Source organism: Pseudoalteromonas sp. SR44-5, assembly GCF_014163675.1.
Taxonomy (GTDB): Bacteria; Pseudomonadota; Gammaproteobacteria; order Enterobacterales; family Alteromonadaceae; genus Pseudoalteromonas; species Pseudoalteromonas rhizosphaerae.
The window spans coordinates 1-81,633 of record NZ_JACJDT010000016.1 but is presented as its reverse complement, the minus strand read 5'-3'; the positions used below and the strand labels follow the sequence as shown (position 1 = coordinate 81,633).

Annotated in this window: 70 protein-coding genes and 1 pseudogene; 22 read left to right on the top strand and 49 right to left on the bottom strand. The window is 40.5% G+C overall.

All coding sequences use genetic code 11. The features are described 5' to 3' along the window. Window positions 1–432: 432 nt before the first annotated feature. Window positions 433–1,290: a tetratricopeptide repeat protein gene (locus H5154_RS11140; RefSeq protein ID WP_145241107.1), complete on the bottom strand. Its 858-nt coding sequence runs from the start codon at window positions 1,288–1,290 to the stop codon at window positions 433–435. A gap of 100 nt (window positions 1,291–1,390) precedes the next feature. On the opposite strand from H5154_RS11140, the gene H5154_RS11135 reads away from it, so the two are divergent. Continuing rightward, window positions 1,391–2,701: a M20 family metallopeptidase gene (locus H5154_RS11135; RefSeq protein WP_182718320.1), complete on the top strand. Its 1,311-nt coding sequence runs from the start codon at window positions 1,391–1,393 to the stop codon at window positions 2,699–2,701. Window positions 2,702–2,717: 16 nt separating this feature from the next. On the opposite strand, the gene H5154_RS11130 is transcribed toward H5154_RS11135, so the two are convergent. The 4 genes from H5154_RS11130 to pomA form a co-directional block, all read right to left on the bottom strand. Beyond that, on the bottom strand, window positions 2,718–4,628 hold the full coding sequence (locus H5154_RS11130; protein WP_182718319.1) for a DNA topoisomerase III: 1,911 nt from the start codon (window positions 4,626–4,628) through the stop codon (window positions 2,718–2,720). Window positions 4,629–4,700: 72 nt separating this feature from the next. Continuing rightward, window positions 4,701–5,183, bottom strand: a complete 483-nt coding sequence (locus H5154_RS11125; RefSeq protein WP_149981193.1) for a hypothetical protein — start codon at window positions 5,181–5,183, stop codon at window positions 4,701–4,703. Window positions 5,184–5,330: 147 nt separating this feature from the next. After that, window positions 5,331–6,251, bottom strand: a complete 921-nt coding sequence (locus H5154_RS11120) for a flagellar motor protein MotB (RefSeq protein ID WP_145241115.1) — start codon at window positions 6,249–6,251, stop codon at window positions 5,331–5,333. Window positions 6,252–6,253: 2 nt separating this feature from the next. Further along, window positions 6,254–7,021 carry a flagellar motor protein PomA gene (gene pomA, locus H5154_RS11115; protein WP_145241117.1) on the bottom strand — a complete coding sequence of 256 codons (768 nt, stop codon included), beginning with the start codon at window positions 7,019–7,021 and terminating at the stop codon, window positions 6,254–6,256. A 301-nt stretch (window positions 7,022–7,322) separates the two neighbouring features. Here pomA and H5154_RS11110 point away from each other — a divergent pair, with 301 nt between their 5' ends. The 4 genes from H5154_RS11110 (at window position 7,323) to H5154_RS11095 (ending at window position 12,986) form a co-directional block, all read left to right on the top strand. Further along, window positions 7,323–7,565 (top strand): exodeoxyribonuclease VII small subunit, encoded by a 243-nt coding sequence (locus tag H5154_RS11110; protein ID WP_145241119.1) that lies wholly within the window; start codon window positions 7,323–7,325, stop codon window positions 7,563–7,565. A 3-nt stretch (window positions 7,566–7,568) separates the two neighbouring features. Beyond that, a complete protein-coding gene (gene ispA, locus H5154_RS11105; protein ID WP_182718318.1) occupies window positions 7,569–8,456 on the top strand; it encodes a (2E,6E)-farnesyl diphosphate synthase in 888 nt (295 codons plus the stop codon). A gap of 105 nt (window positions 8,457–8,561) precedes the next feature. Beyond that, the gene (gene dxs / locus H5154_RS11100) at window positions 8,562–10,427 is read left to right on the top strand and encodes a 1-deoxy-D-xylulose-5-phosphate synthase (RefSeq protein ID WP_145241123.1); all 1,866 of its coding nucleotides are present in this window, start codon (window positions 8,562–8,564) and stop codon (window positions 10,425–10,427) included. Window positions 10,428–10,823: 396 nt separating this feature from the next. Beyond that, the gene (locus H5154_RS11095) at window positions 10,824–12,986 is read left to right on the top strand and encodes a hypothetical protein (protein WP_182718317.1); all 2,163 of its coding nucleotides are present in this window, start codon (window positions 10,824–10,826) and stop codon (window positions 12,984–12,986) included. A 124-nt stretch (window positions 12,987–13,110) separates the two neighbouring features. On the opposite strand, the gene H5154_RS11090 is transcribed toward H5154_RS11095, so the two are convergent. The 14 genes from H5154_RS11090 to H5154_RS11025 form a co-directional block, all read right to left on the bottom strand. Then, a complete protein-coding gene (locus H5154_RS11090) occupies window positions 13,111–16,197 on the bottom strand; it encodes a ligand-binding sensor domain-containing diguanylate cyclase (RefSeq protein ID WP_149981195.1) in 3,087 nt (1,028 codons plus the stop codon). Between the two features lie 29 nt (window positions 16,198–16,226). Further along, the gene (locus H5154_RS11085) at window positions 16,227–16,712 is read right to left on the bottom strand and encodes a phosphatidylglycerophosphatase A (protein ID WP_145241127.1); all 486 of its coding nucleotides are present in this window, start codon (window positions 16,710–16,712) and stop codon (window positions 16,227–16,229) included. After that, on the bottom strand, window positions 16,709–17,683 hold the full coding sequence (gene thiL, locus H5154_RS11080; RefSeq protein WP_149981196.1) for a thiamine-phosphate kinase: 975 nt from the start codon (window positions 17,681–17,683) through the stop codon (window positions 16,709–16,711). Before thiL ends, H5154_RS11085 begins: the two co-directional genes overlap by 4 nt. A 44-nt stretch (window positions 17,684–17,727) precedes the next feature. Continuing rightward, entirely contained in the window at window positions 17,728–18,138 is a 411-nt protein-coding gene (nusB, locus tag H5154_RS11075) for a transcription antitermination factor NusB (protein ID WP_145241131.1), read from the bottom strand. 15 nt (window positions 18,139–18,153) lie between these two features. Further along, on the bottom strand, window positions 18,154–18,618 hold the full coding sequence (gene ribE, locus H5154_RS11070; RefSeq protein WP_145241133.1) for a 6,7-dimethyl-8-ribityllumazine synthase: 465 nt from the start codon (window positions 18,616–18,618) through the stop codon (window positions 18,154–18,156). Window positions 18,619–18,719: 101 nt separating this feature from the next. Then, window positions 18,720–19,832, bottom strand: coding sequence for a bifunctional 3,4-dihydroxy-2-butanone-4-phosphate synthase/GTP cyclohydrolase II (gene ribBA, locus H5154_RS11065; protein ID WP_145241135.1), 1,113 nt, complete (start codon window positions 19,830–19,832; stop codon window positions 18,720–18,722). Window positions 19,833–19,861: 29 nt separating this feature from the next. After that, a complete protein-coding gene (locus tag H5154_RS11060) occupies window positions 19,862–20,515 on the bottom strand; it encodes a riboflavin synthase (RefSeq protein WP_182718316.1) in 654 nt (217 codons plus the stop codon). A gap of 12 nt (window positions 20,516–20,527) precedes the next feature. Continuing rightward, window positions 20,528–21,670, bottom strand: a complete 1,143-nt coding sequence (gene ribD / locus H5154_RS11055) for a bifunctional diaminohydroxyphosphoribosylaminopyrimidine deaminase/5-amino-6-(5-phosphoribosylamino)uracil reductase RibD (protein ID WP_182718315.1) — start codon at window positions 21,668–21,670, stop codon at window positions 20,528–20,530. A 1-nt stretch (window position 21,671) separates the two neighbouring features. Further along, window positions 21,672–22,121: a transcriptional regulator NrdR gene (nrdR, locus tag H5154_RS11050; RefSeq protein ID WP_016708083.1), complete on the bottom strand. Its 450-nt coding sequence runs from the start codon at window positions 22,119–22,121 to the stop codon at window positions 21,672–21,674. A 102-nt stretch (window positions 22,122–22,223) separates the two neighbouring features. Then, window positions 22,224–23,480, bottom strand: coding sequence for a serine hydroxymethyltransferase (glyA, locus tag H5154_RS11045; protein ID WP_145241140.1), 1,257 nt, complete (start codon window positions 23,478–23,480; stop codon window positions 22,224–22,226). A gap of 735 nt (window positions 23,481–24,215) precedes the next feature. Then, window positions 24,216–25,499 carry a threonine synthase gene (thrC, locus tag H5154_RS11040; RefSeq protein WP_182718314.1) on the bottom strand — a complete coding sequence of 428 codons (1,284 nt, stop codon included), beginning with the start codon at window positions 25,497–25,499 and terminating at the stop codon, window positions 24,216–24,218. A gap of 18 nt (window positions 25,500–25,517) precedes the next feature. Further along, on the bottom strand, window positions 25,518–26,444 hold the full coding sequence (thrB, locus tag H5154_RS11035; RefSeq protein ID WP_182718313.1) for a homoserine kinase: 927 nt from the start codon (window positions 26,442–26,444) through the stop codon (window positions 25,518–25,520). Between the two features lie 9 nt (window positions 26,445–26,453). Continuing rightward, window positions 26,454–28,871, bottom strand: coding sequence for a bifunctional aspartate kinase/homoserine dehydrogenase I (thrA, locus tag H5154_RS11030; protein ID WP_182718312.1), 2,418 nt, complete (start codon window positions 28,869–28,871; stop codon window positions 26,454–26,456). Between the two features lie 230 nt (window positions 28,872–29,101). Continuing rightward, window positions 29,102–29,467: a response regulator gene (locus H5154_RS11025; protein ID WP_179959161.1), complete on the bottom strand. Its 366-nt coding sequence runs from the start codon at window positions 29,465–29,467 to the stop codon at window positions 29,102–29,104. 281 nt (window positions 29,468–29,748) lie between these two features. On the opposite strand from H5154_RS11025, the gene H5154_RS11020 reads away from it, so the two are divergent. Together H5154_RS11020 and rdgC are read left to right on the top strand one after the other, a co-directional pair. Beyond that, window positions 29,749–31,512, top strand: coding sequence for a HAMP domain-containing sensor histidine kinase (locus H5154_RS11020; RefSeq protein ID WP_182718311.1), 1,764 nt, complete (start codon window positions 29,749–29,751; stop codon window positions 31,510–31,512). Window positions 31,513–31,634: 122 nt separating this feature from the next. After that, the gene (rdgC, locus tag H5154_RS11015) at window positions 31,635–32,546 is read left to right on the top strand and encodes a recombination-associated protein RdgC (RefSeq protein ID WP_145241151.1); all 912 of its coding nucleotides are present in this window, start codon (window positions 31,635–31,637) and stop codon (window positions 32,544–32,546) included. 66 nt (window positions 32,547–32,612) lie between these two features. Here rdgC and H5154_RS11010 read toward each other — a convergent pair whose 3' ends face one another. Then, complete coding sequence (locus tag H5154_RS11010) at window positions 32,613–33,452, bottom strand: HDOD domain-containing protein (protein ID WP_149981203.1); 840 nt, start codon at window positions 33,450–33,452, stop codon at window positions 32,613–32,615. A gap of 283 nt (window positions 33,453–33,735) precedes the next feature. Between H5154_RS11010 and H5154_RS11005 the strand changes: the two genes are divergently transcribed. After that, window positions 33,736–35,436 carry a dipeptidyl-peptidase 3 family protein gene (locus H5154_RS11005; protein WP_182718310.1) on the top strand — a complete coding sequence of 567 codons (1,701 nt, stop codon included), beginning with the start codon at window positions 33,736–33,738 and terminating at the stop codon, window positions 35,434–35,436. Window positions 35,437–35,503: 67 nt separating this feature from the next. On the opposite strand, the pseudogene H5154_RS11000 reads toward H5154_RS11005, so the two are convergent. Next, window positions 35,504–36,130 (bottom strand): annotated as a pseudogene (locus H5154_RS11000) (substrate-binding periplasmic protein); the annotation flags it as partial. A gap of 251 nt (window positions 36,131–36,381) precedes the next feature. After that, a complete protein-coding gene (locus H5154_RS10995; RefSeq protein ID WP_182718309.1) occupies window positions 36,382–36,777 on the bottom strand; it encodes an HIT domain-containing protein in 396 nt (131 codons plus the stop codon). 116 nt (window positions 36,778–36,893) lie between these two features. Between H5154_RS10995 and H5154_RS10990 the strand changes: the two genes are divergently transcribed. Then, window positions 36,894–39,119: a S9 family peptidase gene (locus tag H5154_RS10990; protein WP_182718308.1), complete on the top strand. Its 2,226-nt coding sequence runs from the start codon at window positions 36,894–36,896 to the stop codon at window positions 39,117–39,119. Between the two features lie 188 nt (window positions 39,120–39,307). Further along, entirely contained in the window at window positions 39,308–40,945 is a 1,638-nt protein-coding gene (locus H5154_RS10985) for a methyl-accepting chemotaxis protein (protein ID WP_182718307.1), read from the top strand. 70 nt (window positions 40,946–41,015) lie between these two features. Here the strand turns inward: H5154_RS10985 and H5154_RS10980 are convergent, their stop codons facing one another. From H5154_RS10980 to H5154_RS10970, 3 genes are all read right to left on the bottom strand, one after another. Further along, entirely contained in the window at window positions 41,016–42,539 is a 1,524-nt protein-coding gene (locus tag H5154_RS10980) for a leucyl aminopeptidase family protein (RefSeq protein ID WP_182718306.1), read from the bottom strand. Window positions 42,540–42,714: 175 nt separating this feature from the next. Beyond that, the gene (gene dinB / locus H5154_RS10975; protein WP_182718305.1) at window positions 42,715–43,767 is read right to left on the bottom strand and encodes a DNA polymerase IV; all 1,053 of its coding nucleotides are present in this window, start codon (window positions 43,765–43,767) and stop codon (window positions 42,715–42,717) included. Window positions 43,768–43,833: 66 nt separating this feature from the next. Then, window positions 43,834–44,037, bottom strand: a complete 204-nt coding sequence (locus H5154_RS10970) for a hypothetical protein (RefSeq protein ID WP_259398497.1) — start codon at window positions 44,035–44,037, stop codon at window positions 43,834–43,836. A gap of 146 nt (window positions 44,038–44,183) precedes the next feature. Here H5154_RS10970 and H5154_RS10965 point away from each other — a divergent pair, with 146 nt between their 5' ends. The 3 genes from H5154_RS10965 to H5154_RS10955 all read left to right on the top strand — a co-directional run bounded on the left by H5154_RS10965 (window position 44,184) and on the right by H5154_RS10955 (window position 46,834). After that, a complete protein-coding gene (locus tag H5154_RS10965; RefSeq protein WP_182718304.1) occupies window positions 44,184–44,615 on the top strand; it encodes a thioesterase family protein in 432 nt (143 codons plus the stop codon). A 15-nt stretch (window positions 44,616–44,630) separates the two neighbouring features. Then, window positions 44,631–45,683 carry an aldo/keto reductase gene (locus tag H5154_RS10960; RefSeq protein ID WP_149981211.1) on the top strand — a complete coding sequence of 351 codons (1,053 nt, stop codon included), beginning with the start codon at window positions 44,631–44,633 and terminating at the stop codon, window positions 45,681–45,683. 209 nt (window positions 45,684–45,892) lie between these two features. Then, a complete protein-coding gene (locus H5154_RS10955) occupies window positions 45,893–46,834 on the top strand; it encodes an ABC transporter substrate-binding protein (protein WP_182718303.1) in 942 nt (313 codons plus the stop codon). Here the strand turns inward: H5154_RS10955 and H5154_RS10950 are convergent. From H5154_RS10950 to H5154_RS10940, 3 genes are all read right to left on the bottom strand, one after another. After that, window positions 46,773–47,369, bottom strand: coding sequence for a fumarylacetoacetate hydrolase family protein (locus H5154_RS10950; protein ID WP_182718302.1), 597 nt, complete (start codon window positions 47,367–47,369; stop codon window positions 46,773–46,775). The genes H5154_RS10955 and H5154_RS10950 overlap by 62 nt on opposite strands. Window positions 47,370–47,490: 121 nt before the next feature. After that, the gene (locus H5154_RS10945) at window positions 47,491–49,998 is read right to left on the bottom strand and encodes an exo 1,3/1,4-beta-D-glucan glucohydrolase (protein ID WP_182718301.1); all 2,508 of its coding nucleotides are present in this window, start codon (window positions 49,996–49,998) and stop codon (window positions 47,491–47,493) included. A gap of 16 nt (window positions 49,999–50,014) precedes the next feature. After that, entirely contained in the window at window positions 50,015–51,229 is a 1,215-nt protein-coding gene (locus H5154_RS10940; RefSeq protein WP_259398498.1) for a sugar MFS transporter, read from the bottom strand. 290 nt (window positions 51,230–51,519) lie between these two features. On the opposite strand from H5154_RS10940, the gene H5154_RS10935 reads away from it, so the two are divergent. The 3 genes from H5154_RS10935 to H5154_RS10925 are packed head-to-tail and all read left to right on the top strand — an operon-like array spanning window position 51,520 to window position 55,222. After that, window positions 51,520–52,854: a GH1 family beta-glucosidase gene (locus tag H5154_RS10935; RefSeq protein ID WP_310736611.1), complete on the top strand. Its 1,335-nt coding sequence runs from the start codon at window positions 51,520–51,522 to the stop codon at window positions 52,852–52,854. A 20-nt stretch (window positions 52,855–52,874) separates the two neighbouring features. Then, window positions 52,875–54,206, top strand: a complete 1,332-nt coding sequence (locus H5154_RS10930; protein ID WP_182718298.1) for a glycoside-pentoside-hexuronide (GPH):cation symporter — start codon at window positions 52,875–52,877, stop codon at window positions 54,204–54,206. A gap of 11 nt (window positions 54,207–54,217) precedes the next feature. Then, complete coding sequence (locus H5154_RS10925; RefSeq protein ID WP_182718297.1) at window positions 54,218–55,222, top strand: LacI family DNA-binding transcriptional regulator; 1,005 nt, start codon at window positions 54,218–54,220, stop codon at window positions 55,220–55,222. Here the strand turns inward: H5154_RS10925 and H5154_RS10920 are convergent. The 5 genes from H5154_RS10920 to H5154_RS10900 are packed head-to-tail and all read right to left on the bottom strand — an operon-like array spanning window position 55,209 to window position 60,739. Then, window positions 55,209–57,170, bottom strand: a complete 1,962-nt coding sequence (locus tag H5154_RS10920) for a hybrid sensor histidine kinase/response regulator (RefSeq protein ID WP_182718296.1) — start codon at window positions 57,168–57,170, stop codon at window positions 55,209–55,211. The genes H5154_RS10925 and H5154_RS10920 overlap by 14 nt on opposite strands. Before the next feature lie 19 nt (window positions 57,171–57,189). Beyond that, window positions 57,190–57,651 (bottom strand): response regulator, encoded by a 462-nt coding sequence (locus H5154_RS10915; RefSeq protein WP_145241192.1) that lies wholly within the window; start codon window positions 57,649–57,651, stop codon window positions 57,190–57,192. After that, complete coding sequence (locus H5154_RS10910) at window positions 57,652–59,136, bottom strand: ATP-binding protein (RefSeq protein ID WP_149981220.1); 1,485 nt, start codon at window positions 59,134–59,136, stop codon at window positions 57,652–57,654. Between the two features lie 21 nt (window positions 59,137–59,157). Then, on the bottom strand, window positions 59,158–59,367 hold the full coding sequence (locus H5154_RS10905; protein ID WP_145241196.1) for a histidine kinase: 210 nt from the start codon (window positions 59,365–59,367) through the stop codon (window positions 59,158–59,160). Between the two features lie 31 nt (window positions 59,368–59,398). Further along, on the bottom strand, window positions 59,399–60,739 hold the full coding sequence (locus H5154_RS10900) for a sigma-54 dependent transcriptional regulator (protein WP_145241198.1): 1,341 nt from the start codon (window positions 60,737–60,739) through the stop codon (window positions 59,399–59,401). A gap of 153 nt (window positions 60,740–60,892) precedes the next feature. Between H5154_RS10900 and H5154_RS10895 the strand changes: the two genes are divergently transcribed. After that, on the top strand, window positions 60,893–61,405 hold the full coding sequence (locus H5154_RS10895) for an NUDIX hydrolase (protein ID WP_182718295.1): 513 nt from the start codon (window positions 60,893–60,895) through the stop codon (window positions 61,403–61,405). Window positions 61,406–61,426: 21 nt separating this feature from the next. Here the strand turns inward: H5154_RS10895 and H5154_RS10890 are convergent, their stop codons facing one another. Genes H5154_RS10890 through H5154_RS10880 form a run of 3 tightly spaced genes read right to left on the bottom strand, consistent with a single transcriptional unit; the run spans window position 61,427 to window position 63,581 of the window. Beyond that, complete coding sequence (locus H5154_RS10890) at window positions 61,427–61,933, bottom strand: YgjV family protein (protein WP_149981223.1); 507 nt, start codon at window positions 61,931–61,933, stop codon at window positions 61,427–61,429. 51 nt (window positions 61,934–61,984) lie between these two features. Continuing rightward, window positions 61,985–62,551: a Crp/Fnr family transcriptional regulator gene (locus H5154_RS10885; protein WP_149981224.1), complete on the bottom strand. Its 567-nt coding sequence runs from the start codon at window positions 62,549–62,551 to the stop codon at window positions 61,985–61,987. Beyond that, window positions 62,544–63,581, bottom strand: a complete 1,038-nt coding sequence (locus tag H5154_RS10880; protein ID WP_182718294.1) for a nitronate monooxygenase family protein — start codon at window positions 63,579–63,581, stop codon at window positions 62,544–62,546. The genes H5154_RS10885 and H5154_RS10880 overlap by 8 nt, the downstream gene beginning before the upstream one ends. Before the next feature lie 190 nt (window positions 63,582–63,771). On the opposite strand from H5154_RS10880, the gene H5154_RS10875 reads away from it, so the two are divergent. Next, window positions 63,772–65,148 carry an NAD-dependent succinate-semialdehyde dehydrogenase gene (locus tag H5154_RS10875; RefSeq protein ID WP_182718293.1) on the top strand — a complete coding sequence of 459 codons (1,377 nt, stop codon included), beginning with the start codon at window positions 63,772–63,774 and terminating at the stop codon, window positions 65,146–65,148. An 87-nt stretch (window positions 65,149–65,235) separates the two neighbouring features. Here H5154_RS10875 and H5154_RS10870 read toward each other — a convergent pair whose 3' ends face one another. The 3 genes from H5154_RS10870 to H5154_RS10860 form a co-directional block, all read right to left on the bottom strand. Then, a complete protein-coding gene (locus H5154_RS10870) occupies window positions 65,236–66,324 on the bottom strand; it encodes an endonuclease/exonuclease/phosphatase family protein (protein ID WP_182718292.1) in 1,089 nt (362 codons plus the stop codon). A gap of 14 nt (window positions 66,325–66,338) precedes the next feature. Beyond that, complete coding sequence (locus H5154_RS10865) at window positions 66,339–66,635, bottom strand: hypothetical protein (RefSeq protein WP_310736610.1); 297 nt, start codon at window positions 66,633–66,635, stop codon at window positions 66,339–66,341. 147 nt (window positions 66,636–66,782) lie between these two features. After that, on the bottom strand, window positions 66,783–67,202 hold the full coding sequence (locus tag H5154_RS10860; protein WP_145241209.1) for a hypothetical protein: 420 nt from the start codon (window positions 67,200–67,202) through the stop codon (window positions 66,783–66,785). 400 nt (window positions 67,203–67,602) lie between these two features. Here H5154_RS10860 and H5154_RS10855 point away from each other — a divergent pair, with 400 nt between their 5' ends. Next, window positions 67,603–69,183, top strand: a complete 1,581-nt coding sequence (locus H5154_RS10855; protein ID WP_182718291.1) for an ATP-binding cassette domain-containing protein — start codon at window positions 67,603–67,605, stop codon at window positions 69,181–69,183. A 64-nt stretch (window positions 69,184–69,247) separates the two neighbouring features. Beyond that, window positions 69,248–71,302, top strand: coding sequence for a TonB-dependent receptor (locus tag H5154_RS10850; protein ID WP_182718290.1), 2,055 nt, complete (start codon window positions 69,248–69,250; stop codon window positions 71,300–71,302). 25 nt (window positions 71,303–71,327) lie between these two features. Here H5154_RS10850 and H5154_RS10845 read toward each other — a convergent pair whose 3' ends face one another. The 5 genes from H5154_RS10845 to H5154_RS10825 form a co-directional block, all read right to left on the bottom strand. Continuing rightward, window positions 71,328–72,545 (bottom strand): type II toxin-antitoxin system HipA family toxin, encoded by a 1,218-nt coding sequence (locus H5154_RS10845; RefSeq protein WP_182718289.1) that lies wholly within the window; start codon window positions 72,543–72,545, stop codon window positions 71,328–71,330. A 2-nt stretch (window positions 72,546–72,547) separates the two neighbouring features. Then, window positions 72,548–72,811 carry a helix-turn-helix domain-containing protein gene (locus H5154_RS10840; protein ID WP_182718288.1) on the bottom strand — a complete coding sequence of 88 codons (264 nt, stop codon included), beginning with the start codon at window positions 72,809–72,811 and terminating at the stop codon, window positions 72,548–72,550. A gap of 87 nt (window positions 72,812–72,898) precedes the next feature. Continuing rightward, window positions 72,899–73,528, bottom strand: coding sequence for a hypothetical protein (locus H5154_RS10835; RefSeq protein ID WP_182718287.1), 630 nt, complete (start codon window positions 73,526–73,528; stop codon window positions 72,899–72,901). Beyond that, entirely contained in the window at window positions 73,518–74,099 is a 582-nt protein-coding gene (locus H5154_RS10830) for a sigma-70 family RNA polymerase sigma factor (protein ID WP_182718286.1), read from the bottom strand. The genes H5154_RS10835 and H5154_RS10830 overlap by 11 nt, the downstream gene beginning before the upstream one ends. 180 nt (window positions 74,100–74,279) lie before the next feature. Continuing rightward, window positions 74,280–76,022 (bottom strand): VWA domain-containing protein, encoded by a 1,743-nt coding sequence (locus H5154_RS10825; protein WP_259398495.1) that lies wholly within the window; start codon window positions 76,020–76,022, stop codon window positions 74,280–74,282. Between the two features lie 158 nt (window positions 76,023–76,180). On the opposite strand from H5154_RS10825, the gene H5154_RS10820 reads away from it, so the two are divergent. Further along, window positions 76,181–77,395 (top strand): MFS transporter, encoded by a 1,215-nt coding sequence (locus tag H5154_RS10820; protein ID WP_182718285.1) that lies wholly within the window; start codon window positions 76,181–76,183, stop codon window positions 77,393–77,395. Window positions 77,396–77,403: 8 nt separating this feature from the next. Here H5154_RS10820 and H5154_RS10815 read toward each other — a convergent pair whose 3' ends face one another. Then, window positions 77,404–78,297, bottom strand: coding sequence for an AraC family transcriptional regulator (locus tag H5154_RS10815; protein WP_149981235.1), 894 nt, complete (start codon window positions 78,295–78,297; stop codon window positions 77,404–77,406). 310 nt (window positions 78,298–78,607) lie between these two features. On the opposite strand from H5154_RS10815, the gene H5154_RS10810 reads away from it, so the two are divergent. After that, window positions 78,608–79,126: a carboxymuconolactone decarboxylase family protein gene (locus tag H5154_RS10810; protein WP_182718284.1), complete on the top strand. Its 519-nt coding sequence runs from the start codon at window positions 78,608–78,610 to the stop codon at window positions 79,124–79,126. Between the two features lie 28 nt (window positions 79,127–79,154). Here H5154_RS10810 and H5154_RS10805 read toward each other — a convergent pair whose 3' ends face one another. The 4 genes from H5154_RS10805 to H5154_RS10790 form a co-directional block, all read right to left on the bottom strand. Continuing rightward, window positions 79,155–79,562 (bottom strand): GFA family protein, encoded by a 408-nt coding sequence (locus H5154_RS10805; RefSeq protein ID WP_182718283.1) that lies wholly within the window; start codon window positions 79,560–79,562, stop codon window positions 79,155–79,157. An 87-nt stretch (window positions 79,563–79,649) separates the two neighbouring features. Then, window positions 79,650–79,898 (bottom strand): TIGR03643 family protein, encoded by a 249-nt coding sequence (locus H5154_RS10800; RefSeq protein WP_145241233.1) that lies wholly within the window; start codon window positions 79,896–79,898, stop codon window positions 79,650–79,652. Between the two features lie 50 nt (window positions 79,899–79,948). Then, window positions 79,949–80,326: a VOC family protein gene (locus H5154_RS10795; protein ID WP_182718282.1), complete on the bottom strand. Its 378-nt coding sequence runs from the start codon at window positions 80,324–80,326 to the stop codon at window positions 79,949–79,951. An 83-nt stretch (window positions 80,327–80,409) separates the two neighbouring features. After that, window positions 80,410–81,405 carry a fatty acid desaturase gene (locus H5154_RS10790; RefSeq protein WP_145241236.1) on the bottom strand — a complete coding sequence of 332 codons (996 nt, stop codon included), beginning with the start codon at window positions 81,403–81,405 and terminating at the stop codon, window positions 80,410–80,412. Between the last annotated feature and the right edge of the window lie 228 nt (window positions 81,406–81,633).

The window sequence follows — 81,633 nt, the reverse complement described above, 5'->3', positions numbered from 1 at the left end:
ATTGCTTTATATTGTTAAAGAACGTTGCGGTTAAAGTTAAACTTTATCTCGCTAGGGCTGCGCATATTACGCTTTCCTATTTTTTTGTCAACACTTAATTTTAAACTTTCTTAAAAATCTAAACTTAAGTTTTACTCGACTAACTGATTAACTCTTGCAGCTTAAGCGTTGCTGTCTGCCGTCTCAGTGGGGTCGCATTATAGGGCGCGGCGAATTTTACGCAAGCGTTTTTTAAAGAAAACTTGAAATAAAGTGCTGTTCGTTCAATTTACGCGCTAAACACGCTAAAACCCCTAGTCAACTGTACAAAATAACAACGACTTTTCCCTGAAAGGATCTTCAGTATTATCTATTATCGATATTTCGCAAGTTTTTGGCATAAAAAAAGCGCCATTAACTTCGGCGCTTTCCATAAAACAAAATAAAAACGTGTTAATAGAGGATACTGTAAAGCTTTCTTCTATATTTAGCCGCTAAACTATCACCATCCGGTAAAGAGGCAATAATAGCTAAATAACTTACCTTGGCATCGGCAAAATTCAAATCTTTTTTCAACACTGTAAATAGTAACTCTAACGCTTGCTCTTTTTTGCCTGCTTGGTCGTATGCTGCACTTAGTTCAACTTTTAATTCAAGATCGTTAGGATACTTTTCAACTTTCGCTTGTAATGCTTTTAGCTCTGGCGATTCTTGTGCTTGAAGTGCTTGTGCGCACTTTGCTTGAATATTTGTAAAGTATGCATCTTGCTCATTTTCATTTACTGAAGCTAACAAAGCTTGCGCGTCATCCAGTTTATGAATTTGAATGCATATATCTGCCAATACTAATTTTATACGCGCATTTGTATTGTCTAATTCGTAAGCCTGCTTGGCAAAATTAAACGCTTGATTTAAATCCTGAGCGATCAGTGCTTGCTTGGCTTGTTCTAACAACATTTCATGAGGCTGCGGTAAATGTTTACTTAACGCTTCTCTGATTTGAGTTTCAGCTTGTGCACCGGCTAATACATCAACAGGTGCTGAATCTTTTAATAGCACTAAGGTTGGTAATGTTTGTAGTCCAACTTGCTGTGCTAGTTGTGCTGCGAGTGCTTGCTCTAAATCACAATCTAATGTGGCAACTAATATATAGTCACCATAATCTTTGGCTATTGTCTGTAAAATAGCTGCTTGAGATTGACACTCTGGACTTTGTGCTGAAAAGAAACTTAACAGGACTAGTTTTTGTTGTGATGTTTCACCCAGCACTTGTTGAAGATTTTGCGGATTAACATTTACCATATTATTCATTGCTATTGATTGCCATATCAGACTATTTAGGGTTTTATATGGAGGCAAACATAATAATTACAAGCCCAGAATCACAAGCCATAAATCAAAAAGGTCTTTTATGAAATTTCATAGTCTATACGCTGCACTTATACTGCTTAGTCCATTAGCAAGCTCAACAACCTTGGAGCTGAAGTTAGATAAAACGATGCCTGCCATTGAAAAGTTTTACTTAGATTTACACCAGTCCCCAGAACTTTCATACCATGAGCAAGAAACGGGAGAAAAGCTTGCCACCAAATTACGTGCGCTTGGCTATGAGGTGACCGACAATGTGGGTGGCTTTGGTGTAGTAGGCTTATATAAAAATGGTGATGGCCCGACAATAATGATCCGTACTGATACAGACGGCTTACCAATCATAGAACAAACTGGTAAATCATATGCTTCAACAGTCACTGTTATGAATGATGAAGGAGCAAACGTTGGTGTGATGCACGGATGTGGTCATGATATTCATATGAGTTCATTTATTGGTACTGCGCAACAATTAATGCTACATAAAGATGCATGGCAAGGAACCTTAATGATGGTGGCACAACCTGCTGAAGAGGTGGGAGGCGGTGCAAAAGCGATGCTCAAAGAAGGTTTATTTAGTAAATATCCGACTCCTGATCACGTTATCGCTTTGCATGTTAGTGCGAGTGTTCCTGCAGGACAAGTCAGTATGAAAAATGAGTACACCATGGCCAGTGTGGATTCAGTAGATATTACGGTTAAAGGTAAAGGTGGTCATGGTGCTTACCCACATATGACTATTGACCCTGTTGTTATCGCATCACGAATAGTGTTGGCACTGCAAACAATTACCAGTCGCGAATTATCACCTCTTGAACCCTCAGTAATTACAGTGGGTTCAATTCACGGTGGAGCTAAACATAATGTAATTTCGAATGAAGTAAAGCTACAGCTGACACTTAGAAGTTATAATCCTAAAATTCGCGAGCAACAAATTGCAGCTATAAAACGTATAACTAAAGGCATTGCATTAAGTGCAGGATTGGATGAAAGCTTAATACCTGTGGTTTATGTACATGAAGATGAGTCAATCCCATCTACATATAACGACCCTGCACAAACTAATATTGTACGTAGTGCGATTAGCTCGGCGATTGGACAAAGTAATGTACTTGAAACCGAAGCGGTTATGGCAGGGGAAGATTTTGGTTTATATGGCCGCACAGATAAAAACATCCCTATCACCTTATTTTGGTTAGGTGGTGTAGAGCAAGCTCAATATCAAGCGGCACAAACATCAGGGGCAACTTTACCTTCACTACATTCAAGTAAATTTGCACCTGACTATAAAGTTGCAATCCCCACAGGTATCACTGCAATGAGTAACGCTGCGGTGGCTTTGTTTAATCAATAATCTTAGCAATGGATGACTAAGCCGATTTTGTTTTTGGTTTAGTTTTTCTTGTAAAACGCCGCTTTTGCGGCGTTTTTGGTAATTGTGCAAATACGTTGCTATCACAATTTTTGGCAAGTTCCACAAAAGCCGCTAAATCCACTAATAAAGGATTTAAAAATTGTTGATAACTCATTTGTTGTTCTGCTATGTCGCCCAACGATACTTCCCATTTTGCGGTTAGGTCTGGGCTGGCTAAACCATGCGGTAACGCACTGATCAATGCTTTACCTGTATCGGTTGCTAAAATGAGTTTACCTTGACGTCTTAAAAATTGTCTTCTAAATAATAACTCTAAAATACCCGCTCTGGTTGCTTCGGTTCCTAAGCCATCTGTTTCTTTGAGTATTTTTTTGATTTCTGGATCTTTAACGTACCGACTAATACCTGTCATTGCACTAAGCAGCGTTGCATCATTGAAATGAGCTGGCGGGCTGGTCATTTTATCAATTACTTCACCGCGTTCACACTGCAACTGTTGCCCTTTAATTAATGGCGGCAATATCTGCTCATCTTTTAATGCGGTTTTTCCCATTAACGCTTTAAAGCCTAAACTTACATCTTGTTTTGCGTTGGCTTTAAAGATACCACCATTAATTGTTATTTCAGCCTTTGTTTCATTGTAAATGTAGTCTGGATAAAACTGGATCAGATAATGACGGCTAATAAGACCATACACTTTACCTTCTTCAACGCTCAAACTTGCTGACTTTTGCTGCTTAGCGGTAGGAATAATGGCGTGATGCGCAGCCACCTTAGCATCGTTAAAACACTTACTGCGTTTACTCACATCTGCGCCTTGGCAATGAGTGTCATTTTGCCCGCCATTGATGGCAATTGCCTTTATTATACTGGCTGCTTCTTGGTGATGATCTTTGGGCAAGTAACGATTGTCTGAACGTGGATAGGTAATTAGCTTGTGACGCTCATATAAATTTTGACAAATATCCAATACCTTTTGTGCAGGCATTGAAAAAGCTTTCGCAGCATCAATTTGTAACGCTGACAAATTATACGGCAAAGGTGCTTGTTGCTTTTTCTGCTTTTGTTCAAGCGCAGTAACTTCACCTGATTGATTAGAAATTCGCGACGCAACATTCTCAGCAAGGCCTCGATGGAGCACTCGCCCCTCTTCATCTTGATAAGGTTCACACGCTTTGCTTGGTTGCCACTTTGCTGTAAACGGCTCTTTATTTTCGGTACTTAAATGGGCTAATACTTCATAAAAAGGTTTTGGCACAAAATTAGCAATCTCGTTATCACGCTGAACAACCAATCCTAATATTGGTGTTTGTACACGCCCTACTGATAATACATTACCAAACCCTGCTTTTTGACCTGCAAGCGTATAGGCGCGCGTTAAATTCATACCAAACAGCCAATCAGCTCGCGAACGCGCCAAAGCAGATACACTAAGTGGAATAAATTCACGGTTAGAGCGAACGTTTTGCAGCGACTTTTTAACCGCGCTAACATTCAAATCACTGATCAATAAACGTTGAATTTGCTGTTTTTTGGCTTGGCTAAGTTTAACTTGCTCAATCACCTCATCAACAAGTAATTGCCCTTCTCGGTCTGGATCACCAGCATGAACAAGTTGATCAGCTTGTTTGATTAACTTTTTAAGTACCGTAAGTTGCTTACGAGTTTTAGATTTTGCTTTTAACTGCCATTGCTGTGGGATAATCGGTAAGTCATCAAAGCGCCATTTTTTATATTGCTCATTATAATCATCAGGCTCTGCCTGCTCGAGCAAGTGACCTATACACCAAGAAACACAATCGCCATTAGCCACTTCAATATAGCCATCATGTTTTTTATGAGGCTTTGGTAGCGCATCAGCAATGGCACGACCTAAAGATGGCTTCTCGGCTATATAAAGTTTCATAGGGCACTATCAACAACTGGTTATTTACACAGTAGTTTAGCACACGTAATTTAATCTACAAATAGTTAATGATTAGCTCTTTAAACTGCGATTTTTTCGCATAAATAAATACAACAGAGGAAGGTAGCACACAACGACAGTGCCAATATTGATTAAAGGTAATAACGTTTTATATAGCATAGTGCTATACGATAAATCCCAAAGGTGGCGATCCACTAATCTAAATAATTGTAAGATAGGCGCACTAATTACAACCAACTGACCGATCACACTTTGCCAAAGATACACTTTATCTTTAATAGCCCAGTAAGCAATCAAAGCCATCCAAGCAATATCATTAAAAGCCCAAACTACATAACGCCAAATATAAGGGTCATCTAACTCTCTAAGGCTTGAATAAATCACAGCGCCATACAAGAAGAAAACAGCTGTAATCAAGACAAAGCGTAATGCCAACCAATCCTTACGTATGTAAAATACAAAAATAGCTGGGAGTAAAAATAACACCCAGCTATATTCAAGTATAAAAATTAAATTGTTCACCCAATTAGGCATTGACGTTACTTAACATTCTTCTCTTCATCATCGCCACCAGAACCATTGCCCGGCATATAACTATATTTATCAACGTTTTTCATCAGACACTCCGTTACACTTGTTAAAAAACTACTTTAAGCTAAATTAGGTACTTTGCCAAGCATCTTAACGAACATCTATCGGATCTGATTCCTTAGCCTTGCCTTGCATTATTGAAATTTCCACGCGGCGATTACGTCGTCTATCCGCATCAGAATCATTTGGAACAAGTGGTCGAGTTTCGGCATGACCGACAACAACCATTCTGGTTTTATCAAAGCCTTGCGCTTTTTGCATTTCAGTTGCAACCGCAACTGCACGCTTCGATGATAAGTCCCAGTTATTGGTATACAGCTCATTCGAAACTTGAAAATCATCAGTATGACCAGACACCGTAATTTCACCTGGCACATCTTTTAGTAACGCAGCTATATCACGAATGATTGGTTTAAACTTAGGTTGTAAAAATGCACTCCCAGATGGAAATGAACCATTTTCACGAATACGAATAATAATTTGCTGACCTAATGATTCCAACTCAACAGCACCATCCATGATTTGTTGTTCCAATTGCTGGGCTATCTTTTTAACTAACTCATTAACCTGCTCTTGATCAGCTGCAGAAATAGATTGTTCTGATGCTTGTTGTTGCGCTGTACTTTGTGACTCACCGCCACGCTTATTACCGCGTTGCTCTTGACGACCGCCAGCTGAGCTTTCATCACCAGCCTGAAACTCAAGCATTTGCTGGGTCATTTCGACAGTTTGCTGTTGAATGGTTTCGATTGGAGTAGGTTCAGGTTTACCTGGGGTGAACTCCATCGCGATAACGGATGTTCCTTTGGGAATATCTTTTACTTCTATTTTATTTTGTACACCAAAGGCAAACTTCATTGAGCCTGCGATTTGTTTAAATTTAAGTACATCCATTTCTGAAAACGCGAGTAAAAGTACAAAGAAGCACATCAATAGTGACATCAAATCCGCGAAGGTACCCATCCATGCTGGTAACCCGGGTGGTGGACACTTGCACTCTTGATCTGACATGCTTACTCCTCAGTATCCACTTTTCGTTTTGATTCAGCGAGGTAGTTTTTCAAAATACCTTCGATGACTTTTGGATTTTGGCCATCTTGTATACCTAATACCGCATCTAAAATTAGCCGCTGATTCATTGCTTCTTCGTCTTTACGCAATTCCAATTTTACTTGGATAGGAATTGCCACCACGTTTGCTAAAAACGCACCATATAATGTTGTTAAAAGCGCTACCGCCATCGCAGGACCAATCGCTTTAGGGTCATCCATATTCGACAACATCGCAACTAGACCAATCAAAGTACCTATCATACCCATCGCAGGCGCAATATCGGCAAGCGCTTTAAACAAACCGGCCCCCGATTCATGACGAGTAGAAGTAAGAGAAATATCTTTTTGCAAGGTGGCACGAACAACATCAGCGTCATGACCGTCAACAAGCATATCAACCCCTTTACGCATAAACGCATTGGGTATTTCTGCTTCCTCAAGTGCTAAAAATCCGCCTTTACGGGCCGAGTCTGCAAGTTCAACTGCTTTTTCGATAAGCTCTTCAGGTGACTCTATTTTGAACATGAAGGCTTTAGCCGCGACTTTACCGATACCGAGGAATTGACTCATCGTATAGTTTGATAACACTATAAAAATCGAACCACCGAAAACAATAACCACCGATGGCGTGTTATAAAACATAGCCACTTCGCCGCCACTACTTAGTACCATTGACATAGCAATAAGACCAATAGCTCCGAGAATACCTATAATGGTTGCTAAATCCACTTACCCCTCCAGAGGAATCGATGCTTTGTTGCTACCAGCAACAAATTTTTATTATTAACAGCTTATCGGCAATCTATTGAATTACTTAAACCATTTAATGAAAAAAATGAAATGAAAGTTTTCAACCCTGTTTAGCATTTTAAGCTACCATTGATAACCTGCAAGGCTTAAGTAAAGGTATAAATAATTAAAAGTGGCAAGAAAACAATTAATTATTCAAAAAAAATGCATCACCCTTTGACCTAGTTTAGCATTCCCCCTAAAATTGGCCTCACATTTCTATCATCTAAGTTAAATCAGTATGGCGACGAAAAAACCAGAGAACCTAAGCTTCGAGCAAGCGCTTGATGAATTATCCTTAATCGTCACAGAAATGGAGCAAGGAGAGCTTTCCCTTGAGCAATCATTAAAACAGTTTGAACGCGGTATTGCTTTAGCCGGCGCATCTTCAAGTAAGTTACAACAAGCTGAACAAAAAGTAGCTATTTTAATGGGTAGTGATAGTCAGTCACCACTTACTAACTTTGATAATGATTTGGAATAACGGGTGTTAATAACAGAGCAAATAAAATGTGCTCAACAAGATGTTGAAGCCACTCTCAATCGGTATTTTGAGCAACCGCTCGATACCGAGCACAGCATCAAACAAGCCACCCACTACAGCGTTTTAAATGGCGGTAAACGATTACGACCATTTTTAGTGTATGCCACGGGAAAAATGCTTGGCGCAAATAAACAAGATTTAGACGTGTTGGCTGCTGCTATTGAATGTATTCATAGTTATTCGTTAGTTCATGATGATTTACCCGCGATGGATGACGACGACCTGCGACGTGGTAGACCGACTTGCCATATTGTCTATGGCGAAGCTCATGCTATTTTAGCCGGTGATGCGCTGCAAACATTAGCGTTTGATTTAATTGCTAACCATTCATTTAACGTTCCTGCACAGCAACAGTTAAAAATGATTGCAGCACTTGCCAAAGCATCGGGTATTGAAGGTATGGTCGGTGGTCAAGCACTGGATATTGCAGCGACTGACAAATTAGTCAATTTAGCTGAGCTCGAACGTATCCATAAATTAAAAACAGGTGCTTTGTTAAATTGTGCAATTACTTTAGGTGCATTATGCGCAGCTGATACAAATCAACAAACATTATTACAATTAAAACAGTTTGGTGATGCAATTGGGCTGGCTTTTCAGGTGCAAGACGATATTCTTGATATCGAAGGTGATACCCAAGTCTTAGGTAAACCACAAGGCTCCGATGTTGCAGCAAATAAAGCGACCTACCCTGCTCTACTTGGGCTTACAGGTGCAAAACAAAAAGCACAATCATTACTAAAATGCGCACTCGATGCGTTAGCAGCAATAGATGCTGACACTTCTGAGCTAGAAAACTTGGCAAAATATATTGTTGAACGCGATTATTAATTCTAGGCTCTAGCTTGAGCAAGTAATGATGTACAAAATAACTAAAGAATCAGAGTAATATTACGCTATAATGACCTCTGGTTAGCGAAGGATGTATTAAAAATCATGACACTTGATAGTAGCAAGTATCCATTATTAGGTTTGGTTGACGAACCAGCCCAGTTGCGTGATTTAGCGCAAGACAAATTACCTGCTTTTAGTAATGAGTTACGTGATTACTTACTAAACTCAGTCTCGCAAAGTAGTGGTCACTTAGCATCAGGTTTAGGCACAGTTGAGCTTACTGTAGCGCTTCATTATGTATATAACACCCCTGAAGATCGCTTAGTATGGGATGTAGGCCATCAAGCATACCCACATAAAATTCTCACAGGGCGCCGTGATCAAATGCACACGATCCGCCAAAAAGACGGTTTACATCCGTTTCCATTTCGTGAAGAAAGCCACTACGACACTTTTAGTGTTGGCCATTCAAGCACCTCGATTTCTGCTGCTTTAGGCATGTCAATTGCGGCGCAAAAAGAAGGCAAAGGACGAAAAACAGTAGCGGTTATTGGTGATGGTGCGATTACCGCGGGCATGGCGTTTGAAGCAATGAATCACTTAGGTGATGTTAAATCTGACATGCTGATCATATTAAACGATAACGAAATGTCGATTTCTGAAAATGTCGGTGCACTAACTAATCATTTCGCTCGTATCTTATCAGGCAGTTTTTACACTAACATTCGTGAAGGTAGTAAAAAGCTGCTATCTGGCGTGCCACCAGTAAAAGAATTAGCCAGCCGCATGGAAGAGCACTTAAAAGGCATGGTTATCCCAGGCACCTTTTTTGAAGAGTTAGGCTTAAATTACATTGGCCCAATTGATGGTCATGATGTAAACATGTTGGTTGATACACTGCGCAATATGCGTAACCTAAAAGGGCCGCAGTTACTGCATATCAAAACCCAGAAAGGTAAAGGCTATAAACCAGCAGAAGCAGATCCAATAGGCTATCACGGCGTACCTAAGTTCGACCCTGCGATTTCCAGCCTACCAAAATCAAAACCAGGCGCTGCGACTTTTTCTAAAGTATTTGGCGATTGGTTGTGTGACATGGCAAGTCAAGATGAAAAGCTTATGGCAATCACCCCGGCTATGCGTGAAGGCTCAGGCATGGTGCGTTTTTCAAAAGAATACCCTGAGCAATATTTTGATGTTGCCATTGCCGAGCAACACGCGGTTACTTTAGCCGCAGGTTTTGCCTGCGAAGGCTTAAAACCAGTTGTCGCTATTTATTCAAGCTTTTTACAACGTGCCTACGATCAGCTTATTCACGATGTTGCTCTGCAAAACTTACCCGTGTTATTTGCAATTGACCGTGCTGGTATTGTTGGTGCTGATGGCGAAACTCATCAAGGCGCATACGATTTAAGCTTTATCCGTTGTATCCCCAATATGATTATCATGGCACCGAGTGATACTAATGAATGTCGTCAAATGCTGTACACTGGTTATCGTTGTAACAGCCCTGTTGCAGTTCGTTATCCTCGTGGTAGTGCTGGCACAACTGAAATCTGCGAGCAAATGACTGAGCTTGAAATTGGTAAAGGTCGTGTGATTAAACAAGGCGCTAAAATCGCAGTTTTATCCTTTGGTACTTTACTTGAAAACGCTCAACTGGCAGTCAATGAATTAAATGCTAGCCTCGTTGATATGCGTTTTGTTAAACCTCTTGATAGCGCACTAATCGACACTTTATTAGCCGATCATGACGTCATTGTAACCCTTGAAGATAACGCGATTGTTGGTGGTGCAGGCTCTGCTGTTAATGAATATTTAGCAGCTATAAAAGCAACAGTAAGCATCCTTAATTTAGGTATTCCTGATGAGTTCATCAAGCATGGCACGCAAGAACAAATGCATGATGAAATGGGCTTAGGCTCACAAGGTATACTCGATAGCATAAAAAACTTTATTACTAAGTAACCAAAGTTTAAGTTAATAAAATAACAAAGGAGCGTAGGCTCCTTTGTTATTTATTTTCAAACATTTAAAAAAATCTCACTTTTTTTCAACTTTCTTGCATCCAATTATTTCCCTGCCACGTTTATTCACTGAGGTTAGCTCGTGAGCAAAGTGTTCACGCTTTTATATAATACCAATCGACTTAAATATTTAGCCTTTCTAGCGTGCTAAATAAAGCGCTAACGGCGTTATGAATTTTTCATGTAGAACAACTACATATAAAAATTTATGCCTTGTTATCACTCTATTTATCCGTCGCTATAAATGACTAACAACTTAACACGATTGGTATAAGCTGTTTTAAGCCAAGCTCTTTGTATGTTCACATTTGATGGAATATTTAAGAAGGTACAAGTTATGAAAACGTTAAAATCAGGCGAAAGCACCAAATCTATTCACGCACAATTAATGACCAGTAAACTTTGTTTGTCTGCGCTTACTCTAGCAATTTTGATTGGCTTAACCGGCTGTAGTGGCGATGATGGAAAAGATGGTTCTGTAGGCCCGCAAGGTGAAATGGGCATGGACGGCGTCGATGGTAGTAATGGTGCTGATGGTACAAATGGTAGCGATGGCACGAATGGATCAGATGGTACTCCAGGATTTGCAGCAGCAACTTTTATTTTGGCTAATAATGGTGCTGATAATGCAGGCACCGTTGATTTGATTAATCAAAATGCTGCAAAGTTAAAAACATTTAATAGTGGTGCAAATGAAGGTGTTGCATTTGATAGCTTAGGTAATTTAATTCAAGCCAGCGATTCTGGTAATGGCGCTCTTAGCACCGTTTGCCAAGTATTAAGCCGTGCCGATGGGGGTATGTTTGACAGTAATCGTGATCGTACCATTACCGGCAGCAACACTACGTTAGTCAATCCCAAAGGTATTCATATATCAAATAAGCGCGGACTCATTTTTGCCGCTGACTTTAATGCCATGCAGATCACTGTCTTTGGTGCTACCGCCGCAGGAAATGCAGCGCCTTTAGCTAGTACAGTTACAGACGCAAAACCGTGGGATGTAACATACGATGATATAAACGATCGCTTATATGTGGCACTCACTAATGGTGATGTTGCAGTATACGATAATTATGTAGATGGTGGCTTTACCGCTATGGCAACTCGTACAATCACACCCAGTGATGCAAGCGGTAACAAAGTTTCCGTTAATATTCATGGTATCGTTTATGATGCTGATACAAATAAATTAGTACTTTCTGACGTCGGCAGTGCCAGTGATGCAACCGACGGCGCATTATTTGTGATCAACAACGCATCCCTTGCTACTGGCAATACCACGGTTGCTCGCAGTATCGCTGGCCCTGCTACTATGCTTGGTAACCCTGTGGATATCAGCCTGACTGGTAGCGACTTACGCGTTGCAGAAAAATCTAATGATGCAATTCTGGTATTTAGCAATATCTTTAATGGCGTCAGTGGTGACATTAGTCCAGATAGCGTCACCGCAACGATTAAGCCAGAGTCAATAACCGCAACAGTGATGCATAATGATATGCCTGATGTATCTGACAGTTATATGACTAATATGCCATTGATGGGTATTGCTGTAAGTAGTAATCCAAGCGCGGCAGGCCCTACAACAGGACAAATTTCACGTCTAAATGCACAGTTAACAAGTGAAATTGGCAGTTATAATGCAAGTCAAACAATCGAAAGTGTTGCCTTTGATAAAGCCGGTAACAGCTATGCGAGCTTTGATAACAGCACAACCTCTGTAGGTGGAATTGTTATTTCCAATAAAGTCGCGATGCACCGTGATGGCGAGGTATTTACACTAAGCCAAGATTCTATCATCAGCGGCAGTAATACCGGCCTAATCTCGCCAAAAGGTATTGATGTAGCATCAGACAGTGGGATGATTTTTGTCGCTGAAAACAATGCCACAACACCGGGAATATTAATATTCTCAACATGTACTACGGGTGATGTAACGCCCCTTTTGACGCTCACAGCAAGCGGTGGTGCACGTCCATGGGATGTTGACTATGATGTCACTACTGATAGAGCATTTGTGGCATTAACCAATGGGACTATTGCTGTTTTTGATGAAGTTAAAAGCAAGCTAATGGCGGGTATGAGCACTGTAACCGGGGAAGATCGCTTAATTACACCCGCAACAGCAGGAGTCGCATTCCCAGCCCCTACCAATATACATGGCATTGATTACGATCCACTAAGTGACTCATTAATTGTCTCAGATGTAGGCAGTGCCGCTGACGCCACTGATGGTAAATTATTTGTATTAAATAATGCAGGAACCGGATCAGGTTTGAACAATGTCAGTGTCAATATCGCCGGACCTGCAACCATGCTCGGTAATCCTGTCGATATTATGTTTACCGGCAATCATTTATACGTAGCCGAAAAATCAAATGGCTTAGTCATGCGGTTTGATAATATTCTCAATAGCCCCAGCGGTGATATTGCAGCCAGCGTAAGCTACTCATTCACAGCTCCTGAGTCTGTTGCTATTTTACCAAGCTGGCTAAATCGCTAACCATCAAGGACAGTTAAATTAACTGCCTTTAGTTGGCCTCCCAATGCCTTAACTTTTCGAGTTAAGGCATTTCTTATCTTTAACTAACAGCAGTCTTAGAATAAGCAAACGCATAATTAGCCAATTAGCGCATCCACACTTTGATATCTGCTAAACCATTAGCTTGTAATACACTCAGTTGTTGCTCAACATTGTTGGTTTGCTCAAACTCAAAGGCATCTAATTGTTCATCAAAGGTGATGTTTGCAACACCATCGCCACCGCGCTTTTTAACTTGATGTAGCGCGATATCCGCTAAGTTGACAGAGGTTTCCCAACCAATAACCTGACCACCTAATAATGGTAATGGGTAAAATGAAAAGCCAATCGATGCGGTCAAGTTTATACTGTCACCACTGGGCAACTTAAATGTGTGATCAGCGATTACTTTACATAGCTGCGCAACATAACTATCGATTGCAGTGCGTTTAAAGTCACGTAGCAGTAACAAGAATTCATCACCACTCCAACGGGCAACATAATCAGATCCTTGGGTACGAGAGTTAAGCAATGCAGCCATTTGCTGCAAACAACTATCACCACCAATCGGTCCATAAGCGTCATTAATGCGGCTAAAATTATCAAAATTAATGATTAGCAACACCAAGGATTTTCCCTGCGCTTGTAATGATTGTGAGTTACGCTGAAAGTGCTCTATATCTTTTGGTAGTTGATCAAATAAGAAGCGACGACTTCTCAGCCCAGTAAGCTCATCTGAGTGACTCATAAGCTTTAGCTGTGAGTTAACTTGATTTAGCTTATCATTAGCTTGTCGCAGCTCCCCGGTGCGCTCCGTGATCAGACTTTCAAGCGCGGTTTGCTTACGGCGCTCTTGCTTTCTAAATACCCAAAACACTAAATAAAATAATAAAATAAAACTACCAGTGATCAACAACCGAAAATAAATTGTTTCATCAAACCGTCTTGGTACCACAAATGAATATTCCGTACGTTGCGCCTTCTGCCAGCCTTCACCTTGTCGTTTAGCCTCAAGTTGAAACAAAAATGCACCAGGCGGTAAATTGGTATAAATAGCTTCACGACGGGTATTAGCATAACGCCAATCGCTGTCTAAACCAGTTAAACGATAGCGAAACTCAATACTGGTCGGTGCATAATAGTCTATCGCTGTATATTTAAGGGTGATATCACGTTCATCGATTTCTAATTCAGGATTACGCCCTAATGCAGCTGTTGCAAGTTTACGTATCCCAGTATTTAAACTCTCAACCTTTGGCTGTAATGGTTTAACGCCAAACAGCTCAATATCCTTAGGGATCTCCACGACCCCCTGTAGGCTCGGATACCACATTGAATTACCTAACTCCGCCACAGCGTCATGGCCAAGGCCGGTACAACACTGGCTGGCCTTACCGTCAAGTTGACGATCGTATGACGAAATAACCTGCTCTACTTTTAAGCTTTCAATATCGGTACTAAACTGTTCAACCGGCATTCGGTAGACACCTTTCATGGTACTAACCCATATGCGCTTGAGCTTTTCATCATAACGTAAACTAAAAATAGAACCGTAAGGTAAGCCATTGGTAGCATCTAACTGACGCCAATGCCCTTGTGTGCTTCGATAAAATAAACCATCATTTAATGAGCCGATTAATATACCAACTCCATCAATGTTTAAGATGCTTGTAACATAAGCACCTTCAAGACTCGTTTGATCGCCAATTTTTTCAATACCACGATCGGTAAAGTAGTAAGCGCCTTTGCTAGTGCCAATTAAACCAAAATTAGCTTCATCAACGACATAAGTAATAAACTTACTGCCTAAAAATGCGTTATAAGCAAATGGGGTTAAACCACCGTAACTAAGCCGATACATACCCCGGCCAGTACCAAGCCAAAAGCCTCCTTTGCTGGAGCGACTAATCGCAAACACCGGGTTATCTTTTAAAGCGCGTCCAGGGACAGTGAACAAGGTGTTGTTTTCATAAATATACACACCACGTCCAGTGGCGATATATAAACGTGAGCCATCAAACTGTAAATCATGCACGGCTGCACGTCCGTATTGATTACTTGGGATTTGATTGATAAAGTTTTTATCTAAATCAAAGTAGCCTACACCACTGCGGTTAGCGACCCACAATCTCCCATCGGGCGCTTGGCTAATGGCCATAACCGCTTCGGTCATTTGTGATATAGCTGAGTGACGTTCTATTCGGCCTTCGTGCGCAAGCCATAATCCTTCACTAAAACTCGCAAGCCAAATATTATTATCATTATCGCGATATAAATCAGCAAACCAAATACTTTGGTCAAGTTGGCTCGGTTCAACCCATTGCCAATCGCCGGAGTTGTCTCGAAACAGTAAGCGCCCATAGGTCGAAATCCACAGTGCTCCATTTGAGTCACTCATAAATTTATAAACCGCTGAGTTATTCGCATTGGGCAGTGGAAAGGGCCTTAACTCGTCATCTAAATCTAAAAAGTAAGCACCGAGCTCTGACGCTAAATATAAGTTGCCTTCCAGCCATGCTAAATCGTGAATAATCGTTTGTGCTAAACGCTCAGGTATAGATACCTTAGCAGTTAGTTCTAAGCGTAATTTTGCAAAATCAGAGGAGGAATTAGTTAACCGTAGCAAGTATCGTTCATTCACCAGCCAGATCCCTTCTGGCGATAATGCCAGCTGACTGACAGTACCAACAATCTGCTTTACTGAACTGGCACTCATTACAGGGACTAGTAAGTCATGCACTGCGCTGACATTGATCTGATTGCGAGATACAAAGTACAGGCCATTCGCTGCTATCCAAATACTGCCTTTCGCATCTTCGATAACATCGCGTACAGGGCCTTTTACACTAAACTCTTGCGCTGCCATAGTGGTGGGATCGATGACCACAATACCATCTTTAGTACCAATCCATAAATAGCCTTCGCTATCGACTAGTAATTTATTAATGCCGTTACTGGGTAAGAAATTACTATTTAAGGTGTTGTAATTAGTGAATGTATTGCCATCAAAGCGACTGAGGCCAAACTGAGTTCCCAGCCACATATAGCCTTGCTTATCTTGCACGACACTTTTAAGTGACTGCGATGGTAAGCCATTTTGCATATTCCATTGTTTTACAACATAGTCGGTAATTGACGCCTTACTTGGCATACTGCAGAACAGCACAATAATAACCAATAAAAATCGCATCATAACGTCAATACCTCGTTGCAAAACTAAGGTTAAAAGGGCAAATAACCCATTTTAAACAATGCCTGAACACAAATTAAAGAAAATATACCAGCTAAAACATCATCCGCCATAATACCTACACCACCATGAACCCGCTTATCAAGAAAGCGAATAGGACCTGGTTTAGCGATATCAAAAAAACGAAATAACAAAAAACCCACTAACAAAGACTGCCAACTTAATGCAGCTCCGATCATGGTAATGTAAAATCCGGCAACTTCATCCCATACAATCGCGGGATGATCATGTACTCCCAGATCATCAGCGGTTTTGCCACATGCCCATATACCAAAAATACTAATAACTACCGCAAATACAATTTGTAACCACAGCGGGAAATACATAGTAGTAAAAATAAACGGTAGCGCAGCAAAGGTACCAAACGTACCCGGCGCTTTAGGCGCTAACCCTAAACCAAAGCCCAAACCAAAAAATTGATGAGGGCGCTTTAAATTAAATAATGCAGGTTTATTCAAACCGACTCCTTGGTGAAGTGTTCAAAACCAGCATCATCATATGCTAATTTTTCGCCATCGAGCATCAGCTCAACCTCGCCTTCACCACTTTTTATTTGTCCAATGCAGGCTGCATCTACACCATACTGGCGCAATTTCATTTCCAGCATACTTTTATTGCTATCAGGTACCGTAAATAACAACTCATAGTCATCGCCATAATTGAGGATAAACGGCAGTTGTTGATCTCGTTCTAAAGTAGCACGCAATGCATCCGAGGTTGGTATTTTATTCACATCAATACAAGCGCTAACTTGCGACAGAGCTAAAATATGCCCAAGATCTGCCAATAGACCATCTGAGATATCAATCGCTGATGATGCTAAACCGCGTAATACTTGCCCCGCAGCAACACGCGGAGTTGGGTAATCAAATCGTTGATTAACGTACCTTAAGTGCTCTGGAGCAATCTTAATCTCTTGCTTACGAGCTTCAATCGCAAGCCCGGCATCACCTAGCGGCCCTGTAACATAAACCCAGTCACCTACTTTAGCACCGCTTCGGCGCAGTGCTTTACCTGCAGGCACTGTACCTTTAGCACAAATAGTAATTGTTAACGGCCCTTGCGTGGTATCGCCACCAATGATTTGCACATTAAAATACTCTGCGATTTCATGCATGCCTTCGGTGAATTCTTCCAGCCACTCAACATCAATATTTGGCAACGTTAAAGCAACCGAAACCCACGTAGGCTCAGCCCCCATAGCAGCTAAATCACTTAAGTTTACGGCCAGGGCACGATGGCCTAATGCACGCGGATCGATGTCATCAAAAAAGTGTACGCCTGCTACCAGTGTATCGGTGGTAATCGCTAACTGACAATTTTCAGGAACAGTAACCAATGCACAATCGTCACCAATCCCTAAATTAACATCGCGACGAGTTATGCCACGACCTTTAAAGTAGCGATTTATTAATTCAAATTCCTTCATACACAAAAAAGCCGGCCTATGCCGGCTCTCCTTTTACGGTCGCATTACTTACGTAAATGCTTTACCGCTTTATCAAGTACACCATTAACAAATTTATGGCTGTCTTCAGCGCCAAATATCTTAGCAAGCTCAATACCTTCGTTGATAGCAACTTTATAAGGTACATCTTCACGGAATTTCAGCTCATAGCTGCTTAAACGTAAAATAGCGCGTTCAACTTGGTCTAACTCGTTAAATGGACGAGTTAAATGTGGCGATACTGCTTCGTCTAGTTGCTTATGATTTATAGCAACACCACGCGAAAGATCTTTAAAGTATTCAACATCAATTTTAGTCACATCGTTTTCGATCAACATTTGTTGTTCGATATCGGCAATGGCATTGCCACTTAATTGCCAAGAATAAACGGCTTGAAGTGCTAAGATACGTGCTTTACGTCTTGCTGCTGGTTTCACAAAAATTCCTTAAACTTAAATTTTATCTAACACATTAACCATTTCAAGTGCGCCTAAAGCAGCTTCGCCGCCTTTGTTGCCCATTTTAGTGCCAGCGCGTTCAATCGCTTGCTCAATGCTTTCAGTGGTTAATACGCCAAATGCAATCGGGATATCATACTCAAGCGACACTTGCGCTAAGCCTTTATTTGATTCGCCAGCGACAAGATCAAAATGTGGTGTACCACCTCTGATCACAACGCCTAAAGCGATGATTGCATCATACTCTTTTTTTGCTGCAACGCGTTTCGCCGCTAAAGGTAATTCTACCGCACCTGGTACATAAACTACGGTAATATCATCATCAGATACACCACCAGTACGTTTTAATTCATCAACAGCACCAGCTAATAGGCTGCTACCAATAAAGTCATTAAAACGAGAAATAACGATAGCGAATTTCTTGCCAGGAGCGTATTTATTACCTTCAATAATTTTCATTCGATAACCCTAAAAAATAAGTTCAAGCGGTTGCGATTGCGCAAAAATTGCTGCGTATCATACCATATAAATAAAATAATAGCCTAGTTTAAGCGTTGTGCTTATTGTGGCTCTACGTAGTCAACCACTTCTAAGTGAAAGCCCGATAACGCATGGTACTTTTTAGGCAAGCTCATCAAACGCATTTTTTCAATGCCCAAGTCAGCTAAAATTTGTGACCCTACGCCTACGGTGCGTGAAGTACCTTGGAATTTACGATGCGCGACCGTCTCACCAGCATCTTCTGCAGCAAACGCTTTGACTGTCGCTTCTAGTTCTTCGGTGCATTCTTGCTTACCTAGAATAACTAACACACCTTGATGCTTTGCAATATAAGCCATCGCATCTGACAAGCCCCAGCTTCTATCGGCACTGCGATCAGATAACAAAATATCATTGAAGGTACTTTTTAAATGAACCCGTACTAAGGTTGGTTCATTCGTTTTAACCTCACCATTTAACAGCGCATAATGTAACTGGCCGTCAATGGTATCTTTATAAGTAACTAAATCAAACTCACCATGTACGGTTGGCAACTTACATTTTGCCACTTGCTCAATGGTGGTTTCATTCATGTTACGGTATTCAATTAAATCAGCAATAGTGCCAATTTTGATATTATGTTGCTCAGCAAATACTTCTAAATCAGGACGACGCGCCATGGTGCCATCAGCATTAAGAATTTCCACAATTACTGATGAAGGCTCTAAACCGGCTAAGCGGGCTAAATCACAACCGGCTTCAGTGTGACCGGCACGCGTTAATACGCCACCTGGTTGTGCCATAATAGGAAAGATATGCCCAGGTTGAACGATATCACTTGGTACAGCACCTTTGGCAATCGCAGCTTGCACAGTACGAGCGCGATCTGCAGCAGAAATTCCCGTAGTCACACCTTTCGATGCTTCAATCGACATCGTAAAGTTAGTCGAAAATGCCGCACCATTGTTTTTTACCATTAATGGTAAATCAAGTTGCTCACAGCGCTCTTGAGTCATTGTTAGGCAAATTAAGCCGCGACCATGAGTGGCCATAAAATTGATCGCTTCAGCACTAATGTGCTCGGCTGCGATAATTAAATCGCCTTCATTTTCTCTGTCTTCATCATCCATTAAAATAACCATTTTACCGGCTTTAATGTCATCAATAATTTCTTGTGCGCTGTGTAAATTCATAATCTGCTCGTGTAAGTTGTGGAGTGCGTTTATTTAATAAAACCGGCTTGGGCGAGTAAACTCATCGAAATATCTGAACTAGCTGGCTGCTCTGCCCCTTTGATCAAACGCTCTAAATAACGCGCGATTTGATCTACTTCTAAGTTCACTTGCGTGCCTACTTTAAAATCAGCAATAGTTGTTTGCTCACTAGTGTGCGGCACAATTGTCAGTTTAAATTTATTATCTGCTACTGCATTTACTGTTAGGCTAATACCATCAATGCATACCGAGCCTTTATAAGGAATATATTTCATTAGTTCTACATCGGTGCTTAACCAGTACTCAACGGCACGCGCATTAGGCGTAATTGCGGTAATAGTCGCGATGCCATCAACATGCCCTGAAACTAAGTGACCACCTAAACGAGATACTGGCTGCATGGCTTTCTCAAGGTTTACAGTTTGCCCTTGTTTATAGTGAGCAAATCCCGTTAAACTGATCGTCTCATTTGATAAGTCAGCGCTAAATCCATCACTGTGCTTGGCCACAACCGTTAAGCAAACCCCATTAGTTGCAATGCTATCGCCTAAATTTACATCGGCCATATCAAGGTTATTACTTTTAATGCGGATAGCTAAATCGCCTTGCTTTTGTTGTAACTCGCTAATAGTGCCCGTCGCTTCGATGATCCCAGTAAACATAGTGGTTACTCTTTAGTTATTTGGTTTAGATGAGGCTTTGCGTGGTGTCGCCGTGATACGAATATCGTCACCGATACACACACTCTCATTAATTGATAAATTAACAACGTCCTGCATACTTGTCAGCTCTGTAAAGTTTAGTAAGCTTTTGCCGTCATTCCCTAACAACTTCGGCGCCAGATAAACAATATATTCATCAATTAAATTACATTCAGTCATTTGGCCCGCTAAGGTTGCCCCTGCCTCTAACCAAATATGATTAAACTGTTGCTGCGCTAGAAGTTTCATGGCAGCCACTAAATCAACTTTATTATTTTTTTCTGGTACTACAATATGGCTTACGTAATGAGGCCATTGCTGTGATTTATCAAGTTCAGTGGTAAGAATAATTACTTCACTGGCAATGCTAAATAATGCTAGCTCAGGTGTTAAACGATTTTGTGAATCAATAATAATACGTACAGGTTGGCGTACAGGTAATTGCGTTGGTAACGGCTCTGGCAGCTCTTCAACACGAACATTGAGTTTTGCATTATCAACTAATACTGTGTCCGCACCGGTTAAAATAGCGCAGCTTTGTGCGCGCTGTAGTTGCACATCTTGGCGAGCCTTAGGGCCCGTTATCCATTTACTTTGACCGTTTTTAAGTGCCGTTTTACCATCAAGGCTTGCGGCCATTTTGCAGGTAATAAATGGCATACCTTGCTCCATGCGCTTTAAAAAGCCACGGTTTAACAGCCTTGCTTGTTGTTCTAACAAACCTGACGCAACCTCAATGCCCGCGTCCGCTAAAATAGCTAAACCTTTACCGGCTACCTGCGGGTTTGGATCAACCATAGCAGCAATTACTTTTACCACGCCAGCAGCTTTTAAACCTTCGGCACACGGCGGTGTGCGACCAAAATGGCTACAAGGTTCAAGCGTGACATAAGCAGTTGCGCCAAAGGCTTGGCTACCCGCCATTGCTAATGCATTCACTTCAGCATGGCCTTGGCCGGCAACTTGATGAAAACCTTCACCAACAATAACGTCATTTTTTACTAATACACAGCCAACATTTGGGTTTGGGGTGGTAGTAAAGCGTCCTTGTTTGGCAAGCTCAATCGCTCGGGTCATATAAAAGAAATCTTGTTCGCTAAACTGATATTGGTTCATATCACTCTCCCAAACGGGCAATTTCTTCACCAAATTCACGAATATCTTCGAATGAACGGTATACCGATGCAAATCTGACGTAAGCGACTTTATCAAGTTTTTTCAACGCTTCCATAATGCATTCGCCAATCAGGTGACTGGAAATCTCACGCTCGCCGGTGGCACGTAATTGCGATTTAATAATATTGACCACTTCATCAACTTGCTCGGTACTGACGGGGCGTTTTTCTAATGCACGATGTAGACCATTAAGGAGTTTATCTTCATTGAAAGGTTCACGGCTACCGTCTTGTTTGATCACCCGAGGCATTACAAGCTCTGCACCTTCAAAGGTAGTAAAGCGTTCATGACATTCATTGCATTCACGGCGTCGCCTTACTTGGTGGCCACCTCCCACTAAACGCGAGTCAATCACTTTGGTATCTTTTGCGGTGCAAAATGGACAATGCATAGGTATCAGCTTCCGTTAAAAACAAAAAAGGCCGCTTTTAGGCGGCCTTTATAATAGCAAAAAACTAGGCTATTGTGATCTAAATTACTGTTTGTAACTCAATTAAGCGTAAACAGGTAATTTTTTACAGATTGCTTTAACTTTCTCTTTTACTTGTGCTTGTACTGACTCATCGTTGATGTTGTCTAGTACGTCACAGATCCAGCCAGCAAGCTCTTTAGACTCAGCTTCTTTAAAACCACGGCGTGTGATTGCCGGTGAACCAATACGTAAACCAGACGTTACAAACGGTGAACGTGGGTCATTTGGTACTGAGTTTTTATTTACGGTGATATTAGCATTACCTAAAGCCGCATCTGCGTCTTTACCAGTGATGTCTTTATCAATTAGATCAAGTAAGAACAAGTGGTTTTCTGTTTTATCAGATACGATCTTATAACCGCGCTCTTGCATTACTGCAACCATAGCTTTAGCATTTTTCACAACTTGAGTTTGGTATACTTTAAACTCTGGTTGTAGTGCTTCTTTAAATGCCACTGCTTTGGCAGCGATAATGTGACATAAAGGACCACCTTGGCCACCAGGGAATACTGCACTGTTAAGCTTTTTATAAATAGCTTCGTCGCCACAAGCAGAAATAATCAAACCACCACGTGGGCCGGCTAATGTCTTATGCGTAGTTGTAGTAACAACATGTGCATGTGGTACTGGGCTTGGGTAAACACCAGCAGCAATAAGGCCTGCAACGTGAGCCATATCAACAAACAAGTAAGCGCCTACTTTGTCAGCGATTTCACGGAATTTAGCCCAATCAACAATACCTGAGTATGCTGAGAAACCACCGATGATCATTTTTGGTTTGTGCTCAAGTGCAAGTGCTTCAACTTGTGCGTAATCAATCTCGCCAGTCGCTTCGTCAAGTCCGTATTGGATTGCGTTATAAAGCTTACCAGAGAAGCTTACATGTGAACCATGCGTTAAGTGACCACCATGAGCTAAGCTCATACCTAACACTGTATCGCCAGCATCTAATAAAGCTAAGAACACAGCAGCATTTGCTTGTGAACCTGCGTGAGGCTGAACGTTAGCATAATCTGAGCCAAACAATTCGTTTGCACGGTCAATCGCTAGTTGTTCAACCACGTCAACATGCTCACAACCACCGTAGTAACGCTTGCCCGGATAACCTTCAGCATATTTGTTTGTTAGCTGTGAACCCTGCGCTTCTAGTACGCGTGGGCTACAGTAGTTCTCAGATGCGATAAGCTCGATGTGTTCTTCTTGGCGAGCAGTCTCTTTAGTGATTGCTTCAAATAACTCTGGATCGAAATCCGAAATATTCATGCTACGTTCTAACATGGGGGCTCCTAGGGCAACGTGTATGGTATTTTGAAGGCTGAATTATACGCTGAAAACGTCAATTTGCCTATGGTGTAAAGATGAACATATTTAAACAGGGATTGAATTTAATTCACAGTGTTTTTGTAATGATATTTTTTTATTAAAGCATCAGAAATTTTAATGAATAAAAGCAAATAACATTTACATTATTTATACCTTAATCTGTTGCATTCGCGATTGTTTACACTATTATGATACCAATGTAATCATGGATGATGAACTAATTTACTATGCTAGCTAAACCTATCTACGAATCAATTCCTTATTGTTATGTCATTGTTGGCGGACTTTGCATTTTACTTTTCAGCACTGTTTTACCAACAGCCATTGGTATTTTTTTATTCTTCAATGGTGCCAACATTTGGCGATTACGCTCAAATTCACGGCGTAAAGATCATAAAGTAAATCGCATTAAAGTTAACAAACACTTTTATTATTATGAATTTAAACCATTTATTTTATTTATGTGCGGATTACTCCTAATCCATTGGGTAGCGAATGAATTAGTTATACTTGCAGGGATTATGATCTGCCTTATAGCCATTTTAATTTTTTGTTTACGAGTTCTAAACCGCCGTTCACGTTCAATAGTTTAATTTTCCATTACTGCTATTAAGTACAATTTAAAGCAATAAAAAACGACATTGCTTTCACATATGCCGTTTATTTTTAGTTTTACTGAGCGGGTAAAAACTAACCTAGTTTAGCTAATAATATTTCACGCAGGATATCGTAATCATCTGCGATATCTTCGGCTAAGCATGGTTTAGCTAATGCATCAGCTAGTGGTTTTGGCATTTCAAGTTCAATATTTAAAATCTCTTCAACACTTTCTTTAAACTTAGCCGGATGCGCTGTTGCCAGAAAAATACCAGCAGAATCAGTTGCTAAGTTAGCTTTTAGGCCCTGATAAGCAATCGCTGTATGTGGTTCAGCAACATAGCCTGTTTGATGAATTTTTTTCATCACTGCTTGGGTATCATTTTCATCAACACTAGTTGAATAAAAATCATCATAACTAAACCATTTGTTATCAAGCATGGTTTGTACACGTGGCCAATTATTAGGTTTACTCACATCCATGGCATTAGACAATGACTCGATTGTGGCATTAGGCGCCCAGTTTTTATCAAGGATAAAGCGCGGTACAGTGTCATTTTGATTGGTTGTAGCGCTAAGTTTAGCGACCGGTAAACCAATCACCGCACCGATCATCGCCGCACATACATTACCAAAGTTACCACTAGGTATTGAGATATGTGCTTTGGCGCGCTGCTCTTTTGGTAATTGCGCTATTGCTTCAAAGTAATAACATACTTGTGCAACAAGGCGACTTATATTGATAGAATTAGCTGAATTTAAACCTAAGCGAGATTTAACTTCATCATCTAAAAAGGCATTTTTAACCATCGCTTGGCAATCATCAAAGCTACCATCTACAGCGTAGCAATGGATATTATTACCCAAAGTAGTAAACAATTTTTGCTGTGCTAATGAGATTTTACCTTTTGGATACAGGATAACCACATCAATATTTGGCTTGTTATAGAACGCATGCGCAACAGCTGCCCCAGTGTCCCCTGAGGTTGCTGTGAGTATTGTGGTTTTTTCACCTTGGCTAAATTGTGCCAAGCACTCAGCCATAAAGCGACCGCCAAAGTCTTTGAATGCAAGCGTTGGCCCATGGAACAACTCTAAACAATAAATATTGTCTTCAACTTCAACTAATTTAACCGGAAAGTTAAAGGCATTTTGCACCATTTGTGCAACCGTATCAGCAGGTAATTCATCACCAATCAAATGCGATAAAATCTTACTGCTACGAGTAACAAAGTCCATATCGAGTAAACTATCAACATCAGCTAAAGGCGCGAGCGATTCAGGGAAAAATACTCCTTGATTACGTCCTAAACCTGTTTTAACCGCTTCAACAAACGACACTTTTTGAGAATCATCTTTTAAATTATGTAATTGCATTATTAGTTCCTTAAATTCTTATAGCTGACGCGTGCCGGCGTTATCGAGTTTACAAATGTGGCAGAAGCCTTGCTCATTAATATAGTTTTGTTCAAGCCACTGTGCGCATTGCTGTGCAGCTTCAAGCGTTTTGCACACGGTAAATAATGTAGGACCAGCACCTGAGATACTGACAATCTCAGCACCAAACTCTGGCAGCGCCGCTTTAGCTTCACTAAAACCATTGATCAGTGGCGCACGATGCGGCTCCGCTATTTCATCACTCATGATAGAGAGTGCTTCATCAAATCGGCTAGTTAACAATAAAGTACTAAACGCTGATAAGCGCTGCGCAAATTCAACGCTCGCATGCATACTTAGCTGTTTTGGTAACACTGAACGCGCTTTGGCGGTATTAAGTGAAAAACCAGGAAAAGCCGCTACGTAATACCAACGCTCATCAACCGGTAAAGCAATTGATTTATTTGGAATTAAATCACCAGTAAGCTGCAAACCACCCAAGTAACACGGAGTGATATTGTCGTAATGACGACCGCCACTGACAATCGCTTCAAAATCAGCCATTAATTCAATTAACTGCACTTGGCTCAGTGCAGTACCTGCAAACTGATCCAGCGCCGCAAATGTGGCTACTACAGAGCAAGCACTTGAACCAAGACCCGAGCCAATTGGTAAGTTCTTTTTTAATTCCAGTTTAACGCTTGGCATTGTTGGCGCTACATGTTCACGAAAATGCACTAAACACTGATACGCTAAATTTTCACTGGCATCGCTTGGTAGTTTATCTGCGTAATCGCCAGAGCATATAAATTCGTCAAGCTCGCTAGGACTTACCGCAACAACATCACCTAATAACGTGCCATCAATAGGAGCAAGCGCCGCACCTAAGGCATCAAAACCAACTGCAAAATTACCGATTGAGGCTGGAGCATATACTTCGATCATTATACTCTCCTAGCGCGATAACGTTTTTAAAATGTCAGCAAATACCCCGGCCGCAGTCACTGCTGAGCCGGCACCATAACCACGAATAACAAATGGACGTGGTTGATAGTATGCACTCAAAATTGCTAAGGCATTTTCGCCATCACGAATAACAGCCAGAGCATGCTTTTCATCTACCGCTTCAATACCTACTTTGCAGTGGCCTTGTTTGATAGTACCGACATAACGCAACACTTTGCCTTCACTTGCGGCACTTTGAATACGGTCATTAAACGCAGCATCTAAACTTGGCAATTTAGCCATAAATTCGTCAACGTTATCACCTTGGGCAAAACCCGGAGGAAGCACTGATTCAACTTCGATATCGCTCAACTCTAATTTCATACCTGCTTCGCGGGCAATAATTAATAACTTACGCGCGACATCAGTGCCCGATAAATCATCACGTGGATCTGGCTCAGTAAAACCACTTTCTTTGGCTTTAATGGTTGCCTCAGACAGTGATAAACCATCTTGCAATGCGCCAAACATATATGACAATGAACCGGATAAAATTCCGCTAAATTCAAGTAACTCATCGCCAGCACCAAACAGTGACTGTAAGTTATCGATTACAGGAAGACCTGCACCGACATTTGTTTCGTATAAAAACTTACGATTATTTTTTTGCGTTGCTGTAATTAAATCTTGGTAATAAGCATATGAACTTGTATTGGCTTTTTTATTTGCAGCCACAACGTGGAAACCGGCATTCAAAAAGTCTACATACTGAGCCGCTAAAACATCTGAAGACGTACAATCAACTAGTACTGGATTGATTAAATGATTTTGCCTAACAAATTGTTCAACCAGTTTGAGGTCAAACGGTTGTTCTGATGCTGCCAACTTTTGCTGCCAATCGTCAAAAGCAATTCCTTCGCTATCAAGATGTAATTGACGTGAATTAGCAACACCATATAAGTTTAGTTTGATATTACGTTTTTCAAGCCATGCTTGCTGACGCTCTAACTGCTTAATAAGTTCTTGGCCAACTAAACCACAGCCTAATAAAAATACATCAATTGATGGGATATGAGTGAAGAAATTTTCGTGACACACTTTTACAGCATCATTACACAGCTCGCCGTCAATCACTGCTGAAATTGCACTTTCAGTTGAATCCTGGGCAATAGCGACAATGTTAACTTGTGCTTGGGCGAGTGATGCGAAAAATTTAGCAGCTAAGCCTTTATGAGCGCGCATATTATCACCCACTAAAGTAACGATTGCTAAATTACGCTGCACTTGTACAGGTTCAATTAGTCCCGCCTGTGATTCAAGCTCAAACGCAGTTTGCAATGCCTCAAGAGCCAATGGCAAATCTGATTCATGGACACAGAAGCTGATACTAAATTCACATGACGATTGAGTGATCAGTACAATCGAAACATTATCGTGAGCAAGGGCATTAAAAACTTTTGATGCCATGCCTACTTTACCTTTCATGCCGGGGCCTGAAACCGTTAGCATCGCAAGATTTTGTAAACTAGATAACGCTTTTACCGGCTCCGATGACACATTATCATTACTGATCAGTGATCCTTGTGCATCCGGATTATGGGTATTTTTAATTTCACACGGCACGCCAGCTTTAGCGCACGGTAGAATTGTTTTAGGATGGAGAACTTTGGCACCAAAGTAAGAAAGCTCCATCGCTTCTTTATATGATAAAAAATCAACTTTAGAGGCTTTTTTGATATAACGCGGATCAGCACTGTACACACCATCAACGTCAGTCCAAATTTGACATACTTGCGCTTCTAAACACGCTGCTGCAATTGCGGCTGAATAATCTGAGCCATTACGTCCCAGTGTAGTTAGCTGGCCTTGTTCGTTGCTAGCTGTAAAGCCAGGCATAATATAAATAGTCGCAGGATTAGCTTTTAAAGCCGTTTGAAAACGAATTTTACTCGCCACTAGATCAGCTTCCGCATCAATATGACCATTAGTTGATACAATGCAATCGGTTGCTTCGAGGTAGTGGGCGTTATGTGAGCTTAATAAACACTGCATCAGTGATACACTGATGCGCTCACCAAAACTAATAACATAAGCACGCACTTGATCTGGACAACATTGGATGAGTTTGACACCCGCTAGCTTATTTTGCAGTTCGTTTAAATCAGGCCAGTTTTGAACACTACCATATTCAGCTTCTACGGCTGCTTTTAAGCTTTGGCAACGCTCAATTAATGCGTGCCACTGTGTATCATAATCAAGTCCTTGTTCAGCAGCGCTTGCCAGTGCAACCAATGAATCGGTCATGCCACCTGGAGCGGATAGCACCAATAACATTTCGTCTTTTAATTGTGCTTTAACTAACTGTGCTACCTGTTGTAGGCAGGCAAAGTCAGCAAGTGACGACCCACCAAATTTTAATACTCGCATTTTTTATGTTTCCTCATCCCATAAAACGAAAAAAGGCCTGTGTTCGTTGTGAACACAGGCCTTTAAATTTGTTGCACCGACCTATGCCACTATCCAGTAAGAATGGTGGTTGTAATAATAATGGTCAATGCGTGATTATTTGTTTTCATAGCCCTTAGACTGCCTTAAACAGGCCTATTCTGTCAACCCCAAATAAAAAGATAAATTATGCTTTTTGATTATAAAGAAATCTAATGAATGCCGAATTTATGCAGTATTTCATTTAATCTTGTTTTATCTATCGGCTTATCAACGAAGGCTATAGCTCCCAACTTAGCGACACGTTGTTTCATTTCAAGTTGAATATCTGCCGAGATAACCAGCACAAAGCATTCAATCTTTTGTGCTTTAATACTCTCAAGAACTTGTACTCCATCGACTTCGGGCATAGTTAAGTCAAGACACAGTAAATCGAAGTTATGTATATGCATTAACTCCAACGCTTCACGGCCATTTTTTGCTTGCATAATATCTGCTGCGATACACTCATTTAAACAGCGTATAACTTGTTTGCGTGCTACTGTTGAATCATCACACACCAGTACGGAAAAATTCATAATATAGACAACTAAAATACGTATAATAGATTACTGAGTAGACAACAAATCACTCAGTAAATAATAATGTTATAATACTGTTGTGATTTTATAACACAAAAATTTAACAGCGATAAGCTTAAGTTTTTGCTGAAAAAAGAAAATTAACAATGTTTGTACTGTTAAATAAGATTATTTTATTTATTTTTAAACATTTATTAGCTAACTTTAGTACTGAGTGTACTCGTTGCTAGGGTATTAATTAAGCTTTGTGAAAAAAATAAAGGAGCTATAGGCCACCGATGCTACAAAAAAGCCTATCAAAAAAGCTACTTACCAGCGTGTTATCCGTCTACTTTTTATTAACTTTTGTAGTCACGTGCGGGCAAGTTATTGCAGAATATGTAAACACGAAAGATTATATACGTGACGAACTGACGACCTTACAAAAAACATTTAGTCGTAGTTTAACCCGTGCTATTTGGGAGCTAAACACTAAACAAACCATCACCACAGCAGAAGGCTTATTAGCAATTCCAATGATTGAAGGTATTATTGTGCGTGACGATAGCGGCGAAATAATCTCACAATTAGGTCGCTCACTCGATATTCGCGAGCTATACAGCCAACAATTAGTACAAGAAGAAGCCATTATCGAAGATACTCCATCTGGCTTATTCGGTTATACCTTTCCATTGATCTTTGAATTTTCTGGCCGCGCCACCCAAGTTGGTGATGTCACGCTATTTTCGAGCCGAGAAGTGGTATTTAGTCGCATTATGATCTCAATTTATTTTTTAATTGGCAATGCGATGATCAAAACTACATTTTTAATCATCTTATTCTTAATGGCATTTAGAAAACTACTCACAGAACCTCTAGCACAACTAACAGAGCAAATTGAAGATCTTCAATTAGATGACCTCGAAGGTCAACATATCGAAATTGAAACAACTGAGCACAACGAATTAAAAGTAATGGAGCAATCATTCAATAAGTTGATCGATAAAGTTGTGCAATACCGCAAAGAGCTTGAACAAACTCAAAAAGCATTAATAATAAGTAACGAAAAGCTCGATCAGCAAAATCTACAACTTGAACAAGAAGTGGCACGTAAAACATCAAATTTAAGTCAAGCTATGATGGATTTACAGCAACAAAAATACGAGTTGGAAAAACAAAAACTAACGCTCACCGAAGAAGTTGATTTGCGTCGCCATACTGAACAAGAGCTGCTCACCAAACAAACTGAAATGCAACGCTATGTTGATGAACTCAATATGGCGCAAGAGCGTTTAGTCAGCTCAGAAAAAATGGCTGCTTTAGGTGGTTTAGTCGCCGGTATTACCCACGATATAAATACCCCGGTCGGTATTGGAGTTACAGCCTCATCCTTTTTGCAAGAGCGCCTAATACAAATTGAAAATGCTTACAAAGATAAAACACTCTCGCCTAAAGCACTTGAAGAGTTTATCAATGATGCCAAACAAAGTACTAGCCTATTAACCACTAACCTAGACCGTGCTTCAGAGCTGGTTGCCAGCTTTAAGCAAATTGCGGTTGATCAAGCCAGTGAAGCCGTGCGCACAATCAACCTAAAAGAATACCTTGGTGAAATTATTCGTTCGTTACACCCTAAGATAAAAAATACCAGCCATCATATAAATTTAGATTGCCCGGTAGACTTAACCTTAAATCTACCTGCTGGTGCTATCAGTCAAATATTTACCAACTTGATTATGAATTCATTGATCCACGGCTTTGATGGTGTCAGCAATGGCATTATAGACATTGCTATTAAAGATGAAGATGACCAAGTAATTATCGACTTTAAAGATAATGGTAATGGCGTTACCGAACAGCAACTTGAAAAACTATTTGACCCATTTTTTACGACTAAACGCGATCAAGGCGGCAGTGGTCTGGGCACACACATTACTTTCAATTTGGTTAAGCAAACCTTGAGCGGCGAAATCGATGCGACAAGCTCACCGGGGAACGGCTTGCATTATCATATTAGTTTCCCTAAAGACATGCCAAAACCTTTGTCTATATTTAATAACTAAATGCGCCGAGACTGTTTGCCTAACACTTTGCTTAATTGCTAAACGTTTGGCCAATCAGTCATTTGCGCATCAGCTTTTTATTGTTATGATTGGGCAAATTTACCGAATGGATCAATCTCCCTATGTGGTTTAGTAACCTTATTTGTTACCGCTTTAAGCAAGACGTGTCGTACACCCAAGAAGACTTTGAGAAAGCCTTAGAGCAAGATTTATTTCGCCCTTGCGGTAGTCAAGATTTAAGTACATTTGGCTGGACCAAAGCCTTTGGTAAACATGGTGATACCCTTTCTCATTTCTCACAAAAGAGTATTTTGGTTTGTGCTAAACGTGAAGAAAAAGTACTTCCTGCATCCGTTATCAACGACATGGTTGCTGAAAAAATAGAACTTATCGAAGCCGAAGAAAATCGCCCTGTTAAGAAAAAAGAAAAAGACGAGCTCAAAGAAAATATCCTCCATAGCTTATTACCGCAAGCCTTTAAAAAGTCGAGTTTACAGTTTGCCTTTATTGACCAAGAAAATGGCTGGGTAGTCGTTAACAGTGGTAGTTTTAATAAAGCAGAAGAGTTACTGGCACTACTGCGCAAATCATTGGGTACATTGCCGGTAGTTCCTGCATTTGCAAACTATGATTTAGATGTGTTTTTAACGGACTGGTTAACTAACTTCAGTACACCTGAAGGCTTTGCTATAGGCTCTGACGCAGAGCTTGAAGAAGCAGACGATAGCGGTGCTCAAGTTAAGCTTAAAGGCCATGATTTAGCTTGTGATGAAGTTAAATCGCACCTTGAAAGCGGTAAACGCGTAACTAAACTTGCACTAGATTGGCAAGAGCGCCTGAAGTTCATGCTGCAAAATGATGGCTCTATTAAGCGCTTAAGCTACTCTGAAACATTAAAAGAAGAAAACGCCGACATCCCTAAAGAAGATATGTTAGTCAAACTTGATGCTGACTTTATTCTCGCTTCTGAAGAAATTAAGCTAATGCTAGAAGAACTTACGGCTGGTTTAGGTGACGTTGAAGATTTAGCCTAAATTTTGACTAAGTTTTAAATACTAAAAAAGCGCCCTATTGGCGCTTTTTTTAACTGACGACTTAGCTTAATTAAATACTGATTTCACATCATCAAGCATATCGTTGTATTCATCACTTGAGAAAATATCCAGTGATGGGATCACACCTTTATCAATGTAAGTTTGTAATGCCGCTGACTTATCTGAAACTTGTAAAATACCTTCCATAATCGCACCGATACGAATGAAATCAACATAGCTAATATGTTCTGGACGATAGTTAGGATTGGCCCAGCTTTCTGCTACTTCAACAAATTCATCAGTAAACTCCCAAGCGCGCATGATGGCTCCCCCTACTTTACCGCTAAGCTTTTGAATCGCATGCGCTAAAAAGCTTGGATTGGCAAATACTTCTGGGTGACGTTCCGCTTCCGTCAAAATAGGCAATACACCAATGTTATAAACCAATGATGCGAGTGTAATGGTGTCACGATTCAATGAGGTCTGCTTGTTTTTCTTAAGGAAAAACTCCATCACAGTAATTGAGTGACATGCTACTTTTAAAGTTTTCTGCCACGCCTTATCCATATAACCTTTGATCAGCTCATTATTTGAAACAAATAGTTGCTCCATCGCCATTGCTGTTGCGATATTTTTGATCTGACGCAGACCAATTCTCGTTACCGCTTGATTTATATTAGAAACTTTAACTGTGCGCCCCATAAAAGCACTATTTGCGACTTTTATCATCCGTGCTGCTAATGCCGGATCATGAGAGATCACATCAGCCATTTGCGCTAAATTTACATCTGGATTATCGGCAGCTTGACGTACACGAACCGCAACCTCAGGCAAGGTTGGTAAAACTAACGTGTCATTATTAATACGATCAACCAAAATGGTCAGTAGTGCGTTTTCTGTTGACATAAATGTGCCATCCTTTTGTATTGATTTTTTAATACATCCAAACCATGGAATGTTTATTTCTTATAGATACAGTATTGTCTAAGTTACCGCTAAAGTTAAGGAAATTATAGAAATTATGTTAGTTTATTTTTCTACTACAGTTTATATCCCTTCGCTTAGACCATCACAACACAGGAAACTTGCTATTTGCGCATAAGATTTGCTTTAATGCTGGCATAACAAGGAAGCGAAATACCCTCTCAAGGGTATCTATAATTAAACTTACTTTTTAACAGGCAATATAATGACTCTCAATAAAATTAGCCAAGCACTTATTCTTACCGGTGCCGTTTTTCTTAGTGCATGTTCAGATCAAGCCAGCGCACCTAAAGCGTCAAATGCTGCTGCAGCCCCTACAAAGCAAGTACAAGATAGCGGCCCACAACTTATTAACGCTGACACTAGTCGCCTTGATATCTATACCGATTTTAGTTTAACCACTGATTTATCACATTTAAGCGACAACCAAAAAGCGTTAATAGCAAAACTTATTGATGCGTCTAAAATTATGGATGATCTATTCTGGCGCCAAGCATTTGGTGAAGATAAAGCGGCATTTTTAGCCAAAATCAATGATCCTAAAGTACAAAAATTTGCCGATATTAACTATGGACCATGGGATAGATTAAATGGCGATCAAGTCTTTTTGTCAGGCTATGAAGATAAAACAGCCGGAGCTCAATTTTATCCAGCCGATATCTCTAAAGAAGAGCTAAACAAGGCTGACGTAGCAGATAAAAATGGTCTGTATTCAGTCATTAAGCGAGATGAACAAGGCAAGCTGTATAGCGTTGCCTATTCGGTTGAATATGCTAAAGCGCTTGAAAAAGCAGCTAACTTATTACGTGAGGCGAGCAAGCTTGCCGATGATAAAGAGTTTGCTAGTTACCTGAACTTACGTGCAGATGCACTACAAAACGATGATTATCAAGCATCAGACTTTGCTTGGATGGACATGAAGAACAACCCGATCGATATCGTTATTGGTCCAATCGAAACCTATGAAGATCAATTGTTCGGCTCTCGCGCAGCCTTCGAATCGTATGTCTTAGTGAAAGATTTAGCATGGTCAGAGCGTCTTGCAAAATTTGCAGCATTTTTACCAGAGCTACAAAAAGGCCTCCCTGTTGATGCCAAATACAAACAAGAAGTGCCTGGCTCTGATGCGGACTTAAATGCATATGATGTTGTTTACTACGCAGGTCATTCTAATGCTGGCAGTAAAACCATTGCCATTAACTTACCAAATGACGAACAAGTACAACTTGAAAAAGGCACTCGCCGTTTACAACTGAAAAATGCTATGCGCGCTAAGTTTGATAAAATATTGGTGCCAATCGCTGAGCAGTTAATTGTTCCTGAGCAACGTAAACACATTACTTTCGATGCATTTTTTGCCAATACCATGTTCCACGAAGTCGCTCATGGTTTAGGGATCAAAAATACTATCACAGGTAAAGGCACTGTTCGTCAGTCTTTACAAGAACATGCCAGTGCTTTAGAAGAAGGCAAAGCCGATATCTTAGGCTTGTACATGGTTGAGCAGTTACTCAAAAAAGGTGAGATCACTGAGGGAACACTTGAAGATTATTACATCACTTTTATGGCCGGTATTTTCCGCTCAGTGCGTTTTGGCGCATCAAGTGCCCATGGTAAAGCAAATATGATCCGCTTTAACTTTTTCGCAGAAGAAGGTGCATTCTCTAAAAATGAGCAAGGCCTTTACAGCGTAAATATGGAAAAAATGGGCCAAGCAATGGCCAAGCTATCTGGTTTGATCTTAACCTTACAAGGTGATGGTGATTATGAGAAAGTCGATCAACTGATTGCGACACATGGTGATATCAAAGTGGAACTTGCTAAAGATTTAGAAAAACTAAGCCAAGCAAATATTCCTGTAGATGTCACCTTTAAACAAGGTAAGAAAGAGTTAGGTTTAAAATAATATAATTAATACTAAAAAGGCGTTTTAGGGGCTCACCTATAACGCCTTTTTTAATTCAATATTGCTATTACGGGAATGCTAAACCATATTTTTCACTCATTTTTTTTACTTCACCATTAGCAATCATATTATTTAATTCTTTATCGAATGAGATAATAAACTCATTTAAATTACGTTTTTTTGAAAAACCAAAATAGCCTTTATTAACAATTAATGGTGGCTGTAACTGTTTCACTTGATTGGCTAAACTTAACTGCTTAATAACGGGCTGTGCGGCTCTTGGATGAGTCACTATAATATCGACACGGTCATGAATTAATTGCAAAAAACTGGCTTCAACAGTACCCACTTCAGAAATTTCTAACTGACTTTTATATCGCTCAAAATCGTCACCATAGTTCCAACCTCGGGTTAACCCTATCGATAACTCTTTTAATGTCTCTAAATTATTATGCCACTGAAATTCATTACTATTTTTGACATAAAAAACCAGCGGGTCTTGATAGAAAGCAGCCTCACTATAAACCATATACTGCTCTCTAATAGCCGACTTATAAGGACCTATGAATGCATCAGCCTTACCAAGCTCAACCATTTTTAGCGCCCGTTTAAATGGCAAAATATCAATTTTAATTTGGCAACCTAAACGCAGGCAAATTTCACCTGCGATGTCGGCGCCTAAGCTTTCTATTTGACCTTGTTCATTTTTTCAAGTACCGACGGAAAGGTGGTACCAACAAAGTAAAATGTATTTGCAGCACTGTGATGCGAAAATACACTTAGCAAGGTAAACAATACAAAAGCTTTCATCAGTTAGTTTGCAATCCCTATATACTGAGTGTAATAAACAGCCACGATTTAGTGACCCTAAGCATAGTCTATTTTTACCCAACGAAAAATCATAATACTGTGATCAAACTCTATTATGTAAACACTCAACCACGATTAAAAATGTGTTTTTAAACGTGCCAATTGCTCTTCACTATAAGGCACTGCGGGATATTTACCCCATACTGGCGCAGGCCATGCGACATCGGTTTTATAGCGAGCAATATGATGAATATGTAACTGTGGAACCATGTTACCAAGCGCTGCGACATTAAGTTTATCTGGGTTAAGTACCTCTTTGAGTAGCCGACTTAACTTCGCTGACTCTTGCATTAGCAATACCTGTTCAGACTCGCTTAGATCAATGCTCTCTTTTAAATTAGCTTTACGAGGCACTAAAATAAACCACGGGTATTGACTATCATTCATAAGTAACACTTTGCATAATGGCCAATCGGCCAGTTCAATACAATCACGTACAAGTTCTGGAGCTAAAGAGAATTCAACGGTCATTTTTATTCCTTACAAATTAAGTGCATTACATTTTCGCTACTTTATAGCATTTAGTTGCAGTTGCCCACGCTTGGCTTTACCATCGTTGCAGTTTTTATTCGAGCGAAGGTAAACACGTGTTAAAAAAAATTAAACACCTCTCATACTTGCTACCTTTGGTGGCAACAGCCATCACAGTGCAAGCGAAGCCTCTTACTTTAGAACGTATTTTTGATGATCCAAGTTTAGCGGGTAAAGCACCTGTACAGCTTAAGTTTTCACCAGACGGTAGCCGAGTTACCTACCTGCAAGGTAAAAGCGACGATTACAACCGTTATGATTTGTGGGAATATAATTTAAAAGATAACAAAAATCGTATTTTAGTCGACTCTGCCAAACTTTTTTCAGGCCCTGAAAACCTCTCTGACGAAGAAAAAGCACGCCGTGAGCGCCAACGTATTTTTGGTAAAGGTATTTTAGAATACAAATGGTCTAAAGACGGTAAAGCCTTGTTATTTCCACTTAATGGTGACCTCTATTATTACGAGCTAGGAGCAGGAAAAAGCCGTAAACTGACCGATACTGAGGCATTTGAAACCGACGCACGCTTTTCACCAAAAGGAAACTTTGTCTCGTTTGTCCGTGAACAAAATCTTTATGCGCTAAATCTTAAATCAGGTAAAGAAATTCAGCTGAGTAAAGATGGCGGCGGTGTGATCAAAAACGCCATGGCGGAGTTTGTCGCGCAAGAAGAAATGGGCCGAATGACAGGTTATTGGTGGTCTGGTGATGAATCAAAAATAGCCTTCACTCGCATTGACGAAAGCCCAGTTAAAGAAGCTATCCGCAATGAAATTTACGCTGATGAAGTGAAACTGTTTAACCAACGCTACCCATTTACCGGCACTAATAATGTAAAAATTCAACTTGGTGTGGTTAAGCTTGATAATCAAAAAACTGATTGGGTTGATTTAGGTAAAGATGAAGACATTTACATTGCCCGTGCAAAATGGTTAGAAGATGATAAAACGCTATCGTATCAGTGGCAAAACCGCTCACAGCACAACTTAGAATTGCGCTTTTATAACAGCGAAACTACAGAGCAAAAAGTAGCCTTAACAGAAACTAGTGATAGCTGGATCAACTTACATTTTGATCTACAGTTTTTGAAAGATAAAAAACATTTTGTTTGGGCCTCTGAGCGCAATGGCTTTAAGCATTTATATCTATATCGTACCAATGGTAAGTTAGTGCGTCAGATCACCGATGGTGACTGGGTGGTTGATAGCTTAAAAGGTATTGATGAGAAAAAAGGCATTGTCTACTTTGCCGGACGCAAAGACACGCCTTTGGAAAGCCAGCTATACAGTGTTCCACTGTTTAAAAAGGGCGATATTAAACGTATCACGGAGCAAGGTGCTTATCACAATGTGGTAATGGCAAAAGACAGTAAAACTTTTATTGATAACAGTTCATCGGTTAACAAACCAAACTCAGCGGCACTGCGTAAAGTAAACGGTGAATTTGTTACTTGGTTAGAGCAAAATAAACTTGATGAAAACCATCCACTGACCCCTTATCTTGCTGATCTAGCTGAGCCTGAATATGGCACTTTGACTGCTGATGATGGTCAAGTGATGCACTATCGTTTATTTAAACCTGCAACGGTAAATGATGGTAAAAAGCACCCTGTTCTTGTCAATGTCTATGGCGGCCCACATGCACAACGCGTAACCAATAGTTGGCGCAGCAAAAACTTATATTTCCAATATATGGCACAGCAAGGTTATGTGGTATTCCAATTAGATAATCGTGGTTCGTATAATCGTGGTAAAAAGTTTGAAGATGCCATTTACAAACATTTAGGTGTGGTTGAAGTGGCTGATCAAATAAAAGGCGTCGAATTTTTACGTACGCTTGATTATGTTGACCCACAACGCATTGGTATTTATGGTCACAGTTACGGTGGCTATATGGCATTAATGACCATGTTTAAAGCTGGTGATTATTTTCAAGCAGGCGTATCTGGAGCGCCAGTGACTGATTGGGCACTGTATGATACTCACTATACCGAGCGTTATTTAGGACATCCTGATACAAATGCCAAAGGCTATGCAGACAGTGCGGTATTTCCATATGCAGATGGCTTGAAAGGGCCATTAATGATCTACCATGGTATGGCCGACGATAACGTATTGTTTACCCATGCCACTAAGTTATTCAAACAATTGCAAGATAACGAAAAGCAATTTGAAATGATGACTTACCCAGGTTCCAAGCACAGCTTACGGGGTAAACAAGTGCAAACTCACTTGCATCAAACAATCACTAACTTCTTTAATCGTCATTTTGATGTAGAGTAAGTCAGTATTGACTCCCCAAGTTAGACTAAAGGCTGATTGAAAAATCGGCCTTTTTTTTGACTTAATGATAATCCTATTTATTTAAAATAATTTAGACCAAAACAAGGGACAGTTAACTAGATTTTAAAGTAATATTTACTACGCTTAATATATGCGCGCCTACTGCGAGCACTTCTAAAGGATTTTTTATGTCGTACCTACGCCGTTTTACTATTTTTCAGCGCTTAGCTATCTTGGTAAGTTTGGTCGTTGTTGGTTTACTTTTTTTAAGTATTACCAGTTTAACTCAGCAATATAGTTCACTCAAAGCAGGCCAATATACGAAAACAAAAAATCTGGTTGAAGCTGCTTATAGTGTTATTACCCATTATCATTCATTACAACAAAGCGGCGAACTCACCGAGCAACAAGCCCAACAAGGTGCACTAACTACGATAGCTAGTATTCGCTATGACAATGACAATTACTTCTGGATCAATGATTTTCAGCCAGCCATGGTTATGCACCCTTTTAAACCAGAGTTAAACGGTAAATCACTCAGCAACAGTAAAGACCCCGATGGCGTACCGTTATTTGTTGAAATGGTTAAAATAGTTAAGCAAAGTGGTGAAGGTTTTATCCCTTACAAATGGCCTAAACCAGGCAAAGATCAGCCAGTTGATAAAATAGCCTATGTGAAAGGTTTTACCCCATGGCAATGGATAGTCGGTTCAGGTGTCTATATTGATACTATTGATGAGGCTTTTGCCAGCTTACGGAATTTAGTTATTCTCAATGCCGCAGTGATTATTTTGCTATTAATTAGTTTAAGTTACTTAATCGCCAGAAGTATTTTATTACCAACTCGGCTTGCTGCAAATATGATGAAAAGTATCTCTCAAGGTGAAGGGGATTTAACCCAAACCTTAGATGAAAATGGTAATGATGAGGTATCACGGTTATCTCGCCACTTTAATTTATTTACTACCAAAATGCGTGAGTCACTTAAACAAGTGGCAAATAATGCCAATGATGTTAACCAGCATGCCCAAACAGTGGATGATGCGAGTAAAACCAATCATTCTTTTATTGAACTGCAAAACGATAGCTCAACGCAAGTCGCTGCAGCAATGGAGCAAATGACCCACCAAATTCATGATGTAAGTCGCAATGCCGAAGCGGCTGAACAAGCCGCTAACCAAGCCGCGGTGAATGCATCTGAAGGTAAAGAAGTCGTTGCTAAAACAATCCAAGCCATAGAAACACTGTCCAAAAATATTGAGATTGTGAGTCAAGTTACCGCTGATTTAGCTCAAGAAAGTAATAATATAGGATCGGTACTAGACGTGATACGCGGTATTGCGGAGCAAACCAATTTACTGGCACTCAATGCTGCAATCGAAGCGGCACGTGCTGGCGAACAAGGCCGGGGGTTTGCCGTTGTAGCTGATGAAGTACGCACTCTTGCAAGTCGCACAGGCAAGAGTACAGACGAAATTCAGGCGATGATAGCCAAATTACAAAAAGGCGCAAAGGCGGCCGTAGAGGCGGTAACAGCTAGCCAACAATTATCCACCAGCACAGTACAACAAGCCGGATCTGCCAATACCTCATTAACTGAAATTGAACGTCTGGTGTCAGTGATCACCGATATGAATGGTCAAATAGCCCGTGCGACTGAGCAACAATCAAGTGCTGCGGATGAAGTCAATTTGCGAATTAATGAACTATCGCAATCAACCGAACAGTCTCTGGCCAATACATCACAACTTTCTGGTGCGAGCGATAATCTTAAACACAGTAGCCAACAGCTAACTGATGTGGTTAATCGCTTTAAATTAGATTAATTAACAAAAACAAATTACAAAAAAGCCCCGTCATTTTATATAACGGGGCTGTTGTATTTAATACTGCTTATTATAAGCAGTAACGAGCAAATAAACTGCTTAGGCCTGCTGCAGTTGGTTTACCGTGCTGCCAATCACCACCTTCAACACCACTACCGGCAATATCCATATGCACATAAGGTAAAGGCTGTGCTGACTCACAACCATGCTTATCAAGGCCACCAACAATAGCTAAAAATGCCATAGGGAACTGATGACCACGTGCGGTAACTGCTGATGCTGCATTGTTACTTGATAATACGTCATCAGCTAAAGTACGCGGTTTAATAAAATCATAGTCTTCGCGACGGCTGCGAGAAACTTCTGCACCATCAGCCCATAAGTCACCACTGTCAGCCAGCTTACGAGAAATATTAGCCGCACGTGCAGGGCCATTTTCAACGTATGCACTGTAAGGTCCCATTGCACGAGCTGCATGTCCGGTTAAGGTTGCGACCGTAAAGATTTCAGGATTAACTTCTCCTTTTGCTAAATCTTTCATCTCGCTGAGTAAATCCCCCATAGCTAAGCGCCCTTCTGCATCCGTATTACCGATGCGAACACGTACGCCCTCACGGCTAGTAATAATTTCATCTGGTACAAAACAATCAGAACCAATTGAGTTACGAACTACCGCTAAGTATGCAATAACTTTAACGCCTTGTGGTTGAAAGTCTGCCACTGATTTCATAAAACCAGCAACAGAGGCTGCGCCGCCTTTATCACGGCTCATACCGGCCATATGCCCGCCCACTTTCAAATCGGCACCACCGGTGTCATATACTAAGCCTTTACCGACAAACATTAAGGTACGTGTTACTTCGCCCTCTGGTACATATTCAAGTTTTACAACCCGAGGGTGATGACGCTCAACCGCATATGAAGCGCGAGCTACGGTACTCATCATCGGGTACTCTTTATCAATCGTGGCAATATCTGCAATCACTGCAACATTGACCTTGCTGCCTTTAAATAAATCCACACAGTAATCAGCAAAACGTGGTGGCGCCATACGCTCAGGCTCAGTGCCACATAAATCACGAGCAGCATACTGCCCTGCGGCAATGGCATTCACTGCTTTAATTGTTTGCTCATTAGCACCAAACAAGGCTATTTGAGTGATCGGTTCAATGCTTTCGCCATGAAACTCGCGCGCCTCAAGCGGCTGCCACAACGCTTGGCAAGCACCAAGATAAGCAACTTCTAAGGCATACTGATAACGGCTATCTTGGCTTGCTTGTGGTAAGTAAATAGCAGGTTTTGTACTGCCTGATGCTTTAGCTTCATTAATAGCCAATTTAGCTGCATCAAAATAACGACGTACATCGTCATAATCACGATTTAATGGACCTGTCGGCGCTAAAATCACCCGTTTAGAATCAACAACAAGCAGCGTGACTTGCTTACCAATACGTGCATCAACCGCCATTTGCGCTTTAATAGCTTGGCTTAGATTCGGATCGTCTAACTCAGAAAAATTATCGGCAATAATAATAAGCGCATCATGTTTTGCGTTATCTAATTGCGGGGCTGCAACTGCGTGAGGATATGCCATAAAAAAAGGTCCTGTTGTCAAAAAACGTAGGAGCTTATTATCATTGATTTAAATAGCTATTGCCAGCAATGTACGACGAGCTAACATAACGCTGGCAACTTGGAGTTACAGTGTAAAATAAAGCAGTTACTCACTGCCCACTTATCGTTGATTGAAGCAAATAGCGCGCAGTATCTTAGTCTAATATACTCAGCTGTACATGTTGCTGCGGTTCATTTTTAACACCGACCCCTACACCGAGTAACCGCACTGGCTGCTGCAAGCCACGTTGATATGCTTTGCTCAGCAGCTCAGCCAAGATAGTTTCATCAAGTCGGTGGCAAGTTTGATCGGCCGATGTAACCACAAAATTAGCAAACTTCACTTTGACACTGAGTTTATTTATACGTTGCTCTAATTGCTGCTTTGTTAATCGACGTTGAAGCTCAGCCAATAATATTGGCAATTGATCTAAACACGCTTGTAAGCTGGTTTTATTATATTCGTAGGTATGCTCAACACTGAGCGATTTACGGGTACGTTCTGTGGATACTTTACCAATATGTAAACCGGCACATTTTTGATACAGCGAGACCCCAAAGTTACCAACGTGTTGCTGCATCCAATTAACCCCTTTAGCGCGCACATCAGCACCGGTGTATAAGCCTTTTAAATTGAGTTTTTCAAGGGTAACCTTACCGACCCCGGGTATTTTACCCAAAGGTAATTGCGCTAAAAAGTCATCCACTTGCTCAGGCAATACTACAAATTGACCATTCGGTTTATTTTCATCACTGGCAATTTTGGCAATAAATTTTATCGGCGCAATTCCAGCCGAAGCAGTTAAACCGGTGGCTGCAAAAATATCGGCGCGGATCTGCTCTGCCATTAAGGTCGCACTACCATGGCATGCATTACTGTCAGTCACATCAAGGTAAGCTTCATCTAAAGAAAGAGGCTCTATAAGATCGGTATAGTGCTTAAATACAGCACGAATTTGCGAAGAGGCTTGTTTATAAACTTGCATACGCCCTGGTACAATCACTAAATCTGGGCATAATTGTTTAGCACGGTAGTTAGACATCGCAGATCGCACACCGTATTCGCGGGCGATGTAATTTGCTGTAGAGAGCACTCCACGGCGACTATTGCCACCAATTGCCAAAGGTACATTAGCAAGCGCGGGGTTATCGCGCATTTCGACCGCTGCGTAAAAGCAATCCATGTCAATATGAATAAACTTTTTCATTCCTCAAACCAAGCACTGTACAAATGAACAGTTATTATTCATTAAGTTTGATTTATTAGCAAGTCATCAGCTCGATGATTCTTGCTGTGAAGATTTTTTACGATTAAATAACCTCGCACCGAATAACCAAAAAGCACCTTCTAAAATAAAACCAACTACGATTAGTATCACCATCCCAGAAGCATTGCCCATCGCATAACAAACTAATGCCAAACAGATCACCACCAGTAGCGCTAAGCGTTTCATTATTTTTGCTGTCACTGTATTCATAATTAGCTCCTTTAAATCAGATTAAAGTATTCATTTACGTAACCGTGAACTACTAAAACTAGCACATTTTCACTGTTTTCCTAATTATCTTGAGCTAAACAGCACCAATTGCTAATCTACGTTTTTACTTTAAAGAGCTGTCGAATATGCAATCATTCATAGAACAACATCCTATCCATACAGCAATTAATGTTGCTTGGGGAGAAATGGATGCCTTACAACATGTCAATAATGTGGTGTATTTTCGTTATTTTGAAACTGCTCGAATTGATTTTTTTAATCAAATAAATTTACTCGAAGATTTACAAACAACAGGTATTGGTCCTGTGATCAGTGAAAATAACGCGCGTTATAAACGCCCTGTCACATTTCCTGATACAGTGTTGGTAGGCGTTACCATCAGTGATATTCAAAAAGACCGTTTTATGATGCACTACAGAGTATTTAGCCAAGCGCAAAATGCCTTGACTACATTAGGGTCATCGCAAGTGGTGATGTTTAATTTTAAAACGGGTAAGAAAGCACAATTAAGTGAGCCATTATTGGCTGCATTACATAAGTACAGCCGAGAATCATAAAAGTAAGGAATCATTATGCGTTACAACCCACTTGGTAGCAGTGGTCTCAATGTGTCTCGTGTATGCTTAGGCAGCATGACGTGGGGCGTACAAAATAATCAAGCAGATGCTGATGAGCAAATTGCTTATGCCTTAGAGCATGGCGTAAACTTCATTGATACTGCAGAAATGTATGCCATCCCTCCCACTCCAGATACGTACGGAAAAACAGAGCAAATTATCGGTAATTGGTTAGCGCGTAATCCAAGTAAGCGAGACGATATTGTGCTCGCCACTAAAATTGCTGGCAATGGCCTAGCTTGGATACGCGATGGCGGCGATATTACTCGTCAAGCAGTCGTTCATGCAGTTGACGAGTCATTAAAACGCCTACAAACCGATGTAATTGATTTATACCAACTACATTGGCCGAATCGTCAATCACCGCACTTTAGCAAACAATGGCCAGGTATGATCCGTTTTAGTGACGCCAATACAGAGCAACACACAGCGGGTATGCTCGATATTCTTGAAGGTTTAAACGACTGTGTTAAAGCTGGTAAAATTAAACATTGTGGTCTCTCTGACGACACGCCATGGGGTATTAGCCAATTTTTACGATTAAGTGAACAACACAATTTACCGCGCATGGTCTCTATTCAAAATGAATTTAGTTTATTACACGCTAAAGATTGGCCTTATCTAATAGAGCAATGTATTCACGAAGATATTGCTTATTTACCTTGGTCACCCTTAGCAGGCGGTATGTTAAGTGGAAAATATTTAAATGGCGCACGTCCCGATGGTAGCCGCTGGACACTGGTGCAGCGTAATGGTTTATTCCGTGACACAGCACAATCGCAACAAGCAATCAGCCACTATGTTGAAATTGCCCAGCAATACCAAATAACCCCAGCACAATTAGCGCTTGCATGGTGTGACCAAGTTGATGGTGTTACTTCTTCAATTATTGGTGCAACCAGCTTAGTACAACTAAAAGATGACATTGCCGCGTTCAACATCGAATTAAGCGAACAAGCTTTAACTGATATTGGTAATGTATTTAAGCAATACCCAATGCCATTTTAATCAATAAAGCCCAATCATTATCAATGCTTGGGCTTTCCACCAGATTAAAACACTTGAAAAACAACCTACTCACAAATAGTGAATCAAAAAAACACCACTACAGCATTAAAAAATTAACTTAATGCAATAATTTACCATCCTTTAGTAGCGCAAAATATTAGTTATTGTATACTCGATTTAAATTGTTAGCGGATAAAGTAAATATAGCTATGCGTATTGTCTATTACTTCGTTACATTATTCTCTTTTTTTTCAAGCACCTATGTACTTGCTAATAATACCGATGAAGTAACTCACATAACTTGGCTCCAAAGTGATGCGGCGCCTTTTCATCTGGCTAAAACAGCGCAAACTCCAGATGGAGGCTTATGTGATTACTTAGTCGAACAGCTCATCATTGAGTTACCCGATATAGAGCATACCCGCGAAATGTTGCCGCAAAAACGTATAGGCAAGTACCTCGATGAAGGTCAACAAGCATGTTACCCTTGTATGATCCACCGTAAAGTTAACACCCCGCGAGTGATCTATTCGGTGCCAACAACGGTGTACCCACCATTTGCTATCATTGCCTCAGCTAAAACAGCGAAAGTAATTAGCCAACAACACAGTTCACCGATAAATTTAGTTAAACTACTGACAGATAATAAATTTATTTTTGGTCAATCCGCTGCGCGTAAATTTACTCCAGAGTTAAATACCATCGCTCGAAATACTAAAAGCGACCAACATACATCATTAAGTTGGAACAGTGAAAACGAAAGCAGCTCGGTGATCAATCGGCTCAATCATGGGTATATTGATTACACTATCGACTATCCTTTTTTAGCCGATTACTACAACCGCTTCAGCGAATTTGATAATGTAGTAACCTTACCTATTGCCGATCACGCCGATAAGCTGGTTTTAGGTGCGATTGGCTGCTCAACCAATGCCCCTAATAATTTTGCTAATAATGCCTTAAAAAAAATAAATCGAGTGCTAACAAATAGCATACTGCCGTCTGCAAAGTACCAGCAAACACAGCGTGTATTGCTTGAAAATACCTTTGCGGATTTTGATCAACAATATCAACAACAGATATTAAAACTTACTCAGCCAACCACTCTTGCTGAATCAATAAGTCTGAGCCCAAGTGTAACTGAGCAATAAATGTACTTCCTGCGTTCACAGCTCCTACTCCTGCAGGTGTGCCAGTCATAATAATATCGCCATCAATTAAAGTCATAAACTCACTAACTTGGGCTGAAATAACCGCGGGTTTATAAAGCATTAACTCAACGCCGCCTTGTTGTCGCACCTTATTATCTATCAGTAAGGTTAAGCTTAAATGCTCAATAGCTTGTTCGTCTATTTGTACAAACTCACTAAACAATGCAGAGCCATCAAAGGCTTTCGCGCGTTCCCACGGTAAACCGCTGGCTTTTAATTTACTCTGTAAATCTCGCTTAGTTAAATCCAGTCCCACCGCCACAGCAGCTAAACAGCCATTGTTAACTTGAAAACAAATTTCAGTCTCAAAATGTAATTGCTCATCCTTATGAGTACACATTAAGGTATTTGTTATCGCGCTTGGCGGTTTTAAAAATACCACCATTTCGTCTGCCACTTGATTACCAAGCTCAGCAATATGCGCAGCATAATTACGACCAATACAAATGACTTTTGATGGATTCACTGGTTTCATTTCGATCTTTCCTATTCAATAAAAAGCAGCTTAGACTACTTTTTATGACGTTTATTGGCAATTAACTTCGTATTGCTATTTATCTAGATCGATGTCAGTGGTGTTAAGCCTAACAAAGGCGTTACTGGCATGAAATCCCCTCAGTAGATACATGCTCGCTGGTGATGTTGAGTTTCGCAATCGACACCTGCCATGGCGCAGCTGTACTTAACTGCCAAGGTGAGAATACTTGTCCTAAATTAACACCTTGCTGTGAAAAACACCGTAAATCAATGCTTAAAGTCTGCCATTCATTGGTTGCATTTAGCTGCTTAGCAATATCCAATTTACCTTGGCAATCATCACCACATTGCATACCAAGCCAAAGCGGGGCATCGGCACTTTGCTCAACCTTAATTTGCATTTGTAATTGCCCTGCTTTTTCAACAAACGAACGTAAATCAGATGGGAATGCCGCACTTAAACGCACTGCTGCTAGTTCATCGCCGCTGAAGGTAATTGCACGCGCATCTTCTTGAACGTCTTTATCAAAGGTTTTAACGCTAACAGCTCCGATTGATTCGCGACTACTTGCCATCACTTTTTGCTGCTCACCACTTTGTAAATGCAGACTCCATGGCGCTTTAACCGCGCGCTCAAACAAGACTAAATCATCAAGCTGTTGTGACGTTCCCATTTGTTCAACAAGATCATCTTGTAAGGTGTTTTTATCTGAATAAGTTAAGCCAAAACCATACGGTAATAATGGCGAATAATCTTTATCACCACGATTTTCGTTATCAACTGGGTTATTCGGCCAAGAAAACGACAGCTTGCCTTTAAAATCATGATTTACTGAGCCATCTACATTTGCAAATAACACATCGCTAATTGCATCCCCTTCGCTACCTGGCAACCACGTCGCAACAAACGCATCACTGGCATTAAGCTCTGCGTTTACCCACATTGGGCGGCCGCTAATAAATAACGATACAACGGGAATACCGGCTTGCTTGAATTTTCGCAGTAGCGCTAAATCCGTTTTATTACCCCGCTGATATTCAAGATTATCTAAATCCCCATTGCCTTCTGCATAAGGTTGCTCACCAAATACTACAATAGCGACATCTGGACGAGTATTGAACTCACCGTTTAAGTCATGCTGAACTTGCCCGCCCGCTTGCTTAACAGTGTGTTCAATACCATCCAAAATCGACGTGCCACCTGGGAAATCGCTATTTTGATTCCCCGTACCTTGCCAAGTAATACTCCAACCGCCAGATTGCATACCGATATTATCAGCACCTAGACCGGCTACTAACACATTTGCTTTTGGCGAAAGCGGCAGTAACTGTTGTTTATTTTTTAGGAGTACTAAAGATTCGCGAACTGCTTGTTTTGCGATTTTACGATGTTCAGCACTACCAATGACCTCTGTTTTTCCTGAAAGTGGACGATTTGCAGGACTTGCTTTATCAAATAAACCCGCACGCATTTTTACTCTCAGAATACGCGTTACCGCATCATCAATTCGTGATTGCGCAATTGTGCCATTGTTAACTTGTGCGATAAGGTTTTCATAAAGTGGCTTCCATGCATCAGTAGGCACCATGTATACATCAAGGCCGGCATTAGCGGCTTGTGCGCAGTTTCCATTGGTACAACCAGGAATTTGTCCATGACCATTCCAATCACCCACAACAAAGCCATCAAAACCCATTTTGCCTTTTAGCACATCAGTTAAGAGATATTTACTGCCATGGATTTTTTCGCCATGCCAGCTATTAAACGACGCCATAACTGTTTGTGCTCCAGCACCTAAGCCTCCCACATAACCTTGCGCATGAATGGTAAATAACTCTGCTTCGCTGGTAATATTATTACCTTGGTCATCACCGCCTTGTGTACCACCATCACCAATAAAATGCTTAACCGTACTGATCACCCGTTTATCTGATAAAAAGTCTTGATCAACTGCGCCTTGTAAGCCTTTTACTATTGCGGCTGAGTAATCTCTAACAATTTGTGGATCTTCTGAATACCCTTCATAAGTGCGGCCCCAGCGGTCATCTCGTACCACAGCAACGGTAGGTGCAAACACCCAATCAATACCGGTTACCATCACTTCTTGGGCGGTCGCTGCAGCAATTTTTTCAATCAACTGTGGATTGTTAGCCGCACCTAAACCGATATTGTGCGGAAATAACGTCGCACCAATAACATTATTATGACCATGAACTGCATCGGTTCCCCACATAGTTGGGATACGGCTACCATCAAGGGAATCATCTACTGATGCTTGGTACATTTTTTCGGCTAGTTCAATCCAATCAGCAGCCGTGGCATGTTTATTATTATTAGGAAAAGCCCCACCGCCATTAAGGTAAGAACCAAAACCATATTGACGCATATCTTCCACTGTAATATCGCGAATTTCAGGTTGGATCATCTGGGCTACTTTTTGCTCTAAGCTCATTGAGCCGAGCAAGTCAGCAATTTTTTGCTCCATATTGGCATCGTCTTTAACACCGCTTTTGATCATCGGCCAAATCTCATTGGTCGCTGCTGTTTGTTCTGATTGCGAACAGCCATTCATCGCCATTGCTGCAATCATCATTACCAAAAGAGTACGTGGTTTTGTTATTGTCATGTTGTCCACCTAGTTATCAATGACGAGTTGAAGTTGTTACTTTTGAGCCAAATAGCGCAAAGTAAGTAATATATAAATAGCAGCCGATCGGCAGTAATAGTGCTAATTGCACACCAAAATTGTCAGCTAGGACGCCTTGTAATAATGGAATAATTGCACCACCGACAATGGCTAAGCATAAAATACCTGAACCCTGAGAGGTATATTTGCCAAGGCCTTGTAGGGCTAAACTGAAGATGGTTGGGAACATAATTGAGTTACATAGTCCGACCAACAAAATAGCCCACATTGCTAATGCCCCTTGTCCTGTCATCGCCATTAACACCAGTACCACGGCAAGTAATGCATGACATGCCAATACCTTACCTGCATTGAGTTTTTGCATGATGGCAGCACCAATAAAGCGTCCTATCATGGCGCCCGCGAAGTAATAACTAATATAATGTGCTGCTTGCTGTTCAGTAAAACCCGCAATATGGTCTAAGGTTAAAAAGCCCACTAAAAAACTGCCGATTGCGACTTCAGCACCGACATAAACAAAAATGCCAATGGCTCCTAAAATTAAATGGCGATACTGCCAAACACTACCTAAATCAATAAAGTTCTCAACATATTGATTTTCACTCTCAGCATCTGCTGCTTTGCCAAGTTTAGGTAATTTTAAAAAAGCAAAAATCCCCGCAAGTACCAGTAAGCTTGCTGAAAGCATTAAATAAGGAAGTTTAACTTGCTCTGCGGTTGCTTGGCTGACTTCAGTTAGAATAAGCCAGCCACCAAAGATTGGCGCAACCGTAGTACCTAACGAATTAAATGCTTGGGTCATGGTTAAACGCGACGACGCTGTTTTTGCAGCGCCAAGTACGCTTACGTATGGATTGGCTGACACTTGTAAGATGGTAATCCCCGAAGCCAGTACAAATAGCGCCAATAAAAACAGCTCATAAACATGCGCTACGGCTGCGGGATAGAATAATGCACAACCAACCGCGGCCACCACTAAGCCCACCACAATACCAAATTGATAACCTATTTTACTCACCAACTTACCAGCAGGTATCGACATCACAAAATAAGCCCCAAAGAAACAAAATTGGATTAGCATCGCTTGGGTATAATTGAGTGAAAACATCCCTTTTAAATAGGGGATCAGAATATCGTTCAGACACGTAATAAACCCCCACATAAAAAATAAGGTGGTCAACGACGTTAAAGCAAACGTTTGTTTGCCCATTGGTTGTAGGCTATGTTCATTCGTTGCCAAATTGTGTGTGACGTTTGCCATATTAAACTCTCTAATTATTTTAATTATCAGTTAGTTACGCTTATTGAAGTACTTTTTCACTACTTAAAAAAGCAAATAATAGTTGCAACATAAAATGTAAGCGCTTACATTTATATCATATAAATCGAAATTAGCAATTTATTTACAAACATTCTGTAAGCGCTTCCATTTTTAATGACTATGCTGTGCTTAATGTAAAAGTAATTGCCAAAACTGAATGTTAAAGGATGCACCTAATCGTGTTTAAAACTATTTCTCTACCGCCTAGCTCTGCGCTACTTAAACCTCAGTTTACCTTTGGTGTAGCCACAGCCTCATTTCAAATTGAGGGAGCTCGCAGCGCTCGCCTGACATCTATTTGGGATACTTTTTGCAACCAACCAGGCGCCATCGCAGACAATAGCAATGGCGATACAGCCTGTAACCATGTTGAACTATGGCAACAAGATATCGCAATGATTGCTGACTTAGCCGTTGATGCGTACCGATTATCAATTTCATGGCCGCGCGTATTGCATCAAGATGGCAGTATTAATCAGCAAGGCATTGGCTTTTATCGTGATTTATTAACGGCTTTAAAAGCACGCAATATCAAGACCTATGTCACCTTATATCACTGGGATCTACCCCAACACTTGGAAGATAACGGTGGCTGGTTAAACCGTGACACCGCCTATGCATTTGCTCACTATACTGATTTAGTTACCAAGCAGTTGACAGGTTTAGTTGACTCTTATGCGACTTTAAATGAACCTTTTTGCAGTGCCTATTTAGGCTATGAAGTGGGTGTGCATGCACCCGGTATTAAAAGCCAACAAGCAGGTCGTCAGGCGGCTCATCATTTATTGTTAGCCCATGGTCTTGCCATGCAAGTACTGCGCGCCAATTGCCCTAATATAGAAGCTGGTATTGTACTTAACTTCAGCCCAGCTTATCCACTGACAGAAAACGATACACAAGCAGCATTATTAGCCGATCAATATCACAATCAGTGGTATATCAAAGCAGTTTTAGAAGGTCTGTATCCGGCGCTTTTAAATAGCCTCAGTAGTGAAGTGCAACCCCATATAGCTGCTGATGATATGGCGATAATCAGTCAAAAAATCGACTTTATTGGCGTTAATTACTATACCCGCATACACTACAAAAACACTGATGATAACTGGTTTGCCGAAGCAAAAATCAACAACATAGCTGTAACTGACATGGGCTGGGAAGTCTATCCACAAGGTTTAACTGAATTGTTAGTATCATTAAATGAGCTATACCAACTACCTAAAGTTTATGTAACTGAAAATGGTGCGGCCATGGCAGATACACTACAAGATGGCCAAGTACTCGATACAGAGCGCGTTAGTTATTATCATACCCACCTCAATGCAGTGCATGACGCAGTTGAACAAGGGGTTGATATACAAGGCTATTTTGCATGGAGCTTAATGGATAACTTTGAATGGGCATACGGCTATGAAAAACGCTTTGGTCTCGTTTATGTTGATTATGAAAACCAGCAACGCATACTAAAAGAGAGCGCAATACAATATCGCGCATTGCTCACACAGCGCAAAAAATAATAACAACATGAGTGCCAATTATGCTAACTAGAAAAGAAAAAATAGCCTATGGCTTAGGTGATACTGCAAGTAACATCATTTTTCAAACCGTGATGCTATTTTTAACTTTTTTCTATACCGATATATTTGGTATTTCTCCGGCCATCGTTGGTACTCTGTTCCTAGTGGTGCGAGTTATTGATGCAATCACCGATCCGTTAATGGGGGCGCTCACCGATGCAACCCGAACCAAATATGGTAGTTATCGGCCTTACCTATTGTGGCTCGCGATCCCGTTTGGGCTGGTTAGTGTAATTACTTTTACCACACCAGATTTAAACGCGACAGGAAAAGTCATCTACGCGTTTGTCACCTATACGCTATTAATGCTGGTTTATACCGCAATTAATATTCCTTATTCAGCTTTGGGTGGAGTACTAAGTCGCGATCCGAGTGAACGCGTATCCATTCAATCTTATCGTTTTGTATTTGGTATGCTCGGTGGCTTACTCGTCAGTGCTTGCACATTGCCATTAGTAAGCTGGTTTGGTAAAGGCGATAATGCTCTTGGCTATCAACTTACTATGATACTGATGAGCTGTTTCGGTGTGATATTATTTTTGTTCTGCTTTCGCTTTACTAAAGAACGCGTGGTTGCACCACAGCAACAAACCCTTAGCCTCAAAGCACAAATGGCAACGTTGTGGCAAAACGGTCCTTTTAAAATACTCTGTGGTGCTGCCATTATGCTGCTCACGAGTATGGTGCTGCGTACGACTTTAGCAATTTATTACGTAAAATATGTTCTTGGTGAAGCCGACTTAGTTACGCAATTTGTTACCTTGGGAATGATCGGTAATATCCTTGGCTGCGCCTGCGCACAACCACTGAGTAAACGGGTTGATAAAAAAGCAGCATATATATATCTCCAATACATCTCTGCGGCCATAAGCTGTTTTGCATTTTTCTTATCTGACGACCAATTAGTGCTCGCGTTTGCAGTCTATTTTTTATGGTGTTTTTTCACCCAAATGGCAACTCCATTGTTATGGGCAAAAATGGCAGATACAATTGACTACGGACAATGGCAAAATGGCCATCGGCTAACTGGCTTGGTCTATGCAAGCGTGGTGTTCTTTATTAAACTAGGCCTGGCACTGGGCGGAGCTATTGCTGGTTGGTTACTGGCTTACTATGGCTATCAAGCTAACACTGAGCTTAATGAAGCAACTAAAGCCGGTATTTTAACCTCGTTTACACTGTTTCCTGCAATTGGTAGTGTACTTGTCGCGTTGATCATGAAAAGGTATATTCTTGATAATAATACCTTAGAGAAAATAAACGCTGATTTAGCCCAAAGAAGTAGTACTTAACAAGGAATATCATGGCGACCATTTATGAGGTGTCAAAACTTGCTGGGGTCTCATTAGCGACCGTTTCAAGAGTAATGAATAATAATACTAATGTCAGTGATGCAACGCGAAAAAAGGTAACCGTTGCGATGACACAGCTTGGTTACCGGCCTAATTCCATTGCACAATCTCTCGCATCTAATTGCTCGAATAGCGTAGGCTTGCTCGTTTCTGAGCTACACGGGCCATTTTATGGACCGATGATGAGCGACATTGAAAATGCGTTTCGTAATCAAGGTAAACACGTCATTATTACCGCAGGCCACAGTGATGCCGATCGTGAACAGCAAGGGATTGAGTTTTTAATTAGTCGCAATTGTGATGGCTTGATTTTACATGTTGAAGCCATCAGCGACGACTACTTGATAGAACTGAGTAAAGGCAGCACCCCCTTTGTACTGATCAACCGTTTGATCCCAGAGCTTGCCGATCGGTGTATCGTTTTAAATAATATCAAAGGTGGATATTTAGCAACCAAGTATGTCCTTGAGCAAGGCCATCGTGACATAGCTTACATTAGCGGGCCACTTTGGAAAAAAGATGCTCAGGATCGCTTAACCGGCCATAAACAGGCTCTCGCTGAATTTGACTTAGAATTTAATGAACAATTGCTTTATCAAGGCGATTTTATGGAAACCAGCGGCTCGGCAGGTTTTAAGTTATTCCATGAAAGTAACCACGCTTTTACAGCTTTAATTTGTGCTAATGATGAAATGGCCATTGGTGCAATGGCCACAGCCCGAGAATATAGCATTAAGCTTCCCGAACAATTGTCGATCATGGGTTATGACAACGTATTTTTTACCCGTCATATTTACCCGCCACTAACGACTATTAACTACCCAATTAATGATATAGGAAAAATGGCAGCAAAGTGGATTTTAAGCAAAGTTTACGGTAAGGGTGAATTACCGTTACAAACATTATTTGAGCCAGAACTGATCGTCCGTCAATCAATTATTACTAACCCTCAATAAGTTGGGTTAGTAATGCTAAATTAATCGGTTTAAGTAATACTTGCTCTATCTCAAGGAGTTCAATTTGCTTCGGTTCTGGCTGTATACCACTGACGATTACTCGCTTTAAATCTGGATAATACTGCTTTGTATAGCGAGCTAAATCCAAGCCACTGCCATCAGGCAAATGCATATCTAATAACACTTTATCAAATTGAGAGTCATTTTTTAGAATTGCTAAAGTATGCTCATAACTAGTTGCAACAACGGTTTCAACCCCTAAACTTTCCAGTAATAACTGGGTGATTTGCGCCGCATCTGCATCATCTTCAACCAATAAAAAACGCGCACAACTTTTTACTCGCGCTGGTTGCGCTAATTTATCAACGGGCTTATTAGCCGCCATAGAGTAATTAGTTAAGCACTGATAAAGTAAGCTTGAATCAACAGGTTTGCCTATCACATCGTTAAAGCCCAGCGCCAATAACTCGCTATGTATACCTTTCATCGTGGCAGCAGTAAGCGCGATTACCGCACCCTTAAAACCCATTTTTCTAAGTTCAATCGTAGTTTCTTTGCCCCCCATCACCGGCATATGAATATCTAAAAATATAATGTCGTACGGATCACCTTGCTGTTGTGCTTTAGTTACTTTATCAAGTGCTTGCTTACCGTGTTCAGCATAATCAACCTTTGCACCAGCAGAAGAGATCATATGCCCAACTAACACCCGTAAATCTCGTAAATCATCAACCACCAATACTCGGCCACTGACTTTACAAGGGGCCATTTTTTGCTGCATATTAGGTGTCAAATCGAGCTTCAATACACTGCGCTCTACATATTGAATATTGCCCGGATACACTGAAATAGTAAATTCAGATCCATGACCAATAGCAGACTCTAATGTGATCCCGCCCTGCATACGACTCAACAATTCAGAGCAAATAGCTAAACCTAACCCCGCGCCGCCAACTGAGCGCGATTCTACATCGGCTATTTGTTCAAATGGTTTGAATATAAGTGCTTGTTTCTCAGGGGCAATACCCATTCCAGAATCTTTAATACTAAAAAACAGCATTTCACGGCCATCAATAACTTTTGTCCATGCGTGAACAATGATATCGCCTTGCTCGGTGAACTTAATCGCATTATTGATGATATTAATTAAAATTTGCCGAAACCGTGTCGCATCAATACTAATTACAAGAGGCAAAGGTTGTAATGACTCAAAACGCAGCGACAGCCCTTTATCCAGCGCAGATACTCGCATTAAGGTAAACACATCAGCCATTAAACTATCAAGGTTGACATCACTGCAGCTGAGCTCCAGTTTATCGGCAGCTATTTTTGATAAATCGAGAACATCATTTAACAAGCTAAGTAGATGCTTACCATTACGATAAATAACCCCTAACTCATTATTGGCATGATTGTTAAATTCACTTTGCATAAGCAACTCGGTATAGCCCAAGATTGACGATAACGGGGTGCGTAGCTCATGGCTTAAATGTGCTAAAAAGCGGTCTTTAGAACGATTCTCAGCCTCTGCTTTAAGTCGTTCAAGGCGTTCATCTTCAACATCGCGTCGGGCTAATGCGTAGCGAATAGAGCGGGCAAAGCGACTTGAGCTCATTTCACTTTTTACGAGGTAATCAACAGCTCCTGCATCCAAAGCGGCTAAATCAAGGGCGTCGTTTGATTGCCCGGTGAGCATAATGATAGGGCCATTAAAACCATTTTCTACAGCTTGTTTTAATACTGCTAAGCCGTCTGAAGCCCCTAAGCGGTAATCAAGCAGGCAAATATCATGATGATTTTTACTCAGCACCTTAACTGCCTGCTTGGGATCACTGATCCACTCTATATCAAATGTATGCGAACTCAGCTGCTCTAGATAATCACAGGTTAAAATATAATCATCTTCATCGTCTTCAACAAGTAACAGTCTGGTTGCCTTATCTAACATAGCGTCTCCAGTTTTTTATTTAGTCATTAAACGTACTAGGTAACTCTACAAACTCCACCCAGTACTTACCTAACGTTTTCATTAGTTCAACTAAGCCATCAAACGTAACTGGTTTAGTAATGTATGAAGCCGCGCCTAAATCGTAACCCTTAACCATGTCTTCCTCTTGCTTAGACGTGGTTAAAATAACTACAGGAATACCTTTTAAGTTTGAATTGCCTTTAATCGCTTGCAACGCTTCGCGTCCATCCATGCGTGGCATATTCAAATCCAATAAAATCAACCCAGGTCGTGGCGATGAGTTTTTGTCTTCAAACTTACCTTTACGCTCTAGGTACTCCAAAAGCTCCACACCATCTTCAACAAAGTATAACTCGTTTAATACACGGCTTTCAGCGAGTGCGTCTTGCGTTAATAAACGATCATCTTCATCATCATCAGCCATTAAAATGGTGATTGGCTTTACTTTAGAAAATGGCATTTAAGCCTCTCCTTGCAATGTGAAAAGCTCGCTTTCCACAGGTAGTTTTATGATGAAGGTTGCTCCCTCACCGGTTTCACTTTGTGCCGCTATCGTACCGCCGTGACGCTCTACAATACGTCGGCACACGGATAAACCAATCCCAGTGCCTTTATATTGCGAACGCCCATGCAGACGTTGAAACGGAACAAAAATTTTGTCGGTATATTCTGGCGCAAAACCAATACCGTTATCTTTAACTGTAATGATTTGCCATTCCAGCTCTGTATTATAATCATCATTAAATTCAGTCTGATGCTGATACTCAATAGTGATAATTGGTGCCACATCTGGACGTCTAAATTTCACCGCATTTGAAATCAAATTCAAAAATAGCTGCTGCATTTGGCTCAGATCTGCTTGTATTACTGGCATTTCGCCCACGTTGACCTGCGCATTTGACTCTTTAATCGCAATTTCTAAATCGCTTAGCACATCATCAAGTACTTGCTTTAAATCCGTATCGGCAAAGTCTTTACCACGTGTTGTCACTCGCGAAAACTCTAACAAGTCATTAATTAAATTAGACATTCTTTGCGCTGCATTTTTCATACGCGCGATATAATCAATGCCTTTTTCACCCAATTCGTCTTTAAACATGGTTTCTAAGCGATCACTAAATGCTTGAATTTTGCGCAGTGGCTCTTGCAAATCATGACTCGCTACAAAGGCAAACTCTTCAAGCTCACGGTTACTGCGACTTAGTTCATCAGAGTACAAGGTCAGCTCTTGTGTACGCTCGGTCACTTTACTAGCCAGTGTTTCGTTTTGATATTCAAGTTCCTGCTGATATTTTGCCGCTGTATGTAAGTTAATACGCGTGAGCATAAACATACCAAGGATCAATAAAGCACTGGTTACGGCAGTAATTGCAAAAGTGAGTTTGGCTTCTTTTTTAATTTGCCCTAACTTTCGAAACTGCACAGCTTTAAAAGCAGACTCCGCATCTTGAATTTCATCAGCGAGCTCTCTAATTTGCTCGTAAAGCTTACGGCCTTGATGCGTCTCTAGTAAATAATGAGCACGGCGTTCTTTATCTGCTAATGCTAAATCAACGGTTCTGGTTAATACCGCAACTTTATCATCAACCAAAAATAGTAAACGCGCTACTTTATCTGCTTGGCCTGCAATTTCAGTACGTAAATTTTTAACCAGTGTAGCTTGTGAATTGAGCTGCATAATAGCGTCGTTGTAGGGTGCTAAATAATCTTTATCGCCCGTTAATAAGTAACCACGTTGTCCTGATTCTGCCTGCACAATTGAAAGATGAAGCTTCTCAATTGCGGTGTTTAACATATTAGTATCATCTAAACGCTGTTGGGTTTGAGTCAGGCTTTGAATGGTATTCATTGCCAAAATCGCATTCCCCACCACAATACACAGCAGCACCGCGATAAAACTGGCCCAGGTTACCTTGACCTTACCTTGTTGCTTTTGCAGCTTCATTTATAATCCTTTTATATTATCTTATTCAACGACGCCGAGATTCGATATTTGTTCTAAGCTGTCACTGCATTGCTGGCAATTACTTATTATTTTATCAAGTGCTGCCAATGCTTTTTCTTTTGGCATATCATTTTCTAGCACTAATTTAATCAATTCTGCATTCATCGATATACGATTCAGTGGTCCGCGTGCATCATGAATCAACTTATTGATTTTATCGTTATTAGCCATGCTACCCCTTTATTGATTACTTGAGTTTAATTTAGCTATATTCGCCAATACCACCATAGGCATTTAGACGGTTGTATAAAGTTTTAGTACTTATACCTAGCATTTGCGCTGCAAGCGTTTTATTACCTTGTACTTTATCCAACGTAGCGTGGATCAGCTCTTTTTCAACTTCTTCAATAGTTTGCCCTGCAGTCACTTGATTTGCTTGAGTTTGCTTATTCACTCGTGAAAATGGTGACTCTAAGTTATCTGGCAAAGTAATCGCTTTACCTTTTGGATCACTCATAATAAAAGCACGATGAATGCCGTGGCGCAGTTCTCGAACATTGCCTGGCCAATCATAGCTTTCAAGTAACTTTAATTGTGCAGTTTGCCATTGAAAGTCGGTATTGTTTTCTTCATTTAATTGATTTAAAAAAGCATTGGCTAATAAGGCAATATCTTCTTTTCTTTCACGCAGTGGTGGAATATCAATAGGAAATACCGCTAACCGAAAGTAGATATCTTCACGAATAACATTATTTTGCGCTAAATCTTCTAATGAACGGTTAGTCGCAGAAATCACTCGGCAATCTACCGCACTTTCTTTACTGCCACCTACTCGGGTTACTTTTTTAGTTTCTAACACGCGCAATAGATTAGGCTGCATATCTATTGGCATTTCAGTCACTTCGTCTAGAAATAATGTTCCGCCGGTTGCTTGCTCAAATACACCGTCTTTACGGGCAATAGCACCAGTAAAAGCCCCTTTCTCATGGCCAAATAATTCGCTACCAATAAGTTCTTTCGATAACGCACCGCAGTTAGTAGCCACCAAAGGTCCTGTACATGCGCTAGCATTGTGAATAGCTTGTGCGACAACTTCTTTACCAGCACCACTTTCACCCATTAACATTACGTTGGCGTTGGTGTTAGCAACGCGCTCAATCATGGTATACAAATGCTGCATTTGCGGCGATTCACCTATTAAGGTGCCAAAATGCTTTTTAATACTTGGCTCGGCTTTTTTCTTAGCCGTGGTTTTTTTAGGGTTGAGAAGGCGCTCAATATCTTCGCGCTGCAAGGGCTTAACTAGATGACCAACGTTAGGCTCACACATTTCAGCCAACTTACCTTTGACTGAAGGATGACCTGAAATAAGGGTTATTTTTGGTTTTTGACCAATACTTTTAAGGTGCTCAACCAAGTGTAAACCACTTCCATCAGGCAGCATAAAGTCTAACAATACATGGTCAAAGGTATTATTTACAAACCACTGCTCAGCCTCTGCTAAATTAGCAGCAGTATTAATGTTATGTCCTAAAAACTCTACGATATGACAAACGACATCACTAAACTCGCTATCATCATCAACTAACAGTATGTTTAACATGATAAATCCCTATGCTTATTATCATTGCCTAGCCCCACATCTTAACTGCCTTATTCTACAAAATCGATGCTTAACTGGAAATTTACGCTATCTAAATAGATTTAGATCTTTTTTGAGATATAATTTTTAAATTAAATTTTAAGGAACATTCTGATGCGCTTACTTAAAAGCACCGTTCATCCCAGTGTGAGTGCCAGCGAGCCACGTCAATTTACTCGCCTAACGAGCCGTGCTATTGCCTTAAAAGGCACTGATATTTTATTAATGTACACTGCCCGCTATGAAGATTTCAGCTTGCCTGGCGGCGGCATTGATGAAGGTGAAAGCATAGAGCAAGGATTAATCCGCGAGCTACAAGAAGAAACTGGCGCACAAAACATCAAAGTACTCGGTGAGTTTGGCCTTTATGAAGAATACCGCCCTTGGTATAAAGATGATTATGCAGTGATCCATATAAAGTCTTACTGCTATTTTTGTAGTCTTGATACGCAATTAGGGCAAGCGCAACTAGAACATTATGAGCAACAAAATGGCATGGTTGCTAAATGGGTTAATATTTATGATGCCATTGCTCATAATGAGCGAACGCTAGCAAACAGCTATAAGCAAGGGCTATCAATCATTCGCGAAACCTACTTATTAAAACAGATAGCTAAGCAACTTTAGGATCACAGCCCTGTAAAGAAGTTAATCTGCTCTGTTAGCTTCTTTCGACCAGAAGTAAAAACGCCATAACCCGACTAAATTACTGAGCAAAAACAAGCACTCCATCAATACTGCCATCGGTGAACCCACCAGTAGATTATGGCTTATCCACAATGCAGTGCCGAACACCATAAATAGTCGCAACAACATATCTCGCGGTTGGAAAGAAGCAAACGTCTGTATTAATGTTGCTAGCAATGCTAAACCACTTAACCAACCCTGCCAAGTTAATATAACAGCCACAGTGCTTAACAACATAAAACCCAACATTGCCCACTGACTACGATTAAAAATACAATAAAAATAACGAACTGCCGCTATCAACATTAATAAACTAGCACTTATTTTATCCAGCAAAAAAAAGTGTGTAGCGGTTAAAAGCACAGAGCTGAATAAGCACAGCAATATTAATTTTCGAGATTTAAATTGAAATGACGCTAAATCTAATAAAGTAGCGATAGCGACTAAGCATTGTGAAACTAAAAACATAGTGACTCCTGAAAAAAACAGCAGTCTAATTTAACCTAGCCTTGCAGCGCCTTAACTTAAGTTAAGGCGCTGACGAATTCGTGATAAAGAAATAGCAGAAATGCCGATATACATCGCCACTTCGGTTAGCGTCAATTGCGCAATCCAGTGTGGTTTTTGCGCTAATAAATAGCGATAGCGCTGCTCTGGTGTATTTAATAATAAAAAAGCCTCTTTAGCTTCTTTAAACACTAATTGTTGGGTCAATAAATGTTGTTTTAGTTGTTGCCAATCGGGCTGCTCAAATACAGCTAACGGAATGGCAATTAATCGCGCTGATTTAACCACTTGCAACTGATAAAGCCCAGGAGTATTGGTAAGCCAGTTAGCAAATAAAAGAGCAAACTCGTCCTTAAAATAATATTCTTTGCATTTTTGCCCGCCACTTTCAGTAGTGTGCAATGCAGCGAGTACGCCTTCTAAAATTAAGTAACCATACTGCTGCTTATCGCCTTGTTGTAAGATCACCTCACCGCGAGAAAATGTTTTCACTGCAAATTGCTGCTCACATTTAACAAGCAAATCATTAGCCAATGCATGATAACTATCTCCTAACGGCAACATCGCTAAATTATGCATTGGCTGGTGCTAACAGTTCAGTGATTTCAGCAGCACTAATCCCCTCTCTTGCAATGTATTTTTGCCCGCACCATAACGGCGAAAAATCACTTTTGCCTTGTGCTTCTGATTTAGATCGCAATGCACTTAGCGCAATACTGGCAAATGGGAATGCAGGAGCTTGCTGCGGCATGGCGCCAAGTTCACGCATAATGCGGTTTTCAATCCCTCGGGCAGCGCGCCCAGAAAACACCGTTGTCAGCGCCGTGCTATTCGCTGACTGCTGTAAAATAGCGTCGCGGTGCAGCGCTGAAGTAGTTGCCTCTTGAGCCAATAAGTAGGCACTTCCTACTTGCACCAACTCGGCGCCTAGCGCATACATCTGCTGTACATCTTCAGTGGTTGCAATACCACCTGCCGCAATGATGGGTACATTTAGTTCAGCCACGCATTGCTCGACTAATACTGCGGTAGATTTCTGCAAAGCCAAATCCATTGATAAAAAATGTCCTCGATGGCCACCTGCTTCTAAACCCTGCGCAATAATAGCATCAGCGCCATTTTCACTCAGCCAAATAGCTTCATCTAAAGTGGTAGCAGTTGAAATCACTTTAGTGCCCCAGCTTTTGATTTGCGCCATAATCGTTTGCTCAGGTAAACCAAAATGAAAACTCACCACTGCGGGTTTATAAGGGGCAATAATATCAACAACCGGTTGACTAATAGGTTGACGAGAAGCCCCTGCAGTTAAGCTTTCAGCATCAATACCATACTCATCAAAATAAGGCGCTAGCAAATTATGCCATTGCTGCTTTTGTTGGCTGGTGTAATCACCGACCGTATGACAAAAAAAGTTAAGGTTATAGGGATTACTGGTCGCTTGAGTCAGTTTATCAAGCTCGCTCACTAACTGTTGTTTTGAGAGCATTGCACAGGGTAATGATCCTAAACCACCTGCGTTACTCACCGCAGCAGCTAAACGAAAATCTTGCACACCCGCCATTGGCGCCTGAATGAGGGGTCGTTGAGTATTAAATAAAGATAACGCCATCACTTTCTCCTTGTAACTTTTTCAGCCACCAGAACTTTTTACCGATACAAAAATAATAGCTGAGTAAAAATAATAATGAAAAAATTAAAAGCTGTTTTATAGCAACAACTTAAAATAATTAAATAGTTTAGCGCAGAGTTGGCGTTAGCTTTGCACTCCTTTACTCAATATTATTTGTAAGGAGATGAAAATGACTAACACAGTAACGACAATTAATCCTGCCACTGAACAAACTATTGCAGACTATACATTGCTTAACCTAGAGCAAGCAAAAAATGAGATAGATAAAAGTCATGAGGCTTTCTTAGAGTGGCGCCATATTTCATTGACCGATCGTGCTAAGTATTTAAACAAACTTGCACATGTATTCGAGCAACAAAAAGAGTCACTAGCAACATTGATGACTCAAGAAATGGGCAAATTATACAATCAAGGTCTACAAGAAGTAGAGCTTTGTGCAGCTATATGTCGTTACAGCGCCGAACATGGCCAAACGATATTAGCGGATGAAGAACGCCCTATGGAAAACGGTCGCGCTATAATTACATATCAACCGACAGGTGTGTTACTAGGCATACAACCTTGGAACTTTCCTCTCTACCAAGTAATTCGTTATGCCGTGACTAACATTATGGCTGGTAATACGGCAGTACTTAAACATGCTAGTAACGTGTTTGGTATGGCTGAAAAAATTGAAGAAATGTTCTCCGATGCAGGTTTCCCTAGTCATGTATTTAAAAATTTACTGATTGACGGTAAAACAGCCAGCGAGCTTATTAGCCATAAAGCAATCCGTGGTGTAACCTTTACTGGCAGTGATGGCACTGGTAAAAAAGTGGCTGAGCAAGCAGGTAAACACGTGAAGAAGACTGTCCTAGAGCTTGGTAGTAACGACGCTTACTTAGTACTTGATGATGCAGATTTAGAGCTGGCAATTAAAACCTGCCTGCAAGGACGGATGATCAATAATGGTCAGACTTGTGTATCTGCAAAACGTTTTGTGGTTGTTGAAGCCTTATACGATGAGTTTAAAAAAGGCATAACAGAGCAATTTAACGCCTTAATAGTTGGCGATCCTATGGATGAAAACACCGATCTTGGCCCAATGGCACGCGAGGATTTAAGAGACAAAATTCATAAACAAGTAATGCAATCAGTTGAGGCTGGTGCGTCTATTGTGACTGGTGGCGAAATACCTAAGCAAACGGGTTATTTCTATCCAGCCACATTACTTGAGAATCTCTCTCCCGGCATGCCGGCCTATGACGATGAATTATTTGGCCCGGTCGCTTCACTCATCAAAGCCAAAGATAACGAAGATGCGATGCGCATTGCCAACGACTCTCGCTATGGTCTAGGTGGCGGCATACTTTGTAAAGATGAAAAGAAAGCCATTGAGCTTGCTAAAAAGCATTTTGATACCGGTATGGTTAACATAAATGGTTATGGGCTGGCCCAGCCAAACTTACCATTTGGTGGTGTTAAAGACAGTGGTTATGGTCGTGAGCACGGCGGTTTTGGTATGAGAGAGTTTGTTAATATTAAAGCGATTATGATTAATAACTAACTACTCCTAATAAAAAATACTCTAAAGGGCCTTAATTGGCCCTTTTTTTATGACTAAATAAGTTAAGTGTACAATAACTGTTATTCGCTATATTTTACTTACTTCATCATTAAAGGTAGGCACTTCTCGGCTAGAAGTATTCTCCATTTGCAATTCATTAACCGCCTTTTGAATGTCCATGTCGTCATCTAGTTGCTGGTTACTATTACCAGGTTTGTGCACTAACTCAGTTAAAAGAGCAAAATGGTCCGAGCCATATTTTTCTAGCCGTTTTATACGTTTAACAGTAAAGCCATGGCTATGGAATAAGTGGTCAAGCGGCCAGCGCATAAAGAAATACCCAGCATGAAAGGTATTAAAAAAACCTCGGCCTTTGCGTGGATCTAAAAAGTCACTGATTTCCATAAATAAACGGGTACTTCTTGACCAAGCAACGTCATTTAAATCGCCGGCAACAATTGTTGGACGTTTGTTGTTCTTTAAAGCCTTAGCAAGCAAAATAAGTTCGGTATCTCGTGGCCTAGAGGTATCTTCTTCAGTAGGACTTGGAGGAGCAGGATGAATAAAATGACCTTGTACTTCAAGACCTTCTGCAGTCTCAAATAGAACGTGAATTGAGGGAATATCGTTTTCTACAAGCTCACATACTTGTTGTTTTTTTATCTTATATTTACTGTATAAATGCATGCCGTAGCGATTATCTTTCGGGCAAAATATTTTGTATGGATAATCTTCTTCAATGGCTGCAAGTTGCTGTTGCCATTTAGTATCTGACTCAAGCGTAATAAGTAAATCTGGCTGGTGTTCATGGACTAAATCTATTAAGTCTTGGTAGCGAGTGTTCGACATCAACACATTAGCCGACATAATACGAATACTATGCCCACTGCCTGCGGGACTTTGCGCCACTTCTTTTTTAGCAAGCCAAGTATAAGGATATATCCATTTACCTTGAATAAGCAAAATTACAGTTGCCATGATTAGCGACGATACAACCAAAGGCGATAGTCCACTTAATGCAAAATAAACACCTAAAAGCAACCCAGCCAATGCAAGATAAAAAACCTGTAAACGAACAAAGTCGCAACTACGAATTAAATAATGCTGGCTGAAAGACATAGGTAAAAGTGTCACAACTAATAACACACTTAATATACTTACCAGCACAATTAGCATTCAATAACCCTTTATTAATAACGACTTAAAATTGACAAAATTTCGCGAGTATCATGCACCATATGAATGATGGTATCGTCTATTTCAATCGTAATACGACCATCACGGTCTATCGGTTTTACTACTCGACCATGGCGATGGATATCGTAATCTAATCTGTCACCTTTGTGGTACTTTTTTTGCCAACCAGGAGGCAATTGACCACCATTATCAACTTTTTTTTGTAATCCTGGCGGTAAACTCCCTTTACCTTTATTTTTGTCTTTGTCATGGTTATCATTTTTTGCAAAAGCTGCGCCGCTGCAAAGCACTAAGCCAAGCAAAGCAAAGCAAAGCAGTAGATAGAAGTGCTTTCATATTTTACTCCCTATTTAGTTCATTTAAAGAATAGCAATAATTCATGAACTCGTTATGAAGTAAATTAAATAACCGACATCAAGTTGTGACTTGGTAAAAATTTAGTGACGAGTAACAATAGAGAGAATCTCTCGAGTGTCATGCACTAAATGAATTAGCTGATCATCAACTTCCAGTAAAATTATCCCCTTTCGGTCATGACGCTCAACAACTCGACCACGGCGGTAAATATCTCTATCAAGGCGATCGCCACGATGATATTTTTTATACCAACCCGGCGGTAAGCCATGCCCGTAGCCTACTTTCTTGTATAAACCCGGCGGCAACTTTTTATAATCTGCTGACTTATGGTGTTTTTTATAATATTTTTTATGGTACTTTTTACTGTGCTTTTTATGCTCATGATGATGCTCATGGCGATGTTCATAACGATCATGTTCGCGCTCGTGCTTAGCATTTGCTGCAAACGGTAATAGGCTCAAACCAAGTACAGCCAAAGACAGGGGGATTAATTTATTCATAGCTACTTCCTAGCATAATCTGTGTGAATAACTAAAGCCTAACAAGTCAGCCTGAATGAAAGATGAAATGAATTGTAAACTTTGTAAAGATAGTGAGTGCTTACAGTTTTGTGTTTTAACAAACAATTAGTTAGCTATATTAAAGAAAATAAAATGCTGTAAAACAATAAATAATAAAAACTGGCTGACAGCTCACAACATATTCGTATATTATTAACTCACTGACCTTACTGGAGTTTGCGCATTAATGAATAACTAACACCTGTTGAAATTCGTTTTATTTTTTGAATTTACAGGGTTAGTGGGCGCAAAATTCGTCATATATCTTGCTATCGACTTAACGATACCTAGTTAATTTTAATTGCTTTGCGCGCCATGCCCTGAACACTCCAGAGGCATTATGCATACATTACACATCCACAATTTAAGCTATCAACACCCAGATGGCCAAACTCAATTTAAACAACTTAGTTTTTCAATAAATGAAAAGCTCACCGCGATCATTGGTGCTAATGGCAGCGGTAAATCAATATTGTTGAGTATATTGGCAAACCAACAACAACCTAGTTCGGGACATGTTGAATTTAGTGGTACTCGCGTGCTTATTTCACAGCAACAATTAAGTGAGCAGCACCTTCAAACATCGTCATCCACGATTGCACAACTATTAGGAGTTGATAAAAAGTTAGCCGCCCTTAATCGTATTGAACAAGGAAGCTGCCATGAGGCTGACTTTAACCTAATCGATGATGATTGGTTATGCGAGCAATATTACAAACAACAACTTTTAGCCCTTGCTATTGATACCTCATTAAACCAGCCAATTAAGCATTTAAGCGGCGGTCAACAGCGGCGTTTGATGCTATTTTGCGCGTTGCAAACAAAGCCTGATTTACTGATTTTAGATGAGCCAAGTAACCATTTAGACCAATCAGCAAAGCAATGGCTAATTGACCAATTACATGCGTTTAAAGGGCAAGTAATTGTAGTAAGTCATGACCGCCAATTACTTAATCAATGCGATGCTATTATTGAGCTCAGCAGCCAAGGTGTTCATTATGAAACGGGTAACTATCGGCATTTTAGCCAACAGAAATCGCTGCAACAAACTGCGCTTACAAAGCAAATTAATAATCTTGACAAGGAGCGACAAAAACACCTTCAGCAAACCCAGCTTAATCGTGAAAAAGCCCAACAAAGAGCAGCACAAGGTAATAAAAAACGTAACACCACCAGCCAACCAAAAGTGATGTTAGACTTTAAGAAAAACAGTGCCCAAGCAAGTAAAGGCGCTTCTGAGCGGCTAGCCTCAGCCAAACGCAAAGCCCTAACCGAAAAACGCCAAACACTTCAACAGCAGTTACCAAATAGTAAAGCTAAAACAGTAAAGTTTACGCAACCGACTAGCAATAAACGCCTACTATTTATTGAAAAACTTACTTTGCCATTTTCAAGCGCTAATAAAGCAATCACCCTGCAAATTTTTAGTGGTGATAAGTTACACCTAAAAGGATCCAATGGCAGCGGTAAGTCAACATTACTCCGGATGATTAATGACTCGGCAAATTCACCAGTATCAACAGCGCTTCAATTAAATAGTAAAGTGCTTTATATAGATCAACACAGCTCTTTTTTAGGAGCAACAGACACTTTATGCAATGCATTAGAAAAACACTGTCAGCTAAAACAACAAACAGTACGCCATTTGCTTGCGAATATTGGCTTTAAGGGAGAGAATATTTATCGGCCAATTAGCCAATTAAGCGGCGGCGAGAAAATGCAATTAGCCATGCTTATAGCGGCGCAAAATGCGCAGCACTCTTTATTGTTACTCGATGAACCCGATAACCACTTGGACTTGGCTAACAAGCAACATCTTGCGCAAAATCTGGCTGATTTTACTGGCAGCTTTATATTGGTGAGCCACGATGAGGAGTTTATAAAGCAATGCCAACTTACCCAGCAATTCAACCTGTATTGATTGCCTCTCAGTATTAAAATTGTTACTTTATATAGGTTAAATAATTAAATTCATTAGGAAAATAATGCGTTCACTCGTTGCAATCCCGCTGTTACTTATCAGTACTCATGCATTAAGTCAGCAAAAAAATACAACCATTGAACGCATTACCACTACAGCATCTCGTGCTGAGGTACGCGCCGATCCTCTTCCTTTAGTAATAAGCAGCATCACTAAAGCACAGTTAGATTTAATCGCACCGACCCATATCGAGCAAGTATTAAAACAGATTGCGGGTGCCAATGTGCAACATGGTAACGGCCAAGAATATTTGCCCGCACTACGCTCCCCTGTACTTTCTGGGGCAGGCGCATGTGGAGGGCTCTTAACGGCTGAAGATGGTATTCCACTACGTGCTGCAGGCTTTTGTAATATCAACGAGTTATTTGAAGCCCACACTGAAATGGCCGAGCGCGTTGAAGTTTTAAAAGGCCCAGGCTCCGCCCTTTACGGCTCCAATGCAGTACATGGCGTGATTAATGTGATCACACCAGATACCACTTATGATGAGCACTTACTCGGCGTTGATTTAGGCTCTTACGGTTACAACCGGTTCAAATTGCGTAGCGGAAAAAATTTAGGCAACCAAGGATTTGGTATCAATGCCAGTGTCACTCGCGATAGCGGCTACCGTGATGATGAAAGCGTCGACCAAGAAAAACTCAACTTACGTCATCGTTATACAAATGATGACCTCGCTATTACTACTGGGCTTAGTTACACTCACTTAGATCAAAAAACTGCCGGATTTATTGAGGGCTTTGAAAGTTATAAAGACGATGAAATAGCCCAGCAAAATTTTGACCCTGATGCATTTAGAAAAGCCCGCTCATTTCGGCTTTGGTCAAAGGTGCAGTGGCAAACCGAGAAAAATACGCTCACCATTACTCCTTATGTTCGCAACCAGAGCATGACCTTTTTTAAGCACTTTTTACCAGGCACACCGCTTGAAGAAAACAGCCAAAATGGCGTTGGTATTCAATCACTTTGGCAGCATGCGTATTCAAACGAATTAACTGTTAATTTAGGGCTAGACAGCGAATACACCCGTGCAGATTTTTTGCAATATCAAGACGAGCCAACTCAAGGTTCAGCATTTTTAGTAGCAACTGTGCCACAAGGTAAGCATTACGATTACGATGTAACCAGCACCCTACTCGCCCCTTTTATTAGCCTTGATTGGCAATGGCAGCAACTCGCTATCAGTTTAGGCGCACGCTTTGAGCAGCTTGATTACGACTACACCAATAATATGCTGGCTGGTCGCACTGATGAGAATGGCAACGAATGTGGATTTGGCGGTTGTCGTTACTCGCGCCCGCCAAGTGGCGAAAATAAATTTACCAACACCTCGCCAAAGCTTGGCCTGAGTTATCAACTCAGTGACGGTAATTATTTATATGCAAACCTATCTCGCGGTTACCGTGCGCCGCAAGCGGCTGAACTTTATCAGCTACAGCGCGAACAACAAGTGGCCGATCTCGAATCTGAAACAGCAGACAATCTAGAAGTGGGCCTCAAAGGGCAATACCAACAACTGCACTATGTGGTCTCTGCGTATGCGATGAATAAACAAAACGTGATCTTTCGCGACAGTGACTTTTTTACCATTAATGATGGCCAAACCCAGCACCGAGGTATTGAACTTGAGCTGGATTATCAACTTACTCAGTCGATTCAACTTGCCCTAGCAGCAAGCCATGCAATACACACATACGACTATGACCAAGTTTTATCTGAAGTAAACATTAACGGTAACGACATAGACACAGCACCGCGTAATATCGCCAACCTACAAGCTAACTGGCAAGTCACCAATAACACCTTAATTGCTATTGAGTGGCATCATGTCAGTGACTATTTCACCGATCCTGAAAACCAACACAGTTACGCAGGCCATGACTTACTAAATTTACGCGCAGCATGGCAACTGACTGAACAATTGAAACTAACCGCGCGCATTAACAATCTATTTGATACCGCCTATGCAGAGCGTGCCGATTACACCAGCTTTACTGGCGACCGTTATTTTCCTGGGCGACCACGTAATATAATGTTCTCAGCAAGTTACGCTTGGTAAATATTGAATTAAGTGATTAATGCTATTATTCAAACTTTTTCTTTTTATCATGGCGATATGATTTTGAGCTATAAGTTGCAGTCATCACTTTATCAATTCCAGCTAAAATCGACTCTTTTAAACCACTGTAAAGCAGTACTTCTTGTGAGCTTGACACATACTCAATAATCCCTTGTGCTAATGACTCAACAATCTCTTGTGCATTTCTAATTATAATATGACCTTGATTAGCCAGCTTAATTAAATGATCACAGTCTGGGAATTCTTTGCTCTTACAAATATTAAGTGCCATTTTATTATTAATGGTTGGATAAATTAATGTATGGGTAATATCAAAGGGTGGAGAAACAAAAATATTGCTCATATCTGGCGTGTACTGCAGCGCAAAATTTTTAAGATGGGCGTCACCGTTACCAATTAAACAACTGAAAACGATGTACTTATACATTTTTTCAACTTCGAGCATATTATTCGTGTACAAATAGGTTGCTTTCAGTAAGGTTTCGTAACTTCCTCGATATTTTTCATCGGGATCTGAAGAGCGCTTCATCAATGTTGTAAAGTCTTCATAACCTAGCAACTGAGTGCCACTTTCACCACGATCAAAGCGTTCAATCACAAATGTTTCAAGGTTATCAGATAAATACGTAGTTGGCGGTGCTAGACCGCAATATTTAGCTGCTTGCATGCACACATATTCATTTACCGTAAGCAGTTCAAACTCTTCATCAAATGATTTTACGATCAGATCTTTTTGGTGAACCGTTCGCTCCACACTTGGAATACTTACTTTTGGTTGCATGCCTGACAAAGTGTTTCTGAGATAGTATTTTTCTAATAACTGGGGAAATAAAGGCTGTGTATCAGAATACGTAAGAATATCGTTAAGTGACACGCTACCAACTTGCGGTAATTCAAAGCCACCTTGGTAAGATAACATGCCAATACCATCACTTCCTTGCAAAGCTAACAAGTACATATCGTTAACTTTGGCGTAACGAGCAAGCCTTTGTGCAATGTATCTGAGGTTATGTCCTTCAGGTAAGTTTTGCGCAAAAATAGGGTGTAATGCGCCAGAACGGTAACTATCATCCATGCCTTTTTCAGTCATAGTTAATGATAGATTAAACTCATTTTGCGTTTGCTTATAATCGTGTATTGCGTCATGGGTTAGCACGCCCAGCTCTTTGTCATCTATACACACGGTCAGTTTTTGTACTTTTTCAGGTAGGTTAAAAGCCATTACTAGCTATCCTCACTAAAAAGCTCGTTTACTTCATCCCAACGAGGTAACCGTGATTTAGACAAAGTTCTTGGTACTACAGCTAGCTCATAATCTAAATAATGAGTATAACGCTCAAGGATATCCAATGATCCTGTAAATTTACCGTTTTCAATTTCAGATAGTGTGCTTTTATTAATGTTCGTCAATTTTTGCACTTCTCGTTGTGTTAGTTGTTTTTCTTTTCGCGCCTGAGCAAGCGCTTTTCCTATTTCTATTCTATTCATCGCAGCCACCAAAAACTCGCCATATAGCGAACATGGTAGTATAAAACAAAAAATATAGCTATATAGCGAACATAACTAGATTACTTTTTACTGTAATAGCTGTTTATACTGCTCAGTTAAGTGCACCTTGAGTTCTGGGTGCGCTACTAATAACTCAGCAAGCTGAGCTTTAGCGGCGGTTGTTTCACCATCAGCAATAAGTGTATCTATACGCTTAAATTTATTCGCAACGTCTTCGGTGATCACTTCAAGCTCTAATAATACTTCACTTTTAGCGGTCATGCTTTGCGGCTCAAATTGCCGTCCTGCCATGTAAGACTGTGTACTGCGTTGAAGCCTTTGAGTTTGCTTTAATTGCTCTAGCTGCTTTTGTTCTAGCACTTCGCTTTGCATCATTTCAGGCGAGGCTGCAGGTGCTAAAGCAGTCTGTTCATCGGCTAAAATTTGTAGATCATTCATTGCCTCTGACGGCTTAAGATACTGAGTAGTATTTTGCATATATAAAACCGCGACTAACACCAGTGATGCCGCAGTAGATAATTGCCCATACCACGTTTGGTAAAAGCGTTTGCGCTTATTAATATTGGTTACGTTATTATCTGCAACCTCATCAGCTGCGCGTTTTAATATTTGCTTATCAAGTTGTAAGCTTGGTTGCTCCGTTGCACCACGTTTATAAAGTGAAGCAATATCATGATCGGTTAACTTATCGCTCATTGTTAGTCTCCATTTTATACTTGATACATTGCTTTAGCTTGGCTAGCGCGTAACGGATGCGGCTTTTGATATTTTCAGTTGTTTCTACAACTAGTTCGGCAATTTCTTTGAGGGTAAAATCAGCTTCGTGTTTAAGTAAAAACGCCTCTTTTTGCTCACGTGGTAATTGCGCTAGGCACACTTTTAACTGCGCTGCTTGCTGAGCCTGCTCGAGCTTTTCAGTATCTGGTCGACTGTTATGATCAGCAAATTCGGCAATTTCAATGTCTTGATTATCACCGTCTAACCATTTGTTTTGCGTACCAGTACGGCGGTAATGATCAATCAATTCATTGTGCGCAATACGATACAACCAAGTGGTAAATTTAGCGCTCACTTGATACTGTGAGCGCGCTTTTATCAGCTTATTCCAGACTTCTTGATAGAGCTCTTCAGCTACTTGCGGGCTTGCGCACTGGCGTAAAAAATAACGATATAAGCTATTTTTATGGCGCAGGTACAGCTGGGTAAAAGCCTGTACATCACCTTGTCCATAACTCAACATTAATTGCTCATCAGCTAGTTCTGTCATAACGTCCTTTACTTAAATCATACCAATCGTGTTAAGTTATTAGTCATTTATAGCGACATATAAATAGAGTGATAACAAGGCATAAACTTTGACATATAGTTGTTCTATTTGAGAAATTTATAACACAGTTAGCGCTTTATTTAGCACGCTAGAATGGCTAAATATTTAAGTTGATTGGTATCACAGTGCCGCAGCATTATTAACGAGTTGCACAAACTCACTACGATAGCCAAATGTGTCTATGCCTTTGTTAGCGGTTGCTAATTTAGCGCAATCTTCATACTGCCAGTCTCCGGTATATTTTGCACCTTTTAATAACTGCGCAAAACCAGCCACTGCGGCGGCAAATTTAAAGTCTTGGCTGGCTTGCGATAAAGGCAGCTCACCTTTAGGTGTTGCAACAGCTTGAGTAATCAACTTACTTTGCTCAGCGTCAGGCTGTTTATAACGCACTTTTACAAAGGCGAGTTCATTGCTGGTAGCCAGTTTTTTGTCTTCTTTAGATTGGTAACGCAGCTCATCAATTTGTTTATGATCAGAGTTGGCTAAGGTTATTTCATACAGCGCAGTCACGCTATGCCCTGCCCCTAACTCTGCGGCATCGACCTTATCGTTATTAAAATCTTCATTAGCGAGTACGCGATTTTGATAACCAATTAAACGATATTCAGCCACCTGCTGTGGATTGAATTCCACTTGAATTTTTACGTCTTTGGCAATAATTTGCATGGTACTACTGAGTTCATCGACCAGTACTTTGCGTGCTTCGTTTATGTTATCTATGTAAGCATGCTGGCCGTTACCTATATTTGCCAGTTGTTCCATTAGGCCATCATTATAATTACCTTGGCCAAATCCCAAAGTAGTTAAGGCAATCCCGGTTTTGCGCTTAGATGCCACCAGCTCTTTGAGTTTATCGATTGATTGGGTGCCCACATTAAAGTCGCCATCAGTGGCTAAAATCACCCGATTAATACCTCCTTTTTTAAAATTTTCGGCCGCAATTTGATAAGCCAGTTCAATACCTTGCTCGCCATTAGTTGAGCCGCCTGCTGCCAGTTTATCTAACGCGGCGCTGATAGTTTGTTGATCATTGCCTTTCGTTGCTGGCAAAACCACGCCTGCGGCACCGGCATACACGACAATGGCAACTGAATCATTTTCATCTAATTGTTTAGTTAACATGGTTAAACTGGTTTTTAATAAGGGTAACTTATTTGGTGCATTCATAGAGCCAGATACATCCAGTAAAAACACTAAATTCGCTGCCTTTAAATCGGCTTTTTCAATCTCAAAACCTTTAATGCCAATTTTTAACAGTTGCCGATGCTCATTCCAAGGAGCTGTTGCCATCTCGGTATGAACATTAAAAGGTGTAGCTATGCTATTGGGTGCACTGTAATCGTAGTCAAAATAATTAATAAAAGCTTCTTCACGAACTGCGTCATTAGGTGGTAATTTCCCCATATTGAGCATACGCCGAGTATTGCTGTAACTGCCCGTATCAACATCAATTGAAAAGGTTGAAACCGGTTCAGTACCAACTTGTTTTACTGGGTTTTGCTGGGATTTCAAATAGTTTTCACGTTCTTGCTCTGACACTACGACTACATCATCAATTGGAGTCCGTGGCATCGGCTGTAACTGTAATTCAGAGCGCGGCATAGCAACGCTTTCATGCATCATTCCTTGTGGCATTGCCGTATATCTTACGGCATGTTGCATCTGTATTTTTTGAGCTTGCAGCTCCAATTGCTGCTCATCGGTTTGATTAATTGGCGCCGCGTTGTTTACTTGGCTTTGTTGTTTATCAACCTCATGTGGCGCACTTTGCTCACAGCCAGTTAAGCTAACTATCACCGCAAGGCTCAACATAGTTAAACGTAAATTAACCTGCTGGGCATTAGTAATCTTGTTATTCATAAAGTCACCTTGTTATCTATTAAATTCGTAATTAGTAAGGTTATTAACGGATGACTATAAAAAGTGGGGTTAATTATTTTTTAATGAGCATCTATTCGTCCCATTTAATATCTACGTTACGAGTGCTGAGTTATAATTGCGCTCCCTCTTTCTTATTGATGATTTTAGTTTTGAACTCGACTGCCATTAAAAGAACTGCTTTTTCTTCTGCTATTTTAATTTTAGGCATTATCTTTATTGCCGCTAACTTACGCGCACCGGTTACAGGGCTTGCGCCTGTGCTTGAGCAAATAATCTTAAGCTTTGCTTTAACTCCATCTCAAGCCGGTATGCTCACTACTTTGCCATTAATTGCCTTTGCTTTAGCCAGTCCGATGGCGGCAAGTCTTGCTAAAAAACAAGGCTTAGAAATATCACTGTTTATTGCGCTTATTCTGATTGGTTTGGGCTTGGCTTCGCGGCTAATTGACTCTATGCCAATGCTTTACTTAGGTACAGCAGTCATTGGCATCGGTATCGCAATTGGTAACGTACTGTTACCGAGCTTAATTAAACGCGACTTCCCGCATAAAGTGGCAGTGATGACCTCTACTTACGTACTAGCGATGGGAATTTTTGGTGGTAGTTATGCCGCGCTTATTATTCCGCTGGCTGAATATAAAAGTATCGGCTGGCAATTAGCCCTTGCTTGTTATGGCTTACTTACCCTAGTGAGTATTGTTATTTGGCTACCACAGTTAAAACTTCATACTAAGCCAACAAAAGATCTACTGGCGAGTGTCAACACCAACAAAGTATGGCACGAGGCGCTTGCGTGGCAGATTACCTTACTGCTGGGATTAAATTCATTTTTTACCTATATTATGATTAGTTGGTTGCCGAGCATTTTGCTTGAAGGTGGCCATACAGCTCAGCATGCGGGTGCGCTACAAGGTGCCTTTCAAGTAGCGTCTGCAGTGCCTGGCATTATCTTAATACCACTGCTGGCAAAGCTTAAAGATCAACGTATTTTAACCAGCTTGTTAGCACTAATAGCCGCAACATGCTCACTTGGGCTGCTCTATTTACCTGAGTTTGCCTCTTTGTGGGCAGTCACCTTAGGATTTTGCTCAGGCGCCTGCTTTATTTTAGGTTTATCGTTTATTAGCTTACGTACTCATGACACCCGTCAGGCTACATCACTTTCAGGCATGGCACAGTGCTTGGGCTATTTACTTGCCGCCTCTGGGCCGATTATCGCAGGCTCATTACATAGCTACTTTGGCAATTGGACAACCACCTTATGGTTATGTGCTTTTGCGAGTGCATTGTGCGCCGTATTTGGTTATTTAGGTGGACGTAATATCACCATGAGAAGTGACAGCAATACCTAACTACATGCCTAAATAAATGCATTGCTTAAACGCAATGCATTTATATCTTTAAGAGGAGGACGACCAAAAAATCGGGTGTACTCTCGGCTAAATTGTGAGGCGCTTTCATAGCCCACTTGCAAAGCAGCCGTATTCGCATCAAGGCGCTGATTCAGCATTAATTGCCTCGCCTCTTGTAAACGTAAATTCTTGATATATTGCAAAGGGCTGAGTTTAGTCACTTCTCGAAAGTGCTGGCGAAACGTTGATTCACTCATATGCGCCTCAACAGCTAAGTCAACTATCGAAAAATCATCTTTATAATTTTGTTTTAACCAATATAAAATTTTAGCTATTTTTTGACTAGCGGATCCTGCGGTTACTATTTGCCTTAATTGATAACTATGTGGGCTTTGTAATAACCGAAAAACAATCTCCTCTTGGATTAAAGGGGCGAGTTGCAAAAGCAGCTTAGGCTCGTTTAATAATTTAATCAGCCTATTTATAGCATCTAAAAGCCCCTCATCAGCATCGACTACCGACATAGCACATTGACGAGCTACATGATCTTGAGATGAAAAATCCATATTAGCAACTGCTTGACCTAAAACTTTACTGTCGATACATAAGTGCAACCCTAAAAAAGGTCGTTGTATAGACGCTGAAGTAATATGGCTTACAACTGGCACATCAACAGAGGCAACTAATGTTTGTCCTTCTGCATAATCATAAATATCTTCGCCCAAGGTAACACGCTTGCCACCTTGCACAGTAATGCCTAAACCAAGCCCATAAACACATGGCATAGGCTCAGACACATTGCTGCGACGTACTAATTTAAGCGCATCTATCTGAGTGTTAAAAATACCATCGTGTGTAGCAATTGCTAACACGGATTCGGTTAAGGTCTGTTTACTAGTCATCGCGTTTTAATTTGATCTCATCATACTTTAATCAAAGCTTAGCACTAAGCACACTCATAAATATTAAAAACAATCACGATCTGTTGTTTTAGGCAAAAAACACATTGGTTTTAACAAACACATTTAGCCATTATCAGTAATAATAAATATTCGCTCAGGCATATTAATGCGCTGACAGGTTATCACTATAAAAACCCAAATAATTCACTTCTCTACGCACTATTTTAAACAGCAAATTAAGCAGCCTAAGGTAAAGCTTACCTACTGCGATATTTTTGCTTTTTAACAATTTAATTTTTAAAGAGACATTATGCTTAAAGTAAATAACCACACAAAATACCCGTTTGTTGCAGCTATTGCCGCACTTGCAGCAATGGGGGAGTTATATCGTCTAAAAAACTTGTTGAACGAAGCCTTAGATAAAGGACATACCATTGATGAGCTTAATAGTGCATTTTCTTATATGGTTACCTACATTGGTGTCCCTCGGTCGTTAAATAGCCTAAACGTGCTAAAACAAATATGTTTGCAAAGACAGCCAAATCGTACAGCATTGGTTGAGCAAGAAATTGAACACCTATCCACGACTAAAATAAACAGCGCCCAAAGCAGGCTTTCTCATCACTGTTACTTGGCAATAAAGCTGGGGGCATTGGCAGTGGAAGATAATTTTCAAGCTCTGCTTCAAGCCCATTTAGTTACATGTCTTGATTCGCAATTTGAAGCAGCACACATAAATGCCGTGATCAATTCACTGGCTATTAAAGCAGATATAAACGTAGCAATGCGCGCTAATTTATCTTTTGCAAAATTGTTAGAGCGCGCATAGTAGTAATATACATTACGAAATTAGACGCTTAAGGCACAGTATCAAAGCCAGTTATAGTGTTTAGCTCTTTTAACCAAGATGGGCTTGAACGACACCAAATTTGTGCTTTAGGAATAAGTTGCTCACGCTGCTCAATAGCCCCAATACGTAGGCCATAAATTTTATCGCCATCACCGACTGACGTTGCATACAAAGAGGTGCCGCAATTACCACAAAATCCCTGTGCACGCTTATTACCACTTTCGGCTGTTTTTATATATTCTTTCGGCGCAGCTGCAGTAAACGTAACCGCGTTAGGATGTGATATAACCACAGTGCGAAATGGGGAACTTGCGATAATTTGGCAATCAGTACAATGACAATTTATTACTTTATTTTCATCAACTTCAGCATGGTAAGTAACCTCACCACAATGACAACGTCCGGTAATTTGCATTTAAGATCCCTACATAGAATTTTAACTAACTAAAGTGGTATCACTTTACGCCAACTTCCCTTGTATTTTCAACAAACGTTTAGGTCATTAACGGTTTTTATACTGGGTTTTACAGTGGCTGCGCATAATAGCGGGATTGCGTAATTTTAAATGTTTTGTTGTACGGCCAGCATGGCGCTTGCGCCAGACTTTAAACGAACCCGATGAGATATTGTCGCGCATAAAACTAACTAACTGGGAATGATTTAAACCATAAAGGTTTTCAATGGCTTCAAATGGCGTGCGATCTTCCCATGCCATCTCGATAATTCTAGACACTTGGCTACTATCAAACATAACAGACTCTTCTACAAAATATCTTTATACCCGACATAGCAAGAATACGATCAATCTGTAACTTCAACTCGCCATGATGGATTCAGCCGATTACACCCCGCCCAATAAAGTTTAATTTTATTGCCTGATGGGTCTTTTAACACCGCTTCTCGCCATAAATAACGCTGCACGGTGATCACTGATTCAAACTCAAAGCCCTTAGCTTTTAAGGAGGCGACCCACTTTTCTAGTTCTGCGCTTTCAAAATATATAACCGCACCATTACTAAACACATCATCAGTTAATAATAAAGAAAATGTAGCTTTATTAGGGCACTCAAAGCGTGAGTAATGATCCGTTTTTACAATTTGTGTAAAGCCCATGGCCAGGTAAAATTGATTTGCTTTTTCGATGTCACAGACAGGTAAAGTGATTTGATTAAGGTTCATAGTCGTTACCTAAATATTGAGTCAGATAACGACTTTAAAACCTTAACTTAACTTGAGGTCAATTAGTAATTGGTATCTTGATATTAAGAAGCTTGATAGCGATTTGCTTGTTTGATGCTAGCAAAATCGTTAAAGCGAACACCGTGTTTTTTCATTACCTCAAGCACTTTCTTGCTGATCATTTGGCGTAAATAAAACGGTTGATTCGGCACAAAATGGTGGATCGTATGGGTATGGCCAAAGTTAAAACAAAACAAGTTAAACGGTGCAAACAAGCGACTCGTTATAACATGCGTTTGCTCCAGCATGTTATTAACGCCGCCATAGTAATGCATTGATGAAGTCACAAAATTTAATGAGCTTGAACGTACAATATTAGGCACAATCAACACCACCATTAAAAACTCAAACACCGCCATAGTGTCCAGCAACAACGCCGGCGAATTAGCCGCAAGTGGGGTAAATAAATCAACTAAATGGAACACAATTACGCTGTATAAAATAGCAAAGTACGCTGTGGTAACCGGAAACCCTGCGTTAAATACCTTAAAAAAGCTAAACCCTTTGATTTCTTTACTAAAACGTTTAGCGTTAATTAACAAGCCGAGTAAGCCATCAACAATTACCAACGCCCGTAACAATGGCTTTTTAATGCCATTACCCACTAAGCGCTCTTCTAAGTCTTGCTCAGTACCCGACACTTTATGATGATGTAAATGCATTTTACGGCGATACCATGGGCTAATAGTATTTGGGCGCATTAGCCACACTGTTAGCATCATAAAGTTATGTAGAAAAGGCTGGTTACTAAAGTACTGTTTATGGATCAGGTCGTGTTCAAGCTCGTGGGAAATTGACGCTGCAATGGCTGCTAAAATAATACACAGCCACGCAGGGATAATAGCGAAGTAATAAAGTGCACCAACGCCAATTAACGCACTGAGTGATAATAATAAAATAGCCATCCCGATAGTATTTTGATGGGCTAATAACGGGTGCTTTTGACGAAGTTTAGCTTCTTCAGCTTTAATCGCCTTAACAATGGCTTGAATATTTTCCTTAGCACTTAACGTGGTCATAAATAGCAACTGATAATCAAAGTTGCGCAAATGATACCCGAATAAATAAAAAGCTGCTAGAGCAACGAGCAACGAGCAAAGAACAACGAGCAACGAGCAACTCATAAATAGAAATTTAAAACAAATTAAGATCGACAAGCAAGGTGTAGCTAAATACGCGTAAAGAATAAAGTGTACAGTATAAAGGTAAAATTTGTCAGTGAAAACTACGCAAATAGACATGAAATA

Coding starts and splice junctions, on each gene's coding strand:
- H5154_RS11140 (WP_145241107.1), bottom strand. CDS start 1,290: ATGAATAATATGGTAAATGTTAATCCGCAAAATCTTCAACAAGTGCTG.
- H5154_RS11135 (WP_182718320.1), top strand. CDS start 1,391: ATGAAATTTCATAGTCTATACGCTGCACTTATACTGCTTAGTCCATTA.
- H5154_RS11130 (WP_182718319.1), bottom strand. CDS start 4,628: ATGAAACTTTATATAGCCGAGAAGCCATCTTTAGGTCGTGCCATTGCT.
- H5154_RS11125 (WP_149981193.1), bottom strand. CDS start 5,183: ATGCCTAATTGGGTGAACAATTTAATTTTTATACTTGAATATAGCTGG.
- H5154_RS11120 (WP_145241115.1), bottom strand. CDS start 6,251: ATGTCAGATCAAGAGTGCAAGTGTCCACCACCCGGGTTACCAGCATGG.
- H5154_RS11110 (WP_145241119.1), top strand. CDS start 7,323: ATGGCGACGAAAAAACCAGAGAACCTAAGCTTCGAGCAAGCGCTTGAT.
- dxs (WP_145241123.1), top strand. CDS start 8,562: ATGACACTTGATAGTAGCAAGTATCCATTATTAGGTTTGGTTGACGAA.
- H5154_RS11095 (WP_182718317.1), top strand. CDS start 10,824: ATGAAAACGTTAAAATCAGGCGAAAGCACCAAATCTATTCACGCACAA.
- H5154_RS11090 (WP_149981195.1), bottom strand. CDS start 16,197: ATGATGCGATTTTTATTGGTTATTATTGTGCTGTTCTGCAGTATGCCA.
- thiL (WP_149981196.1), bottom strand. CDS start 17,683: ATGAAGGAATTTGAATTAATAAATCGCTACTTTAAAGGTCGTGGCATA.
- ribE (WP_145241133.1), bottom strand. CDS start 18,618: ATGAAAATTATTGAAGGTAATAAATACGCTCCTGGCAAGAAATTCGCT.
- ribBA (WP_145241135.1), bottom strand. CDS start 19,832: ATGAATTTACACAGCGCACAAGAAATTATTGATGACATTAAAGCCGGT.
- H5154_RS11060 (WP_182718316.1), bottom strand. CDS start 20,515: ATGTTTACTGGGATCATCGAAGCGACGGGCACTATTAGCGAGTTACAA.
- ribD (WP_182718315.1), bottom strand. CDS start 21,670: ATGAACCAATATCAGTTTAGCGAACAAGATTTCTTTTATATGACCCGA.
- nrdR (WP_016708083.1), bottom strand. CDS start 22,121: ATGCATTGTCCATTTTGCACCGCAAAAGATACCAAAGTGATTGACTCG.
- glyA (WP_145241140.1), bottom strand. CDS start 23,480: ATGTTAGAACGTAGCATGAATATTTCGGATTTCGATCCAGAGTTATTT.
- thrC (WP_182718314.1), bottom strand. CDS start 25,499: ATGCAATTACATAATTTAAAAGATGATTCTCAAAAAGTGTCGTTTGTT.
- thrB (WP_182718313.1), bottom strand. CDS start 26,444: ATGATCGAAGTATATGCTCCAGCCTCAATCGGTAATTTTGCAGTTGGT.
- thrA (WP_182718312.1), bottom strand. CDS start 28,871: ATGCGAGTATTAAAATTTGGTGGGTCGTCACTTGCTGACTTTGCCTGC.
- H5154_RS11025 (WP_179959161.1), bottom strand. CDS start 29,467: ATGAATTTTTCCGTACTGGTGTGTGATGATTCAACAGTAGCACGCAAA.
- H5154_RS11020 (WP_182718311.1), top strand. CDS start 29,749: ATGCTACAAAAAAGCCTATCAAAAAAGCTACTTACCAGCGTGTTATCC.
- rdgC (WP_145241151.1), top strand. CDS start 31,635: ATGTGGTTTAGTAACCTTATTTGTTACCGCTTTAAGCAAGACGTGTCG.
- H5154_RS11010 (WP_149981203.1), bottom strand. CDS start 33,452: ATGTCAACAGAAAACGCACTACTGACCATTTTGGTTGATCGTATTAAT.
- H5154_RS11005 (WP_182718310.1), top strand. CDS start 33,736: ATGACTCTCAATAAAATTAGCCAAGCACTTATTCTTACCGGTGCCGTT.
- H5154_RS10995 (WP_182718309.1), bottom strand. CDS start 36,777: ATGACCGTTGAATTCTCTTTAGCTCCAGAACTTGTACGTGATTGTATT.
- H5154_RS10985 (WP_182718307.1), top strand. CDS start 39,308: ATGTCGTACCTACGCCGTTTTACTATTTTTCAGCGCTTAGCTATCTTG.
- H5154_RS10980 (WP_182718306.1), bottom strand. CDS start 42,539: ATGGCATATCCTCACGCAGTTGCAGCCCCGCAATTAGATAACGCAAAA.
- dinB (WP_182718305.1), bottom strand. CDS start 43,767: ATGAAAAAGTTTATTCATATTGACATGGATTGCTTTTACGCAGCGGTC.
- H5154_RS10970 (WP_259398497.1), bottom strand. CDS start 44,037: ATGAATACAGTGACAGCAAAAATAATGAAACGCTTAGCGCTACTGGTG.
- H5154_RS10965 (WP_182718304.1), top strand. CDS start 44,184: ATGCAATCATTCATAGAACAACATCCTATCCATACAGCAATTAATGTT.
- H5154_RS10960 (WP_149981211.1), top strand. CDS start 44,631: ATGCGTTACAACCCACTTGGTAGCAGTGGTCTCAATGTGTCTCGTGTA.
- H5154_RS10955 (WP_182718303.1), top strand. CDS start 45,893: ATGCGTATTGTCTATTACTTCGTTACATTATTCTCTTTTTTTTCAAGC.
- H5154_RS10950 (WP_182718302.1), bottom strand. CDS start 47,369: ATGAAACCAGTGAATCCATCAAAAGTCATTTGTATTGGTCGTAATTAT.
- H5154_RS10945 (WP_182718301.1), bottom strand. CDS start 49,998: ATGACAATAACAAAACCACGTACTCTTTTGGTAATGATGATTGCAGCA.
- H5154_RS10940 (WP_259398498.1), bottom strand. CDS start 51,229: ATGGGCAAACAAACGTTTGCTTTAACGTCGTTGACCACCTTATTTTTT.
- H5154_RS10930 (WP_182718298.1), top strand. CDS start 52,875: ATGCTAACTAGAAAAGAAAAAATAGCCTATGGCTTAGGTGATACTGCA.
- H5154_RS10925 (WP_182718297.1), top strand. CDS start 54,218: ATGGCGACCATTTATGAGGTGTCAAAACTTGCTGGGGTCTCATTAGCG.
- H5154_RS10920 (WP_182718296.1), bottom strand. CDS start 57,170: ATGTTAGATAAGGCAACCAGACTGTTACTTGTTGAAGACGATGAAGAT.
- H5154_RS10915 (WP_145241192.1), bottom strand. CDS start 57,651: ATGCCATTTTCTAAAGTAAAGCCAATCACCATTTTAATGGCTGATGAT.
- H5154_RS10910 (WP_149981220.1), bottom strand. CDS start 59,136: ATGAAGCTGCAAAAGCAACAAGGTAAGGTCAAGGTAACCTGGGCCAGT.
- H5154_RS10905 (WP_145241196.1), bottom strand. CDS start 59,367: ATGGCTAATAACGATAAAATCAATAAGTTGATTCATGATGCACGCGGA.
- H5154_RS10900 (WP_145241198.1), bottom strand. CDS start 60,739: ATGTTAAACATACTGTTAGTTGATGATGATAGCGAGTTTAGTGATGTC.
- H5154_RS10895 (WP_182718295.1), top strand. CDS start 60,893: ATGCGCTTACTTAAAAGCACCGTTCATCCCAGTGTGAGTGCCAGCGAG.
- H5154_RS10890 (WP_149981223.1), bottom strand. CDS start 61,933: ATGTTTTTAGTTTCACAATGCTTAGTCGCTATCGCTACTTTATTAGAT.
- H5154_RS10885 (WP_149981224.1), bottom strand. CDS start 62,551: ATGCATAATTTAGCGATGTTGCCGTTAGGAGATAGTTATCATGCATTG.
- H5154_RS10880 (WP_182718294.1), bottom strand. CDS start 63,581: ATGGCGTTATCTTTATTTAATACTCAACGACCCCTCATTCAGGCGCCA.
- H5154_RS10875 (WP_182718293.1), top strand. CDS start 63,772: ATGACTAACACAGTAACGACAATTAATCCTGCCACTGAACAAACTATT.
- H5154_RS10870 (WP_182718292.1), bottom strand. CDS start 66,324: ATGCTAATTGTGCTGGTAAGTATATTAAGTGTGTTATTAGTTGTGACA.
- H5154_RS10860 (WP_145241209.1), bottom strand. CDS start 67,202: ATGAATAAATTAATCCCCCTGTCTTTGGCTGTACTTGGTTTGAGCCTA.
- H5154_RS10855 (WP_182718291.1), top strand. CDS start 67,603: ATGCATACATTACACATCCACAATTTAAGCTATCAACACCCAGATGGC.
- H5154_RS10850 (WP_182718290.1), top strand. CDS start 69,248: ATGCGTTCACTCGTTGCAATCCCGCTGTTACTTATCAGTACTCATGCA.
- H5154_RS10845 (WP_182718289.1), bottom strand. CDS start 72,545: ATGGCTTTTAACCTACCTGAAAAAGTACAAAAACTGACCGTGTGTATA.
- H5154_RS10840 (WP_182718288.1), bottom strand. CDS start 72,811: ATGAATAGAATAGAAATAGGAAAAGCGCTTGCTCAGGCGCGAAAAGAA.
- H5154_RS10835 (WP_182718287.1), bottom strand. CDS start 73,528: ATGAGCGATAAGTTAACCGATCATGATATTGCTTCACTTTATAAACGT.
- H5154_RS10830 (WP_182718286.1), bottom strand. CDS start 74,099: ATGACAGAACTAGCTGATGAGCAATTAATGTTGAGTTATGGACAAGGT.
- H5154_RS10825 (WP_259398495.1), bottom strand. CDS start 76,022: ATGAATAACAAGATTACTAATGCCCAGCAGGTTAATTTACGTTTAACT.
- H5154_RS10820 (WP_182718285.1), top strand. CDS start 76,181: ATGATTTTAGTTTTGAACTCGACTGCCATTAAAAGAACTGCTTTTTCT.
- H5154_RS10815 (WP_149981235.1), bottom strand. CDS start 78,297: ATGACTAGTAAACAGACCTTAACCGAATCCGTGTTAGCAATTGCTACA.
- H5154_RS10810 (WP_182718284.1), top strand. CDS start 78,608: ATGCTTAAAGTAAATAACCACACAAAATACCCGTTTGTTGCAGCTATT.
- H5154_RS10805 (WP_182718283.1), bottom strand. CDS start 79,562: ATGCAAATTACCGGACGTTGTCATTGTGGTGAGGTTACTTACCATGCT.
- H5154_RS10800 (WP_145241233.1), bottom strand. CDS start 79,898: ATGTTTGATAGTAGCCAAGTGTCTAGAATTATCGAGATGGCATGGGAA.
- H5154_RS10795 (WP_182718282.1), bottom strand. CDS start 80,326: ATGAACCTTAATCAAATCACTTTACCTGTCTGTGACATCGAAAAAGCA.
- H5154_RS10790 (WP_145241236.1), bottom strand. CDS start 81,405: ATGACCACGTTAAGTGCTAAGGAAAATATTCAAGCCATTGTTAAGGCG.